94 protein-coding genes, 5 tRNA genes and 2 pseudogenes are annotated in these 103,764 nt (G+C 59.3%); 44 read left to right on the top strand and 57 right to left on the bottom strand.

Annotated features, from left to right (window positions below; all coding sequences use genetic code 11):
• Positions 1 to 1,774, bottom strand: a 1,774-nt coding sequence (locus ACVOK8_RS04650) for a beta strand repeat-containing protein (RefSeq protein WP_481565793.1), incomplete at its 3' end; no start/stop codon positions are given.
• Positions 1,775 to 1,925: 151 nt separating this feature from the next.
• Between ACVOK8_RS04650 and ACVOK8_RS04645 the strand changes: the two genes are divergently transcribed.
• Positions 1,926 to 2,525, top strand: coding sequence for a hypothetical protein (locus tag ACVOK8_RS04645; RefSeq protein WP_481565792.1), 600 nt, complete (start codon positions 1,926 to 1,928; stop codon positions 2,523 to 2,525).
• A 74-nt stretch (positions 2,526 to 2,599) separates the two neighbouring features.
• Here ACVOK8_RS04645 and ACVOK8_RS04640 read toward each other — a convergent pair whose 3' ends face one another.
• Entirely contained in the window at positions 2,600 to 4,213 is a 1,614-nt protein-coding gene (locus ACVOK8_RS04640) for a M4 family metallopeptidase (RefSeq protein WP_481565797.1), read from the bottom strand.
• A 431-nt stretch (positions 4,214 to 4,644) separates the two neighbouring features.
• Between ACVOK8_RS04640 and ACVOK8_RS04635 the strand changes: the two genes are divergently transcribed.
• Positions 4,645 to 5,100, top strand: coding sequence for a hypothetical protein (locus ACVOK8_RS04635; protein ID WP_481565791.1), 456 nt, complete (start codon positions 4,645 to 4,647; stop codon positions 5,098 to 5,100).
• 243 nt (positions 5,101 to 5,343) lie between these two features.
• Here the strand turns inward: ACVOK8_RS04635 and ACVOK8_RS04630 are convergent, their stop codons facing one another.
• Positions 5,344 to 7,497 carry a TonB-dependent siderophore receptor gene (locus tag ACVOK8_RS04630; RefSeq protein WP_481565790.1) on the bottom strand — a complete coding sequence of 718 codons (2,154 nt, stop codon included), beginning with the start codon at positions 7,495 to 7,497 and terminating at the stop codon, positions 5,344 to 5,346.
• A gap of 785 nt (positions 7,498 to 8,282) precedes the next feature.
• Between ACVOK8_RS04630 and ACVOK8_RS04625 the strand changes: the two genes are divergently transcribed.
• The 6 genes from ACVOK8_RS04625 (at position 8,283) to ACVOK8_RS04600 (ending at position 15,128) form a co-directional block, all read left to right on the top strand.
• Positions 8,283 to 8,831, top strand: a complete 549-nt coding sequence (locus tag ACVOK8_RS04625; RefSeq protein WP_481565789.1) for a fimbrial protein — start codon at positions 8,283 to 8,285, stop codon at positions 8,829 to 8,831.
• Positions 8,832 to 8,908: 77 nt separating this feature from the next.
• The gene (locus ACVOK8_RS04620; RefSeq protein ID WP_481565788.1) at positions 8,909 to 9,661 is read left to right on the top strand and encodes a fimbrial biogenesis chaperone; all 753 of its coding nucleotides are present in this window, start codon (positions 8,909 to 8,911) and stop codon (positions 9,659 to 9,661) included.
• Entirely contained in the window at positions 9,645 to 12,227 is a 2,583-nt protein-coding gene (locus tag ACVOK8_RS04615; RefSeq protein WP_481565787.1) for a fimbria/pilus outer membrane usher protein, read from the top strand. The genes ACVOK8_RS04620 and ACVOK8_RS04615 overlap by 17 nt, the downstream gene beginning before the upstream one ends.
• The gene (locus ACVOK8_RS04610) at positions 12,224 to 13,573 is read left to right on the top strand and encodes a fimbrial protein (protein ID WP_481565786.1); all 1,350 of its coding nucleotides are present in this window, start codon (positions 12,224 to 12,226) and stop codon (positions 13,571 to 13,573) included. The genes ACVOK8_RS04615 and ACVOK8_RS04610 overlap by 4 nt, the downstream gene beginning before the upstream one ends.
• Positions 13,573 to 14,292 carry a fimbrial biogenesis chaperone gene (locus tag ACVOK8_RS04605; RefSeq protein ID WP_481565785.1) on the top strand — a complete coding sequence of 240 codons (720 nt, stop codon included), beginning with the start codon at positions 13,573 to 13,575 and terminating at the stop codon, positions 14,290 to 14,292. Before ACVOK8_RS04610 ends, ACVOK8_RS04605 begins: the two co-directional genes overlap by 1 nt.
• Positions 14,293 to 14,774: 482 nt before the next feature.
• A complete protein-coding gene (locus ACVOK8_RS04600; protein WP_481565784.1) occupies positions 14,775 to 15,128 on the top strand; it encodes a hypothetical protein in 354 nt (117 codons plus the stop codon).
• An 848-nt stretch (positions 15,129 to 15,976) separates the two neighbouring features.
• On the opposite strand, the gene ACVOK8_RS04595 is transcribed toward ACVOK8_RS04600, so the two are convergent.
• The 10 genes and pseudogenes from ACVOK8_RS04595 to ligD all read right to left on the bottom strand — a co-directional run bounded on the left by ACVOK8_RS04595 (position 15,977) and on the right by ligD (position 25,824).
• Positions 15,977 to 16,390, bottom strand: coding sequence for an MAPEG family protein (locus tag ACVOK8_RS04595; RefSeq protein WP_481565783.1), 414 nt, complete (start codon positions 16,388 to 16,390; stop codon positions 15,977 to 15,979).
• Between the two features lie 332 nt (positions 16,391 to 16,722).
• Positions 16,723 to 17,831 (bottom strand): IS3 family transposase gene (locus ACVOK8_RS04590; RefSeq protein ID WP_481565782.1). Its coding sequence is split into 2 segments (ribosomal slippage): positions 16,723 to 17,570 and positions 17,570 to 17,831, totalling 1,110 coding nucleotides; the frame shifts between segments, so codons are not numbered across the junction.
• A gap of 122 nt (positions 17,832 to 17,953) precedes the next feature.
• Positions 17,954 to 18,421, bottom strand: a complete 468-nt coding sequence (locus ACVOK8_RS04585) for a hypothetical protein (RefSeq protein ID WP_481565781.1) — start codon at positions 18,419 to 18,421, stop codon at positions 17,954 to 17,956.
• Positions 18,422 to 18,441: 20 nt separating this feature from the next.
• Positions 18,442 to 18,726 (bottom strand): annotated as a pseudogene (locus ACVOK8_RS04580) (DUF6881 domain-containing protein); the annotation flags it as partial.
• A gap of 379 nt (positions 18,727 to 19,105) precedes the next feature.
• The gene (locus ACVOK8_RS04575) at positions 19,106 to 19,492 is read right to left on the bottom strand and encodes a hypothetical protein (protein WP_481565780.1); all 387 of its coding nucleotides are present in this window, start codon (positions 19,490 to 19,492) and stop codon (positions 19,106 to 19,108) included.
• Between the two features lie 120 nt (positions 19,493 to 19,612).
• Entirely contained in the window at positions 19,613 to 19,981 is a 369-nt protein-coding gene (locus ACVOK8_RS04570; RefSeq protein ID WP_481565779.1) for a nuclear transport factor 2 family protein, read from the bottom strand.
• Positions 19,982 to 20,114: 133 nt separating this feature from the next.
• The gene (locus ACVOK8_RS04565) at positions 20,115 to 21,170 is read right to left on the bottom strand and encodes an SDR family oxidoreductase (RefSeq protein ID WP_481565778.1); all 1,056 of its coding nucleotides are present in this window, start codon (positions 21,168 to 21,170) and stop codon (positions 20,115 to 20,117) included.
• Between the two features lie 347 nt (positions 21,171 to 21,517).
• The gene (cls, locus tag ACVOK8_RS04560) at positions 21,518 to 22,783 is read right to left on the bottom strand and encodes a cardiolipin synthase (protein WP_481565777.1); all 1,266 of its coding nucleotides are present in this window, start codon (positions 22,781 to 22,783) and stop codon (positions 21,518 to 21,520) included.
• A gap of 215 nt (positions 22,784 to 22,998) precedes the next feature.
• The gene (locus tag ACVOK8_RS04555; RefSeq protein WP_481565776.1) at positions 22,999 to 23,190 is read right to left on the bottom strand and encodes a hypothetical protein; all 192 of its coding nucleotides are present in this window, start codon (positions 23,188 to 23,190) and stop codon (positions 22,999 to 23,001) included.
• Positions 23,191 to 23,295: 105 nt separating this feature from the next.
• Positions 23,296 to 25,824: a DNA ligase D gene (ligD, locus tag ACVOK8_RS04550; RefSeq protein ID WP_481565775.1), complete on the bottom strand. Its 2,529-nt coding sequence runs from the start codon at positions 25,822 to 25,824 to the stop codon at positions 23,296 to 23,298.
• A gap of 518 nt (positions 25,825 to 26,342) precedes the next feature.
• Between ligD and ACVOK8_RS04545 the strand changes: the two genes are divergently transcribed.
• The 3 genes from ACVOK8_RS04545 to ACVOK8_RS04535 all read left to right on the top strand — a co-directional run bounded on the left by ACVOK8_RS04545 (position 26,343) and on the right by ACVOK8_RS04535 (position 29,708).
• Positions 26,343 to 28,988: a bifunctional diguanylate cyclase/phosphodiesterase gene (locus tag ACVOK8_RS04545; RefSeq protein WP_481565774.1), complete on the top strand. Its 2,646-nt coding sequence runs from the start codon at positions 26,343 to 26,345 to the stop codon at positions 28,986 to 28,988.
• Between the two features lie 219 nt (positions 28,989 to 29,207).
• Positions 29,208 to 29,417, top strand: a complete 210-nt coding sequence (locus ACVOK8_RS04540; protein WP_481565773.1) for a hypothetical protein — start codon at positions 29,208 to 29,210, stop codon at positions 29,415 to 29,417.
• 6 nt (positions 29,418 to 29,423) lie between these two features.
• Entirely contained in the window at positions 29,424 to 29,708 is a 285-nt protein-coding gene (locus ACVOK8_RS04535) for a hypothetical protein (protein WP_481565772.1), read from the top strand.
• Between the two features lie 92 nt (positions 29,709 to 29,800).
• Here ACVOK8_RS04535 and ACVOK8_RS04530 read toward each other — a convergent pair whose 3' ends face one another.
• The 13 genes from ACVOK8_RS04530 to ACVOK8_RS04470 all read right to left on the bottom strand — a co-directional run bounded on the left by ACVOK8_RS04530 (position 29,801) and on the right by ACVOK8_RS04470 (position 43,912).
• The gene (locus ACVOK8_RS04530) at positions 29,801 to 30,082 is read right to left on the bottom strand and encodes a DUF3247 family protein (protein WP_481565771.1); all 282 of its coding nucleotides are present in this window, start codon (positions 30,080 to 30,082) and stop codon (positions 29,801 to 29,803) included.
• 508 nt (positions 30,083 to 30,590) lie between these two features.
• A complete protein-coding gene (locus tag ACVOK8_RS04525; RefSeq protein ID WP_481565770.1) occupies positions 30,591 to 31,193 on the bottom strand; it encodes a hypothetical protein in 603 nt (200 codons plus the stop codon).
• A gap of 289 nt (positions 31,194 to 31,482) precedes the next feature.
• The gene (locus tag ACVOK8_RS04520) at positions 31,483 to 31,728 is read right to left on the bottom strand and encodes a hypothetical protein (RefSeq protein ID WP_481565769.1); all 246 of its coding nucleotides are present in this window, start codon (positions 31,726 to 31,728) and stop codon (positions 31,483 to 31,485) included.
• Between the two features lie 241 nt (positions 31,729 to 31,969).
• On the bottom strand, positions 31,970 to 32,335 hold the full coding sequence (locus ACVOK8_RS04515; RefSeq protein WP_481565768.1) for a hypothetical protein: 366 nt from the start codon (positions 32,333 to 32,335) through the stop codon (positions 31,970 to 31,972).
• 134 nt (positions 32,336 to 32,469) lie between these two features.
• Positions 32,470 to 33,108 carry a ligase-associated DNA damage response endonuclease PdeM gene (gene pdeM / locus ACVOK8_RS04510; protein ID WP_481565767.1) on the bottom strand — a complete coding sequence of 213 codons (639 nt, stop codon included), beginning with the start codon at positions 33,106 to 33,108 and terminating at the stop codon, positions 32,470 to 32,472.
• Positions 33,101 to 35,587 (bottom strand): ligase-associated DNA damage response DEXH box helicase, encoded by a 2,487-nt coding sequence (locus ACVOK8_RS04505; RefSeq protein ID WP_481565766.1) that lies wholly within the window; start codon positions 35,585 to 35,587, stop codon positions 33,101 to 33,103. The genes pdeM and ACVOK8_RS04505 overlap by 8 nt, the downstream gene beginning before the upstream one ends.
• Positions 35,584 to 37,188: an ATP-dependent DNA ligase gene (locus ACVOK8_RS04500; protein ID WP_481565765.1), complete on the bottom strand. Its 1,605-nt coding sequence runs from the start codon at positions 37,186 to 37,188 to the stop codon at positions 35,584 to 35,586. The genes ACVOK8_RS04505 and ACVOK8_RS04500 overlap by 4 nt, the downstream gene beginning before the upstream one ends.
• Positions 37,188 to 38,213: a ligase-associated DNA damage response exonuclease gene (locus ACVOK8_RS04495; protein WP_481565764.1), complete on the bottom strand. Its 1,026-nt coding sequence runs from the start codon at positions 38,211 to 38,213 to the stop codon at positions 37,188 to 37,190. Before ACVOK8_RS04495 ends, ACVOK8_RS04500 begins: the two co-directional genes overlap by 1 nt.
• A gap of 154 nt (positions 38,214 to 38,367) precedes the next feature.
• Positions 38,368 to 38,991 carry a GIY-YIG nuclease family protein gene (locus tag ACVOK8_RS04490; RefSeq protein ID WP_481565763.1) on the bottom strand — a complete coding sequence of 208 codons (624 nt, stop codon included), beginning with the start codon at positions 38,989 to 38,991 and terminating at the stop codon, positions 38,368 to 38,370.
• A gap of 7 nt (positions 38,992 to 38,998) precedes the next feature.
• Positions 38,999 to 39,904, bottom strand: a complete 906-nt coding sequence (gene ku / locus ACVOK8_RS04485) for a non-homologous end joining protein Ku (protein WP_481565796.1) — start codon at positions 39,902 to 39,904, stop codon at positions 38,999 to 39,001.
• A 551-nt stretch (positions 39,905 to 40,455) separates the two neighbouring features.
• Positions 40,456 to 41,481: a DUF2268 domain-containing putative Zn-dependent protease gene (locus tag ACVOK8_RS04480; protein ID WP_481565762.1), complete on the bottom strand. Its 1,026-nt coding sequence runs from the start codon at positions 41,479 to 41,481 to the stop codon at positions 40,456 to 40,458.
• A 520-nt stretch (positions 41,482 to 42,001) separates the two neighbouring features.
• A complete protein-coding gene (locus tag ACVOK8_RS04475) occupies positions 42,002 to 42,838 on the bottom strand; it encodes a methylenetetrahydrofolate reductase (RefSeq protein ID WP_481565761.1) in 837 nt (278 codons plus the stop codon).
• A 138-nt stretch (positions 42,839 to 42,976) separates the two neighbouring features.
• Positions 42,977 to 43,912, bottom strand: coding sequence for a LysR family transcriptional regulator (locus ACVOK8_RS04470; protein ID WP_481565760.1), 936 nt, complete (start codon positions 43,910 to 43,912; stop codon positions 42,977 to 42,979).
• A 128-nt stretch (positions 43,913 to 44,040) separates the two neighbouring features.
• Here ACVOK8_RS04470 and msuE point away from each other — a divergent pair, with 128 nt between their 5' ends.
• The 3 genes from msuE to ACVOK8_RS04455 all read left to right on the top strand — a co-directional run bounded on the left by msuE (position 44,041) and on the right by ACVOK8_RS04455 (position 46,742).
• Positions 44,041 to 44,628 carry an FMN reductase gene (gene msuE, locus ACVOK8_RS04465; protein ID WP_481565759.1) on the top strand — a complete coding sequence of 196 codons (588 nt, stop codon included), beginning with the start codon at positions 44,041 to 44,043 and terminating at the stop codon, positions 44,626 to 44,628.
• 72 nt (positions 44,629 to 44,700) lie between these two features.
• Positions 44,701 to 45,684 (top strand): DUF1852 domain-containing protein, encoded by a 984-nt coding sequence (locus ACVOK8_RS04460; RefSeq protein WP_481565758.1) that lies wholly within the window; start codon positions 44,701 to 44,703, stop codon positions 45,682 to 45,684.
• Between the two features lie 29 nt (positions 45,685 to 45,713).
• A complete protein-coding gene (locus ACVOK8_RS04455) occupies positions 45,714 to 46,742 on the top strand; it encodes a methionine synthase (protein ID WP_481565757.1) in 1,029 nt (342 codons plus the stop codon).
• Positions 46,743 to 46,868: 126 nt separating this feature from the next.
• Here the strand turns inward: ACVOK8_RS04455 and ACVOK8_RS04450 are convergent, their stop codons facing one another.
• Together ACVOK8_RS04450 and ACVOK8_RS04445 are read right to left on the bottom strand one after the other, a co-directional pair.
• A complete protein-coding gene (locus ACVOK8_RS04450) occupies positions 46,869 to 47,432 on the bottom strand; it encodes a dihydrofolate reductase family protein (RefSeq protein WP_481565756.1) in 564 nt (187 codons plus the stop codon).
• Positions 47,433 to 47,518: 86 nt separating this feature from the next.
• Positions 47,519 to 48,274, bottom strand: a complete 756-nt coding sequence (locus ACVOK8_RS04445; protein ID WP_481565755.1) for a lysoplasmalogenase — start codon at positions 48,272 to 48,274, stop codon at positions 47,519 to 47,521.
• A gap of 203 nt (positions 48,275 to 48,477) precedes the next feature.
• Here ACVOK8_RS04445 and fdhD point away from each other — a divergent pair, with 203 nt between their 5' ends.
• Positions 48,478 to 49,320, top strand: coding sequence for a formate dehydrogenase accessory sulfurtransferase FdhD (gene fdhD / locus ACVOK8_RS04440; protein ID WP_481565754.1), 843 nt, complete (start codon positions 48,478 to 48,480; stop codon positions 49,318 to 49,320).
• 317 nt (positions 49,321 to 49,637) lie between these two features.
• Positions 49,638 to 51,914 carry an FdhF/YdeP family oxidoreductase gene (locus ACVOK8_RS04435; protein WP_481565753.1) on the top strand — a complete coding sequence of 759 codons (2,277 nt, stop codon included), beginning with the start codon at positions 49,638 to 49,640 and terminating at the stop codon, positions 51,912 to 51,914.
• A gap of 276 nt (positions 51,915 to 52,190) precedes the next feature.
• On the opposite strand, the gene ACVOK8_RS04430 is transcribed toward ACVOK8_RS04435, so the two are convergent.
• The gene (locus ACVOK8_RS04430) at positions 52,191 to 52,457 is read right to left on the bottom strand and encodes a TOBE domain-containing protein (RefSeq protein WP_481565752.1); all 267 of its coding nucleotides are present in this window, start codon (positions 52,455 to 52,457) and stop codon (positions 52,191 to 52,193) included.
• Positions 52,458 to 52,869: 412 nt separating this feature from the next.
• Between ACVOK8_RS04430 and ACVOK8_RS04425 the strand changes: the two genes are divergently transcribed.
• The 8 genes from ACVOK8_RS04425 to ACVOK8_RS04390 all read left to right on the top strand — a co-directional run bounded on the left by ACVOK8_RS04425 (position 52,870) and on the right by ACVOK8_RS04390 (position 60,895).
• Positions 52,870 to 53,253 (top strand): helix-turn-helix domain-containing protein, encoded by a 384-nt coding sequence (locus ACVOK8_RS04425; protein WP_481565751.1) that lies wholly within the window; start codon positions 52,870 to 52,872, stop codon positions 53,251 to 53,253.
• A 134-nt stretch (positions 53,254 to 53,387) separates the two neighbouring features.
• Positions 53,388 to 53,861 (top strand): helix-turn-helix transcriptional regulator, encoded by a 474-nt coding sequence (locus tag ACVOK8_RS04420; RefSeq protein WP_481565750.1) that lies wholly within the window; start codon positions 53,388 to 53,390, stop codon positions 53,859 to 53,861.
• A 95-nt stretch (positions 53,862 to 53,956) separates the two neighbouring features.
• A complete protein-coding gene (locus ACVOK8_RS04415; RefSeq protein WP_481565749.1) occupies positions 53,957 to 55,360 on the top strand; it encodes a thiol-activated cytolysin family protein in 1,404 nt (467 codons plus the stop codon).
• Positions 55,361 to 55,387: 27 nt separating this feature from the next.
• The gene (locus tag ACVOK8_RS04410; RefSeq protein ID WP_481565748.1) at positions 55,388 to 56,374 is read left to right on the top strand and encodes an SGNH/GDSL hydrolase family protein; all 987 of its coding nucleotides are present in this window, start codon (positions 55,388 to 55,390) and stop codon (positions 56,372 to 56,374) included.
• 408 nt (positions 56,375 to 56,782) lie between these two features.
• Positions 56,783 to 58,354: an SDR family NAD(P)-dependent oxidoreductase gene (locus ACVOK8_RS04405; RefSeq protein ID WP_481565747.1), complete on the top strand. Its 1,572-nt coding sequence runs from the start codon at positions 56,783 to 56,785 to the stop codon at positions 58,352 to 58,354.
• A 269-nt stretch (positions 58,355 to 58,623) separates the two neighbouring features.
• Positions 58,624 to 59,775: a hypothetical protein gene (locus ACVOK8_RS04400; protein WP_481565746.1), complete on the top strand. Its 1,152-nt coding sequence runs from the start codon at positions 58,624 to 58,626 to the stop codon at positions 59,773 to 59,775.
• A gap of 20 nt (positions 59,776 to 59,795) precedes the next feature.
• Entirely contained in the window at positions 59,796 to 60,011 is a 216-nt protein-coding gene (locus ACVOK8_RS04395) for a hypothetical protein (RefSeq protein WP_481565745.1), read from the top strand.
• A gap of 284 nt (positions 60,012 to 60,295) precedes the next feature.
• Positions 60,296 to 60,895, top strand: coding sequence for a DNA-3-methyladenine glycosylase (locus tag ACVOK8_RS04390; protein WP_481565744.1), 600 nt, complete (start codon positions 60,296 to 60,298; stop codon positions 60,893 to 60,895).
• 183 nt (positions 60,896 to 61,078) lie between these two features.
• On the opposite strand, the gene ACVOK8_RS04385 is transcribed toward ACVOK8_RS04390, so the two are convergent.
• The 3 genes from ACVOK8_RS04385 to ACVOK8_RS04375 all read right to left on the bottom strand — a co-directional run bounded on the left by ACVOK8_RS04385 (position 61,079) and on the right by ACVOK8_RS04375 (position 63,663).
• Positions 61,079 to 62,080 carry a 2Fe-2S iron-sulfur cluster-binding protein gene (locus tag ACVOK8_RS04385; RefSeq protein ID WP_481565743.1) on the bottom strand — a complete coding sequence of 334 codons (1,002 nt, stop codon included), beginning with the start codon at positions 62,078 to 62,080 and terminating at the stop codon, positions 61,079 to 61,081.
• A gap of 9 nt (positions 62,081 to 62,089) precedes the next feature.
• The gene (locus ACVOK8_RS04380) at positions 62,090 to 62,635 is read right to left on the bottom strand and encodes a glutaredoxin family protein (RefSeq protein WP_481565742.1); all 546 of its coding nucleotides are present in this window, start codon (positions 62,633 to 62,635) and stop codon (positions 62,090 to 62,092) included.
• A gap of 128 nt (positions 62,636 to 62,763) precedes the next feature.
• Positions 62,764 to 63,663, bottom strand: coding sequence for a LysR substrate-binding domain-containing protein (locus tag ACVOK8_RS04375; protein WP_481565741.1), 900 nt, complete (start codon positions 63,661 to 63,663; stop codon positions 62,764 to 62,766).
• Between the two features lie 100 nt (positions 63,664 to 63,763).
• Between ACVOK8_RS04375 and ACVOK8_RS04370 the strand changes: the two genes are divergently transcribed.
• From ACVOK8_RS04370 to ACVOK8_RS04345, 6 genes are all read left to right on the top strand, one after another.
• On the top strand, positions 63,764 to 64,324 hold the full coding sequence (locus ACVOK8_RS04370) for a methylated-DNA--[protein]-cysteine S-methyltransferase (protein ID WP_481565740.1): 561 nt from the start codon (positions 63,764 to 63,766) through the stop codon (positions 64,322 to 64,324).
• 142 nt (positions 64,325 to 64,466) lie between these two features.
• A complete protein-coding gene (locus tag ACVOK8_RS04365) occupies positions 64,467 to 65,612 on the top strand; it encodes an efflux RND transporter periplasmic adaptor subunit (protein ID WP_481565739.1) in 1,146 nt (381 codons plus the stop codon).
• A 2-nt stretch (positions 65,613 to 65,614) separates the two neighbouring features.
• Positions 65,615 to 68,671, top strand: a complete 3,057-nt coding sequence (locus tag ACVOK8_RS04360) for an efflux RND transporter permease subunit (RefSeq protein ID WP_481565738.1) — start codon at positions 65,615 to 65,617, stop codon at positions 68,669 to 68,671.
• On the top strand, positions 68,668 to 70,137 hold the full coding sequence (locus tag ACVOK8_RS04355) for an efflux transporter outer membrane subunit (protein ID WP_481565737.1): 1,470 nt from the start codon (positions 68,668 to 68,670) through the stop codon (positions 70,135 to 70,137). Before ACVOK8_RS04360 ends, ACVOK8_RS04355 begins: the two co-directional genes overlap by 4 nt.
• Before the next feature lie 10 nt (positions 70,138 to 70,147).
• Positions 70,148 to 70,822, top strand: a complete 675-nt coding sequence (locus ACVOK8_RS04350) for a glutathione S-transferase family protein (RefSeq protein WP_481565736.1) — start codon at positions 70,148 to 70,150, stop codon at positions 70,820 to 70,822.
• The gene (locus tag ACVOK8_RS04345; RefSeq protein WP_481565735.1) at positions 70,819 to 71,886 is read left to right on the top strand and encodes an LLM class oxidoreductase; all 1,068 of its coding nucleotides are present in this window, start codon (positions 70,819 to 70,821) and stop codon (positions 71,884 to 71,886) included. Before ACVOK8_RS04350 ends, ACVOK8_RS04345 begins: the two co-directional genes overlap by 4 nt.
• A 282-nt stretch (positions 71,887 to 72,168) precedes the next feature.
• Here ACVOK8_RS04345 and ACVOK8_RS04340 read toward each other — a convergent pair whose 3' ends face one another.
• Positions 72,169 to 73,218 (bottom strand): NAD(P)-dependent alcohol dehydrogenase, encoded by a 1,050-nt coding sequence (locus ACVOK8_RS04340; protein WP_481565734.1) that lies wholly within the window; start codon positions 73,216 to 73,218, stop codon positions 72,169 to 72,171.
• A gap of 127 nt (positions 73,219 to 73,345) precedes the next feature.
• On the opposite strand from ACVOK8_RS04340, the gene ACVOK8_RS04335 reads away from it, so the two are divergent.
• Positions 73,346 to 74,233 (top strand): LysR family transcriptional regulator, encoded by an 888-nt coding sequence (locus ACVOK8_RS04335; protein ID WP_481565733.1) that lies wholly within the window; start codon positions 73,346 to 73,348, stop codon positions 74,231 to 74,233.
• Positions 74,234 to 74,315: 82 nt separating this feature from the next.
• Here the strand turns inward: ACVOK8_RS04335 and ACVOK8_RS04330 are convergent, their stop codons facing one another.
• From ACVOK8_RS04330 to ACVOK8_RS04320, 3 genes are all read right to left on the bottom strand, one after another.
• Positions 74,316 to 75,413, bottom strand: coding sequence for a zinc-binding dehydrogenase (locus tag ACVOK8_RS04330; protein ID WP_481565732.1), 1,098 nt, complete (start codon positions 75,411 to 75,413; stop codon positions 74,316 to 74,318).
• Between the two features lie 335 nt (positions 75,414 to 75,748).
• Positions 75,749 to 76,648 carry an AraC family transcriptional regulator gene (locus ACVOK8_RS04325; protein ID WP_481565731.1) on the bottom strand — a complete coding sequence of 300 codons (900 nt, stop codon included), beginning with the start codon at positions 76,646 to 76,648 and terminating at the stop codon, positions 75,749 to 75,751.
• A gap of 175 nt (positions 76,649 to 76,823) precedes the next feature.
• On the bottom strand, positions 76,824 to 77,138 hold the full coding sequence (locus ACVOK8_RS04320) for a hypothetical protein (protein ID WP_481565730.1): 315 nt from the start codon (positions 77,136 to 77,138) through the stop codon (positions 76,824 to 76,826).
• Positions 77,139 to 77,340: 202 nt separating this feature from the next.
• Between ACVOK8_RS04320 and ACVOK8_RS04315 the strand changes: the two genes are divergently transcribed.
• Positions 77,341 to 77,598, top strand: coding sequence for a hypothetical protein (locus tag ACVOK8_RS04315; RefSeq protein ID WP_481565729.1), 258 nt, complete (start codon positions 77,341 to 77,343; stop codon positions 77,596 to 77,598).
• A 66-nt stretch (positions 77,599 to 77,664) separates the two neighbouring features.
• On the opposite strand, the gene ACVOK8_RS04310 is transcribed toward ACVOK8_RS04315, so the two are convergent.
• Both ACVOK8_RS04310 and ACVOK8_RS04305 read right to left on the bottom strand, forming a co-directional pair.
• On the bottom strand, positions 77,665 to 78,345 hold the full coding sequence (locus tag ACVOK8_RS04310; protein WP_481565728.1) for a response regulator: 681 nt from the start codon (positions 78,343 to 78,345) through the stop codon (positions 77,665 to 77,667).
• A gap of 597 nt (positions 78,346 to 78,942) precedes the next feature.
• The gene (locus ACVOK8_RS04305; RefSeq protein WP_481565727.1) at positions 78,943 to 80,127 is read right to left on the bottom strand and encodes an EAL domain-containing response regulator; all 1,185 of its coding nucleotides are present in this window, start codon (positions 80,125 to 80,127) and stop codon (positions 78,943 to 78,945) included.
• A 303-nt stretch (positions 80,128 to 80,430) separates the two neighbouring features.
• On the opposite strand from ACVOK8_RS04305, the gene ACVOK8_RS04300 reads away from it, so the two are divergent.
• Positions 80,431 to 83,403 carry a hybrid sensor histidine kinase/response regulator gene (locus tag ACVOK8_RS04300; RefSeq protein ID WP_481565726.1) on the top strand — a complete coding sequence of 991 codons (2,973 nt, stop codon included), beginning with the start codon at positions 80,431 to 80,433 and terminating at the stop codon, positions 83,401 to 83,403.
• Between the two features lie 96 nt (positions 83,404 to 83,499).
• On the opposite strand, the gene ACVOK8_RS04295 is transcribed toward ACVOK8_RS04300, so the two are convergent.
• A complete protein-coding gene (locus tag ACVOK8_RS04295) occupies positions 83,500 to 83,898 on the bottom strand; it encodes a hypothetical protein (protein WP_481565725.1) in 399 nt (132 codons plus the stop codon).
• A gap of 235 nt (positions 83,899 to 84,133) precedes the next feature.
• On the opposite strand from ACVOK8_RS04295, the gene ACVOK8_RS04290 reads away from it, so the two are divergent.
• From ACVOK8_RS04290 to ACVOK8_RS04275, 4 genes are all read left to right on the top strand, one after another.
• Positions 84,134 to 84,209, top strand: a tRNA-Ala gene (locus ACVOK8_RS04290).
• 51 nt (positions 84,210 to 84,260) lie between these two features.
• A tRNA-Glu gene (locus ACVOK8_RS04285) sits at positions 84,261 to 84,336 on the top strand.
• A 134-nt stretch (positions 84,337 to 84,470) separates the two neighbouring features.
• Positions 84,471 to 84,546 (top strand) — tRNA-Ala (locus tag ACVOK8_RS04280).
• 51 nt (positions 84,547 to 84,597) lie between these two features.
• Positions 84,598 to 84,673, top strand: a tRNA-Glu gene (locus tag ACVOK8_RS04275).
• A gap of 3 nt (positions 84,674 to 84,676) precedes the next feature.
• On the opposite strand, the gene ACVOK8_RS04270 is transcribed toward ACVOK8_RS04275, so the two are convergent.
• Entirely contained in the window at positions 84,677 to 84,967 is a 291-nt protein-coding gene (locus tag ACVOK8_RS04270; protein ID WP_481565724.1) for a hypothetical protein, read from the bottom strand.
• Positions 84,968 to 85,210: 243 nt separating this feature from the next.
• On the opposite strand from ACVOK8_RS04270, the gene ACVOK8_RS04265 reads away from it, so the two are divergent.
• A complete protein-coding gene (locus ACVOK8_RS04265) occupies positions 85,211 to 85,441 on the top strand; it encodes a hypothetical protein (protein ID WP_481565723.1) in 231 nt (76 codons plus the stop codon).
• A gap of 77 nt (positions 85,442 to 85,518) precedes the next feature.
• Here the strand turns inward: ACVOK8_RS04265 and ACVOK8_RS04260 are convergent, their stop codons facing one another.
• Complete coding sequence (locus tag ACVOK8_RS04260) at positions 85,519 to 85,785, bottom strand: hypothetical protein (RefSeq protein ID WP_481565722.1); 267 nt, start codon at positions 85,783 to 85,785, stop codon at positions 85,519 to 85,521.
• Positions 85,786 to 85,897: 112 nt separating this feature from the next.
• Between ACVOK8_RS04260 and ACVOK8_RS04255 the strand changes: the two genes are divergently transcribed.
• Positions 85,898 to 86,425 (top strand): hypothetical protein, encoded by a 528-nt coding sequence (locus ACVOK8_RS04255; protein ID WP_481565721.1) that lies wholly within the window; start codon positions 85,898 to 85,900, stop codon positions 86,423 to 86,425.
• 217 nt (positions 86,426 to 86,642) lie between these two features.
• Here the strand turns inward: ACVOK8_RS04255 and ACVOK8_RS04250 are convergent, their stop codons facing one another.
• The 3 genes from ACVOK8_RS04250 to ACVOK8_RS04240 are packed head-to-tail and all read right to left on the bottom strand — an operon-like array spanning position 86,643 to position 89,679.
• Positions 86,643 to 87,326 (bottom strand): MAE_28990/MAE_18760 family HEPN-like nuclease, encoded by a 684-nt coding sequence (locus ACVOK8_RS04250; RefSeq protein ID WP_481565720.1) that lies wholly within the window; start codon positions 87,324 to 87,326, stop codon positions 86,643 to 86,645.
• Positions 87,326 to 88,411: a GmrSD restriction endonuclease domain-containing protein gene (locus tag ACVOK8_RS04245; protein ID WP_481565719.1), complete on the bottom strand. Its 1,086-nt coding sequence runs from the start codon at positions 88,409 to 88,411 to the stop codon at positions 87,326 to 87,328. Before ACVOK8_RS04245 ends, ACVOK8_RS04250 begins: the two co-directional genes overlap by 1 nt.
• Positions 88,408 to 89,679 carry a hypothetical protein gene (locus tag ACVOK8_RS04240; RefSeq protein ID WP_481565718.1) on the bottom strand — a complete coding sequence of 424 codons (1,272 nt, stop codon included), beginning with the start codon at positions 89,677 to 89,679 and terminating at the stop codon, positions 88,408 to 88,410. Before ACVOK8_RS04240 ends, ACVOK8_RS04245 begins: the two co-directional genes overlap by 4 nt.
• A gap of 253 nt (positions 89,680 to 89,932) precedes the next feature.
• Between ACVOK8_RS04240 and ACVOK8_RS04235 the strand changes: the two genes are divergently transcribed.
• Positions 89,933 to 90,502: a recombinase family protein gene (locus ACVOK8_RS04235; RefSeq protein ID WP_481565717.1), complete on the top strand. Its 570-nt coding sequence runs from the start codon at positions 89,933 to 89,935 to the stop codon at positions 90,500 to 90,502.
• On the opposite strand, the gene ACVOK8_RS04230 is transcribed toward ACVOK8_RS04235, so the two are convergent.
• A complete protein-coding gene (locus ACVOK8_RS04230) occupies positions 90,495 to 90,803 on the bottom strand; it encodes a helix-turn-helix domain-containing protein (RefSeq protein ID WP_481565716.1) in 309 nt (102 codons plus the stop codon). The two genes, ACVOK8_RS04235 and ACVOK8_RS04230, sit on opposite strands and share 8 nt — an antisense overlap.
• 270 nt (positions 90,804 to 91,073) lie before the next feature.
• Between ACVOK8_RS04230 and ACVOK8_RS04225 the strand changes: the two genes are divergently transcribed.
• The 3 genes from ACVOK8_RS04225 to ACVOK8_RS04215 all read left to right on the top strand — a co-directional run bounded on the left by ACVOK8_RS04225 (position 91,074) and on the right by ACVOK8_RS04215 (position 92,996).
• Complete coding sequence (locus ACVOK8_RS04225) at positions 91,074 to 91,391, top strand: hypothetical protein (protein WP_481565715.1); 318 nt, start codon at positions 91,074 to 91,076, stop codon at positions 91,389 to 91,391.
• A 42-nt stretch (positions 91,392 to 91,433) separates the two neighbouring features.
• Positions 91,434 to 91,976: a hypothetical protein gene (locus ACVOK8_RS04220; protein ID WP_481565714.1), complete on the top strand. Its 543-nt coding sequence runs from the start codon at positions 91,434 to 91,436 to the stop codon at positions 91,974 to 91,976.
• A gap of 195 nt (positions 91,977 to 92,171) precedes the next feature.
• Entirely contained in the window at positions 92,172 to 92,996 is an 825-nt protein-coding gene (locus tag ACVOK8_RS04215) for a hypothetical protein (protein WP_481565713.1), read from the top strand.
• Positions 92,997 to 93,088: 92 nt separating this feature from the next.
• Here ACVOK8_RS04215 and ACVOK8_RS04210 read toward each other — a convergent pair whose 3' ends face one another.
• The 3 genes and pseudogenes from ACVOK8_RS04210 to ACVOK8_RS04200 all read right to left on the bottom strand — a co-directional run bounded on the left by ACVOK8_RS04210 (position 93,089) and on the right by ACVOK8_RS04200 (position 95,158).
• On the bottom strand, positions 93,089 to 94,816 hold the full coding sequence (locus ACVOK8_RS04210) for a site-specific integrase (RefSeq protein ID WP_481565798.1): 1,728 nt from the start codon (positions 94,814 to 94,816) through the stop codon (positions 93,089 to 93,091).
• Positions 94,817 to 94,975: pseudogene (locus ACVOK8_RS04205) on the bottom strand (DUF6538 domain-containing protein); the annotation flags it as partial.
• Positions 94,976 to 95,071: 96 nt separating this feature from the next.
• A tRNA-Leu gene (locus ACVOK8_RS04200) sits at positions 95,072 to 95,158 on the bottom strand.
• Positions 95,159 to 95,280: 122 nt separating this feature from the next.
• Here ACVOK8_RS04200 and ACVOK8_RS04195 point away from each other — a divergent pair.
• The gene (locus tag ACVOK8_RS04195; RefSeq protein WP_481565712.1) at positions 95,281 to 95,649 is read left to right on the top strand and encodes a response regulator; all 369 of its coding nucleotides are present in this window, start codon (positions 95,281 to 95,283) and stop codon (positions 95,647 to 95,649) included.
• A gap of 150 nt (positions 95,650 to 95,799) precedes the next feature.
• Here ACVOK8_RS04195 and ACVOK8_RS04190 read toward each other — a convergent pair whose 3' ends face one another.
• From ACVOK8_RS04190 to ACVOK8_RS04150, 9 genes are all read right to left on the bottom strand, one after another.
• Entirely contained in the window at positions 95,800 to 98,178 is a 2,379-nt protein-coding gene (locus ACVOK8_RS04190) for a Tex family protein (protein ID WP_481565795.1), read from the bottom strand.
• A 114-nt stretch (positions 98,179 to 98,292) separates the two neighbouring features.
• Positions 98,293 to 98,508 carry a hypothetical protein gene (locus ACVOK8_RS04185; protein ID WP_481565711.1) on the bottom strand — a complete coding sequence of 72 codons (216 nt, stop codon included), beginning with the start codon at positions 98,506 to 98,508 and terminating at the stop codon, positions 98,293 to 98,295.
• Positions 98,509 to 98,634: 126 nt separating this feature from the next.
• Positions 98,635 to 99,069, bottom strand: coding sequence for a hypothetical protein (locus tag ACVOK8_RS04180; RefSeq protein ID WP_481565794.1), 435 nt, complete (start codon positions 99,067 to 99,069; stop codon positions 98,635 to 98,637).
• 55 nt (positions 99,070 to 99,124) lie between these two features.
• The gene (locus ACVOK8_RS04175) at positions 99,125 to 99,499 is read right to left on the bottom strand and encodes a YfeK family protein (RefSeq protein WP_481565710.1); all 375 of its coding nucleotides are present in this window, start codon (positions 99,497 to 99,499) and stop codon (positions 99,125 to 99,127) included.
• Positions 99,496 to 100,563 carry a class III poly(R)-hydroxyalkanoic acid synthase subunit PhaC gene (locus ACVOK8_RS04170; RefSeq protein WP_481565709.1) on the bottom strand — a complete coding sequence of 356 codons (1,068 nt, stop codon included), beginning with the start codon at positions 100,561 to 100,563 and terminating at the stop codon, positions 99,496 to 99,498. Before ACVOK8_RS04170 ends, ACVOK8_RS04175 begins: the two co-directional genes overlap by 4 nt.
• Positions 100,560 to 101,720, bottom strand: a complete 1,161-nt coding sequence (gene phaE / locus ACVOK8_RS04165; RefSeq protein ID WP_481565708.1) for a class III poly(R)-hydroxyalkanoic acid synthase subunit PhaE — start codon at positions 101,718 to 101,720, stop codon at positions 100,560 to 100,562. The genes ACVOK8_RS04170 and phaE overlap by 4 nt, the downstream gene beginning before the upstream one ends.
• Before the next feature lie 54 nt (positions 101,721 to 101,774).
• A complete protein-coding gene (locus ACVOK8_RS04160; protein WP_282266279.1) occupies positions 101,775 to 102,389 on the bottom strand; it encodes a CDP-alcohol phosphatidyltransferase family protein in 615 nt (204 codons plus the stop codon).
• A gap of 197 nt (positions 102,390 to 102,586) precedes the next feature.
• A complete protein-coding gene (locus tag ACVOK8_RS04155) occupies positions 102,587 to 103,075 on the bottom strand; it encodes an NUDIX hydrolase (RefSeq protein WP_481547013.1) in 489 nt (162 codons plus the stop codon).
• 54 nt (positions 103,076 to 103,129) lie between these two features.
• Complete coding sequence (locus ACVOK8_RS04150) at positions 103,130 to 103,636, bottom strand: DUF1249 domain-containing protein (protein ID WP_481565707.1); 507 nt, start codon at positions 103,634 to 103,636, stop codon at positions 103,130 to 103,132.
• Between the last annotated feature and the right edge of the window lie 128 nt (positions 103,637 to 103,764).

Here is a 103,764-nt window from a genome sequence, read left to right as displayed (position 1 = left end):
CACCCCCCTCGTCCGTCCTGGGCGGGGCCCCGCCCAAACTCCCCCAACCCCCCCCCAAAAACCCCCCCCACCCCCCTCTTCTTTTGGTTGGGGGTCCCTCCCCGCCCGGGCGGCGGGCGCCGCCCACCAGGATTCCGTAGTTGCTGATGGTAGTGTCGCCGTCACCACCTTGGATTGCGGTGACTGCAACGATCTTCCCGGTGTTGACGAGATTGGACGTGCCGTTGCCACCACCCAGCAAGCCGTAGGCATTGCCACTAGCAGCAGCGGCATTGATCAAACCACTATTCAATGCAACCACCGCACCGTCTGTAGCGGATGCAAATATACCGGCGCTGCGGACGCCAGTAGCTGCCGCTCTAACATTGATGATGCCGGCGTTGGCGATGCTGAGTGTCCCACCGCTGATCTTTCCGCCCAAACCAGTGGCGCTACCATTCGACGAAGAAACAATGACCGTGCCCGTATTCTTCAGCGAGACGGCTCCGCCGCTACCTGCAGCAACGGCGCCGGCGGACGCTAAGCCATCAATCTGCATCCTGCCATTGTTGAGGATGCTCACGTTGCCGGTGGAGGAGCTTCCGTCAAGCCCAGTGTTGGCGTGCAGGTTATCAGCGACAACAAGCTCGGTCAGGGTTGTGGTTTTCAGAACCAACGAACCTGTATTCACCAGGTTCACGTTGCCGCTGACTGAGCGGCCAACGATGCCTGCAAATTCAGCTGGCATGCCCTGGACTACTCCGGTTCCCTTGGTCTCAATAGCGAGCACCCCGGTGTTCCACGCCGTTGCATTGCCTGCGTCTGTGTTAACAGATAGTCCAGCTATTCCTTTCCCGTTAGAGCCACCGAGCACCAGGAGGTATATAGGGTGCAAGACATCATCAGCGGGGGCGGATATCCTAAACGTTCCGGAGTTCGCCGCTGTCGCGTTACCCTGTGCACCTGCTGTTGCGCTTATGCCCGTGATGCTCACCGCTGGTGTCGAAGGTTGTAAGTCCAGCCCGGCTATTTCAATAAGACCCGCGTTGCTTGCAGTAGCATTTCCCTGGTTTGCCTGAGCAGCCAAGGAAGAAGCTAACGCGTATCCTATGGGATATTTCGCCCCCCCGATTTCTAGGTACGGCCCAACAACGCTATGCTGAATGTTACCGGAGCTGCTGTTCGCAACCAGTGCGTTACCTTCTGAAGATGTCGCCCGCATGACCGTGGGCAGCTCAGATGCAGTAGCGCTGCTCATCGCCCCATGATTGATGGCCTCAGCACCGGCAGCACCAGAAATACTGACGCCCGATCCAGCGGTTGTAATAACTTCACCCGTATTTGTAAAAATCGCTCGACCGCCAACGGCGTAAGCTTGGACGGCTATTGCTGATGTTTTAGTCGCATTTATCAGACCGGCATTGGCAATGCGCACGTCGCCATTGTCCGACATGGCAACTACGCCGATATCACCCAGTATTTGGCCGCCGTCCGTATTGTGGATGCCAACGTCGCCATCGGCAGTCACATGGACGGCTTCGCCAGTGTAATCTTCCACTGCGCTGAAAGCGCGTATTGTCCCAGAGTTCACCACCGTCGCTTTGGACCCTTCGCCACGCGCCGAAAGCGCGATCGCGTTGTTCCCGAAATGGGTTCCGCTGGCTTCAATGAGGCCACTATTTTCCAACGCGATATTGCCGCCAATTGCGTTGGTCGTTGCGACTATTCCATTGGTGATCATCACCTTTTCAGCGCCAGCCAGAACGGAGACGTCGCCTGTATTGATGATGTTCACGCCACCGGCGCCCGCGTCGTAGGCGAATATGCCAGTCACGTACCCTCTTCCCCCGCCACTTATCGTTCCGTCGTTTCTAATCAGCGTTCCACCATCTCCGGAGTTCCGGGAGAAGATGCCGTATCTGTGACCGAGCAGAGGCGTTGTGCTGTTGGACGACGAGAACATTGTGGAGATGTCACCATCGTTCCTTACCCGCGCGGATATTTCGCTCTGGTTCTCTATCCCTGCTGCCCAACTGTATCCGGTAGCGCTGATGCTGCCGGTGTTCAGTACATTGGTATTTTCGCCAGCGCTGAAAATGCCATCGGCCACGCCGAGGTCGCTGGTGCTGACTGCAATTTTCCCGGAATTTACTGCGGTTACATCCATTCCGTCGAAATTGGCTTCGATTCCTATTACATCACCCGCTGCGTGCTTGGCTATATCTCTACTGTTGATGACACGTGCTTTCAATGGCGCTGCCGCGGTAATTGCCGAACTATCTGAGAAGAGCACAGCAGAGGTGACTGCCGAAGGCAGTGGCGCGCCGAAAATTGAAGTTGGATCGTATGCTACCTGCGGCGATACCTCTGACAGACTGGTACTACAGTCTATGTCCGCAGCGGTGACGCAGGTCTGTGCCAAGGCAGTGCCGCTGGTCAGCAAGGCAATGCTTGTTGCTGCGATTGCGATGCGTATGGCATTGCTGAGCGCTGACGCATGGACGGTAGGGCGTTCCTGCGTGCGCCTGGACTTCATTTCGTGGTGAGCGTGGTTCATGGATTGACTCCAGAAGTTATTGAATCATGCGGGGTTATTGCAGCAGCCACAGCTAGGCAGCTGTCACATGGCAGCTGTCACGCTCACTGCGTCCCATGCTGCGGCTACCGCGCGAACCTGATTTGAGTCAGCACCAAAAAGGTCAGTTGCGGCGTTCAAGGTGGCGCCACGCGCATCGGCATACGTGGTGTTGGCGGTCATGTAGGCGGTCAATGCGAGATACCAGATCTTCGCCGCGTCGGTCTTGCCGATACCAGCCAGCGAGGTATTGCCGTTGCAGACCATCGCTGCCGGTGTCAGATTGGCATTTGTGCCTGCACCATAGCCGCTGGGTACGGTGGCTCCTTCAGCCAGAAGATAGAAAAAGTGGTTGCCAACGCCGGAAGAGTGGTGCGGGTCCGCCTTCGTGACTTCTTCTTCTATAAAGCAGTCGTAGGACACCTTGTCCAGCGAAGGCTTGAACATGTAGCGAAGCGGACCGCCAAAGAACTTCGAAATTTCCTCGCCGATCAGGTAATCCGGTGGATTTTCGGGCGAGTTCACCTGGAACTCCACCATGGTGCCGAATATGTCGGAGGTGGCTTCGTTCAAACCACCGGATTCACTGGCATAGAAGAGGTTTGCTGTTCGGCTGGTCACGCCATGCGCCATTTCATGCCCAGCTACGTCAAGGGCTGTCATGCCATCGCCAAAGGTCAAGCAGAAACAGCCGTCCCACCAGAAGGCATTGACGTAGCCGATGCCGTAGTGCACACGCGTGGTTGCGCCAACCCCATCCCCGGCGATGCCATTGCGATTGTGCGCGCTCTTGAAGTAATCCCAGGTGGCTGCAATACCGTAGTGTGCGGCGACTGCATCGGATTGCCGGTTCGTGCCAGGCGTTGTGCCCCAGACATTATCGGTGTCGGCAACTAAGGCGGCCTTAGACACGCCCATGGCGCCGCCCATGTCAATGGTATGACCACCGCCACGGCTCTTGTCCAGCAGCAGATAGTTGGTGCTGCTGCATTTGGTGGTGTTCAACGGCACCGCCCCCATGAACGGCGAGTGGCCGGTGGCGGTGACGGCTACGCCGTTGGCGCAGCCCACATTGCCGCCGCCTGGTGCGGCGTTATGTACGGTGTCCCATGACGCGAGCGTTGCACCGGTCTGCGCGTCGATCAGGTAGCGCATGTCGGAGGGCCGCCCATCCTTGAGCTGCCCCGCCATGCGCACCTGATAGGCCAGCCTGGGCGTGCCACTTTGTGCGTCGATCACCAGCGCTGCGCTGGGTGCTTGTGTGAAGCTTTTGCCGAAGGCAACACCGGCTTCCACAATAGCGTCAGCTGAGCTGATCTTCGGCACCAGCGATGCGGGCCGGACGGCGGTGCGCAGGGTCTTTGAGATGGAAAGCAGCTTGCCTGCACGCGAATGAACGACCACATCACCACCCACCACGGGCAGGCCGCGATAGGTGCGGTTGAATCGCACGTGCTCAACACCGCCGGCACCTGCAGGAATGTCAACGGCTACAAACGCATCGCCGCTGCTGGCAAAACCCTGGGCTTTCCCTGCAGCGCTTGCAAGCAAGGCCTGCGCGCGGATTACCGGTGCAGCGGTGGGGGAAGGTCCGGCTGCATGCGCACCACCTGCCGCAAGCGTCGCAGCAAGCGCGGTGCTCAACAGGCTCAACTTCAACATTTTCATCTTGGTCAATCTCCAGTTTTGAACAGGGTGTGGAGAAGGCGGGAACAAATATCTTCCAGGCAGGCATTGCATACATTGCGGGGCAGGGGAGCGCCCCTTGCTTCGTCCGGAGTTCAGTGTTTCCGCCGTGTCTGGCATCTGCAATGACATCCACGCGTTGATGTATTGGAAGTGCCGCTGCACGTTCTACGCGAGCGCATGCGTGCTCTGAAGTGCGCAAGTTGACAATTGGTTGGGTGGCGGGAACTAAACGAAGATTTGTAATGCAAGCGCCATGTTTGTGCGCGTTGCTGCAAAAATTTTTTGTGTTGTTGGAGTGATAACGATGGCGCGTTGCGGATGTCGTTTCGTTCCAACGCGTGCGTGGCGCGACGCAGCGTGATGCACTGACCTGCAGCGATTCTGCGTCAGGAAGTAGTTGTATGGAAAAGCAACGCATCCGCCATCAACCTGCCTGTTGGAAGGCAACAGGCGTTGACTGGCGGTTGGAAGTTTGTGATGAATCGTGCAAGCAATCTCTGCTTAACGACGATCATGATTCCCCAAGGATAGAGATCTTGATTGCCAATAATCGTGTTTCTATTTTCTTTCCATCATTCCGTGCTGTTGTATTGGCGGGACAACAGGTTGTTGCATGCAAGCTGGCAACGGCCGATGCCATTGCTTGCATGGTGCTCGACAGATGCAGCCGGAACTTTCTGTTGTTGGCATGCTGTTGGTGTATACCCCTTGACCGAATCCAGATTTCATTGCTGGCTCAGCTCGCCGGGCAGCTCCGCATAGTCAATGGCGTTCACACCTACGGATGCGTCACTTTTGGAAAACTGCTGTTGCACGTTGTACCCGCCGCGCCGCGCAGACTGAAGTGCATCGATTGACATTTGCAACTTTTTTTCGCGTCTGTGCTGACAACTACGCTTGAATGCGCAGCCTGCAGTAACAGACGAAGGCCGATTGGCTACTGACGCCGTGTCATGAACTGGATATAGCGCTTGAAGTTGATCCTGCCCAACACTGTTCAGGCCCGTCCATGGTCTGCCGGTGTTGGGCCCGCACTTGAACGCAGGCGGGGGCTCTTGGTCGATGTGCGGGGTGCCGCCCCTGGTCCGCAACGGCAAGGTTTACCAGTCGATGCGCAGATCCAGCGAGGCATTCCTGGCTTCACCCAAGGTGTCCAGATTCCAATATCTGCGATTGAACACATTGTTGAGATTGCCGGTCAGCGTGGTGTCGAGATCGGCCAGCCTGGTGCGGTACTGGAAGCCGAGGTCAGCAACTGTCCGCCCCGGAATCAGGATGCGGTTGGCATCCTCGTAGTGCTGCTCGCCTGAATAGCGTACCGTGCCGTGCAGGCTGAAGCCCGTCAGCAGGGCAGGGCGGTACTCGAAGTTGCCAACGTAATGGCGTGGCGCTGAACCGGCCGGGCGGTTGCCGTGGAGCGCGGCGTTCTCCGGCGATAGATCTTCCAGACTGGCATCCAACCATAAACCACCCAGACCGATATCGAGGCTGTCGGTTACCCCGTAGCTGGCGATTGCTTCAAAGCCGCGATACAAGGTGAGCCCGTCCTGCACCAGATAGCGCTGGCCTTCACGCCACTGGTCGATCTTGGCGCCGCGTTCAACGCGGAAAGCTGCGGTCGTGAAACCGAACCTGCCGCTTTGGTACTTGGCGCCAATCTCGTACTGCTTGCTGATGGTGGCATCCAGCACCTGACCGGCATTGGCGTAAGGTGGCTCACTGTCAAAGCCAACCCGGCCCGCAGATTCCAGCGACTCCACGTAGCTGCCGTAGATCGACACCGCGTCCACCGGCTTGTAGATCAAGGCAAGCGTTGGCGTCATCGCCGAGGTGGCGTAGCGCGAATCCACGGCCGGGTCGCCATCTTTGTCGCGCTGTTCGTAATCGACGTAGCGTGCGCCCAGTATCGCCTGCCATTTCTCGCCGAAGTGCAGGGTGTCGCTGGCGAACAGCGACTTCTGCCGCTCATCCGAGCTCACTGGTGCGAAACTGAAATCAGGAACGTGGTGGGAGATGAAGCCCTGACGTTGGTAAAGGTTGCCCGAGAAGTCATTGCTCCAGTAAAACTCATTGCTCCAGCGGTCCCAGCTGCGCTGCACCGCACCGCCAAACACCAGTTCATGGCGGATCGCACCTGTTTCGATGCTGCCGGTGACCAGCACCTGGGCAGCGCTGCTACGCAGATCGGCGGCGAAGTTATAGACGCTGCCCTCGTAATCACCCGCTTCATTGAGCAGGTTGCCGAACATCTTGTTGGAGTAGTGCTTGCGCCGGCTGCCGCCAACGGTGAAGTCAACGTTCCAGTCTTCACTCACGCGCCATTGCAGGCCGGTGGTGGCATTGGTGGTCTTCGCACGGTAGTAGGAATTGCGTACGCGGACGTTTTCGTAGTCGTAGTTGGGGCGGGGCAGGCGATCGCCCTCGTAGGTATCCCAGTAGAAGTACATCGGCTCATGCTTGAGCTTGTTGTCCTCGCGCAGCAGTTCGGCATGCCATACCAACGAATCGCCGATCGGCTGTTCCACCGCTACCGCAACTACTTCGCGATCGAGCCCCGCGCCGTTGTAGGCTTCGCCGCCGTCCTTGGCGAGGTTGACGCGGACGCCGAATGAATCAGGTCCATTCACACGGGAGCTGGCATCCACGCGAGCGGACCAGGCGCTGTCGTTGCGCCAGCCAAGCGTGGCGGAGAGCATCGGGGCACTGGTTGGCCGCTTGGTGCGATAGCTGACGATGCCGCCGGGCGAACCGAAGCCGTACATGAAGCCTCCGAGTCCTTTCAAAGCCTGCACCGACTCGACGGCTTCGAGCGGATACTCGCCGCCCCATTCCATCAGCATCGGTACGCCATCCACATAGTGGTTGCTGACGCCGATGCCTCGGATCTGCGTGCCCCACCAGGCAGTCGTTGCCGAAGGCTCGGCTGCGTAGACCGAGGGATCATTGATGAAGACGTCGCCCAGCGTGGTTGCACCGCGCTTCTCAATGTCTTCCTGCTCCACCACGGTTACCGAAAACGGGGTGTCCAGCAATCGCTTGGTGCCCAGCGCGCCGGCACTGGCGTCCAAGTTGAGGTTCAAGCCCAGGCGCTCGCCCTTGACACGAACGGTGTCGAGCTCGGTTGCCTCCTTGGCGAATTGCCCAACGGGGACAGGCTCTGCCGTTTGCGCCTGCACATTCAAGCAGGCCGCGGAAAGGCAGGCGTACAGCACGGAGAGACGCGGCAGACGCACGCGCAAAAGACGAGGCAGCAAGGAGGTGGCCTTGACGAGAGACACAGACAGGGACAGGGCGACGGCGGCCTGCCAGCAGTGGTACCGCGGCGATCCTATTGCGAATGAGTCGTAATGGCAATATTTCTTAAATGCACGAGCTGAGCTTCGATCAGGCGCGCGGCGGTCGCTGCCAGCTGAATCCGGACTTCTGGAAGCGGGCGTGGGCTCAGTTCGCTAGCGAAGGCGGCGCACCTTTAGCTGTTGATATAGTGACGAGTCACTAAATAAGGCAAGTGTAGTTCTGCAATGCCAGTCTGACCGGAGTGAGGGTGGGGCAGGGCATCGGACAGGACTGGTGCTGATACGTTTGCCAATCGTCGCCTGCGCCCGCATCAGGGCATCCGAAGAGTACTGGCGACCATCGTCCAGACAGCGATCACTTGTACAACCACGCATCATGGCCGCGGCTGCCGGCACCAGCGAAAACACGCAACTGCAGTGCACAACGGCATCGGCGATGCGTTCACTCAAGTCTGCAGTTCAGTCGCTCCGGCATTGGAGGAGACCATTGCATCGCGGGCAACAGATCCCTGTGCAGCGGAATCTGCCGCCGCCGAAACGTCCGGCGCTCCGCTGCTACTTCTACGTCCACTCGACTTCACGTTTACGCCTGGTGCTGATAGCAGCGGTATGGCAAGCGAAGACGGGAACTGCGCTGGTGTCGTGCTAGAAAACTCTGTGTTTTAGGCCTTGTCCTATGTTCTCGCCGAACGCTGGAATCAACAATGCCGCCTCCCAAAACAGAGTTCCAGGAGCAAAACCAAATGAAGCATCAAGCAAGCAGCGTTCTGATTTCGTTGGTCGCAGCCATGGCGGCAAGCGCATCGGTCAACGCGACCAATGTCATCACCTTCAATGGCGAAGTGACCGACCAGACCTGTTCGGCCGTCATCAATGGTGGCACCGATCCGACCATCATGCTCAACAGCGTTCCGGTGTCCGACCTCAACGGTGCGGTTGGCAATTCCGCAGGTGAAGGCGTATTCACCATCACCCTGACCGGCTGTGCTGCGTCGGGCGCCGATGAAACCTTCACCACCTTGTTCCAGGCAACCAACCCGACCATCAGCGGCAACCTGACCAACACTGCGGCCGCTGGCGCCGAGGGCGTTGCACTGCAGTTGCTTGATGCGCCGGGCGGTACTCCGGTGAACCTGGCCGGTGGTGCGGCTGTGCGTGCTGGCGAAATCCTGCTGAGCGCCGGTGAGACGACCGCCACCCACGACTATGGCGTGCGCTACATCTCTGAAGACGCTTCCGTGACGCCTGGTCCGGTGTTGGGCTCGGTGACCTACACCGTTCGTTACGAGTAACAGGCTTGGTGAGGGCGACCTCTAAAGGTCGCCCTCACGGGTAGCGCATTGCCAGCAATTCCATCTGAGGAAAGCACATGCATCAGATCTCTTCCCGTCGCTACGTGGCCAGCACTGCAATAGCCGCCATCCTCGCGCTGTTCAATGCGGGGATTGCTGAGGCAAGTGTTGTTGTTTCCGGTACCCGCGTCATCTACCCGGCGGATGTAAAACAGGTCACGGTGCAGCTGACCAACCAGGACGCCTTTCCCAATGCCGTGCAGGCATGGGTGGACGTTGATAACCCGCAGTCCACGCCTGCTGATGCCGATGGTCCCTTCGTGGTGACACCTGCGGTTTCGCGCATGGCACCTGGTGCCGGCCAGCGGATCCGCGTGATGTTCGCAGGCCAGGAAGTGCCCACCGATCGCGAATCTGTGTTTCATCTGAACGTGCTGCAGGTGCCGCCGATGAACACCGCCCATGCCGACCAGAACAAGGTGATGGTGCTGATGCGTAACCGGCTGAAAATGTTCTATCGGCCAACGGGAATCGCAGGCACGCCTGCGCAGATTCCAGAGCAGTTGCGCTTCCGTATCCAGCAGTCTGGAAACAACTGGCATGTACAGGTGGATAACCCGACCGGCTACCACGCTTCATTTGGTGGTGCCACGCTGAACGTGGCGGGAGCCAGCTGGAAGCTCACCCCGGCGATGGTGCCGCCGATGGGCACTGCCCAATGGATGCCGCTTGCGGCCACCCAGTTGCCCGCGGGCGAGGCGGTGGTGAGTGCGCAACTGATCAATGACTATGGCGCAAGGATTGCAGTCACCCATGCCGCGTCACGCTAAGCACATGCGAATCTCGCAGCTCTCCCTTGCGCTCGGTGCTGCGCTTGTTGGCGCAGGCAATGTGGCCAGTGCAGAGGATGCCATGTACGAGTTCGATGATCGTCTGCTGATGGGTTCCACGCTGTCGACCGGCAACCTGCAGCGTTTCAATCGAGGTGACCAGGTGGATGCTGGGCGCTATCTGCTTGATGTCTATCTGAACGACACCTACGCCGATCGTCTTGAGGTGGAGTTCAAGGATGTGGATGGCAGTATCCAGCCGTGCCTGAGCGAGACGTTCATGCGCGACATCTTGGGTGCTCGCCCGAGTGCCGTCGACACTGCCAACGGGAATGATCCAATCTGCGTAGATCTGAAGATCCGCCTGCCTGGTGCCACCGCGGCGTTGGACGTTGGCCGCCTGCGCCTGGATTTTTCCGTGCCGCAAGCCATGCTGATCAACAAGCCTCGTGACCATGTCAGTCGTGAGATGTGGGATGCCGGCAAGGCCATGGTGTTCGCCAACTATGATGTAAACGCCAGCCGTTCTACATCGCGTGGTGTGGAGTCGCACTATGCCTCGGCCGCCGTTAATGCCGGCGCGAACATTGGCATGTGGCGTTTCCGCCACCAATCGAACCTGACCTATTCCAGTCGCCCGGGCCAGCAGAGCAGCAACTGGAACAGCATCCGCACCTATGCGCAGCGCTCGCTGCCCAGTATTTCCAGTGACATGACCATCGGTAACAGCTACACCGACGGCAACCTGTTCGGGAATCTGAGCTACCGCGGCGTCAAGATCGCCACCGATGAGCGAATGATTCCGGACTCGCAGCGCCGCTATGCGCCTGTGGTTCGTGGCACCGCAACCAGCAAATCGCGCGTCATCATCAGCCAGAATGGCCGCAAACTGCGAGAGGAGGTGCTGCCGCCGGGTCCGTTCGCAATTGACGACATCAGTGGAGCGGCTTATGGCGGCGACCTGGATGTAGAGGTGCTCGCGGCGGATGGTAGCGTGAACCGTTTCAGCGTACCGTTTTCTGCTGTGCCTGAATCCGTACGCCCTGGCTACTCAAAGTACAGTGCCACGGTGGGTGAGGCAGGTACCTACAACCAATCAAAACAGCTTTTCGCGGAGGTCACTTATCAGCGAGGGCTCAGCAATCGGCTCACGGTCAACACGGGTGCTCGAGTTGCCGAGAACTACATTGGCCTGTTGGCTGGTGGTGTGGTTGCGACGCCGTTTGGCGCCTTCGGTGGAAACTCGGTGTTCTCGCGTTTGCAGGAAAATGGTGCAGGAACCAAGACCGGTTATCGTCTTGAACTGAACTACAGCAAGACCTTCCAGGCCACCGACACCACCTTTACGCTGGCCGGATACCGCTACTCGTCCAGGGGCTTTCGCGACTTCTCTGAAGTGCTCGGGCAGCCATGGGAGCAGGAAGCATTTGATGATGAGTCCAAGCAGGCAGGCCTGCAGCGCAACCAACGCAATCAATTCACCGTCGTCATGAACCAGCGGCTTGGTGACTATGGTTCGCTGTATCTGACCGGTTCGGCGGCGGACTATTTCAATGACAGCAAACACGATGTGCAGTTCCAGTTCGGTTACTCCAACGCATGGCGGCGCCTGAGCTACAGCCTGTCGCTGTCGCAGCAACGCAACTGCGCGGTTGACCGTTGGAATACCGGTGCAGCATCGCAGTGCCAGTTGGGGCGATCGCTGGGGCTGACGCTGTCGATGCCGCTTGGAGCATCTGCGTCGGCGCCCGTGCTCAGCGCGATCGCCGCAAGGGATACGCGCGCGGGGGAATCCAGTTACCAGTCCGTGGTCAGCGGCACGCTTGGCGAACGCCGGGCCACCAACTATGCGGTGTCCGCAGGCCATGGCGGTAGCAGCAGTGGTAGTCAGTGGAGCGGCAATCTGCAGACCCAGACTGCCTTGGGCAGCCTCAGTGTTGGTGCCTCGGGCGGCTCGGGGATGCAGCAGCTCACCGCCGGCATCCGTGGCGCCGTGGTGCTGCATGGCGAAGGGATAACCGCCGGACCTTACGTGGGTGACACCTTCGCCCTGGTGAAGGCAGACGGTGCGCAGGGCTCCCAGGTACGTGGAGGGCAGGGCGCTCGCATCAATCGTAACGGCTTCGCCTTGGTGCCATCGTTGTCGCCATACCGCATCAACCGCATCGGGCTGGACCCGCAGGATATGACGCTGGAAGCAGAGCTGGTCGAGACCGAGCGCACTGTAGTGCCTTTCGCGGGGGCAGCGTTGCGGGTGGAGTTTGAAACCCTGACCGGTATGCCGCTGATCATTCGTGCCCGCCGCGCCGATGGCACGGTGGTGCCGCTGGGCGCTACCGTGGCCAATGAAATGGGCGCCACTATCGGCATGGTGGGCCAAGCCGGGCTGATCTACGCGCGTTCACCGAATCGTGCAGGGCAGCTTTCAGTGCAATGGGCGGAGGCCCTCGGCGGGAGCTGTGTCGTGCCCTATGATCTGGGTGCACACGCCTCCACCAGTGCGGCTCCTGTCATCGTCGAGGCTATCTGCCAGGACATGCAGAACTACCAAGCGGACGCGCAATGAACACATTTCTTCGTTTGCTGTTCCCATTTTGCCTGGCTGTTTCGCCGTCGGCATGGGCAACCTGCTACAAGGTCGATAGCGTTGGCACTGCGACCACCACTACGCAGACTGCAATCCGGCCGGGCGAGGGCAGTGCGTCGGCTTGGGCCGGTGCCTGTGATACCTGCAATGGCACACTAGGCTTGCCCAGTGTGATCAATGTCAGCGATCCTTCTTTCCAACCCTATCCCACGCTGATAGCCAGCGCTGTGGCACCAATTACGATGTACGGAGCCACCGGTCGTTATGATCCGGAGAGGGTTTTCTTCCGCTGTGCGCCTGGCGACGCGGTATATGAAATGTTCTCCACCAATGCAGACAACCTCTACAGCGGTTGGTACAACGGCGGCGATGCGCTGGGCAATTCCATTGGATTGCAATCGGCGTACAGGACCGCGTGGCGGAATGTGCTGCTTCGTCTGACCCACATGGAGACCGGTCAATATTTCACCGATGTCTGGGCGGAGCGGCTGTTGCAGGGGCTGGATGTGGATTCCCGCGGCTATAGGTTGGTTAAAGCGAAGAACCTCAGCGCCGTGCGCTCGGAGTTGTTCAGCGCGCCCTTGGAATCTACTTTTTACTACGCGATTACCCAGTCGCAGCGCTACCTTTACACGCAGCCGGCTGGCTATATAGCAATCAAGGGACCTGGACTGGTGTATCCGGAGGTTGGCAAGACCCACAATGCAAACTACGCTGGTTGGCACTACAACTGGCCAGGTGCGATCGGGCTGTACAACGGGGTCACGCTGAAGCGTTACCCCACGTGTGCTGTACTGAACGTCACGCCGCATGTCGTGTTTCCACGGATTTCCATCAAAGAGATCAACGAAGGCGTCACTCATGAGATGCCATTCCAGGTGAGCTTCAAGTGCCAGAGCGGTTTCACCAGCAGCATTGCCAACAACGGCACAGCACTGGGCATCAAAGTGTCCGCTGGCGCTGCTGCCGCAGCCTCATCACTGGGATTGGCCAACGCAAATGGTGGCGTTTCCTATCTTGTATCTGACCGCTACAACGAGGCTGGCATGGCCAAGGGGGTGGGAATTCGCTTGCTTCGCAACGGGCAGGTGATGAACCTGCTTACAAACGAAAATTCTGCAGGCGGCGTCGCGGCCACCGCACAGGCGCAAGGCTGGTATCCGGCAGTGGGCGGAGCCACCCAATCAGGAGGTAGCGCCAACGGTATCACCCAATACAATGAAATATTCACCGCCAGAATCGAAAAACTCTCTGAAGGCACCCGGCCACAGGTAACCGCCGGCCGCGTTGAGGCAACCGCGCAGATCATCATACGAGTCCAATAATGCCCCTCCAGCGTCTGCTCATCGGTTTTTTGCTGCTGACCTGCGGAAGTGCGATGGCAGGAGTGACAGCGGAACGGACGCGGGTGATCTTCCCGCAGGGGCAGCGAGAGGTATCGCTGGTGCTCGCCAATCAGAACGACTACCCGGTGGTCGTTCAAACGTGGGTGGATGATGGCTCGCCCGAATCCGGTCCCGACGAGGCCGAAGCGCCCATCATTCCCTTACCTGCGATGTTCCAGCTGGCCGCCGGCCAACGACAGAGTCTGCGTCTGTTGTTTGTAGGGCCTGCGCCGGCCGAAGACCGCGAGTCGCTTTACTGGCTGAACTTTCTTGAGATTCCCCCAAATGATTCGAGTGCTCAGGAATCGGACTACACGCGCCTGACGGTCTCGATGCGCACGCAGATGAAGGTCATCTATCGCCCCGCAGCGCTGAAAGCGGGGGCAGGGCAGGCTGCGGGGAAACTAAGCTTCCGGCAGGATGGCGCGCGTTTGTTTGCCGTCAATCCAACGCCTTTCTACGTGACCCTTTCTGGCCTGGCGCTTTGCAATGGACAGCCAGCAACTGTAGCGGCAGAAGGGTTGCTAGCGCCGTTCTCGGACGTTCCGGTCGTTGAAAGCGTTCCTGGTTGCGTGCGCCAAGACACCGTGGTCCAGTTCAACTGGATCGACGATGAAGGTAACAGCCAATCTGGCCGCGCTACGTTTTCTGCCAAATAGCAGCGCGGCTTTGGTCGCTCCGACCTATTTATATGACGCGTCACTAAAAAAGTACCTCATGGGGAGCTGTAACAAGCCACGCCGTCAGCTCGTTGTGTGTTTGATTCCGCAACGCGTTGTGTCTCATGGATCGCTCTCCATGCACATGGAATCTGTCCAAATCTGAAGACCCGAACTGGGCCAAGTGCTGCAGATCTGACGAGAATTGGAGTCTTGGCGCAAGCGATGCAGCGCCGGGAAGTTCGTACGAGTATTGCCACGCACAACGCAGCAACGCCGAGGCTTTCGTTGAGGCTCGGAATCCAAGGACAGGCTGATCGAGAAGCAGAGATCGCCGTGTTCGTTGGTTCGTTATTTAACATAATATACATTATGCGAAATGGAGTAATGGCCTACGCGACTGCGCGGATCCGTTGGATCTGGCTTTGGATCACTTCTCACCTACCATCCCGGCCTCCTAAGGATTCGGGGGAAATTGAGGCATGAGCGACACCTACAACCTGGACAGCCGTCCACCGTGCTGGGAACCGGGAACGCAATGCCCGAACAGCTGCGCCAGCGACTACTACCGGCGCGTGATCGACAACCATGTGGCCCTGACAAGTCCGTGGGCTGGCTGGCGACTGGCAGGACGAGATCTGGTAGCCCCAAGCGGCGAAAGGATCCCAGAACGCAGGCTGCGTGGCCTGCTGTGGCACGCCAATGCTGCTGATTTACGTGACGCGACACGTAAAAAGAACGCTGCACGAAAAGCCCGTCAGCAGTCGATGGTCAAGGTCGTTGTGGTGGATCTGGGCGAGTGGCGGGAACGCCACTTCGGCACGCGGGCCGGGTAAAGGCGTCAACGCAGGGGCAATGCCCCTGCACCCCTATTTGCATGCGTTATGGACGATGTTGTCCATAGTGCTCGAGGTCGAAAATGATCGCTTCGAACCAGCGGCGTTATAGACAACATCTCGATGCCGTTTAGCACTCTCGCAAGCATCGTTCGTGGTGCGAATAGTCGCACCCGTGGGACTACCACCTCGACCCCCACCAACAGATGCAATATAAGGGCGCTGTGCTGCACGGCGTGCCGCTACTTCACGCTCCATCTGGGCAAGCCGGGCACGTAGGTAGGGGTTGTCCTGATCTGGGACAGCTTCCCAAGCCTTCACTGCTGGACCGTTCGCGCAAGGATGGGACTGATAAGAATCAGGCTTTCCACGCTCGACGCACTTGTAGACCTGTTGCGCACCCACGCTGCCAGACAGTGCCAGCAAAGTAGCTACAAAAATTCCCCTGTACATCCCGGCTCCCTGCTGGACATGAGCCAGCATCATACAAGCAGATAGCCAGCTTAATTTAGTGACGAATCACATAAATATTGCCAGCAGGCCGATATGGACAATGTAGTAGCCGTAGAAAGCCCAGTGAGTTGGCGATACGCGGTTTTACTCAATGGGCCAAGATCCAGCCTCTGCATGACCGGCTCCTTGAGCTGCAGGTCCTAAAGGCCGAGAAGGAGCATGCCCAGTCCAGCGGAACCCCTCCTTCCCACCGTAGCTGACTAAGGGGCCGTTTCAACTGGTGCTAAGATCCGGCCATCTGCCCCCCCAGTCACCCCTTCCAAAGCCCTGCTATCCCCCTGCCATTAGGGACAGGGAGCAGCTGATACGTGGCGAGTTGACTTGGTCCCGCTTGATCAGAATGCGGTAAGCAGCTTGAATGCCCAGTAGAGGCCAATTGCCAGTTGCACAAGGAAGGCGGTGGCGCGCAACGAAACCGCCAATGACGAACCAGAAGCTAGATGGATGAGCGTTTGGGTCACGCGCGCGCCCAGCAGCACATAAGCGAGCGGATCGGTCACATGCTCCCGATCGCTGACGATAGCAATTAGCAGCAGGCCGCCCAGTACCGGAATGTTCTCGATGCAGTTGGCGTGGGCGCGCGCAAGCCGCTGCATGAAAGGTGAAAGGTTCGAGTTGTCAGGCCGGAACTCATTCGGCGCGACGGTCTTCTGCAGGATTAGCTTTGAACGGATGACCTCCATCAAGGCGATCAACAACAATGCCCACAGGATAAAAACGGTCAATGCAAAAAGGCTAGGGGAACCCATGGCGATCACTCCTTGATAGTGGTTGTGTGGGGCGCATCGGACACGTCCATGTCGCGACAAAAAGAATGGACCCAGCATTCTCAACACCCGCTAGCATGGTTGCCAGTTCTCGGCCGCAAATAGAAATCGTGGTTACCGAATATCGCCGTTCGTCTGACCGACGACGAACCCAAATTGAGGAGACAGCCCAAGCATCCGCAGGCGCCCCCTCAGAAGCCCTGCTATCCTGCCAACTCTGCGGGGACAGGGCTTTTTTGTGAGCAGGGACAGGGTTGTTCTCACTGTACTGGTAGGGAGCCTGGCGTTGACCGGCTGTGTCGACTCCCCGTAATTTAGTGCCAGGCTAAATTAGAGGTTTCCGGTTCGTGGTACTGGCGGAATTCGGCGGGCGTCAGCCCGCCGCGGGGATCGTGAGGTATATCGGTGTTGTAGTCGGCCAACCACAGCACCGGCAGTTTGCGTACATCTCCGAGGTTGCGGAAGACGTGCATATCCAGCACGACACGTCGGAAGCTGCCGTTGAAGCGTTCGATGAAGCCGTTCTGCATCGGCCGGCCTGGCTCGATGAAATCCAGCGCGATGGTCTTGCGCTCGGCCCATTCCGCCAGTGCCAGGGCGATGAACTCGGGGCCATTGTCCAGGCGAAGCTTTGCGGGATAGCCTCGCCACGCCGCAATTCGTTCCAAAGTGCGAATGACCCGTGTAGCCGGCAAATTCAGATCAACTTCGATGGCCAATGCCTCGCGACTGAAATCGTCGATTACGTTGAATGTACGGAGCCATCGCCGATCCCAAAGCGCGGCGTACATGAAGTCGATCGACCAGCTGCCGTTGATCTGCTCACCGGCCACCAACGGCATCGGGTGTCGGTTTGGAAGACGCTTCTTCCCTCGCCGACGCTGATTGAGTTTCATCAGGCAGTACACACGCCAGACACGCTTGTGGTTCCAGACCAAACCGCGGCGGCGAATCACCTGAAACAGCTTGCCGAAGCCGCGCTCCGGAAAGTGCTCAGAGAGCTCGGCCAATAACGCGATCACCTCTTCGTCCCGATCCGGTCGATGGCGGTAGCGTGCCGTCGCCCGGGGCATCCCAATCGCCGCACAGGCCCGGCGTTCGCTCCAGCCGTGGCGGTCCTGCAGCCAGGCCAAGGGCGGGCGCTTATGCGCCGGGTCTAAAGCTTTTTTGCAATCAGATCCTTCAACGCATGATTCTCCATCGCCAGTTCGGCGTACATCCGCTTGAGCTTTGCGTGTTCGGCCTCAACGTCGCGCAACCGCTGCACGTCCGAAGCTTCCATGCCGCCGTACTTGGACTTCCAGACGTAGTAAGTCGCATCGGAAATGCCAAGCTCACGGCACACATCCTTGACCTGCCTTCCAGCCTCAACCTGCTTCAACGTCGTAACGATCTGACTCTCGGTGAATTTGCTCTTGCGCATTGCTGGTCTCCTTGGGGCTAGTTTGCCCGGAGACCTCTAAGAATGCCTGGATCAAGTTTACGGGCAGGCGACACGGGCCCCACCCTACCCCGATAGATCTTCGTAAGCCCCGCCCCTTTGAATCAATCCGCACGGCGAAGCGGAGTCGGCTTGGGCGAAAAGTAAGGATCCCACTCACTGCAAAATAAATCCCTAGCTTTTTCTAGGTCTTCTGCAACGAGGTCAGCATTATCTGTTAGTGCCAATAAGGCAGGAATCTGTGCGCGCTTTGATATGTATCTATTTGCGGTAAAGTAGCCGTAGAAACCGCCATCACGATCAACGATCGCTGGTGGTTTAGGTGAGCGTTTATTCCATGGACTGTCGTCATGGTACTTATAGCCGTATCTGCTATTCTGGTTCCATATGCTTTCATAGTTGTACTTTGATCCATAATTCCCACTTTGATGGCATATAGATTGAGAGTCCCACTTGCCACATGTCAGGCAGCCGAGAAAGACATCATGGTTTCGGCCACCGAAGAGCAAAAGTTCCTTCGCGCCGACCGAGGTAGTTGTAATTGACAGCAGTAGAGCGACGACGATCTTCATTTGAGCACCTAACTCCAAAATTAAGCCGAGCCGCGAAGCGAGTTTGGTTTGAATGAACTGTTAGGCCCTAGCCGGCTCATTGGCAGCCCATAAACTCTCGAAGCCTTGAGCGCTGATAGTGACGCCATTGAGCTCATGTGATTGATCTCCGCCAGCGGCGGAACCGGAACGATGCCAAGCCCGGTGCCGGGCGAACCGCTTTGTTGAGATGCATAGCCAACCCTACCCATAGGGAAGAATTCCAGCTTGCGCGTTTCGTATCGGTCTGCGTTGAGTTCCGAGACTAGGCGCACTGGATCAGCAGTGCTCTGGTGTTTTCACTCGACGTCGATGTATTCCATAGGGCCTAACTACCTAATAGACGGACCCGTGGGTCCGGTTATACGACTTACCCACAAAGCACGGCATGGTGGGCTTTCCCCTCGATACGGCTCGATCTTAGGGCGACTGGGTCCGGCTAACAAGCCAGCGTATAACCGGAGCCAGCGCTAAGCTCTGCGGCGGCAACAATGGCCGCTATGGGTCGGAAGTTGCCTTTCCCTACCCCCGATAAACATCTCTAATCCCGCACCCCGCTTCTGGCCAGAAGCGGACATGCTCCGGAATAGTGGCCGGCCTCAAACCGAGGCGTTTCAAAGTTCCGTCTAAACAAAAATCTGCACACTCGTCGTGCCCAATTTCCGCTCATCCCCGTGCGGTCTGCTCGCCAAAGGCCAATCGTAAAGCTTCGGTGTCGCCGTTCAGCGCGGCACGCATGCGGCCCTCGTCCAAAGGGCGTACCACCCAGTCGATATCCCACTGGAAGCCATTACGCCTTGAAATCGGAATGGCCAGATACCAACTTGGCCCGGGCCCTACGCAGTACCAGAATGCATCGTCTGAGGCCTGTGCCATCCAGCGCGGCCCCGGTTGCTGCATACCATCGAACCGTCCTTGCAGCTGTTTCACCACCCGTACCTCAGCACCGGTGAAGGCTGCACCATCGCGCGACGGAAACCGCAGCCGCTCGAACGTTTCCTGGCGGGCAGCCCGCAACCGCTGCGGGCCGTTGAGTTGCGCAGCCGCCGCCATCACTGCCCCCCAATCCCAGCAATATCACCAATGCGCTCTTCACGACGTCCAGCCTGTACTACTAACGAAGCCGTCAATGATAGCGATCAGATGCAGAAGGATGCTGCACTACGGCGCGCGTTACGAGCTCTCAGCAGCAACCACGGACACACTACCTGCAATCACACGCCAGATGCCTTCACGCTCTGCCCAGGTGCGGATGTAGCGGAACCGGCCCGAGAAGGGTTCTGCCAAGAACGTGCCAGAGAGCTGCGCAGTCACGACAGTGATGCATACTGCACCGTAGTGGCGCACCTCGACAGCCAACCAGTCGGCTTGGGACACCCGCTGCGCACCCAAACGATGCAGTTGGAGATCATCTTCCTTCGTATAGATCTGGCCTCCGGGCCCGACGAACAGCAGATCGTCGTCAATCAGATCGTCCAGTGCAGCTACATTACTTTGCAGCATGGCAACTCGAAGTCGCTCTTCGTACTGCTGAATCTGCATGAGCGTCGGGTCTCCCGGTTGTGCCCGAAGGGCTGGGCCAAATAGTGCAATCGCACTGAATCAGACTCATCGGAGGATTCAATACCATCGACAAGCGGCAACAGCATGGTTCTCCTGTTACCAGAAATAGAAATCAGCCATGCGGACCGCCCATTACGGGCAGAACGATGCCACTGATGTAGCTCGCGGTGATCGGAGAGGCCAGAAATACGTAGGCCGGTGACAGTTCCTCGGGCTGGGCGGGTCGCTTCATGTCACTGTCAGCACCGAATTCAGCAACATCATCCGCTGCCTTATCCGCAGGGTTAAGCGGCGTCCATACCGGGCCTGGGGCAATGCAGTTCACACGAATTCCGCGCGGCAGCAGCTGGGTTGCCAACGCCTTGGTGAAGGCATGAATAGCACCCTTTGTCGAGGAATAGTCGATCAGCGATGGGCTGCCGAAGATACCGGTTTCCGAACCGGTATTGATGATGCTGCCACCTTGCTCCATGTACGGCAGCACCGCCCGCGCCATCTGGATGTAGCCGGCGATGTTGGTCTGCAGCGTTTCCTGCAGATGTTCATCCAGGAGATCTTCCAGGTGATGGCAATGCAGCTGGAACGCGGCATTGTTGACCAGGATATCGACGCCGCCGAACGTCTTGACGACTTTCTTCACTGCCTTGTCGCAGAAGGAGGGATCACGCACGTCACCGCTGATGGCAAGGCTCCGCGTGCCCTCCTCCTCTACCTTGCTGCAGGTCAGCTTCGCATCCTCATGCTCGCTGAGATACAAGACAGCGACGTCGGCCCCCTCACGCGCGAACAGAACCGCCACTGCCCTGCCTATGCCTGAGTCACCACCGGTGATGAGTGCACGCAGGCCCCGCAATTTGCCGCTGCCTACGTAGTCTGGCGCCATGTAGCGTGGGGCCAGATCAAGCGCGCTTTCGGCACCGGGCTTGGGAATGCTCTGGGCAGGCATGCGAGCTGGTTGCTTGCGTGGTCCTGCCTGGACCGGCGTAGGCTTTTCCGGCTTGCCGGCGACGGCATCGAGCCTTTTTGCCCGACCCTGAAGATTGCGCTGCCTTGTCGCTGTACGCTGGGCGTCCCCATCCTCGCCACGCTTCGTAGCCTGCTTTTTGGGGGGCGTTCTGGACGTTGTGCGGGTAGCTGATTTGGCAGCAGACTTCTTGGGTTCAGACATGATTCGACCTTCTAGGCTTCAATTGGCAAGCGTTCCGCAATCGTGTTCAAGTTGCGCTGTCTTTGTCTGGATGATCCGGGACTGGAGGTCCTCTCTCCGGATCAACCGGTGGCAAGTCGGGATTGTCGTTGCCAGGCAAGTCAGGGTTCGGGCGATCAGGATTCCGGGGATCCCGCATCGGGTCTGGAGTTCCCGGTTCGCGAGGCGCATTCGGATCGGTTGGCGTGGGGGTGCTCACAGCTCACCTCATCTAACGGCGCGATGGTGATATCGCAGCACGTACATTGCGCACGTCAACGTTAGTCTGCAGTCATGCAATGTGAAGAACACACACTGTAGTTGACTTGTCACAGCTGCGATTTTATTGGAAGAACGAACTTCTCGATCATCTTCTCCTTCAACGGCCGCTGCGCCCACATCGAATGGGTATATTTGATCGTCGGCTTCAGGTCCGCCTCGAAAACCTCGGTCATCCGCGCAGCGAACGCTGCGTCGTAGATATTCAGGCTGGCCTCATCGTTGAGCCGGAAGCTGCGCACGTCGAAGTTCGTGGAACCCACGGAGCTCATTATCCCGTCCACGATCAGCAGCTTGTTGTGCATCATCGTTGGCTGGTATTCGTAGATCTCAACGCCAGCGAGCAACAACTCCCCCCAATGTGCTTTCGAGGCCAAGCGAACGGTCTCGGAGTCTATGTGTTTGCCGGGCACCGTTACGCGAACCCGCACTCCCCGCTGTCGTGCAGTGATCAGCGCCTTGATGATCAGCTCGTCGGGCACGAAGTACGCCGCCTGCAGGTCGATGCTGTGCTCGGCTGCTGCGATGGCCATCAGGTACATCAGATGCATGCTCTCGCTACCGCCAGACGGTGATGCCACGAACATATGGGCATCCATCTCGCCGACTGGAGCGATCTGCGGGAAGTAGTCCACCCCGTTGAGCACTTCACCGGTGGTCTTTATCCAGTTGTCGTTGAAGGCTGCCTGCACCTGCGCCACAACCGGGCCCTCGATCTTGAAATGCATGTCGCGCCAATGCTCGCTGTCCTGGGCATGCCCGCTCCACTGGTCGGCTACCCCTACTCCACCGGTAAACCCCACCCGGCCATCAATGACCAGCAGCTTTCGATGGGTCCGGTTGTTGAGGCGCCCCAGGTTGTACCACTTGAGTGGACGGTACTGATGTACCTCCGCGCCGGCGTCCCGGATCTGGTCAATCAGGCTGCGCTCCATCTTCAAGCTACCCATCCAATCCACCATCACCTTTACTTTCACCCCTGCCCGGGCACGCTCGGCAAGAGCGTCCGCAAATTCCTGGCCAATCTGCCCCGACCAGTAGATGTAGGTTTCGAAGGTGATCGTCTTCCGCGCCGAATGGATGGACTCCAGCATGGCGGGGAATATCGCGTCACCGTTCTGCAGTTCGGTCACGCGATTTCCAGGCACCATTCCGGGCCCGAGCAGTACTGCCATTTCCCTGCGGAACTGCGGTGTATTCGCGGCGTAGAGGTGCTCGATTTTGCGCTCAAGCTTCTTGTCCGACGTCTTGAAATTCATCGCTACCACGGTCGCCAACAACGTGACCAGGGCGGTAATCAGGATCGTCCAGATCATTCGTTTGCGACTCCAATGCTTGACCATGAGGAGTAGCCCACTTGAAAGTTGAACAAGCTAACTGCAGACCAGGTCAGTCTTACGTGAAGCCGATCGAGGTTGTGCTATCTCGATGCTGATGGCCATGACGAAAAAACGCTTCAGTTCCATTGATGCCTCATCGACGCCGCAGCACCTCACAGCGCACGAAAGGACCATCAATCGCGCCGGTGCGACTAGCGGCGCCCGCTTGGATTGCATGCCGACGGTCCCTTGTCGATCTGGTTGGACTGTCGCAGCTTCTCCTCCTGCATTTTCTGGTCGGACTGCTCCTTCGTGTCCTGCTCGCGTGCCGCATCCGTGCCCGGGGTTCCGTCGGCGCGCGTCTTTTCCTCTTTCCGTCCTGCGGAGGGTTTGTCGTTCGTCATCGTGATTTCCTCGATTGGATTGATGCTGCGTTTTTCGCGTGCTGCGGCTGTAGTCTCTTTGGGACAGTTGGGCGAAGCCAGCGGCTTCGGACAGCAGGCCTGCGACTATGTGTCATTGGCCCAGCGCGAGAGGTTCTGCTTGAGCGAATCCATTTCTGCCCACGGATCCTTCCTGCGCCGCTTCAGCTTTGCCGGCACATCCTTGATGGTGAAAGCATCGGCCCTGTGCAACTTCGTCAGCTCACTCCATGCAAGAGGCAACGCCACCGGCGCGCCAGGACGTGCCCGCATCGAATAGGACGCGACCGCTGTTGCACCTCGCCCGTTGCGCAGGTAGTCGACGAATATGCGGCGATTTCGGCGGCTCTTGGTGGCGGTGGCCAGGAACCGGTCCGGCTGTGACTGGGCCAATGCATCGGCGAAGCCATGTGCAAAGCGCTTGGTCAACTCCCAATCACACCCCGGTGCGAGCGGCACTACCACATGCAGGCCTTTGCCACCAGATACGCGCAGGAAGGATTCCAGTTCAATGCCAAGCAATAGCTTGCGTATATCCGTCGCAGCGCGTTTCATTTCCGCGAATGGCACATCAGGCCCTGGGTCAAGGTCGAACACCACTCTGTCGGCGATATCCGGTGTGTCTGCCCTCGCTCCCCAGGGGTGGAACTCCAAGGCGTTGAACTGGACCAGCTCCATCAAACCAGCAAGATCATCGACTACCAGATAGTCGGCCTGTGATCCCGACTCTTCCTTGAGCTTGACGGTGGATACCCGCTCGATACCGGCAGTCATGTGTTTCTGGAAGAAGCACTGGCGTTCGATGCCAGCCGGGCAGCGGATCACCGACAAGGGGCGCCCGACAATTTCCGGCAGCAGATGATCGGAAACTGCCAGGTAGTAGTCCCACACGTCCTGCTTGCTGATGTTGTCTGCGGGAAACAAGCGCTTGGCCGGGCTGGAGAGCGTTGGCAGCTCGGTATTTGCAGCCTTTGTCTTAGGCTTGCTGCGTTTGGCGCCAGTCGTTTTCTGTTGAGCCATAAGAGATTGATCGCTATCAAGGAGATCGTCCACGTCTTTGTCCAGCCGCAGGGCCTTCAGCGAGGGCTGCCGCAGCAAGGCCTGGCCTCCCTTCCCACGGTAGAACACCTCGACCACGAAGCGGGGAGCAAACCATGTGGCCGTGCGCAGGTCGGTCTCGGTGGCCCCAACATGGACGCTGGGCTTACTGTCGCCGCCCCGAAGTCTGCGCATCAGCTGCTTCAACATCACGTCGTCGAACCCCGTGCCTACCCTGCCGGCGTAGCGCCAGCCATGGCGGGCATCCGGGCTGGCCAACAGCAGGGAGCCAAAGCCGGTGCGCGCGCCTTTCGGCGCAGTGAAGCCCACCACGGCGAACTCATCCGAAGCCAGTTGCTTGGTCTTGCGCCAATCGTCGCTGCGACCTGGGTGATAGGGCCGGTCCGAACGCTTGGATATCACCCCTTCAAAGTGCTGTTCTGCGGCGACACGGAACGCCGTCTCGCCATCGGCGTCCACGTGCGTGCTGAAAGCGAGGTGGGGTGATACCCCCTTCAGCAGGTCCTGCAGCAGCGCCTTGCGTTCGATCAGCGGCGCGTTGGCGACATCTACGCCTTGCAGGTGCAGTACATCAAACAGCATCAGGGTGAGCCGACCCTGCCGCTCTCCTGAGAGGGTCGCCTGCAGCAGGTTGAAATCCTCTTGTGCCCCGCTTCCTGCGATCAGCTCACCATCCAGCGACGCCGAGTCAAGTCGCAGCCCTTCCAACGCCTCGCGGATCTCGGGCAATCGCGCCGTCCATTCCACGGCATTGCGTGACCAAAGGCGCACCTTGCCGTCTGCCACGGTGACCAGGATGCGATAACCATCCCACTTGAGCTCGTGCAGCCAGTGCTCCCCCTTGGGCGGAGTCTGGCCCAGCTTTGCCAGTTGCGGCTGGAAAGGTCCTGTCGGCACCCTGCCCTTGCGAGCACCCTTCAAGCATAAGGCGCGTTTGGCCCAATCCTTGCGCCGACCCGACGTCACGGGCGGGGTAACAAGCTGCTTCTTTGCAGTCTTGCCGCGGCCGGCACGTTGTTTGTCGCTTTCCGGCGCCGGTGTTACATCGGCCAGCAGGTCGTCGGCTTCCAAGACACCGGCATACGCATCGCGATCCTTGAACAACAACCATTGCGGTTGACGCGCAGGCTTGCCCGAGCGCACCAGGTGCCAGCCGCCTTTCAACTTGTTGCCAAACAGTTCAAACCGCAGATGTCCCTTGTCCAACTGCGTCTCGGGGTCGCCTCTGGTTGCCCAGATACCATGGTCAAACTGCGCCACATGCCCGCCGCCATACTGGCCTTTGGCGATTTGCCCCTCGAACTCTGCATAGGCGATGGGATGGTCCTCCACCTCGACCGCCATCCGTTTCACGGATGGGTCATAGCTCGGTCCCTTGGGCACTGCCCAGCTCTTCAGCGTGTCACCAATCTGCAGGCGAAAGTCATAATGGCGTCGACTCGCGTGATGCAGTTGCACGACGAATATTGCACGCCGCCCTTTTCGCAACGGCTTGCCCGGTTCAGGTTCAGGCGTATGCTGGAAGCGGCGTTTGCGGCGGTAGTCGGCCAGGCTCATATCGGCGTCCACCCCGCGCAGACGTCGCTGCACCGCAGCAGCACTGAACGTCGGTGCTTCAATGGGCGCACACTCTCGAAAAGGGCAAAAATTCGATGCGCTACGCCCTGACTTGGCCCTATCAACGTTGTTGCGTTGTCATCGTTCATGGGGCCTCCAGACGGTGTCGGATCCACATCGTTTCATGGATGTTTTGATTGGTAATCTACCCCTTCGATGTCATCGCCGAGTCTAGGAGTGGCTACGGTGGCGTGAAATCGGGCATCCGCACGATGACTGCCTGTCAACCGAATTGCGTTAACTTGTTCCCGGACGTCATGCCACGGGCTTGGTCGCAAACGTAGCGGTCGCTCCATCAAGATCACCCGGCCCACGCCGATACCAATACTCGGCCCGGAACGGCCGGAAGTTGCATAGCGGTAGCTTTCGCGTTGTTTTGACTTTTTTTACAGCTGGCCAGTACAAGGCGGGCTGCATGTTCCTCATGGCACAACATTGCGCAGGAGCCGAACGGGCACGTGAATTTCATACAACCAGAGTACGAAGCATCTGCGAACGCCTTGCCTGCCCGTGGTGGCAGCTTACCGCCGCTCGCCTGGGCGATTGCAGGCCTGTTGTTCGGCCTGACCTGCACGGCGGTCATCGCCTATCGCGAATGGTCGGACCTGCAGCATCGGGTGGCAGACGCACGCAGCGCCATGGCCGACACCAGCGTTGCCAAGCTGCGGGTACCGCTCGAACGCGCAGCATCCATCCTGCGTGCCATGCAGACGGTCTTCCTGGCCAACGACCGGATGGACCAGACTGGCTTCAGTCAGTACTACGCGCGTTTGCACGATGGAAGCGAGGCCTACACCTCGATCGCTTTTGCTCGGCGCACGCAGTTGGATCGACCGCAAACCGACAACGCGGCTTACCGCTATGAGTTTGTGTCCCCGTACCAAAGCAACACCAGTCTGTTGGGTTTTGACATGGTCACCCAACCGGCCAATCTCGCAGCCCTGCTGCGTGCCAGGGATACCGATACCGTCACTGTTTCAGCCCCGTTTACCCTGCGCCAACACGCGTCTCCGGGACAGAGTCCGCTAGGCGTTACGCTCCGCCTACCGGTGTATTCCAATGGTCCAACGCCGGCGACAGCGAGAGAGCGGCAGGCTCGGGAGATCGGCGCGCTGGCGATCGGCATCCGCTTGCAGCCACTGATCGAAAGCGCGCTGGAACCGTCCATCCTGGATGGCTTCCGGGTGCGGATCCGCGATACGGATGCGGACGCCCAGCCCTTCTATGATTCCGGCGCGGTAGCTGCTGCCGGGCTGCCGGTGCAGTACCGTCAACTGGATTTTGGCGGCAGACACTGGCTCCTGGAGATGCAGCCCCGCCCGCAGCCTTTCGCCATCGGCCGGTTGGACACCATCGTCATCGCCGGGAGCATGATCAGCCTGCTGCTATCGGCATTGCTGTGGTCGCTGGCGGTAACGAAGCGCAAGGCCCTGGCCTTGGGGGCGCAGATGAGCTCACGTTACCGCGAGAGCGAGCGGCGCTTTCGTGCCCTCAATGAGCTGCTGCCAGCATTGGTGCTGCTGGTCGATGCCCGCGACTGGAAGATCGTGTACGCCAACCAGGCAGCGCGCAAGCGTTTGGGTGATCCCACTGGCTTACAGTTGTCTTCGCTGTTTCTAGATCAACAACTGCAGGCCCGGTCCCGTGATCCCGCGGATCTCCGCAGTGGCTGGAACCAGCTTGATGCCGAGCTGCGCGGGGCAGATGGCAACAGCTTCTGGGCCAATGCATCGATGGCTGAAGTAGATGTGGACGGCACCCCGCATCTACTGCTGGTAGCAACCGACAACTCCGAACAACGCGAACTGACCGATCGCCTGAGCTACCAGGCCGCACATGATGCGCTGACTGGACTCTACAACCGTCGTGAGTTCGAGCGGCATCTGGAAGAGATACTGAAGAACCGTTCCACAGCAGCGATCAATGGCATGTGGGCGTTGCTATACATCGACCTTGACCAGTTCAAGCTCATCAATGACGTGTCCGGGCATATGGCGGGCGACCAGCTGCTGGAGCAACTCGCGTTGATAATGCGCCAGCAACTGCGCAGTGGTGATGTCTTGGCGCGTTTGGGCGGTGATGAATTCGGCTTGCTGACCTTTCATGCTGACGCCGGTGGGGCATTGGAACTGGCGGAACAGATTCGCAGGAGCATAGAAACCCTGCTGTTCGCGTGGCAGGAACGCAGCTACAAGGTCAGCTGCAGTATCGGCATGGTGGTGATAGACCAGCAGTTGCCCACTCTGAAGGACCTGCTGGCGTGGGCGGACACCGCCTGCTACATGGCAAAAGAGAATGGACGCAATCGTGTCCACGTGTACCGTGAGGACGATGAGACAAGCCGGCGCCAGGGGGAGATGGAATGGGTCAACCGGCTGCGCTGGGCGATGGAACAGGACCGGCTGCTGCTTGACTACCAGGAGATCATCTCTCTTACCGGCGCCGACACCGCTACCAACATCGAGCTGCTGCTGCGCTTGCGGGACGAAGATGGCAGCATCGTGCTGCCTGGCGTATTTCTGCCTGCCGCCGAGCGCTACGGCTTGATGCCCACCATCGACCGCTGGGTGATCCGGAAAGCCCTGTCAAACTTCAACAACCTCCACCTCACTGCGCAATCACTTGGTAGCTGTGCGATCAATCTGTCAGGCGCCAGCATCGAGGATGAGGGATTGGCTGACTTCATCCTTGGCTGCATCGCAGAGCACGGGGTGCCGCCACAGCAGCTTTGCTTTGAGGTCACCGAGACTGTCGCGGTTCGCAACCTGGTCAAGGTCGCGAGCATCGTCGAACGTCTGCGTTGTGCTGGCTGCAGCATCGCCCTCGATGACTTTGGCGCCGGCATGTCGTCGTTCGGTTATCTCAAGAATCTTCCCTTGGACCTGATCAAGATCGACCGCAGCTTTATTGTTGACCTTGATACCGACCCGATCAGCCACACCATCATCAGCGCCATTGCCAAGATAGGCCATCAGAGGGGCCTCAAAGTCGTTGCCGAGGGCGTGAGCTCCGGGCACCTGTGCGAGGCGGCGCGTTCCTTGGGCGTGGACTACGCCCAAGGCTTTGGCCTGCATCGGCCTGAACGGGTGAAGTTCCAGCGTTAGCCCTCGCTCACTCGTTCGGGGGCGGCAGCGACTTGTGAAGAAGCCTTCGCAAAACGGTGGCAGTCGGGGACGAGCGCTTAACTCCGAGCTTGGCAGCATGCTGCTAGACCCGAACGGAGCCAGCATGATGACCGTCGCACGGACCCTTTCGCGAAAAACCGCTTTGTTGTGCTTCGTGTTCGGCGCAGCGCTGGCATCTATCCTCCAGGCGATCTGATTATGGGAATCAGCGCACAAGTCCTCTCAACCGAGCAGTGGACGCGCCTGCATGCCTCGTACAAACGGCATGGTAGCGGGCCAGAGTTCTGGGAGGCCTATCGCGACATACTCGATACTGTCTCGCAGCAAGGTGACGGGACCGCCGCTGCCAATGAGCTGGCCAAACTTGCCCTGCAACTTGGCGTCACCGAAACGGCACTCTTTGTCTGACGATCAATGGATAAAGAATTGTTGACAGAGTGTGTTGGCTGGGCAGCGTCGGTGATACTGCTGGCCACCTTGATCCGGCAGATCGTCAAACAGGCCAACGCTGAACACCCGGAGGCGCTCTCAACCTGGTTGTTCGTCGGCCAGGCAGCGGCTTCGATGCTGTTTGTCATTTACTCGGTGATGGTAGGGAACGCGATCTTCGTCGTCACCAACAGTTGCTTGCTGCTTACTGCGCTGGCAGGCCAATGGGTGTCACGTCGCAAGCGCAGGGGCAACAGTACGACCGAGTAGTGACCGCTCGGTTCATGGGGCTGAGGCTTCGATGCAGGATCGAAGCCAGCGGGGTGGAGCCCTGCAGCCAGAACGGCCTACTGCTCACTTCATCAGTTGCTTCCCAGTCGCGTTACGTGCTCGATCTCATCCAGCCATAGCAGCTGCACCCCTTCACCGGGCACATCCAGCGGAACCTGGCCATTGGTTCCCTCCACCTCATCGGGGCCGCGAAACTGCTGCACGGCAGGTCGTTCGGTCACAGTCCCCTTCAATACCCTCCCATCCTTCATGCGGAGTTCGACCACAAGCTCTGCATCAAGCGCCAGCTGCAAGGCCTTGAGCTGCTCGATGTCTGCTTGTTCGGTATGAACCCGCGGTGCTGTGCGCGCCATTGCCCTTCCTCTGTTCGATCTTTCTGCAACCCTACGCGGACAGGCGCTAACCAAGAATAACGACGCGCCCCGATCGCCTAGCGTTTTCTTCACAGCGCTCTGTCAGTTCTCCACACCCGGCTAGCAGCCAGTGGATCACATTCGGGGTTGCCAGCAACGCAGCGTCCTTGCTGGCGCCGTTCAATTGCAGGAGCCACCAAGATGATACGAGACCGCAAGGACCCGCCAGAGCCCTCCGAGGAGCGTGACTGCCCTGAGTCAAGCCATGAGCGTCGCAAGCGCAAAGAGCATGAGAGTTCGAATCATGATGAGGCGCTGGAAGAGACATTCCCCGCCAGCGACCCGGTGTCTCCCTTCGTTCCCGCCAAAGCTCCGGACTGACCGGTTTGGCGTGGGTCTCAGTTATGGCCCACGCCAGACTCCGGTCACGATCCGGCAGCGCTATGCGGCGTTAGCTTTCGACACCATAAACGCGGCCACGGAGGAACACGCGGGCCACGAAACCGGATCAGAGATAGTCCTTGCGTGCTTTCTCGGCGCGCGCGGCACCGATGGCTGTCTCCACGTCTTTCTTTTCCTCAGGCGGCGGCAAAACCGCAGGGATCCCCAGGCTCTGCAGCCAAAGCTCCCGTGCCCAACCGGCTGTGTGATACAGATGATGGTCTTCCTGCTTTTCAACAGCCTCATATGCCTGCTTGAGTACTTTTGCAGACGCTCCGCCTTGCTCGGCGACCTTCCCGATCAACTCCCAGTTCTGGTGATCCTTGGTTTCGGCCAGCACAACACACTCGGCTGCAACCAATTCCGCAGCGGCCGGCGTGTCGTTCTTGATCGCCATCTGGATGGCCGTTACCAGTGATTTCCCATGATGCGCCACTACCTGTCGGCCCGGACTATCGGCCTCCGTATCCAGGCCGAGCTGTTCGAAGACGCGGGTAATAGTTTCTTCATGCCCACGGGTCTCTTCGAGATAGCCCTCCCATTCTTTGCGCAGATCGTCGTTCTGGACCGCACGCAAAGCTGCTGCATATATTTTCTGACCGCCACGCTCTGTCTCCAGCGCCTGCAACAGCAACTCGGTCACCTGGGCGCTATCTGTCTTTCTGGCCATGACGGCTCTCCTTGGGATGAGCGTGATTTTGTAACGGCCACAGCGATAGCGAAGGGTGATCGTGCGTGAATTCAACGGTAGCAACAGCGATCTGACTTCCACGCGCAGACCGCAGTACAGCCCTTCCCTGCCCGCCCTCATCGAGGAGGATGAGGGCGGCGGAATTCGATGTGACTGTGCTTCTTTTTGCCGTCAGCGCGTAAGGACCGGCAACCAGCTTAATGACGCGTGAGAGCTGCAGCTTCCCCGGAAACAGGGGGTAGCGGATTCCATCCGCTACCCGTGGCTTTCAGCCGACAATCAACGCCCAAGGGGCATTGGACTCCGGGAAACGGTAACGCAGGCCTTCATGGTCTACCTGCGTGGCTACGTTGCCGCGGTTGTCAATCAATACGTGGAGATCAATCAACGCTACCGCCGCCCTGCTTGTCGCGTGTAGCAGCAAGGTATCAAGCGGAACGCGTTCGGTTCGCAGCAGCTGCACTGCGCGACGTTCCAGCCCTGGACCTTCCAGGAACATGCTCAATCCGTTCAAGATACTTCTCCCTTTTCGGGACCCACCCTGTACTAGCCTCACTGGTATACAGCAAACAATCGCCTGAATTCAGGACAGGCTTCTGTTTACCCGGATATCGACGTTTTAGGAACCGTGCCGTTCATAAAGAAGCCCTGGCATTCGGGTTCTGCGGCCTGCGTCTGTGGTCCTGATTGCCCGCCTTGCTGGGCTCTTGGCGGCCTGAACAGGAAAAGCGGGCCCCTGCTGGGGCCCGCCTCAATCAACCGACGATCAATGACCAGGGCAGTTCAGATCCTTGGAACCGGTATCTGAAGCCCTCGCTATCAATTTGCTGTGCAAGGTTTCCCTCTTCATCCATCAAGGTATTCACCTCGACCATGCGTCCCAACCCGGCAGCGACGGCGCGCCTGTCCGGGACGTCCAGCATGGTTCTGAAGCTTTTCCTCTCTGTCGAAACGACCGTGACAGGACGTCGCTCTCGTCCTGGCCCTTCCAGATAGAGTTTCATGCTTTTCACAGCTTGGTCTCCTGTTGTTGCCCCTGCTTTCCGGCTGGTCGTATATAGGATCGCGCATGTGAAGGTCAGGAAAAAACAGCCGGAAAAACCGCCGATCTGTGATCTCATCCAAATTTTTCCGCGTCGAACGAGGGCTTCTTCGCTGTTATCGCAGCCGCACGCTTCCATTGCTACCGATGAATTTGAACAACACCAGATTGGCCGCAGCCCAACGACCGACGGCAATGCGCTGACCGACGCTGTCAGTCGAGCTGCACGAGATCTTCTCCGTTGCAGAGCACGCTGCCCCGCGCTTGGCGATGCTCAACCCGTAGGCCGCCAGTAAACAGGGAGAAGGCTGGCAGGACGGTGCAGCGATTGCGAATCCAGAACAGCGGATGCGCGCTCAGCGCAGGCAACTTGAGCACCGGGTGCAGATGACCGCAAAGCGTGTGACCAGGCGCGCTACCCGGCTCCTCAGGTGCGTGGCGGAAAACGAAAGGACCATCGCAGGTACCGTCGGGAATCAGCTCCACATTCGCGGCTCCGGCATCCAGAGCACGATCATGGTTACCGGGCACGACAGCCATTGCCAGCTGCGAGTGCGCTTGGCGGAACTGCTGCCAGACCGCGTCGCTGCCCTCTGAACGGGCACCATGTAGAAAGTCACCCAGAACCCAGAGCGAAGCCGCCCCGGTCACGTCCAGCAAGGTGGTCAGACGCGCAAGGTCACTGCGAGTACCGCCGCTGGGAACCGCGATTCCGGCACGGCGCATTACCGTACCCTTGCCAAGATGCAGGTCGGCCACGATCAGCCGTTGTCGCGCCGGCCAATAAAGTGCACGGTCCGCCAACAGCGTAACCGCCTCGCCTGCTAGCACCATTTGCAGGTGTTCAACCATGCCGCGCTTCCAGCAACTGCGCAGCCCGACGGACGCGTTGCTTCCAATCCTCAGTGCTAAAACTGCCACGCCTGGATTCGGCCCAGAGCGGGAAGGCCAGCGGGGTCAACGTGCGTGGTTGGGCGAACAACAGCGTGCGGGTGGCGCACTCGTCCACGACACGCTGCAAGGTCGCAACGTCCAGTTGCAGTTCCAGTACTTCGCGCTCGGCCTGACGCAGCAGCATGTGTCCGGGATCATATTGGCGGAGCACGTCATAGAGCAGGCTGCTCGATGCCTGCAGTTGGCGAAGGCTACGCAGGGCGCGACCCGGAATTGACGGTGGCAATAGTCCTGCGACCCGGGCGATCTCCCGGAACTGCCTTCGTGCCAGTTCGCTCATGTTCACTGCCTCCTGCAGGTCCTGCAGCAGCGCGTCCGGCACCAATAGAGCGGCCACGTCGGCTTCATCCAGCAACGGGACGGATGTCGCCGTCACCACCAATCCATAGTCGTTCACTGAAAAAGAGAAGGTAGCCGCTGCACTTCGGCTCCAACGCAAAGCAAGCACGGCCGCGAGTCCTTCATGCACCGCCCTGCCCGCGAACGGATACAGGAAAAGATTCAAGCCTTCGCGTGTTTTGATCTGCTCGACCAGCAATTGGCCGTGGCCTGGCATCGCGGACAGCTGGGACTGCAATACCAGCAACGGGCGCAAGGCTCGCAGTTCGGGCGTCGCTGGCGGGTTGGCCAGCACCTCCGCTACGTGTGCTGCCAGGTCCGTGGACATCGGCATTCGCCCGCCTTGCCATCGGGGGACCACGCCGCCGCCTTGCTTCGCTGGCCGCACATACGCCGTCATGTCCTGCAAGCGCAGCAGGCGCAGGGTGCGACCGGCAAACTGGAATAGATCACCTGGACGCAATCGGGACAGGAAGCTTTCTTCCACGCTACCGAGTGCGCCACCACGTGCCATGCGTACCAGCAACGCACCATCACTGCTGATCGTGCCAATGGAAAGCCGGTGACGAAGGGCCACGCGGCGATCAATCACCTTATGGATGCCATCCACATCGCGGATGACGCGGCAATATTCAGGGTAGTGCTGCAGGGCGTTGCCACCCTGGGTGATGAACTGCAGTACCTGCGTCCAGTCATCCAGTGACAGGTGGGCAAAAGCATGGGTTGTCCGCACCTCCGCCAATAGCTGATCAGGATCGAAGCCGCCAGCCAACGCGAGCGTCACGCAATGTTGCGCGAGCACGTCCAGCGACGTTGTCAGCGGCCGCCGCGACTCCACGTCGCCTGCACGCAGCGCCTGCCGCACCGCCGCGAACTCGGCCAGTTCAAGTGCATGCGTTGGTACGCAGACGATGCTGCCTGCCTCACCTGGTCGGTGCCGTGAACGTCCAGCGCGCTGCAGCAGCCGCGCCATGCCTTTGGGACTTCCCAGCTGGATGACCTGGTCCACAGTCGGGAAGTCAACGCCAAGATCAAGGCTGGAAGTAGCCACCACGCAGCGGATACGTGCTTCCCGCAATCCCTGCTCTACCTTCCGCCGCAATCCCAGATCCAGCGAGCCGTGGTGCAGCGCCAGTTCCTCGTCATCTTGCAGCCAGACCGCTTGCAGCGCCTCGTACCACAGCTCTGCCTGGGCGCGGGTGTTGGTGAACAACAAAGTAGTCCGCGCCTGTGCGATCTGCTCCACCACCGCCTGCACCTGTGACAGGCCAAGGTGTCCTGCCCATGGGAAGCGTTCACCCTGCAATGGCAGCAGGGTCTTCATGTGCAGGGTTCGCGGTGACGCAGCGCGTACCAACGCAGCATCGGGCAAATGCGGAAGCAGCACCTGCCGTGCCTGCTCAAGATTGCCCAAGGTCGCAGACAGCCCCCAGATGCGCACCAACGGACGCCGTTCACGCAGTCTGGCCAAACACAGCTGCAGCAGAACGCCGCGCTTGTTATCCAGCAACGCGTGCCATTCATCGACGACGATCGCCTGAAGATGGGCGAGCTGATCCAACGTGTCGGGATGGCTCAGCAGCAGCGCCAATGACTCTGGGGTTATGACCAGCACATCCGCCTTGCCCTGCCGCGCCAAGCGCTTGTCGCGGCTGCTGGCGTCGCCGGTGCGCATCGCCACCGTCCACGGTAAGCCCAACCCCTCAATAGGTTGGCGCAGGGCCTGAACGGTGTCGCTGGCCAGCGCACGCAATGGCGTGATCCACAATACCCGCACGCGCGCATGGTCAGTGCGGCGCCGTTGCGTACGCTTTCCCTCACCCGTCGGTAGCTCCATCATCGCCTGCAGCAAAGGGCCACCGATCATCGCCAGCGTCTTGCCGCTACCGGTTGGCGTCACCAGCAAGCCCGACTGCCCCTCGCGGTAGCGCCGCCAGACCTCCCGCTGGAACGCGGCGGGTTTCCAGCCACGCAGCGCGAACCATTGCGTCAGCGGCTGTTCGAAGCGCTTTATCCCGACAACACGCCCGGGGTTCACTGCGCCACCGCACGCAGGCTCTCAAGCAGGTCGGCTTCGTTGGCAGCTTTGTCGCGGCGCCAACGCAGGATGCGCGGAAAGCGAACCGCCACCCCGGACTTGTGCCGTGCCGACAGATTGACCCCCTCGAAGCCGAGTTCGAACACCTGCAGCGGCTCGACCGCCCGTACCGGGCCAAAGCGCTCAGTGGTATGCGCTCGTATCCAGCGATCAAGCTCAAGGATCTCCTTGTCGCTCAAGCCAGAGTACGCCTTGGCAACCGGCACCAGCTTGTCGCCATCCCAAAGACCGAAGGTGTAGTCGGTGTACAAGGTGCTGCGGCGCCCGTGGCCGCTTTGTGCGTAGAGCATGACCGCGTCGATGGTGAGCGGATCCACCTTCCACTTCCACCAATCACCGCGCTTGCGCCCATGTCGGTATGGCGACTGCAGACGCTTGAGCATGAAGCCTTCAACTCCGCGCTGGCGTGCTTCATCGCGCAGCTGCGCGGCCGCATGCCAATCCTGCGCGTGGATCTGCGGGGAGAGTTGCAGCAGCGGAGAGTCGTGCCTGCTCACCAACCCGGTCAGCAGCTGCCTTCTCTGCCGGAGCGTCTGTTCGCGCAGATCCCGCCCATCCAGCTCCAGCAGGTCATAGGCCAACACCCGCACAGGTGTCTGCGCCAGCACCTTCGGTCCTGGCTTGCGCCGTTGTATACGTGTCTGCAAGGCGCTGAAGGGTAACGGCTTGTCCTCATCGCCACGCCACGCCAGCAATTCTCCGTCAATGACGGCATCCTGGCTGAGCCGGGCCAGGTCTGCCTCGATCTCCGGGAATCGCCCGTCCATGCGCTCCTCCCCGCGTGACCACAGCACTATGTCGCTGCCACGGCGGATCAGCTGCACACGAATCCCGTCCCATTTCCACTCCAACAACCAATCCTCGACGGGCCCCAACGAGACAGGTTCGCCCTCAAGTGCGGAGGCAAGGAAAAAGGGATAGGGCAAGGCGGTATCACCGGGCTGTGGCCCGCCGGCGAGTAACGATTGCATGAAGCCCGCGGTTGGCGACCTGAAGCCAAGCATACGTTGCGCTATCAACGAAACATCCAGCCCGGTCAATTCCGCAAGCGCCTGCTGTACCAATCCCTGCGATACGCCGACTCGCAACGCGCCGGTCAGCAGTTTGTTGAAGACAAACCGTTCACGCATCGGAAGCTGCCGCCATGCGTCGACTATCACCGCCCGGCGCTGTTCCGGCGGCGCGTTGGCCGCCGGCAGAAGCCGCTGCTGGATCCATTGCCCAAGCCCGATATCGACTGCTGCAGCAGCTGGATCATCCAGCAACAGCGCCAGCGTCTCCGCCAGATCACCTACCTGCTCATAGCTGGCTTCCACCAACCAATCCGGCAGTCCGCTCTCCTGCGCCGCCCACTGCCGCAGCTCAGCACTGCTGGCGATACGCGCTTTCGCCCCACCCACCTTTCCCCCGGTCAACAACCACAGCGCCCACACCGCATCTTCGATTGGCGCGTTGCGGAAGTAGTCGACCAACGCGGCGCGTTTTTCCAGTAACGAAGTGCTGCGGTCCAGCCGCTGGTACAGGGCAGCGAACGTGCGCATCAGTCTTCCTCGCCACGCAACAGGGCGAAAGTGGTGGTCTTCAGTCCACCCTCGTTGAGCGCACGTACCAAGGCATCGGTACTGCCGTGGGTAGCAATTACATGGCGCGCATCGGCTTGCCGCACGGTCTGTAGCAGCGCAGGCCAGTCGGCATGATCGGACAGGACGAAGCCGCGATCATAATTGCCACGACGGCGGTTGCCGCGCAGTTGCATCCAGCCAGAAGCGAAGCCCTGCTGGGCCCGCCGGAAACGGCGCAGCCAGCTGCTGCCTGCTGCTGAAGGCGGTGCGATTACCAGACGCCCGGCGAACTCAGCTCCCTTGGCTTCGTCGGCCACACGTTGGGTTTCAATCATGGCCACCCCGGCGCGTCGATAAACCTGAACTCCTGCATCCACTGCACCGTGCAGCCATACCGGTGCCGTCTCACCCAGCGCCAGCAGCTCGGCAAGCACCCGCTGCGCCTTGCCCAAGGCGTAGCAGTACAGGATGGCCGCTTCTCCCTGGGCTGCACACTCATCGCGCCATGCCGCGATCTCTGCTATCACCGTTTGGGTTTCGGGCCAGCGATAGATGGGTAAGCCGAACGTACATTCGGTAATGAACGTATCGCAGCGCACCGGTGTGAACGGCGTGCAGGTTGGATCAGGCTGGCGCTTATAGTCACCGGAAGCGACCCATACCTGCCCGTCTACCTCGACCCGCACCTGGGCAGACCCAAGTACATGGCCTGCTGGGTGCAACGACACCGTCGCCGCCCCAAGCCTGAAAGGCTCGCCGTAGGCATGGCAGACGTAATGCTGGATACCCAGGCGCCATTCCAGGATAGGCAAGCTGGCGGTGCTGAGGTGATAGCAGCCCATGCCAGCACGCGCATGATCGCCGTGCCCATGGGTGATGACCGCACACCCGACCGGCCTGGACGGATCGATGTAGAAATCACCTGCTGGGCAATACATGCCCTCGGGTCTCAGTACGATGAGATCGCCGTTCGCCACGCACGTTCCTTCGATTGAGCTGGGCACAATTTGCCATGGCGAGGGTAAGGCGTCATGAGGCCCAGCCTTGCGCCCGTCACGCAGAAACAACAACAAAGGTGCGGACCATGAGTGCCGCTCAGGTGGTTGGCGATCACCAACACCCGCAGCGGGGCGGATTGGGCGCCTGCGTGATTCTCGATCATGATGGCGAAAGGCTGTTGCGCTGGTGCCAAGCCTGCAAGGCCGGTGAGACCGCGCCTTCCAAGGAAAGCTGCAGCACGATACAAGCGTCCAACGCGTCCCGCAGCGCGGCCAACGTTGGAATCTTCCAGGCCGCGTGCCAGTTCTCGACCGCCCCCAGTTGTGCAACCAAGCTGCGCTCCAGGCCATCCAGTTGATCGCGCCAGGGCAGCAACTGGTCGGCAACCCAGTTCGATAACGGCGCGTGAACCTGAAATCCCTGCGCCGCCAGTTCCTCCCGCGCGGCTACCAGCTGCACGGAGGCGCCACGGAACCATTCCGTACCGCCACCAGCGCGTGAAGGCACTTCGATTGGCGCAGGTGCTGCATGGAGTCTCAATAGCCGCTTCAAACGTGTTTCCCAACTACGCGCTTCGCCTATGGATTCGGCCTCCACCAACCAGCCTTGCCTCAAATCGAAGAAGTCGTAATACCTGCGGGAGAACGCCTGCAACCGAACCAGAGGATCCCGCGCGATGCCGAGCTTGCCAAAGTCCTCACCGGCAACCGGAAACAGGTACAGAAACGACCGTCCTCGCGGGCCCGTTCCCAGCCCATCCAGTGGCACGATTCGCCGGCTCATGGGGCTGTCAGGACGTCTTGCGTACCGCCTTCTTGGCAGCCTTCTTCGCGACCTTTGCGGTGGACTTCCGGGCAGGCTTCTTGGCCGCTGGCTTCTTTTCGGCCGGAGTACGGCGATTGCTCTCAAGGCTCTTCTGTAGCAGCGCCATGAAGTCGACGACATTGGTCGCTGCATCTTCGTGACCGTCCGCTTCATGGTCCACGATCTTCGTGGTTGCCCCCTTCGCCTTGATCCGCTTCTTGATGATCGCCTCCAAGCGTGTACGGAACTCGTCGTGATACGTCTCAGGCTTCCAATGCGCCTCCATGGATGTGATGAGATCCTTGGCCATCTGCATTTCTTTCGGTGCGATGCGATAGTCACTGGGTTTGCCGGTGGGTAGCTTGTAGTCGTCCGGTTCGACCAACTCCTGCGGGTAGCGCAGCATCATCAACACCAGCGCATCATCTTCAGGAACAACGGCACACAGATACTCACGAGTCCGAATAACTACCCGCGCTACGCCAACCTTTCCGGTGCTTTTCAGTGTCTCACGCAGCAGTACATAACCCTTCTCCGCCTTCTTTCCAGGTACCAGGATGTAGGGCTTCTCGTAGAACCGCATGCCAATCTCGTCGCGGTCGACGAAGGCTTCCACATCAACCGACTCATGTGTCTGTGGCGCAGCAGAGGCAATATCCTCCTTCTCGACCACCACATAGCTGCCCTTGTCGTACTCAAATGCCTTGACGATATCCTTCCAGGGCACCTCTTCACCGGTATCGGCGTTGACTCGTTCGAAGCGGATTGGCTTCTTGTCGCGGGAATCCAGCATGCGGAAGCTCAAATCCACGCGTCGCTCGCCAGACATCAGCGAAACGGGAATGTTCAACAAGCCAAATGACAGGGTTCCAGTCCAGATAGGGCGTGCCATGGCGACCTGGCCGATGAAGGTGAGGTCCAACGCTCGCCAAGTCCACCTAAAATCTCTGTGAAGATGTGGTTACAAAAAATAATGAATGCGCAACCACTTCAGCCACTTTTGAACAACGCCGCTTTGCAGAAGCGACGACATGATTCTTCGCAGGGCGACGTCGCGACAACTGCGCCCGATGCCGCCTCCTGCTCCCCCCTCGGCCGGACCAGCGTTAGCTTTCGGCCGAGGGTCGCCGGGCCCCGCGGAAACGGGGGAGCCGCTCCCTTCCTACGACCGCAGCACAAGAAGCGCAGCGCCATTGGAAGGCCCCGACCTGGAATGGTTGGCAGGCCGCGAGCTTATTGCACCTCTGTGTAGCGCAGATCCCGGAGTATCAGTTCCGCGCCTTGTTCTGTCGTACAATTTTGCTGATTAATGACGCGATCAAAGAAGATGAAAGCCCCTCGGAACGCAACCAGCAGTCCGTTCGAGATCTTTGTTCCAGCAATAGCTAGCGCTTCAATCAATCCATTGAGAAAGCGGATTATCTCTACAGGAACCAGCTCGCTCTATGGAGACTCAAGCTGGCTATCACCCGAACCGGCTTTCTGCGCAGACAAACGTTCTGGCGTCCATCCACTCATGGCCAGGAACTCCTTCGCATCCCTCATCGAGATAATTGTCCTCAAGGCCTGGCGCTTGTCAGCGGCCTTGGAATAATAGGTCTTCGCAATTCGGTAACCTACCCAGTAGCCTAGATCACCGGGTTTCGAAGGGGTCGAGTTGTACAGCCATTTGGACAGATCGGTCGCATCCATGTCGGGAACGAAGGCCTGCTCGATTTCAGCCTCACGCCCTGCCACCAGGTCTGCCATATAAGCGTACGCGACGTCACCAGTGAGAAGCTCGGTCACAAACTCGGCTGAACCTTCGACCAGCGACAAATCAAGCACGGTCGGCTGGGGTTTGTCGGTAAGCTCCGGCACCTGCTGCACATGAACAAACTCATGCACCATTACGCGTACGAATCGGTCTTCAACATCGGGGTTGATGAAGGCTGTCGCACAAAGCGCTTCAAGGCCAATATTGATTCCATCGTTCGGGCCCGCCACCGCTACAGGGCGCCCTCGCCCCACAGAAACAGTGACCGCTGGAAAGCTTGCGTCCGCGTACAGCTCGGCGAAACGGTTCAAAGCGGCGCCGACTCTCGCTTTCACCTGGGGGAGTACAACAGCGCATTGACGGGCCTGATCGTAGATTTCGGGACGATCGGCAATCGTCTTGGCAATGCGTTCTCCAGTGATATTGCGGATCTTCGCAAAGTGCTTCAGGCCATCTGAGCCTTGATCCAGATACTCGCGCTGCAGCTGGTCCGCCGAAGGATGGCCGCCGGCAGCGTCATATATCCTATAGAAGCGCTCGACATCGTCAGTAACCACTGTTGGCTCGGCGTTAGCCGAAAACGCTGACATCAGCAGGGCACCCAGCACGGCGACTTTACAGATTCTGCGTACACCGCTGGAGTGGCGATATAGGCGATGACTATGATCAGTCAACGAAACCTGTATTGCGCAATTTTGAGAAACATGAATCATCCTCTTCCTCTCCCACCTATCCGAGCATGTGCTAGAGGTAGCAGCCTCTCCCCTCACATGCAAATTTCTGAAACAGATCGCCTCAGTATTTTGCACACTTCCCAACTTGTGAGTAATCAAAGATCCGCCGGTGTTTTTGCCGCTACAACCCTCATTTGCAGGCACTGTGAACGACATTGTCCCAATAGCTGGACATGGCAAGGTCGCGTTTGACCCCCGCCGCCTCATAGGCAACTGCACGTCCACGCCGCGCTGATTCACAAGCGTTTGAGCGCCTGGGACCGCCCATGCCGCCAGAAACCGAAGCCGCTGCGCCGCGGTCATTCGCGTAGCGCTGGTCAAACTGCCGTCGCATGCGTTGGATCCGCCATTGCTCGCGATTCGTTGTTTCGGATACAGGCGCCGCATCTGCCCTCCCTCGACGTCACTGGCTGCACGTTCAATGGAGCATAGCCCGGTATTCCGGCTGTTTGATCGCAGCAGCCCTCATCCGGCGACAGCTTCGCCATGCGTACCCCAGCTAGTGACGCCCGCGATACTGCTCTACCCATTCCACGGACTGTGCGATACCGCCGAATGGAAAGATATGCAGGCGGACCGTTCCATGTGCTTCGGTCAGCCCGCTGGCCAGGCGGTCGACAAAACGATCAGGCCCGGCCGTTCCAAACAGCTTACCGATCGAGATGCCGTACTTGGACCAGATCGACGCGCTCGCGCTGACGCCGCACATCGCGGCGTAGCGTGCGAGCACCACAACACCTGCTGGACCTGGCACGCCCACACGCACCGGGTACTCGATGCCGCGCTCGCGCAGTGCCGAAAGCCAGGTCAATACGATATCGGCATCAAACCCAAACTGGGTGACGATCAGCGGCGCCATGCCTCGGCCTTCAATGCTGCTGCACTTGCGTTCAAGCATCTCCCAGCGCTCGCTTTCTTTCATTATCGGGTGGCCTTCAGGATGCCCTGCCACTCCAACGAGCTTGATACCTGAGCGTTCGAGCACACCCGTTTCAATCAATGACGCGCTATCCGCAAACGGACCTTTTTGGTTTGGCGAGTCTCCGGCAATCACAAAGCAACGCTCGACACCGGCCTCATCAGATGCACGACTGATGAACGACTCCAGCTCAGCGAGCGAGGCAATGCGCCTTGCCGGTACATGCAACATGGGTTCAAAGCCCAGTCCACGAACCGTTGCGGCTGCAGCCAACCGGGCTGCGTTGTCTTCACCCGGCAGGTAGGGAATGAAAACGGTCGATCCGGATGCGATCCGGGCTGCTGCTGCGGTCAGCGCTGGAAGAGCTTTTGCGCTCACTTCCAAGGAGGAACCAGCGGTGATGTCGTTCACGTACATGGGTATATCGGGATGATTCAAGGGTCTTACCGTAATAGCTTTCAAGTGAGCGCTCCGCCCCGCTCGCTGGTTGAGCGTACCAGGTGCCGGTGAACCGCTTGCTTGTGGTGTGCGTCAAGCAGCGGCAGTGGTCTGCATTCAACGACGCGGCTTGTTGTCGGCCGCCTCTTCAATGCTCGAAGTAGCCACCGCGGTTGAATGCCGAGCCAGTTCGATGAAAGCTCGCACGTAGTCGATGCTGGTGTCCGTCTCACGTGCACCGAGGAAGATCTGCTTGGCGATGCCGCGTGCGCCCAGCCGCACCGGCACCACGTCCATTCTGCTTGCATACTCCTCCACCAACCAGCGTGGCAGTGCCGCCACACCGCGGCCGCTGGCCACCATCTGCACCATGATGTCGGTAGTTTCGATGGCTTTGTGCCGTCTGGGGGTGATGCCCGCAGGCAGCAGGAACTGGCTGTAGATATCCAGGCGCTCGATATCCACCGGATAACTGATCAGTACCTCGCGGGTAAGCTGCGGCGGCTTCACGTACGCCGCCGACGCCAGTGGATGGTCTTTGGCTACGACCAACACCTGCTCGTAATCGAACACGGGCTCGAACTTCAGGCCCGGCTTGAACAAGGGATCGGGCGTCACCAGCAGGTCGATCTCGTAGCCGAACAGCGCGCCGATTCCGCCGAACTGGAACTTCTGCCTGACATCCACGTCGACATCCGGCCATGCCGCCAGATAGGGCGACACCACCTTGAGCAGCCACTGGTAGCAGGGATGGCATTCCATGCCGATGCGCAGCTCGCCGCGCTCGCCCTGCGCGAACTGGCCCAGCCGTTCCTCGGCCAGGTCCAGTTGCGGCAACACCCGGTTAGCCACCGCCAACAGGTACTGCCCGGATTGGGTAAGCCGCAGGCTTCGACCCTCGCGTAGCCAGATGTCAGTACCCAGCTGCTGTTCGAGCTTGCGGATGCTGTGGCTCAGGGCTGACTGGGTCAGGTTCAACACGCCCGCTGCGGCCGTCAACGAGCCCTGCTTTTCGACCTGTTGGACGATGCTCAGATGGATGCGCTCAAGCATATGAATGAATTTTCTTCATGGAATTGTGAAATTAAACCATTTTACGTCATGGAAAACCCCAACTAGGATCGAACCTCACCAGCAGCTCCATTCAGCTGGCTGACGATCCCGCCCCCAAGAAGGCAGAAATGACTCACCCTCCCCCACTTCGCGTCGTCGCGGTCTCCGGTGGGCTGCACCGCCCCTCCAAGGCCGCAGCCCTGGTCGAGCACCTGTCGAACCTGATTGCAGCCGAGGTTCACTGCGAAACCCAGCTTGTCGAGCTGGGCCAGCTCGCCCCGCACATGGCCGGCACCGTCAGGCGCAGTGAGCTGCCGGATACGCTGGAGCTCGCTCTGTCAGCAGTCGAGCAGGCGGATGTTCTGGTGGTGGCCACGCCGGTCTACCGCGGCTCGTACACGGGGCTGTTCAAGCACTTCTTCGACTTTGTCGACCAGGACGCGCTGATCGACACACCGGTTCTGTTGGCCGCCACAGGCGGCAGCGAGCGCCATGCGCTGATGATCGAACACCAGTTGCGGCCACTTTTCAGTTTCTTCCAGGCGCGCACCTTGCCGCTGGGCGTGTACGCGACCGACAAGGACTTCGCCGGCCACACGTTGGGCAACGAGGACCTGATCCAACGCGCCAGGCTGGCAGTCGAGCGCGCATTGCCGGTGCTCGAACTGACTCGCCCCATGGCCACAAACATCACCCGAACCATCGCCGCAGCCTGACAGCGATTCCCCCTGCCGAATCAGCAAGACGCTGTGCCGGCCCTCATCCGCAGAACCTACGGTAGCGCCCCCATGAAAGAAAGCTTTGAGTTCAGCATCAAGCGCATCAGCTTCGATGAAAACTACCAGCCATTGGACAGTACGCGGCTGACGACCAACTTCGCCAACCTGGCCAGAGGCAATAGCCGCCAGGAAAACCTGCGCAATACGCTGAAGATGATCGACAACCGGTTCAACAGCCTTGCCGATTGGGACAACCCAATGGGCGACCGCTATGCCGTCGAGCTCGAGATCATCTCCGCCGAAATGGAGGTTTCCGGCGCAGGCAAGGCAGATGCGTTTCCGCTGATCGAGATACTGAAAACGACCATCGTAGACAGCCGGACCAAGGCGCGCATCGACGGAATCGTGGGAAACAACTTCTCTTCCTACGTGCGTGACTACGATTTCAGCGTGCTGTTGCCGGACTACAACAGCAACCGGACCGCTTTTGCCGCACCGGATGATTTTGGCGACCTGCACGGAAAGCTGTTCAAGCACTTCGTGAACTCGCTTGCCTACAAGGAAAATTTCAACAAGCTTCCGGTGATCTGCATCAGCGCGTCCAGCAGCAAGATCTACCACCGCACCGCCAACCAGCACCCGGCGCTGGGCGTGGAGTACCTGCAGAACGAGCTGTCCTCAACCGACCAGTACTTCGCCAAGATGGGGATGCAGGTCCGTTTCTTCATGCCGCCGGACAGCGTTGCGCCGTTGGCGTTCTATTTCTTCGGCGACCTGTTGGGCGACTACACCGACCTGGAACTGATCGGCACCATCAGCACGATGGAAACCTTCCAGAAGATCTATCGGCCCGAGATCTACAACGCAAACTCTGCGGCAGGAAGTGTCTACCAGCCAAGCTTGAAGCATCAGGACTACTCACTGACAAAGATTGTCTATGACCGTGAGGAACGCGGTCAGTTGGCAATCAAGCAGGGACGTTTCACCGAAGAGAACTTTATCAAGCCTCACCGCCAAACGCTGGAACAGTGGGCCGCCGCCCGCGCGCTCTGATCACTCCAAGGAATACGAAACAAACCGCCATGAAGAAATTGTTGCCTACCTCAACCGCCGGCAGCCTGCCAAAACCCATCTGGCTTGCCCAGCCGGAGAAGCTCTGGTCGCCGTGGAAGCTGCAGGACGAAGAATTGCTTGAAGGCAAGCAGGATGCACTCCGCCTCTCGCTGCACGAACAGTTGCAGGCAGGTATCGACATCGTCAGTGATGGTGAGCAGACGCGCCAGCACTTCGTCACCACCTTCATCGAACACCTGGACGGCGTTGACTTCGAAAAGCGCGAGACCGTGCGGATCCGCAACCGTTACGACGCCAGCGTGCCAACCGTCGTAGGCGCTGTCAGCCGGCAGAAGCCGGTATTCGTCGAGGATGCCAAGTTCCTGCGCCAGCAGACCAAGCAGCCGATCAAATGGGCGCTGCCCGGCCCGATGACGATGATCGACACGCTCTACGACGACCATTACAAGAGCCGCGAAAAGCTGGCCTGGGAGTTCGCCAGGATTCTCAATCAGGAAGCCAAGGAACTGGAAGCTGCGGGCGTCGACATCATCCAGTTCGACGAACCCGCCTTCAATGTCTTCTTTGACGAAGTTAACGATTGGGGTGTTGCCGCCCTGGAGCGCGCGATTGAAGGGCTCAAATGCGAGACCGCCGTGCACATCTGTTACGGCTACGGCATCAAGGCCAATACCGACTGGAAGAAGACCCTGGGCTCGGAGTGGCGCCAGTACGAAGAGTCCTTCCCGAAGCTGCAGCAGTCGAACATCGACATCATTTCGCTGGAATGCCAGAACTCGCATGTGCCCATTGACCTGATCGAACTGGTACGTGGCAAGAAAGTAATGGTGGGCGCGATCGACGTGGCCAGCGATATCATCGAGACCGCCGAGGATGTGGCCACTACCCTGCGCAAGGCACTGCGGTTTGTGGACGCAGACAAGCTCTATCCGTCCACCAACTGCGGCATGGCACCGCTGCCCCGTCATGTGGCCAGAGGAAAGTTGCAAGCGCTCAGTGCAGGTGCAGAGATCGTGCGTCGCGAGCTGTTGGCCTGAGTTGTGTGGCCCGGGTGAGCATGCAGGCCGCCCGGGCTATGAATTCGATAACCGTCAGAAGCGAGTATCGAGGTCTAGTCGAAATGTCGATTGGGCCGTAGAAACGCAATCTTCCGCCGCACCCGGTTATGAACCGCACGCACGCCGGTAGTGCATGGCGACTGCGCCGTTGTGAAGTGGCGTCGATGAGATCAGCTCCAATCGTCGCGTATGGTTCAACCCGCGCTGGTACAGAGTTGGCCCGTGCCCGGCGACCCTGGGGTGGACGAGAAACCTGTACTCGTCGATCAGATCGAGCCTGTCCAGCTCGGTAGCGAGCATGCCGCTACCGAGAAGCACCCCGGCCGGGGTCGCATCCTTGAGTTTCTGCACGCTCGTGCGCAAGTCTCCAAAGATATGGTGGCTGTTGGTCCACGGGAAGTCCGTTCGCGTGGACGACACCACGTACTTCGGCTTTGTCTCCAGCTTGACGGCCCATTCGCGCATCGCCAGCGTGGCCTCTTCATCGCCACGGGCGACCCCCAGCCAATAGGCCTCCATCAGCTCGTAGGTCACGCGCCCCCAAAGCATCGCCCCAGCATCGTCCATCAGACGACTGAAGAAAGCGTGGGTCTCGTCGTCGGCGATTCCCTCCTGGTGGTCGACACAACCGTCGAGGGTGATGTTCAGGCAGAAGGTCAGAAGTCCCATGCGAGCTTGCTCAGAGTTGGTCGCTCCATTGGATTATCGCTTGTCGGCGGACGCATTGCAGCACCGGGCCAGCATCCATGCTGTGATCAGCCAGCACTTGCATGCCCCCCGGTAACTGACGTTGCCAGGATGATCTGGGCAACATAGTAGAGCGGCAACCCCCAAATCTTGTTGCTGGCACCCGGTGCGACGAAACGATTGCGGGCAACAGCGACGTCCGAGATAGCAAACATCACCGCAGCAGCTGCAAGCTGCCACATTCCGGAGGCAGCGCTTACGGCGATCGCCAGCGCGCACATGGCAACAATAGCTGTCACGTATGCCGCAACCGCGACGCGATAGAAGGCTTTCAAATGGCTCCAAAGCCATGCGACTACCGCGATTCCGAGACAGCTCATGACAGCGAACGCTATCGCCAGTGCGGTACTTGCGATAGGAAGCGATGCGAACGCCATCGCGTAAGCAACATGCGCAAGCAGGAAGCTGGCGAGGCCAAACAGGAAGAAGCGACTCTTCTGAGACAGCAGGAAGACATCACCCGTCCAACTAAGCCCGAGCCCCAGCAGGATCAATAGACCATAGGTCGATGCTGTCGCGTCGAGCTGAAGCGCCAATGCCAGGAAGGCCGTACTGGCGACGATTTTCAGCAAGATCTTGCCGACTTTCCAGCCGCGGTACTCGCATAGGACCAGGGCGGCACAGGCACCAAGGCAAACGATTATCGTGGAGCTTGTTGCGGTCACCATGGTGATCTTTGTTTCCTCAACGCTGCAAAGATGTCCAGCTATGAAGCCGGTACGAAGGTGTGAACTGGCTGCCGCGGTGAGGGCAGCCTCAGGCAATCGAATTTCCAGTCGGCCATCGGGTCAAGATTGCCTTGGCCAGTGCCTCACAGGCAATCGGCCCGATCTCGACCGGCTGGCGGTAGCTTCCGTGTTACTGCACCCACCTGGGCGCGCCGGTCACATGGTTGAGCTATTCTTCGACCCAAGAAGTGTGCTCCAGAACTCCACATCGCCCAGCCAACCGTCAGGTCGCCGCCCGCATGTCCAGAGTCGATCCAGCTTCTGTTGACGAAACGCCCATGGGAGTCGCCGCTAGACGAACGGTCCGCTGGTGCAAGGGCCAGCGGAGCCAGATCGTCGACAGCGTCGCCGAGGAAGTCCCTGTTGCGATGCGTTACAACGATGCACCCTTCTCGGTAATGATGGCCACACCATCAGACCTTGAAGATTTGGCACTGGGCTTTTCCCTGACTGAAGGCCTGATCGCGAATGCTTCCGAGTTGATCGGTATCGAAATAAGCCCCTGCATCGAAGGCATCGAGATACATATTCAGGTGATCAGCTCGGCGCCGGCGGCTTCCCTGTCAGCCAACTCGAGCCGGGCGCTACCCGGGCGTAGCGGATGCGGTCTGTGCGGCGCACGACTGCTGGAAGACGTCGTGCGCCTGACACCACCGATTGAAAGAAGCGCGACATTTCCTGTGGCCTCATTGCGGTTGGCGCTGTCATCTCTTCCTAGAATGCAGCCCATGAACCTGGCTACCGGTTCCACCCATGCCGCTGCCTGGGTGGAGTTGGACGGTCGGATATCACATGTTCGAGAGGATGTGGGTCGGCACAACGCGCTGGACAAGCTGATCGGCGGCCTGCGTCGAGGGTCTATATCGACCGAAGCAGGCCTTGTTCTCATATCGAGTCGGGCCAGTTATGAAATGGTGAGCAAGGCGGCGCACGCTGGCATCGCCGTTGTTGCGGCAGTTTCTGCGCCGACGGCACTCGCCATCGACCTGGCGAACGCGGCGGGCATCTGCCTGATCGGCTTCGCCCGGCGTGATCGATTCAACGTGTATTCGCATCCCGAGCGATTGCTTGGATTTGAATAGGGTTGGCGACGCCGAAAAAAAAGGGCAGAACGATGGCAGAACGTCCCTGGCCGGAAATCACATGAAAACAACATTCGCACGCTCAGTGTTGCAGCCGTATCTGGAAGTGTCGCGTTGCCTGGGATGAAATCCTGGTGCCACCGTTTGTGAGCTTCGCTTGATGATCACTTCGTCTCGACTGAGTTCTACAGTGCTGGCGAAAATCAGACGTTCCATAGGCGCATCCAAGTAACACAGACTGATCGTCCTCGTCGGCCACCGGTTTCAGGCTCGCCCTCCCCTGCTTTGATGTGCCCATATGAGAGTGAGGCATCAAAATGACTGAAAAAGACATCCCAGGCATTCGCAAATACGATGCTCCGGCAGGCGGATGGGGGGCGCTCAGGGCGACTGCGAAGGCGATCAGTGATCAGATGGCAGCCCCGGAAGCTGCGATAACGCTGTTCAGGACCAACAAGCCGGAAGGCTTCGATTGTCCTGGCTGCGCCTGGCCCGACCGCCACCACACCTCCACCTTCCAGTTCTGCGAGAACGGTGCAAAGGCCGTGACCTGGGAGGCCACCAAGAAGCGGGTCACCCCGGAGTTCTTTGCATCCAATACCGTTTCCTCGCTTCTGGAAATGACGGATTTCCAGTTGGAGGATCAAGGGCGCCTGACCCATCCCTTGGCCTACAACCCAGAGAAGGACATCTATGAGGCCGTGGAGTGGGATGAGGCGCTCAGCCGGATCGGGCAGGTTCTGCGTGACCAGCCAGACCCGAACATGGTGGAGTTCTATACCTCCGGGCGTGCCTCCAATGAGGCTGCATTCCTCTACCAGATCTTCGCCCGTGAATACGGAACGAACAATTTCCCCGACTGCTCCAATATGTGCCACGAGGCCACCAGCGTTGGTCTGCCGTCTTCCATAGGCATCGGCAAGGGCACCGTCTCGCTGGATGATTTCGACGCCTGCGAGCTGATCATTTCCATCGGGCACAACCCGGGAACCAATCACCCCCGCATGATGGGAACGCTGCACGAAGTCGCACGCCGCGGCGCCCCCATTATCGTGCTCAATCCGCTGCGGGAACGCGCCCTGGAGCGCTTCGCTGATCCGCAGGATGCGCTGGAGATGGCAACACTAGGGGCAACGGAGATCGCCTCTTCCTATCTGCAGCCGCGCATAGGTGGCGATGCCGCAGCGCTGAAAGGCATCATGAAGGCACTGCTGGAGATGGACGCTGCCGAGGGCGGAGACGCCGGCATTCTGGATCGCGCGTTCATTGAAGAACACACCCGGGGATTCGACGCCCTCGCCGAAGACCTGCAGACAGCGAGTTGGGACGCAATCGTGTCCGAATCAGGCTTGCATGAGGACGACCTGCGCAAGGTCGCCCAGGCCTATGCCAAATCCAACGCCACCATCATCACCTACGGCATGGGGATTACCCAGCACAGCACGGGCACCAGGAATGTCCAGCAGATTGCCAACCTGCTGCTCCTGCGTGGCAACTTCGGCAAGCCCGGTGCAGGTATCTGTCCGTTACGCGGGCACTCCAATGTGCAGGGGGACCGCAGCGTCGGCATCACCGAAAAGCCCAGCGTCGAGGTGATCGACCGAATCGAAAAACGGTTCGGATTCCGCGCGCCAGGCGAGCATGGCCACGATGCCGTTGCTGCCATGCAGGCCATCATTGAAGGCCGCTCGACCGTGCTGATCTGCCTCGGCGGAAATCTGGCAGTCGCGCTCCCTGATGGCGACGCTTGTTTCGCAGGCATGCGTAGCCTGGAGATGTCGGTGCACGTTGCGACCAAGCTCAATCGTAGTCATCTGCTGGTCTGCAAGAACACCTTCATCCTGCCCTGCCTCGGCCGGACCGAGCTGGACATTCAAGCCACCGGCCCGCAGGCGGTCACCGTGGAAGACTCGATGTCGATGGTGCATGCATCACGGGGCAAACTGAAACCCGCCTCTCAACAGCTGCGTTCTGAGCCGGCAATCGTCGCAGGCCTCGCCAGCGCCACCCTGCCATCGAGTCGCGTGCAGTGGATGGAAATGGTGGCTGACTACGACCTGATACGTGAAGCCATCGAAGCTGTGTTCCCCGATTTCTCGGACTACAACGCCAGGATACGTATTCCTGGCGGCTTCCGTCTGCCTTTGCCGCCTACCGAACGCATCTGGCGGACTTCATCGGGCAAGGCTGAGTTCCTCCGTTTCTCGGGTTTGGCTGAAGACCCGAAACCCGTCGACAAGGCGGTCCTGAAGCTGGCCACCATCCGCAGCCATGACCAGTACAACACCACGATCTACAGCCTGGATGATCGCTACCGTGGTGTCTTCGGTCGCCGTGACGTGGTTTTCATGAACGATGCGGACATGAGCGAGCGCGGGATCCATCATGGAGATCGGATTCGTGTAAAGACGGCGCTGGACAACGAGGGCGACAGGGTTCTTGAGAACGTCATTGCTGTCAGCTATCAGATATCCCGTGGCTCGGTAGCGACGTACTACCCGGAAGGGAACTGCCTTATCCCATTGAGCTACATTGACCCTGCCAGCGGCACGCCTTCCTACAAATCAGTGCCGGTGCACATCAGCTTGGCGTAGTTCTGGCCCAACTCGGCCTGTTTACCGCGCAGCCTGTGGATGCCCAGGTAGGCACCTGCCAGCGCTGACGGCTTCGGGTTCGTTGTTCGGGGCGACAAGGCACGCCCGATTACGACCTTGTTACTGCGTCACATCGATACGCCGATGATCACCCTGGATGCGTTGAACAACACCACCGCCGGGCCGCCCTCCTCGAGCTCCAACGCGACTGTCCCGGCCAGGGTGATGACTGCAACAAGACTTCAGCTGTGGCCTATATCCACCACCACTTCGTCGTTAACGACGCCTCCGCACCGTGCCGTTGAACTGATTGCGCGCCGAACACCACGTGTCTTTGCCCTGCGCCAGTAGCGCTGGCGATGCCTGAATCACTGCATAGGCTGCCATGCCAATCTTCAGCCACAGCGACTCCATGCTGCCAAGGGTGATGGTCGCCACGACCGCACGCCCGAGCGCGATTTCAATCTGCAATTCATCGTTCACTGCACCCGCCGCCACGGCGCTGACCCTGCCGTGGAACTGATTGCGCGCACTCGTGATCATTCCGATCCTCCGCACCAACATTCGCCAAGCAGGGCAGCTGCCAAGTTCGCCGCGATGCTTGCAAGTCCCTCGCCCTTATCTTGCGCTGCGCTCTTACGTTTCATGCGGAACAACAGTCACACGGGAGAAAGGTGCTACTCGAGCCAGAGGAGTAGCTCCGCGTCACATCTTTGGCAGAAAGGACCAGCAGCCAAATGCTGCTTCCCACAAAGCCTGCGATGGTCCTGACATCCTAGGCCAGCACCCTGACCGCCCAAAACTGCGCTGCGTGGGTTGCTCGCGGCGTTCACGACCGTTCCAGGGCCTGCTGTCGGCAGGAATTCAAACCATGTGCAACGCCTTTTCTGAGCATGCTGACGCCACGGGACAATCGTTACGGAAGTCAGCACAACACAGGAGAGCACGGAAGCACATGAAGCAAGGAACCAGTCACCTACGAGGTACGGATGTCGCCGCACGCGGCGCCCGCCTGAGTTACGCCATGCGCCATCGGGGATTCAACAAGTTGAGCGTTCTGGCGTACCGCCTCGGCGTCACCGAGAGTGCCGTCAGTCGATGGCGCGTCCAAGGGAACATGACCATCAGCAATGTCATCGCTTTATGTGACGTACTCGATGTATCAGCGGATTGGCTACTGCTTGGTCGCGGTGCAATGGAGTGCCGCATGGCAGCGTCTGTGGAAGAAGGCGGATTTCAACCGTGGTTGCACCAGCTCCCGCCGGATGTTCGCAAGCTGATGCTCGAACTCAAGCAGCATCTGCTTCATCAGCCTGGAGCGCGACGCAAGTCCGCTTGAGCTGGGCGCAAACGCTCCCCGTTGAGAATCACACCTCCGGAAAACATTATCGGCCCCGATGCTGCTTTGTTAACTGCTGCCGCCTTCGCCTCCACTGCCGGAGTGCAAGCGGCAAGCCACCAGCGGGGAAACGGATGAACCTAGTAGATGACCTGCACCGGACCGTGCGCCTGAAAACTCAGATGTGCCCTGTCGACACCAGCCAATCGCCGCTATTACGGGAAACCTTCACCGATGCGTGCGGCTACATCTCTGCTCACTTCGCCAACCCCCTGCTTGATCCGGAAAGGCTGGCTCGGGAGTTGCGCTGCTCGCGGGCCACCCTCTACCGCGCCTTCGTGGCCAACAACATCTCCGTCGCCGCGCACATCCAGCGCATCCGCTTCCAGAACGTGCTTACCTTGTTCGCACGGTCGCCGCCACGCATACCCATCAGCACGATCGCCGCGAACTGTGGCTTCGAATGTCTGCGCCACTTCAGTCGTCGTTTCAAGCAGGTGTATGGAGTGACGCCGGGAGCATGCAGGGACGCACTTCGATCCATGCACGTCGTACACCGATCGCGCGCGCTAGCTGCGGCTCCCGGCGAAAGCCAGCGACGGCGCTGATACGGAACGTCCCTGATTGATCCATCCCGTCATGGTGGCGCGGCCGCTGCGGTTTCAGCATCGATCCTGCGTCAACCACCAACGAGGAAATCGATATGAAACTGAGCGAATACATCTCTGGACTCTCCTACGACCCGAGGATACTGCTGAGCGTCGTCGAGGACGGCGCCACCCAGGCGTTACCCGTAAAGGAACGGACCACGCAATCCAATGCGGTAGTGATCTGTACCAAGACCAAGACCAGCCTGAAAAAGAACCTCTCGGAGGTCGCGATCATGAGCCCGGCAGCTGGCGTGGTATTTCCGGGCGCGCTGATCCTCGCTGACGAGGACCTGATGGAAGGCAGGCCCACACCACTGGCTGCCCTCGAACGCAGGGAATGCACTCTGTCCATTGACCTGCCCGGATTGAAGAATGCGCACCGTAAAGTCATGCCCAGTGGCTCTTCGGTCCAAAAATACGTCAACGATGTGCTCGAAAGCTGGAATAACGATCCCAAGAGCCAAGGTTACGTAAACGCCGCGCGCTCCTTCATGCAGGTCACCCAAGCGTTCTCCTCCGAACAGACCGCACTCGACCTGGGATTCCATTCCAAGTGGGCAAGCGGCAACATCTCTTCGCAGTTCAGCGCGGTGAGCAATACGGAGAAATCCGTTGTCGTGGCCTACTTCAAACAGGTCTTCTACACCGTGACGATGGATAGCCCTGAAGGCGCGGCCAACGTTTTCGCCGACTCTGTGACTACCGAGCAAGCACGGGAGTGCTTCAGCAACGAACACCCGCCAGCCTATGTCCGCAGCGTCGACTACGGCCGGATCCTGATGGTGAAGATGGAGACCTCGGTCGTCGACAGTTCGATCAACCTGAAAGGCGCGTTTGAACAGGCGACGTCCGGTGGTGTGACAGTAGGCAGCGACCTTTCGCAGAAGTACCAGTCGATCATCAAGAACTCAACCTTCAGTGCGGTCGCCATTGGTGGCGGCGCCGAGACGCCGCTGGCGGTGTTCACAGGCAGTTCCGATCAGGCGATGAAGGGCTTGCGTGATTACATCCAGAACGGAGCCACCTACCGCAGGGACAACCCCGGCCTGCCGGTGGCCTACCAGGTTGCCTTCCTCAAGGACAACCGCTTCGCGATGATCGGGTTTCCCACCGAATACACCGAGACACAGTGCGTTCGCTACCCGAACGGATTCGTCAGATTCGAGAACAGGGGCGCCTACATTGCCAAAGCCGAGGTCACCTGGCGCGAGACCGATGCCAGTGGCAACCCGGTCGTAGACCGCAAGTGGGAGTCCGGCAACAAAACGGCCGGCTGGAACCAGACCGTCGATGTTCCTGGTGATGCGCAGGGTTTGCGCCTGAAGGCCTGGTGCAAGACCGGGCTGATATGGGACCCGTGGGGCGAGATCATGAACGTTGCCCTCGAGGGGCCCAGCAACAAGACCTACCGGTTCAAGGGCACGACCCTGATCGGCCGCGGCTACGACGTGATCTAAAACCAAACCCATGCAGGGAGAGCAACCATGAGCGTCAACATTTCGCGGCTGATCGTCTTTGGCGACAGCATGTCCGACATCGGGGTCAAGCGGAAGACTGTCACCGGCGCCATTGCGTCGTTGTTCGGCCTGATGCGGACCAACCAGGTAAACCGCTACAGCGACAATCGCAACTGGACGGATTTCATCTGGGAGTGGGCTGGAGGCCAACCACTGATTCGCGTGGACAAGAACACCTCAGAAACAGCGGCGCTGCCGCACCTTACCTGGAACCCGGCAAGCGCTACCGGCTCCCCCGCGAACAGTCCGCTTGCCTACGCCAACTATGCTGAAGGTGGCTCGATGGGGGGCGGCGATCGGTGGGCGGCGGGGCTTGGTACGTTCCGCGAACAGGCGGACAGGTACATCAACGACCTGCATCTTCATGGCCCGCCGGCCGGCAACGGTCTCTATCTGATCTGGTTTGGGCTCAACGATCTAGTCACCAACGAGCGCGATCCCACCGACATGAAAGCAGTCGCGCTGCAGATGAGCCAGATCTGTCAGGACATCATCGCAGTGGACAGCAGCGCCGCGTTTCTCTTTGGAAACCTGCCCAACCCACAGAGTGCGGTGCGCTATCTGGGGCAGGAGGCAACGGACAAGGTCCTTGGTTTCAACGAAGGATCGCTGAATTTTGGCAACGAGCTCGCTGCCGAGATCAGTGCCAACTTCCGCAACAACCGGGCCGGGATCGTCGATCTCTACACCCCAATGGAGCATGTCTGCACGAACCTCAACGCCTACGGTCTTCTGCGCAAGGCCCAGCCGAAAGGTGTGCAGGTGCGTTACGGTGCTCCGCCCACCGATCCCACCATTGCGTTCTCCACCACCACCAGCGACGGCGCCCATCCAACCGAAGAGGTATACAGGTTGATCGCACAGATCTGGGCGGATGCGATCCGCCAGGACTTCGTGCTCGGCCGGCTCAACACGAACAACGAAGCCAAGTTCGCGGTTCGCGGGACGCAGTAACCCAATGGGCGCGGGCCCCAGCGTGGACCCGCGCACATCATTGGCCGGTTAGCGGAGCGAACTGGCACTGCAGCTGACGCCCGACCCCTCCCAGCAGTCTCTCAAAGGGACTTACAGTTCTCCCGCTCTGCCCAGCCCACGGTTCTGCCCGGCCCGCCGGTTCAGCAAAGGCACGTCAGGCTCCTGAAGGCGTTCTCGTCGGCCAAATTCCCGCCCTTGTGGCCTTCAACATGGGCAAAGTGGTGATTTAGCCGACCACAACGGCCCGCATTGGCGCCAACCCCCTGATATCTGGGACAATTGCCGCCGACCAGGCGTTCCCGGTCCGCTACAGCATGGACCCGCATCGAGGCGGTCATCGCTCTGCTGTCCATTCACGGCTTGCCGCCGCACTTTCCGGATTGTCATTTGAACACCACCGACACTGCTGTTGCCCCTGCCCTGCCCTTGGCTGATCGCCTGCGCGAAGCGCTGGATCTGCTGGAGGCCATTGAAGCCGATCGCGGCATGCTCGATACGCTGCCCGAAGCAGATCGCGTGCGCCTGCATCAGGTCGTGGCCAAGGTTTTCCATCCCGAACCCAAGGCGCGCCGGCAGATGCTCAAAAAGCAGGCGCGTGAGCGCCATCAGGAAAAGGTGCGCAAATCCGAGGCACTGCTGGAACAGACCGGTATCCGCGCCCTGCGCCGCAAGCCGGTATTCAGCACCCCGAACTACTTCCCGCCGCACGCCGCCGGCCTGCACGATGCCAGCAATGGTGAAGGCGCTGCTGCAGCCGAAGCGCCGGTGCATTCGCCCGAACTGCGTCACTGCTACGTGTGCAAGCAGAAGTTCACCCAGCTGCATCACTTCTACGACCAGATGTGCCCGGTCTGCGCCGATTTGAACTACATCAAGCGCACCGAGACCGCGGACCTGCGCGGACGTGTGGCGCTGCTGACCGGCGGCCGGGTAAAGATCGGCTACCAGGCCGGCTTGAAGCTGCTGCGTGCCGGCGCCGAACTGATCGTGACCACCCGCTTCCCGCGCGACTCGGCGGCGCGTTATGCCGAAGAACCTGATTTCGCGGTGTGGGGCCATCGCCTGCAGGTATACGGGCTGGATCTGCGCCACACGCCCAGCGTGGAAGCGTTCTGCAGTGAACTGCTGGCCACGCGTACGCGCCTGGACTTCATCATCAACAATGCCTGCCAGACCGTGCGCCGCCCGCCGCAGTTCTACGCGCACATGATGGCCGGCGAAACCGCTGCCGTGCAGAGCCTGCCGGAAACCATCCGCAAGCTGATCGGGAACTACGAGGGCCTGCGAAGCGCCGACCTGCTGCCGGTCGCGGCCGCCGCGCTGCCGTCGCCGCACGGTGTCGGTACTGACGGTTTGACCCGCGCTGCCGAGCTATCGCAAGTGCCGCTGCTGGCTGACGAACTATTGGGCCAGCGCCATCTATTCCCCGATGGCCGCCTGGACCAGGATCTGCAGCAGGTGGATCTGCGCGACAGCAACTCCTGGCGCCTGCGCATGGCCGAGGTGCCGTCAGTGGAGCTGCTGGAAACCCAGCTGGTCAATGCCATCGCACCGTTCATCATCAACGCCCGCCTGAAGCCGCTGATGCTGGCAACGCCCGAACGCGACAAGCACATCGTCAACGTGTCAGCCATGGAAGGCCAGTTCTACCGCAACTTCAAGACCACCCGCCATCCGCATACCAATATGGCCAAGGCCGCGTTGAACATGATGACGCGTACCTCGGCGGCCGATTACCAGAACGACGGCATCCATATGAACAGCGTGGATACCGGCTGGGTGACCGACGAAGATCCGGCAGGCCTGGCCGCCCGCAAGGTGCAGGAAGAACGCTTCCACCCACCGTTGGACATCATCGACGGTGCCGCCCGCATCGTCGACCCGATCATCCACGGCTTCAACAGCGGTGAGCACGTCTGGGGTCAGTTCCTGAAGGACTATGCGCCTACCGATTGGTGAGGTGGCATAGCTTGATTGAAACGGTAGTTCTGGCCCCGCGGATAGGGCAGAACTATCGGCGATTCAAAAGAACGCTGAATATGGTGATGCGCCATCAAATATTGGCGGCGCAGCGAACTCAGATTCCGAATCGTTCCGCAGCGACCAAAGCCCCCCCCTGTTTCCGCAGATCTCCCGCACTGCCGATGGCCTGCATCCCGGCACCCGCTGGGGCAGTCGACAGCGCCCTCGCCTGGCCATAGGATTGCGCCACGACATGGGGATCTTTGATGAACACGGGGAATGCTGCGGGCATGCTGTTCGCGCTGGTGTTGTTGGCGGGCTGTGGTTTTCTTGATCGCCCGCAGGAGCAGGAAAGGCAGGGAGGAAGCCTTGCCGGTGCGGATGCAGGTGGGGACGCTTCACCCCCGCCTGTTTCGCACGCTGCTGATATCGACCCTGCCAGTAAAAGCGGCGCCGTTTCATCTGTTCCCACCAGCGCATCGGCACCGCCTAACGAAAGCGCCGTACCGGCTACAGAAGCCCGCCTGGTACCGTTCCAACCCAACGTCGCTGCAGCGCCCCCTTCTGGCCCTACGGCCTGCGAAATGCCAGGCTTGCCTGCAAAGTTCATCATCTACGCCGCCGGTGCCTATTCCGGCCGCAAGCTGGACTACCAGATAGACCAAAGCGGCCACGAGGCGACCCAGATCGACGTCGCCGTGAACGAGACAAGCGCCCCCGTTGTGTTGATGCTCGGCGCTTACGAGCCCACCGTCTGGAATATTGGCTGGTCACCACAGACGCGTATCGTCGGTGTGTTGGTCAGCGGCTATCACCGGCAGACCATTGCCGGCTTGCCGGCATCGGTGCCTCGCTTGAACAGCAGCTACGACAACAAAGGCGCGTGCGGCTACTTCTATCTTAGCGAGCGCAAGCTTGACCAGATCAACCCGATCGCGCGACGGCTGTTTGGTCAGCCAGTGGCGCGCGTATTTATCGCCAACAACGGCTTCGTTCCCGTAGGGGCTGCGACCGGTACAGGGATGATGACCGATGCCAGCCAGTCTCCAGACCAATTCCGCGACCGTAGCGCGCCGCTGGCCGGCGAAGCAGGCTTGCGCGATGCCGTTGCCAAGGGCTTGCTGCGTGAGGCGAGGTCCAGCGACGCACAGGAATGGCAAGTCGCCTACGACGCCGCAAACAAGAAAGATGTCCCGCCCGTATCCGGTGCGAGCGACAACCGGCGTAGCCGGTCGTACCTGCATAACGGCTACGTCGTGCTGAAAGCGATGCAGATTCCTGCGGGGCTGTACGGCGCCCACTCGGCTACCTTCATCGTGCCCTACGGTGTTCCGCGCCCCACAGGCAACCCAGGTCATTCAACGCTGCTGGACTACAACACGATGACCTGCGCAGGGGCAAGTTGCGGGATGGAGTAAGAGCCGTACCGGAGTATTTCATGGAACGAAAACGCCAGGAGCCAACATTCGGCAATGCCGATCTCAGCGAGGTGGAGATCCGTCCACGACACCGGCATGGGGCCCGAAATTCCGCCAATGCCCTGCCTTCGGACGAGTCCAGATTCTGGTTGCGGGCGATCATCCTGGTCATCGCAGCCATCCTGATCGCCATGGGTTTGATCGAGTGGAATGCACGACGGCAAGTGGCTGCGTAGGAACGTGCACTGACTCCCACGCCAGAGCAGCAGGCGAAAATTGAAGCCGAATTGAAGCAACTCGAACGGCAGATGGCCGCCGCAGACAGCGTTGACGCGGCGGAAGTTGCTCGGCTGCGACAACTACTGTGGGAGCAATCCCGGCCTGCCCCACTTCGCGCTGGGCAACGCTGCATCCAGGGGCGTCGACTGGAACGCATCGAAGGTGGATGGCAGGACTTCCCAAGGAGCCCTGCTGACAGCGGGCCCACGCGCAGGCTCTTGGTTGCGGGTAGGATCGGCACATGAAGTCTCTTCTTGAACGCAAGCTGGTGCTGCCACGCGAGTTCTATCGCAGGCATCCCACTGTGGTGGCGCCGGAGCTGCTGAACAAGATCCTGCTACATGACGACGGCCGCGGTGCGCGCATCGTTGAAGTGGAGGCCTACGCCGGCAGCGAAGATCCCGCTGCTCACTCATTCCGCGGCAAGACCGCGCGCAACGCAACGATGTTCGGCCCTCCGGGGCATCTATATGTCTACTTCACCTATGGCATGCACTGGGGAAGCAATGCAGTCTGCGGCGAGGTCGGTGAGGGTGTCGGCGTGCTGCTCAGGGCAGCGCAACCCTTGGACAAGTTGGAGCTCATGTATCTGCTCAGGCCTGCTGCAAAGCGTCCTATCGATCTGGCCAACGGCCCTGGGAAACTTTCTCAAGCATTCGGAATTGACCGCACGTATGACGGCGCTGATCTGGTGAGCGGTGATCGCGGCATCCGGATTGTGTCCGATGGAATGCCCCCACCTGCCACGCCGGTAATAGGTCCTCGTGTTGGGATATCCAAAGCCGTGGATCTGCCATGGCGCTGGTCCGTGCCGGACCAGCCCTATGTCTCCAGAAAATAGCAGCAGGCCAAGCCCCCCAACCTGCTGGACCAACTAGCCCCGCGTTTGTAAGCGTAACGCGCCATCAGCGCCGGGTAGCATCATGAGCACCACTTTCCATGACGACTTTTCCGTGCACGCTTGTGCGTTCCTTTGTTGATGGACCCAGGAGCGAGCCCATGCTCCCAGGAGCCCATAGAGTCCTCATCCCGGCGTATGGAACACATCCGCGTGCAGATCTCCCGACCGCAGACCATTGGCCTTGGTAATCCGGATGGCCGCTTCAACCATCCCGGGCGGTCCCGCGCAATAGGCTTTCCAGCCATCAAGATCCTGCAGGTCTTCTGCAACAGCCTCTGTGACCAGCCCGGTGCGCCAAGTACTTTCCCCGGAGACATCTGACAGCACGGGGGTGAATGTCAGGTTGGAATGCTGCCCCGTCAGATTCTGGAAATGCTCAACGAGGTAAAGATCTCTGCTGCTTCTAACGCCGAAGTAGACATGTATCGGCTGGCGCATACCATTCGCCAATGCTGCATCAACGATGCATTTGATCGGTGCAAGACCCGAGCCGCCGGCGATGCATAGCATTGGCCCACCGTGCTGTTCGCGCAGGAACGAAGATCCAAATGGGCCTTCAACCAGCACTGGGGCACCCAGCTTCAGCTGCGCATGGATGGGCTCACTCACCACCCCGCCGGGCACTCGACGAACGTGGAACTCCAACACCTCGCTCCCGGATGGGGTGGCAATAGAGTAATCACGGCCTGGCAGTCCAGGGATGGTGAGACGAACATACTGGCCGGGAGCAAAGCTCAACGGTTCGCCCTCATCGTTGGCCACCTGGATACGATTGATGTCGTGCGTAGCTGCTTCAATCAGCGTCACCTTGCAGTTCAGGCGGCGGAGCGGATGCGTAACAACCTGATCGTCATCAAGCCAGCTGACGACCCCATCCGTTGTTGGAATGGCACGACAGGCCAAAACCAATCCTTGAGATTTCTCTTCCTGCGTCAACGCAAAGCGGCTGTGTTCGAGACATTCGACCTGCCCGCTGACGAGGCGGGTTTTGCACGACCCACAGCGACCCGAGCGACATCCGTGTGGATAGGCAATTCCATTGGCGAGCGCGGCGTCCAGAATCGTGACGCCTGCCGGCACCGCGATGATGACACCGGTCTGCAGGACTTCAAGGTGATTCGTCATGGCAGCTACTCAGGCAGTGTTCGACAAGCCGAGCGCCTCGACCAAACCTGGTTTTTGCGAGGCGAACGTACCGTAGAAGACCTGCTCGCCTACCAAGGTGATCGGAGCAACACGCACACCGGTACGCGCCTTGGCCTCGTCCCTGATCGCCGGGTCGGTCAGGTCGCGTTCCTCGAACGTCACTCCCGCACGGCTGAGCCAATCCTTGAGCATTCGGCAGTCAGGGCAAGTTGGTGTTGTGTAGACGATTGCATGCGGGCTGGAAGCATTGTTCATGACGACGTCCTCATCGTTATTGTGGTGTCTTTTCATGCCGCGCTTCGGTTTGAGACCAAAGCTGGACTGCATCGCGTGCGAAAGGTGATTCGAACGAATGGACTTGGCGGCAATGGCGCGCCGAACTCCCTGCGTCCTCCATTGCCCCCCCTGTGTCAGCGCGAAGTCTAGAGATTCCCGCCATTGGAAGGTCAAGGGGTTCCAGCAATAATTTTTTGTCGCGGAACCAGCACGCGAACCGTTTTTCAACGCTGTGGCGTCCGCGTCGGCATGCAGCAAGCACGAACCCCCAAGGCTCAAGCTTCACGATGGACGGTTGCTTGGCGACCTCACAAGCAACGCGTTCTGCCCAACCGGCAGCTCAGCTATCTATGCCGCGCTGCCGCGACTGTGGCAGCAGTCTGAAATCAAGCCAATGCATCTTTGCCCTGAGCTTCGTTCTGCACCCAGGACAGAAATGCGGCGATGGCCGGTTTCTCGTCTGCTCCGGGAAGGGTCACGGCGTAGTAGGCAAACTCGGTGGGCCAGGGCTGGTCCAGCGCGACCACCAGGCGGCCGCTGGCCACCTCCGCCTGCACGTACACATCGCGCACCAGCGCAATGCCCTGCCCCGCCTCCGCCGCGCGGATCAACAGAACGTCGTCATCGAACGCTGGGCCTCGCTCAATACGCGGATCACCCGTCACACCAAGCGCTTTGAACCAAAGGCGCCAATCACTGCGATCCGAGTCCTGCAATAGCGGGTACTTGAGACAATCGATTGACTTGCGGATCGGCTTGCCGCCCGCCAGCAACCCAGGATTCGCCACTGGCAGGAAGACCGGCGAAGCCAGGTGTCGTGAAACCAGCCCCGGGTACGCGCCAAGCCCGTGACGAATCGCGATGTCGATCCGGTCACGGCGTAGATCAACCAAAGCAGAGGAGGCTTCAACACGCACCTCTATGTCCGGGTGCTTCTCGGTAAAGCGGCCCAAACGTGGCACCAACCAGGACGCAGCAAACCCCGGCACTGTACTGATGGTAAGGGTCTGCCGCCCATTGATTGCTTCCAGCACAGCCATGCTGTCCTGGATGCTATCGAAGGCGCGAAGCAACGCTGGATACACCTGCGCGCCCGCAGGACTGAGCGCAACACCGTGGCGATTGCGGGTGAACAGGGTGACACCGGTTCGATCGCTCAGCAGTTTCAACTGCTGACTCACCGCACCTGGGGTAACGCCCATGACTTCCGCGGCGGCCTTCAAACTGCCGTGCCGGCCTGTCTCTACAAATGCGCGCAGTGCCAACAACGGCAGGACCGCTCCCATGATTAGTTTTCCTGAGCTTGTGGTTTAGAAAATATGGCTGTCGGTGCATCCAGCAGAACGTCAGCATGAGGCACCACTGAAAGTAAGGAAAGCTAAATCTGTGAAGAACCGGAACAGGCCTGAACTCCAGCCCCTGCAGGAGCCCCTGATCGCTGGCCATATCCAGACGCCGCTGGGCCAGATGCTGGCCATCGTGGACCGCTCTGGCGCGTTGCTGCGCCTGGATTTTGTTGATGACGAGCGCGCTGCCGGCTGCCTGGAGTGGTCGCAACCACTGCGCCTGGACCCAGCAGCTGTCGCCGCTGTAGCTGCTCAACTTGATGGCTACTTCAGTGGCGAACTGCGCGTGTTCACCCTACCCTTGGCACCCCGCGGAAGCCCGTTTCTACGGCATGCGTGGCAGCATCTGACGGAAATTCCATTTGCCGCCACCACCACTTACGGCGCGCTGGCGCGACAACTGCAGCCCGCTTCATCGGCGCGCGCGATAGGCCGTGCCAACGCGCTCAATCCCATCTCAATCATCATCCCCTGCCATCGGATCGTCGCCACTGACGGCTCCCTGTCGGGCTACAGCGCTGGGCTGGAACGCAAGGCCGCCCTGCTCGCCCACGAAGGCTCGCTCCGTCAAGGCCGGTTGTTCGGCAGCGACGGTTATTGATGAACCAGAAGATTAGCCTGTCTACTTTTGACTCGGAGATTAAATCGTTTTTCCGGTTGATCAGCGACACCTAGACTGCGGCCCATCCCAATCTCTGGACATCAGTTGAAATGAACTCTGGAACCACCACAGGAGCGTGGCGATGAACGCTCGCATCCGCAACCACCGCGCCAGCCGCACCGTCCTGATCGCAATTGTGATCGGGGTAATCAGCTTGCTCATCGCGCTGACACTCTTTGACGTCTACCGCAAGCGCATTGCCGCCACTGCAGCCACAGCTGCGGGCGCCCCGGTCGTAGTTCCGGTCCTGGTGGAAGCAGCAAGAAGCGAAGCCCTGCCAAAACAGATCGAAGCGATTGGCACCGTGGTGGCCGATCAGCAGGTACTTGTAGCAGCAGAAGTAGCCGGTCGCATCACTGCCATCCACTTCGCCAGTGGCCAGCACGTCAAAGCCGGGGCACCGTTGGTACAACTCAATGACGTACCTTTGCAACGCGAACTGGACCGCCATCGTGCTGCAGCGACCTTGGCCGACGCCAGGTTGGCGCGCGCAGATCGACTGAAAGAGCAGGTCCTGTCGCGTGCGGAGTACGAGCAGCACCAGGCCAGTCATGCGCAGGAACACGCGCAGGTAGCGCAGATACAGGCAGAGATCGCGCAGCGTCGTGTGCGCGCCCCGTTTGATGGTGAACTGGGCGTGCGCCAGGTCGATCTCGGGCAGTTCATCGAACCGGGGACCGCGATCGCCACGCTGACCGATCTACGCAATCTGCACGTTGACTTCCGGGTTTCCGAGCGTTTCCTCCCTCAATTGAGTACGGGAATTGCAGTGCAGCTGAGCACGGATGGGGTAGCCAACAGCGTTGTCGCCGGCACCATCACAGCGATCGATCCGCAGGTAGATCAGGACGATCGCATGGTCAATGTGCGTGCCACCATCACCACCGCCGATACCGGCAAGCTTTGGCCTGGCGCGTTCGCGCGTGTCCAGGTAACCCTACCGGCGGATCCGCCGGCAGTCACCGTGCCAGCAATCGCAATAAGCGCTTCGTTGTCTGGCGACTCGCTCTATGTCGTCCGCGACAAGCAGGGCACGACGCAGGCACATCTGCTACCAGTGAAAACCGGCGCGCGCCACGGCGATCGCGTAGCACTGCACAGCGGCAGCCTGAAAGCTGGCGAACTAGTGGTCGTCTCCGGCCAGATCAACCTGCGCGATGGCGTGCAGGTAAGCACGGGTACAGCAACAACTACAGTTGCCGCTGCTGCCGCAGGCAAGGAGCGCTAACGGTGGCATTTACCGACTTCTTCATTCGACGCCCTGTACTTACCACCGCCTTTGCACTGTTGATCGTACTGGTTGGCCTGAGTGCACTGCTGGATCTGCCACTGCGCCAATACCCACGCATCGAAAGTGCCGTGGTGACCGTCACCACCGAGTACCCAGGCGCTCCAGCTGACCTGATGCAGGGCTTTGTCACCACCACGCTGGCTCAGGCCGTTGCCACCACACAGGGCGTCGAATACCTCACATCATCATCCGAGCAAGGTCGCAGCACCATCACCGCACACCTGCGCCTGAACGCGGATTCCGACGCTGCGCTGACCGAAGTGCTGGCGAAGGTCAACGAGGTCCGCTACCTGTTGCCGGAAGAGGCATATGACCCGGTTGTCGTGCGCCAGGCACCAGGCGCAATTGGTGTGGTCTACGCAGGCTTCACCGCTCCCGACGGACAGGCCGCCACCGCAACCACCGACTACCTCATGCGTGTGGTGCGTCCTCGCCTGACCACGGTGGAAGGCGTTGCAGCGGTGAACGTGCTCGGTGGGCAGACGCTTTCGATGCGGATCTGGCTCGACCCGCTGCGCATGGCAGCGCACGGCATCACCAGCGCCGACGTTGATGCTGCAATCGCCGACAACAATTATCAGGCCGCACCCGGGCAGGTCAAAGGTATGTTGGTGGTCTCCAACGTGCGCACGGACACCCAGCTGGACAGCGTCGAAGGCTTCCGCCAGCTGGTGGTGAAGTCCAGTGGTGGATTGGTACGTCTGCAGGACGTGGCGTCGGTCGAGATTGGTGCGCAAAGCCGCAATCAGACCGCGGGAATGAATGGCAGCGACGCTGTCTATCTTGAAGTGATGGCCACGCCAGGTGGCAACCCGCTGTCCATCTCGCGTGAAGTGCGCGCCGTGCTGGACGATCTTGACCCGCCTGCCGGCACGACAATGGCGATCCCCTATGACGTCACCGTGTTCATCGACGCAGCGGTTGGTAACGTCAAGGCCAAACTGATCATCGCCAGCCTGGAAGTCGTACTGGTCATTTTCCTGTTCCTGGGTTCCGTACGCGCCGTCGCTGTGCCGATGCTGAGCATTCCATTGTCGCTGCTGGGTGCGGCAGCCATCATGTTTGCGTTGGGTTTCAGCCTCAACCTGCTGACGCTGCTGGCCATGGTGTTGGCGATCGGCCTGGTGGTGGATGACGCCATCGTAGTAGTGGAGAACGTGCACCGGCGCATTGAAGATGGCGAGGCACCACGAAGCGCAGCAATCAATGGCGCGCGCGAGATCGCCGGGCCGGTATTGACCATGGCGGCCACATTGGTGGCGGTCTATGCGCCCCTCGGCCTGGTCGGCGGACTGACCGGCGCGCTGTTCCGCGAGTTTGCGTTCACGCTGGCGGCGGCAGTGCTTGTCTCGGCCATCGTTGCGCTGACGATCTCACCAATGGTGGCTTCCAAGCTGCTGCGCAAGGAACACCCGGGCCGCTTTGGTCAGATTGTAGAGCGCACCACCACCCGTGTGGTAACCGCCTACCACAGCCTGCTTTCGCGGCTATTGCGCGACACCCGCCCGATCCTCCTGCTCGGTGCTGGCGCCATGCTATGCCTGCCGGTGCTGTTCAATGGGCTGCAATCCGAGCTGGCACCTACCGAGGATCAAGGCGAGATCGTGGTCGACATGAAGGCCCCGCAGTCCGCCAATCTGGAATTCCTCGAAGGCCAAGCTGCACGCGTGGCGACCGCCTTGAATGGCATCCCGGAGGCCAGGAACACCTACATGGTGCAAGGCGTCGGTAGCGCTCTCAATCTGGGCTGGGGCGGAGTGATGCTGACCCCGTGGGGCGAGCGCGAGCGCACCTCTACCGAGATCATGAACTCGCTGCAGGAAACCCTGGCTGGGGTCGAAGGCATCTCCGGCTCAGCCTACCTGCCGGCCCCCTTGCCCGGCTCGGCAGGCGGGTTCCCGGTACAGATGGTGCTGGCCTCGTCGGACGGGCATGAAGCAGTCCACACGGCGATGCAGACGCTGAAATCCGCCGCCACGGCCAGTGGCAAATTTGCCTTCGTTGACTCAAACCTCAGCTTTGCCAGTCCCACCGTCAACGTGCGCATCGATCGCTCGCGCGCACATGATCTCGGCCTAAGCATGAAGGAGATTGGCGACACCCTGGCCCGGTTGGTCGGCGAGTCCTATGTCAATCGCTTCGGTGCACAGGGCCGTGCCTACGACGTCATCCCGCAATCACCGCGCGCGCAGCGTTTGACGCCAGAGATGCTGACACTATTCCACGTGCGCAGTTCCTCGGGCAGCCAGGTGCCACTGTCCTCGGTTGTCAGCCTGGAGCACGGCGTGGAAGCCAATGCACTGACCCAGCACAACCAGATGAACAGTGCCACATTGGTGGCGGTGCCAGCGCCAGGTGTCACCCTGGGGCAGGCCGTGCAGGTATTGCAACTTGCTGCAGCAGAACTACCTGGCAGCCATCAAGTAGATTTCCTTGGCGAATCCCGCCAGTACCTGCAGGAACAAGGCGGCTTCGCGATCACCTTCGCATTCGCACTGGTCTTCATTTTCCTGGTACTTGCAGCGCAGTTCGAAAGTATCCGCGACCCTTTGCTGATTCTCACCACGGTCCCACTGGCCGCGTTCGGCGCCTTGATCGCGTTGTTCTTCGGACTCGGTACTTTGAATATCTATACCCAGATCGGACTGGTGACGTTGATCGGCCTGATTGCCAAGCACGGCATCCTGATCGTTGAGTTCGCCAACGCGCAGCAACGTAGCCAGGGTCTGGACCGCACCGCAGCAGTACTGGTAGCAGCACGCACCCGCGTGCGCCCAATCCTGATGACCACTGCAGCCATGGTTGGCGGCTTGCTGCCACTGCTCTTCGCCACCGGCGCGGGTGCCGGCAGCCAACGTGCCATTGCCGTGGTGCTGGTGTCAGGCCTGCTCGTCGGAACGGCATTCACGCTATTCGTTCTACCGGCGGTGTATGCGCGCTTTGGCCGTCAACTGGCCGCCGAACCCGCCGCTACCGCTGCAGGAGAGCTGGCATGAAGAAGCCTTTGGCAACAATCGCTCCTGCGCGCCTGCGAAGCTTGTCCATTGCGGTACTGCTGGCCACTACCGCAGCTGGCTGCTCTACCGTCCCGCAATCGAGCTCAGCACTGATATCCGTCCCCGAGCACTATCGCCATGGAAGCGTGCTGGGCAAAGCCGCCGCGCCAATCGATGCGAGCAATGACATATCACTGCACGCGAACTGGTGGTCAGTCTTCAACGATCCGTTGCTTGACAGCTACCAAGCGCGGGCGCAGGAGGCCAGCCCCAATCTGCAGGCCGCACTGGCGCGCCTGCAGCAAGCACACGCCCTGCAACGCGAGCAGCGTGCTGCGTTCCTGCCCACACTCGCTGGGAGCTTCGGTGGTATCCGTGACCGCGCTTCGGAGGCATCCGCAGCCACGCCCGGCAAACGATGGAGAGCCAGCGCTGAAGTTGGCTACGAGGTGGACCTGTCGGGACGTATTGCCGCCGAAACAACGGCAGCAATCGCCGACAGCACAAGGCAGGCAGCCCTGTATCGCCACGTGCTGCTCCGCTTGCAGGCCGACGTCGCCGACAGCTACTTCCGCGTCCGCGCACTGGACGCGGAGGTGGCGGTGCTCGCTGACGGGCTTGCGCTGTGGGAGCGTGACCATCTCCTCGCGCAGGCCGCCATTGCTGCGGGACAGCATGACGAGTTGGCATCACTGCGGGCCCGCTCCGAACGCGACAACGCCAGCGCCGAACTGCTGACTGCACAGCGGAACAGAGTACTCGCCGAACATGCGCTGGCCAGCCTGCTTGGCTACGCCCCCGCTGAGTTCGAGTTGCCGGTGCAACCGCTGCAGTTCTCGCCCCCCGTTGTCCCCGCAGGCATTCCCTCAATGTTGCTGCAAAGACGGCCGGATATCGCCGCTGCAAAAAGTGCGATGACAGCGGCAAACGCGAGGGTGGGTGCCGCCCGTGCTGCGTACTTTCCACGTTTGCTGCTCACCGGTGCTGCGGGTGGCGAGTCGTCCGCGCTCGGCGAGCTTCTGCGCTGGTCGAGCCGAACGTTCCTGTTTGGCATGGGGCTGGAGCTCCCACTGTTCGATGGCGGTCGACGCAAGGCAAAAATTGCCCATGCAACTGCTCGCCATGACGAGGAAGCTGCGCAGTATCGGCAGGTAGTGCTCGAAGCTTTCCAGGACGTTGAGGACAGGCTGGTCCAGCGCCGCTCCCTGGCTGAGCAACGAACAGCAGTCCACACGGCCCATCAAAGCGCAGCGCGGGCAGCTCAACTCAGCCAGCGTCGCTATGAAGAAGGTGCAATACACCAGCTCGAGCACATCGATGCTGAGCGCACTGCATTGAAGCAGCAACTTGCAGTTGTACGCGTTGACGGCGACCTCGTCCACACGACCATCCAGCTGATACGCAGCCTCGGCGGCGGCTGGCCAACAGAAGCACTCACCGACGCCTCCCCCGCCCGCGCCAACTGAACCGCGCCCCGTGGCGTGCAATGCGCACGCCCTCAACAAGGACAATTTAGTGTCAGGCCCATCACTTCATCTCTACACCGACAGCTCGCCAAACGGCTTCAAGATAAGCATCGCGCTGGAAGAGCTCGAACTGCCCTATCAACTGCATCACGTGCGCATAGCCGACGGCCAACACCGGCACCCGGATTTCCTGAAGCTGCACCCGCATGCACGCATTCCGGTATTGGTGGACGAATCCGCCGGCGTCACCGTTTTCGAATCGGCCGCCATCCTGCTTTATCTGGCAGACAAGAGCGGCCGCCTTCTGCCAAAAGAGCCGATCGCACGATGGGAGGCGCTAGCCTGGCTGATGTTCCATGCCGCCAGCGTTGGACCGATCCTTGGCCAACGGGTGCACTTCGAGATGTTCGCCAGCGAACCGCTTCCGGCAGCCATTGAGCGCTATCGACGCTTGAGCAATGAGTTTTTCGCGACCCTGGATCAGCGCCTGGCTGACCGGCCTTGGCTGGCCGGAACCGAATACTCCATTGCTGACATCGCCGGCTTCGGCTGGACGCATATCGCCCGGGTCATCGACCTCGACTTCAGCGCCTATCCGCACTTGAGCGCTTGGCACGCCCGTGTCGCCGCGCGGCCGGCAGTGCAGCGCGGCGTACTTATCCCTGAACCGGCGACCGGCCCATGAAAGAGAACCAGAACATGCACTCCTTGAACAACAGCATCGCCATGCAACCAACACTCAAAGGCGCCTCCGCCCCCGCATTTGCGAGTCATCGCGGTTACCAACGAATGTTCCGTCAGGACATGTTGAGCCTTGGCATCTTCCTGCCGCTGCGCTTCTATCGCGGTGACATGCAAGTCCTGGCCGGACAGTCAGCGCTGGTTGGTCAACTTGATCGTGCCGGCTTCGCCGCGGTCTGGGTCCGTGATGTTCCTTTGTTCGACCCCTTGTTCGGCGATGCCGGGCAAATCTTCGACCCGTTCACCTACCTGGCGTTCCTTGCTGCACAGACCGAGCACATCGCCTTGGCCACCGGCAGCGCCATCTTCTCCCTGCGGCACCCCATTGACCTGGCCAAGTCCGCAACCACTATTGACCAATTGTCCGGCGGCAGGCTGGTGATGGGTATCGCTTCGGGCGACAGGCCGGTTGAGTTTCCAGCGTATGGCATCGACCACGGCCAGCGAGCCGAGCGCTTCGCAGATGCGGTCAACTACGTCCGCGGACTGATGCAGCCGGGCATGGTGAACATCAACTCGCGCCTGGGTAGCGCCCAAGGCGTTGAACTGCTGCCCAAACCGGTGGCCGGCACCGTGCCGCTGCTGGTAACCGGAACGTCGCGGCAATCGCTGCCTTGGGTTGCCGAACATGCCGATGGCTGGCTGACCTACCCGGACGCCACCCACCACGCCGCCGGCCCGAAACGCCTGGCCGAGAAAATACGTGCCTGGCGCGGGCTGATCGAGGATGGCGGGTTCCGTCCACATGTCACCAATGAGTGGATCGATCTGGTGGACGATCCCAATCACCCCAGAACCCCTATCGATGGCGGCTACACCTTGCGGACAGGCCGCAACGGCCTGATCGATCTGCTCGGCGAATGGCAGCATGCGGGCGTCAATCATGCCGCCCTGGGAATCCAGTTCAGTCAGCGCCCGCCGCAGGACGTCCTGCAGGAACTGTCGGAGTTTGTGCTTCCCCTGTTCCCTTCGCATGATGCGCCCGAGCGGCCAGTGATTCGCTGGTAGCGCTGACGTCAAGTTGCCGGATTGCGCTGCGTCCGGCAGGCAGGCATATCTGACCACCAACAGTCCTTGGTGCCTTGAACCACGAAAGTGCGTTGGCTGGTTTCCTACGGAAGATACGGGCGCCGCGCGCTGATCCGCGTGATCAGCAATATGCACTCGGCCCAGCGGCCTGGCCATCTCTGTGGTGAAAGCCGACGCCAGCCATGGTGCATGGTGAGACTTCACTGCAGCGCTGGCCGTCACGACCAACGCTGCAGATGATCATCGAGTCGACAACCCGGCTCAGCCAGCCATGGTGGCGTTATCGATCACGAAGCGGTACTTGATGTCGCCCTTGAGCATACGCTCATAGGCTTCGTTGATTTCCTCGGCACGGATCAGCTCGATATCCGCCACGATCCGGTGCTTTGCACAGAAATCCAGCATTTCCTGAGTTTCCGGAATGCCGCCGATCAGCGAGCCGGCCAGGGTACGGCGCTTCATGATCAGGTTGAACACATTGGGGGACGGGTGCGGCGTCGCTGGCGCGCCAACCAACACCATTGCACCGTCGCGCTTGAGCAGCGCCAGGAAGGCATCGAGGTCGTGCGGCGCTGCCACGGTGTTGACGATCAAGTCGAACTGATTGGACTTGGCAGCCATCGCCGCCGGGTCGCGCGACACCACCACTTCATCCGCGCCCAGCGCCAGAGCCGCCTCGCGCTTGGATTCGGAAGTGGTGAAGGCGACCACATGCGCGCCCATCGCATGGGCCTGCTTGATACCCATATGGCCCAGACCGCCAATGCCGACCACGCCCACGGTCTTGCCCGGGCCAGCGTTCCAATGGCGCAGCGGCGAGTAAGTGGTGATGCCGGCACACAGCAGCGGCGCGACGGCAGCCAACTGATCCTCCGGATGACCAATGCGCAGCACATAGCGCTCATGGACCACGATTTCCTGCGAATAACCGCCCAGCGTCCAGCCCGGTGCATCCGCGGTCGCACCGTTATAGGTGCCAACCATGCCATCGCAGTAGTTCTCCAGCCCGGCGTCGCAGTCGTCGCAGTGCTGGCAACTGTCGACGATGCAGCCGACCCCGACCAGATCTCCTGGCTTGAAGCCACTTACGTGCGCACCGACCGCCGCAACCCGGCCGACGATTTCATGGCCTGGCACGCAGGGGTACTGGGTACCTGCCCACTCGGAGCGCACCTGGTGCAGGTCGGAATGGCAGATGCCGCAATAGGCGATGTCAATCTGCACATCATGCGCACCGGGCGCGCGGCGGCTGATATCCATCGACTCCAGCGGCTTGTCGGCGGCATAGGCGCCATAGGCTTTGACAGACATGGGAACTCCGGCAGTGACTTTGGGGGTTGGCAGCCATTGTCCATCGGGATGACTCGGTTGAAAAGGTAATCAATGCTTCTAGCCACTATTAGCTGAACTAATCAATCGACCATGCCACACTGCCGCCATGGCACGACGTAACCTCAATGACCTGCTGGCTTTTGTCACCGTCGCCCGTGAAGGGAATTTCACCCGCGCAGGCGCGTTGCTGGGTGTGTCGCAGTCCGCGCTGAGCCAGGCCATCAAGGCGTTGGAAGAGCGGTTGCAGATACGCCTGCTCACCCGTACCACCCGCAGCGTCTCGCCCACTCCGGCAGGCGAAAGGCTGCTGCTGGCCATCGGCAATCGCTTCGACGAGATCGAAGCCGAACTTGATGCCCTCACGGAACTACGTGACAAACCAGCCGGCTCGCTGCGCCTGACCTGTGGCGACCACTCGCTGCAGACCATCCTGCTGCCCAAGCTGCTGCCGTTGATGCACCGCTACCCGGACATCCGCATTGAGTTTGACGTCAGCTACGCGCTGCGCGACATCGTCGCCGATCGCTTCGATGCCGGCGTGCGGCTGGGCGAGAGCATCGACAAGGACATGATTGCCTTGCCGATCAGCCCCAAGGTGCGCATGGCGGCGGCGGCATCACCGGCTTATTTCGAGAACAACCCTATCCCCAAAGTTCCGGCCGACCTGACCCTGCACAACTGCATCAACATCCGCTTCGCTACGTCGGGCGGCATGTACGTCTGGGAATTTGAGCGCAACGGCAGGCAGGTGAACGTGCGCGTGGAAAGCCAGGCGGTATTCAACACCTCACCGCCGATGGTGCAGGCGGCGCTGGATGGCCTGGGTATCACCTTCCTGCCAGAGGAGGAGTTTGGCACTCATATCGAGCAAGGTCGGCTGATCCGTGTGCTGCAGAACTGGTGCCCACCTTTCCCCGGTTACCACCTGTACTACCCCAGCCGCCGCCAACACTCGGCGGCATTCGCACTGGTGGTTGACGCGTTGCGCATATGAACTGCAATGGGCTGTCGACGCAGCCCGCATGGCAGTGCGAGTAGGCACCGCAAAAAGCACTGAGGTGTGCCCCTATTCGCCATCAGTGCTCGAAGTCGGTAATTACCACGCGGGCAATCGAGCCGTTCTTCAGTTCCTCATAGCCTTCATTGATCTGCGACAGCGCGATGCGCTTTGATACCAGCCCGGCCAGGTTCAAGCGCCCGGCCAACGCCATGTCCGCGTAAAACGGTATGTCGCGCTTGAGGTTGGACGACCCCATGTAAACCGTCTCGATCCGGTTCTGGTTGAAAAGCAAGCTGAACGTTTGCAGCTCTAGACTTGTCGCACCGTTGCCAACGCCAATGAGGTAGATGCCACCGCCCTTGCCCAACATCTGCAAGCCTTGTTCTATCACTTGGCGTATTCCGACGACGTCAAACACATAGTCCGCTCCTGACGGTATCAGCGCTTTTACTGCCGCAACCGGATCAACCTGGCTGGAGTCAACAACATCGGTTGCGCCGAACTCCTTGGCCCGCGCCAACTTGCCGGCGGCAACATCGACGGCGATGATCCGGGAAGCACCTGCAAGCACCGCACCGCCGATGACACTGAGACCAACCCCACCGGCACCGATGACGACGACGGTCTGTCCGTGCTGCACATTGGCGGTATTGAGCACGGCCCCAGCACCAGTAAGCACCCCGCAGCCAATCAACGCTGCTTGCTCGAAGGGCAGCGCTTTTGGCACCAAGGCAATCTGATTTTCGTGTACCAGCACCTGTGCCGCAAAGCCGCCAAGTCCGTACCCTTGATTCACCGCAGTGCCGTCCGGGTCGCGCAGGCGCGGATGCTCACTTTCTCCGCGCAAGGTCGCTTCGGGGTGCAGGCAGCCATGGGTATGGCCAGAGAGGCACTGTACGCACTTGCCACAGAACTGGATCAAACTGGCGACCACGTGATCACCCACGCTGAACTCACTGACGTCGTCGCCAACGGCCGCAACAACACCTGCGACTTCGTGCCCGAGTACCAGTGGCGTTGCGTAACCTAGCCCTGTGCTTGCGACCGTAAGATCGCTGTGACATAGACCCGAGGCTTTTACATCGATAAGCACCTCGCGGCCGAGTGGTTGATCCAGCAGTAGATCCTGCACAGCAAAGGTGCCCCCAATGGAATTGACAACAGATGCTTTCATGATGAGATCCCTGCAGTTGGAGGTGGATGCGTTGTGGAAGTTGTAGGTGGTGGACCAAGGCAGCAGATCACCTGGACCAAGGAGATAAGTAGATGCTGCCTTCGTTCGCCGACCACCGTTGGCCCTGGTTGCTCAGCCCGCCTTTGCGCCGGATCAAACTCTTAAGAGTCCGCCAGCGTCTTCTGCCGCAACTCGGTCGACTGCACGCCAGCTACAGCGGCGTCACATAGGGCAGCAGATTAGGGGCAAGCCATATGGCTGCGATAGCCCGATATCGCCAGATTCTTGCCTCATCCGGTCAATCTTGGGTGCCCTGCGACACCAGGGTACAGGCATCACCTGGCTCGACTGGGCGACAATACGCTGTCGCGAAACGCGATAGCGTCACGCGAGGGCGCGACGCCAAACAACCTTTTGTACTCACGACTGAACTGGGAAGGGCTTTCGTAGCCGACAGCGAACGCAATATTCGCAGTGCTGTCTTCCTGCACGACCAAACGGCGTCGCGCCTCCTGCAACCGCAGTCGTTTCTGGTACTGCAAAGGGCTCATGCCAGTCAACGCTTTGAAGTGGCGATGCAGCGTAGACAGGCTCATCCCCGCGCTTCTTGACAGTGCTTCAATCTGCATCGGCAATGCGTACTCGCGCTGGATCTGGCTGATCGTGTTGCCTATCCGTGCCAGCCTGCTGTCGGATAAAGCGAGCTGCCTCAGCAGTGCACCCTGACCGCCAAGCAGTAGCCGGTACAGAATCTCCCGCTCATACAGGGGGGCCAGCGCCGGGATATCGGCTGGCCGGTTCAGCAGCCCCACCAAGCGTGCCAGTGGATCAAGCAGTTCATCGCGCAGATCGTCTACGACCTTGCCAACGGGTGACTGGGCTGCATGCACCTGCTCGCCCATCTCCAACAGGACCGTAGCCAACATGGCCGGAGCCAAGGTCAGAGCGACCCCAAGAAAGGGCTGCGTGGGACTTGCCTGGCGGACCTCCCCGGTCATCGCTAGATGCACCGATGTCACCGCATAGCGCTGCGCAGACAGCTCGAATGACTTCCCACCGAGGCGCATCCGTGCCTGGCCTTGGGCAATCACCAGCAGCCACGCCTCGTGAAACACTTCAGAAGCGGCGCTGACGCTCTCGGAGCGCATCAGCGCAACCCGTGGAATAAGCGTAGGGGTAACGCCGGCATCACCGTGCCGGGCAATTGCTTGCTGCAGTTCCATCACGCTGGCCATGCCATCAGCTTAGTCAGCAGGCAGTGGAATGGAATGACCGAAACCCGCATTTTACAGAGTTCGTGATGGTGACCCGCGCGTCTGTCAGCATCGGTGCAGCCCTATTGCCTGCACCAAAACCGAACTGGCGGGTTGAACCCGTAAGAGCCAGCTGTGCCCCCGGGCGGGTGTTCACTCACTTGAGCACTAGTTTTCCTTTGCTGTGATGCCGTCGTACCAGCTCTTCCAGATAGATATCCAACGCAGCGCGGGCATCCTCGGAAGTCTCTTTGTTCTTCAGTGCCCAACTCAAACGATCCATCAACACCGGGTCACGGCAATTATCCAGGCTGCTTTCATCCCATTGCCGGGCTTTGCGATAGCGCTTGGCACGCTCGGCTTGTGATAGCGGTGTGTCGTACAGTCGCGGCCGGCCACGGCGTTTTGCAGGTGCGGGCGCAGCCCCGTTTGCGTCTTCGGTGCTGTTGTCGTCAACCATTGTCTTGCCCATTCCAGATCGGACCCAATAATAAAGTGATACATCACTTTTTGCGCGGTGTTTTGTCGCAGTCCGTCCGGCACCGGGATTTCGGCAGCCAAGTTGCAGGCTCCCGTTGTGAGCCAGATCCGAAATCGATTGGACAACCAAAAGGCAATACCGGAAAGCTTTATTGGGACGGGTCCTATGGCTGCACCGGACCGCTTATCACAACATGAGCAAATTCTTGTGCGGCGCCAATGCGCCGCTCGCATACGTGCATTTGCTTTTGAGCTGCGGCTGGGAACATACAAAGATGGACAAAAAAACCGCGGACGTAAGACGGCTGCTTATCGATTTCGCCCGACTGTCAACGCTCCAGAAAAATCTGTTTCTGGAGACGCTCAACCTTTTCATGTACGCCTCTCCACAACGCAGGCGCAAGATCATGTTGCAGTGGGAGTCCGGGAAAAGCGGGCTGGACATGGATTGATACTGCCCAATGCAAAAGCGGAAAAACGCACCGGCTAAACACCAAAAAACGTTGACTTTCGCTTGCTCAAGATGCGGCTGGTGTACCACCTGAAGACGTCACCAGACCGTTTTCCATAGCGTAGCGCAGCAGATCAACATCCTTCTCGATGGATAGTTTTTCCATCGCGCTGGCTTTCTGCGTACTGATGGTCTTCTTGCTGCGGTGCAGGCGCTCGGCAATCTCATTGACCGTCAGGCCCGAGGCATAAAGCCTCACAACTTCGGACTCACGGATGCTCAATATGCCGGCAGGGTTGCGGCTGCGCCTGTTGAACTCGATCCCCTGCACCACCTTCTCGATGGTGGGCGAGTAATACTTGCCCCCACTCTGCGCCGCGTGCACTGCCGGCACCAGGTGCGTCAACGCATCCGATTTACTGACAATGCAGGCCACCCCTTGGGTCAGCAGAGTATGCAGCACCGCCGGGTTATCCAGCATTGTGAGCACCACCAACTTCACCTGCGGGTAGCGCCTGGCAATCATGCCAAACAAAGCAATCCCATCGCCAAAGTCGCCAGCGGGCATCGCATAGTCCGAGATCACGACATCGCATGCCACGCCACCGAGCAGCGCCATCAGTTCAGTAGAATCGGCAGCGGTCCCGACAAGGTCGAGGGTATCCACTGATGACAGCTCGTACTTGACCCCGGCGATCATGCCCGGGTGATCGTCGGCCAAGACCACTCTGATCTTGAAACCACTCATGGCGAAGCTCTCCGTGAAGTGCGCTGGCAGCTGGCCAATCCAAGCTGAGGGGGCATCCCCTGCCCTGCAAGGCACGTCAGGACAGAATTTATGTCACATCACCCTCAAAGACAAAGACTTATGAGTAAAGAGTCGATGTTTTTCCCAAACAGAGGCCTAGCGGCTCATCGTCAAGCCACCGGCTTACATCGAGCTCGGGACAAGCCCTACAAGACAGGGACCGGTGGCAGCCTCGCCGACAGCCGCCATTGCGACCTTGCGCTCCCTGTTGCCCGAACTACTCCAGCAACCGGAACCCAAGGCGGCAAACGGCACCTCGGCGTCTGCCAGGTATCCCATTCCCTCGTCGGCGCCACTTTGGCATGTACTCACCAAGCGAGCACCCGGAAATCTGAGCATCCCACCTCGCGGCACTGGCTCCTACAGAGGTGGCACAACGCCGGACAGGGCCTCCTGATGCCGCTCCCCCCGGCCTAGCGGCAAGGCCGGGGGATTCAAGCTTTCGATCTGGGAACGAGGCACGGGCCTTGGAACGAGGATCTTGGCTCCCACCCCCCGGGGCTGTCGCGTTAACCCGTCTTCACCGCTCGCGCCCGTTCATTTCTGGTCAGCAATGTACTGCACGTACTCTGCTTTGGGCATGGCGCGACTGTGCAGATATCCCTGGGTGCTGTGACAACCCAGACTGCGGACCATATCCAGATCCATATAGGTCTCCACGCCTTCGACAACCACGGTGGCGACCATCTGCCGCCCCATTGCAATGGTGCTGGCAAGCAGGCAGCGGGCATGAGCATGCTCGCGAGCCTCCACCAACATGCTGCGGTTGACCTTCAACTCGTTGAACGGCACCTGCAGCAACCTGTCCAATGAAGAGTCACCGCTACCAAAATCATCAATGGCGCAGTTGAAACCCCGCAACCGCAGCTGGGCAACAGCGCCAGCCAGCACCGGGTTGCACAGTTCGCCGCCGTCCTCAGTGATCTCGATAACCACCCGGCTCGGATCAACACCGGCGTGGTAGGCATGGTCGGCAACAGACTGCGCCCAGTGCACGCCGGTCGCAACACGTGCGGGAACATTGACCGCAATCAACAGCGAGGATTCCTTATCCTCGACGGCAATACAGTCAAACGCGCAGGACAACATGTAGTCAGTGAGGGATTCAAGCAGTCCTTCGCGTTCGATTGCGGGAAGAAACTCAGCCGGCGCCAACACAGAGCCATCGGCCCGATGCCAACGCGCCAACACCTCGGCGCCGCGCAACACACCTGTGATGGCGCAATGTTGAGGCTGGAAGTAGGCTTGGATCTGTTGATCCAGCAACGCCGCGCGCAACTCCTCACGCGAGAACCTGCGCGCTTCGGACTCAGCCGGTACCAATCTGTCTTCGACTGGCGCCGCCAGCTCGACGGATACAGCGATGATCTTCCGGATCTGCTCCGCCTTCAGTGGTTTACGCAGTGCCGCGACCACGGTGAGGCCTAGATGCGACGCATAGGCAGAAGCGGCGTTCAGAATGCGACTGGGCTGGCTGCTGATGATTGCAAGACGAGCCTTGCGACACCGCTCGGCCAGCAGATCGATCACTTGCAGACCAGTGAGGTCGGTAAGGTCCAGATCGAGGACCACCAGGTCCCAGCTCCGGTCGCGCAACGCAGCCACCGCACAGGTCCCGTCGAGAACCGAAACTACCTCGGACACGCCTGATTGACGCAGCACCTTGACCATCGGAAGATGCTGAAGTTCATTGCCATCAACCACCAGCACGCTCTGGATCATCTGGGTTTCCGGTCGTGGCGACACAAATTGTGCGAGAGCGTTCATGGGTGCTGTCTCCACGCCAGGAGCGGCGATATCAGGGAAGGGGCTGCTTTCAATGACGCCATTGTTCCAGCGCAGCCATCCGGCCTACATCGGCCTAGTCCGAATATTCCCCCTGTGCCTTTCAGGCAAGGCCGTGAAACCGGGCTTTTCACCTCCAGCGGGGGCAACAACCAATCGTGAGTGGAATCTCAAATGGTCTCTGAGACAGACACCGCAAAGGGCGTGCCCAGCTCCCAACCACCAGCCCGGGCAAATGCATTGAAGCTGCTGAGCCGACACCAGCGCAGCCTGCTCTACGTGGGCGGCATCGTGACCACATTGATCCTTGCCGCAGTCACAGCTGTGGTCATCCACTCGCAGATCAAGGACTACATCGCGGAACGAAACGCCGACCAGACCAGCCGGCGGATCGCATTGCAATCGGCCTTCGCGGTACGTGAGGGTGCGATGCGCATCACCACCGCACAAGAAGAGTACGCCTGGGAGTCACGCCAAAAGCCCAACCCTGAACTGGTCAACAGGTTCAGCCAGAAGCGCGGCCGGATGACCATGCAGCGCTCGGCCAATTCGCCACACGTACTTATCCTGGGCGACCTGGATCAGGGCCGTGCGCTGGAGGGCTTCGCGCCCTACCTCAAGTTGGCCGATGAGGTCAGCCATCAGGCAGGCACCTTCGCACGCGCACTCACGGCGTCGATCTACTTTTCAAACCCCGACCGGACCTTTCTGGGGGCGGGGCCCCTTCCCGACAGCAACCTGCTGGCGAAGCACGCAAACGAATCCACCGCCGCCCTCATCCAGCGATTTACGCCAGATCAAGCGCCGCCAAGTGCCAACGACAACCAGCAGTCGGCACCTGCTGGACCTGCATGGTTGCCCGTTGCAAACGACCCTCTCACCGGCAAGCCCTCTTTACTTTTGCGCCAGCAGGCCTTTACCCACGCACAACCGTTTGCGGTGTTCGTTGCTTCCTATCCCGTCGAACTCGTCACAACATCGCTCAACTCGACGCAGGTTGACGAGTTCTGGTTGATTGCCAACCCTCAGGGCGATTTATTCCTCGGCTCCCAGCAGCCCAATGTCCGCGAACTCGCACAGTTCCCAGTCCATAACTGGGCAGCCGGCGCACCTGCGGACAAACGCGGCAGGTTCGAGGAGATGGATGGGCGTTTTGTTGCCACCGATCCGGTATCCACCGCCAATGCTGGCTGGTACTTGATCCACACCTTCTCATGGCAAACCATCATCACCGCGCTATGGCCAACCTTGCTCGCCTATGTCGCTGCAATGCTGCTGGCGGTAGGATTTGTCTGGGCGGTCCTGCTGCTGATAGAAAGAAAGGTTTTCCGCCCCGGTTACGTGCGCTCGGAGCGCATCATCGAAAGCGAGAACCTCAATCGGACAATGGTCGAGACCGCGCCGTTCGGCCAAGTGCTGATTTCGCCTTCGACTGGTGAGGTTCTGCTGAAAAACTCGGTCATGGCCTCATATGCGGACGCAAGGACTGATTCCAAACGACCGTTGCACCTAGAATTCCTCGACGCGTTCCGAGCACATGATGCCAAGTCCATCGCATCTCCGGGCGTCGAGTTGAACATCCAGACCGGCGACGGTGCTGACTGCGCCTTGCTGGTGAGCATAGTCCCCAGCAAGTACCGGGGAACGGATGTCCTGCTATGCAACTTTACCGACATCACCCTGCGCAAGAAGGTTGAGCAGGAACTGGAGAGCGCCCGTGCAGCGTCGCAGGCTGCAAATGAAGCCAAGTCGACCTTCCTGGCAATCATGAGCCACGAGATCCGCACCCCGATGAACGCGATCCTGGGCAACCTTGAGCTGTTGGAACGCACTACGTTGACCGCAGAACAAACCAGTCGACTACACGCTGTCACCTCTTCGTCCTCTGCTTTGCTGAATATCATCAATGACATTCTGGACTTCTCCAAGGTTGAGTCCGGGCAGATGACAATTGAGTCGATACCGTTCGATCTGAGGCAGGTCGCACAGGAGTGCATCGACATGTTCCTGCCTATGGCCCAGGCCAAAGGACTGGAAATCGACTTTATTGTTGACGATGGCCTGTTGCCTCGCTACTTGGGTGACCCCAGCCGCATTCGGCAGATCATCTTCAACCTGATCAGCAATGCAATCAAATTCACCGAGGCTGGTGACGTACTGGTTGAAGTCTACCTGCAGGACGATGAAGTCAGCGATTCGCCGATTGTGCTCGGCGTAAGCGATACCGGTATCGGCATGACCGCAGCGCAGCAGGCGTCGCTGTTCACCACGTTCTCCCAGGCGGACTCCAGCATTGCCCGTCGCTATGGCGGCACCGGGCTGGGGCTTGCACTGTGCAAACGCCTTGCGGAACTCATGCAAGGCGGCATCCAGGTCAAGAGCACGCCACGCAAGGGCAGCACCTTCATCGTGACCTTGCCACTATCACTACCGGATGCCCTCGCGGCACTTCCGGACCAGTACAGGCCACCCGTTGCAGCGGGCGTTGCGCAGAGCGCCGCGCTGCATGTCCTGGTGGTCGATGACCATCCTGCAAATCGGAAGCTGCTGCAACTGCAATTGGAAACATTGGGCTGCAGCGCAAGTGCGTTCGAAGACTGCGGCGCTGCGATAGCTACCTTCAATGGCCAGAACTACGATTTGATCCTGACCGATCTGAACATGCCTGGCATGGATGGCTTCGCGCTTGCCCGCTACCTGCGCCAGCGCGGAGTGACCACTCCCATCATTGCGGTGACCGCACATGCCTCGGACCGTGACAGGTCCCGCAGCAAGGAAGCTGGTATCAACAGCATCCTCATCAAACCGGTTCTGCTGGAAGCGCTGCGTGCAAGGCTGGCTGAAATAGACAACAACTGTCCGGCTCTGCAAAGCGACCATGGGCAGCGGGACATTGCCAAAGGGGCGCTACCACCAGAGGTGCACATGCCACTACTGAGCTCCTTGGAGGAATCAGTCGTCGCCATCAAGCAATCCCTGCAGCCGATGTCCGAGGACGGCACATCAGCAATCAGCGACGAGCGGTCCGACGTTATCGGAAAACACCTTCACTCTCTGCGCGGCGCATTCGCCTTCATTCACGAGGTAGCCATCGCCCAGCGCTGCGTGGCAATGGAGCAATTGCTCGAGCAAGGAGACATGGACAAGCTGCAACAATCGCTGCTTGAGCTTGATGCCGCTGCCCATGCAACACTTGAACGCCGGCGCCAGTGAGTCAAATGTGGCGCAGGCCGCGAGCAGTGCCTCACAAGCAAGCCGAGCGCCGGAATTCAGCAGAGCCACCGCTGAGGGGTCTTCAATTCATCCTGGCTACCTGCACACCTGATGCACCTTGTTGTCCCAGAAACTCGACATGGCGAAATCGCGCCTCAAACCAGCTTTGGCGTAAGCCTTGTCGCGCCCTTGCCGTGCCTTCTCGCAGGCATTCACTTTCGGCGCAGTCTCGGCATGTCGACGTCCGGGTCGAGCGCCCAGCACTGCTGATCGCTTGTCCCGTTGCAGCTGAAGTTGTAACGCCTCCAGCCGTTTGCGCGCGGCCTCGTCTACTGGAGCAACAGTTGCGTTCCAACGCTTCAGCTCCAGCCCATCACAGGGCAGCGATTGATAGGAGTGGCCTTCGGCAGCCTGGCACTTGTAGACCAAGAGCCCTGTTTCAACACCAGCGCCGCCTAGCAGGCAGCTCCACACGACATAGGCAAGAGATGCCACGACCGACACTCCGACTGACCTGACCCGCACCCAGCTTGGCAGTTCGGCATAACCAACGAAGCAGGCATTCAACAAGGCCTGGTGTCGGCCTTGTCCGCTGCGGAGCACAGGGCGAGCCTGCGGAGCCTTTCAGCCCAATCTCATTGGACGAAGAAATTTCTTCACAAATCGCTTGCGGGAAATGTGAAGCCCCGCTATTATTTCTTTCTCGGCAACGACGTAACAACGTTTCACCGGGGCCATAGCTCAGCTGGGAGAGCGCCTGCATGGCATGCAGGAGGTCAGCGGTTCGATCCCGCTTGGCTCCACCAAATCCGGACATTAGGCCGTCTGGATTGTCGACAATTTGATGAGTATAACGCGTCCCCATCGTCTAGAGGCCTAGGACATCACCCTTTCACGGTGGCGACCGGGGTTCGAATCCCCGTGGGGACGCCATTCATCAGGTACAAACGGACCCAGCCGTATCGGGTCTTTTTTTATCGAAGCAATCTTCCCAAGAGATTGCACGGAAGAAGAAAAAGCTTCCATTTCGATAAAAGACCGCTATAATGACGGGCTAGCAACAACGTGGGGCCATAGCTCAGCTGGGAGAGCGCCTGCATGGCATGCAGGAGGTCAGCGGTTCGATCCCGCTTGGCTCCACCAATTCAGGCCTTAGGCCGCCTGAATCTACAACTTGAGATTTAAAGAATACGCGTCCCCATCGTCTAGAGGCCTAGGACATCACCCTTTCACGGTGGCGACCGGGGTTCGAATCCCCGTGGGGACGCCATTTTTAGAAAGCTCCGAGAAATCGGAGCTTTTTTTTGCCTGAAGGTTTTGCTGGCAGTGCAATCCCCTGCCCGCCCGGGTTGAGCTCATCAACCTGCAATCTGACGACCGTGTTGTTATTCGCACCATTCAACCAGTGCGACGTCCTGCGATACCGCGCTTTTGTAGGGGCGGCGTCAGCCGCGAAGCCCTGTATCTGCCAGGCATCAGACTGATCGGCAACTTGGGTGACGCCGGTTTTATGATTGCGCCATTCCTGCGGGTTGATGTGCCGTGGAGGCAGCTTGCCGAGCATGGCTCTGCACTACGATCCGGGCATTGCAAAATTGGTAATCGCGCCCCGACATCTGCAGGCAAAGACTGACATCGTCTACGCAGATCCAACCGGCGGTTCCAATTGCCAGCGCTATCCCTGCGAGGTGATGCACTGGGTAGAAAGCCTCTGCCGAGCATGGCTCGGCACTACAGTGGATTCCCTGCAGCAGAAGTAGCCGCGTTCCGAAGTTTGCAGGCCATGAGCCGCAGCGGCAATGCAGGCATGACTGACATCTCGCAGCCAGCCCACTCAAGCATCGCCGATGCCCGTCAGCATCTACTCATTGGTAGAAGTGAATGCTCAGTCCAGATCGATGATTACGGAGCAGGCGCCGAAATTGCGGAAACGATTCCTCAATTTCAGGCAAAGAAAAAGGCACCCAAGGGTGCCTGTTTTCTCTGGTGCCGAAGGGGGGATTCAGCAACAGGTGCGCCATTTCTTTCAAGTTGTTGATTGTACAGAGAACATGCCCTCGTGTGGTACCGAGTTGGCACACTCAAATGGCACATCCCCGGCATGGAAAGACTCGCTTATGGAGCCAATAAACCACGAGACTTCAGTCGCGCCAGCATCCGCTTGAAGGATTTCTTTGACCACGGACGCTTCCGTTGGGTGAGGTGACCATTGGCATTTAGCCAAGCTCGCCAAAGAGCCTTGTCGTTGCCGTCCTCAGCATGGTCAATTTCGCCGCGCCGCATGGCAGATAGCAGTGCCTGATAGACCGATGTCGCGTGCTCATCGGCACTTAGCTGAAGCTGACGGGTCGCTGCGGTTGTGTCTGTATTGCGCACAGCCATGAAGTTTGGGTTGCCACCTGGTCTCGCCATAACTCTTCTATTTGCGGAATGTCCCCCCTCGAGAAGATACCTGTGAGAGCACAAACGCACAACGCTCTTGAAGGCACAGGCAATGGACGACACAACGTATTCGAGAACAGAATTTCAACGACAAGCAGCAGACTGGCTCCTTAGCGCCGAGCACAACGCTATGGTGACGCTCACCTTCAGCGGCGACACAGGCGTCAGCTATAAGCTGGCAGAAAAGGCATTTGGAAGCTTTGCGCACAAGCTGAAATGCCACCTGTTCGGTGAAAATTCCAAGAAGCGAATATCTATGTGTCCAATAGTTGAGGACTTCGGCGGCGAAATGATGTGGAGTACATCCGCCACTGAAACTCGACAGGGAACGCACATCCATTGCCTTATGCGCCTCCCTGGCTGTCCGATGAGCTACAAGGAAGTAGTCCGGAAGCTATGGAGGGCCTCAGGGAAGTTGTGCGGAGACCCAAAAGTGAACTGTCCGAATAGAGACGATTGGTTCATCGAGTTGGACGACGCCCACAACAAGAACGAGATGACTCACTACGTTCTGAAGAAGTGCGACGGCAACTTCGATGGAGTGCTTGTAATGTTTATGCCCATTCGACCTACGACTTAAGAACTGGATTCACTTCGCAGGAGGCGCCCGCCTCAGGCATATCGCCACCACACAGCTCAGGGGAGTCAGCTCTCCCCTGATTTATCTATGTCAGATTTCCACACGCAGGCACATCGACCTGTAAGAAACTCAGCCTACTTGTTCAGGAACCCCAGCATTGCAATCCAGTGGCTTAGCTTCACTGGTGACTCAAACATCTAAAGACCAAAGCAAGGCACTACGCTTCAACTACGTCTAGTGCTACACGGTGTTCCTCTCTCATGTAGAACCGCCCCTCAATCGCAGTCAGCAACGTCGCTTCGAGGGCAATCATCAGTGCAAGTACCAAGTCCTTGTACTCGTTTACATCAGACTCATCGAGAGACTGGTCACGCCCACCATGCGCAATGTTGTTCCGCCGATTCACCAAAGCATCCAACTTAATTTTATGCTCCATGAGTGCGGACAGGTCTAGGCACAAAGCAACCGTAATCTCCTCCAGAACACGAAAGGTAAGATTTGACTTCGTATCAACCTCACGTTCACGCCTGTCGAAAACAAGCCTGTCCGTCAGGGCAGAAAAGAACCTATCAACCAGTTCCACTCGCTTGGCATGCTCCACGTTGTGCGAGAACTTCCTAAAGGAACTTGCCCATGCATATGCGAGCAATGGGGTAGCGGTCTCTGCTTGGGGAATTTGCTTTGACTCTATGTACTCAATGTAGAGCTGCAGAGCTTCTTTAGCGAACCCTTCCCAAATCGCGTAAATCATGGGCACGGCCATGCGGCAGCCGTGCTCATGCAAAACAGTTCCTCGCAAGGATTGCACGACACGCTGAGTTTCAGTCAGGGTCCGCCTTCTTCGGTCAAGGCAGTCAGCAATTCCTTGCTCAAGCACTGAGACTGTAGTGGTCATGTCCATTAAGCCGTCAGCTTCTCTGTCGCGATTTCCAAGCGTTTTGTAAGGCGAGGACGCGTATTCCCCCCCGACCCGACGACCTTCTTAAACTCCTCGTCCGTCTTGATGCTGTTGAGCCGCAGCCGAAGCTCATCTGCCCCCATGCCTTCAACAACGTCGATGTTCCTAGCAACCGCAACAGCGAGCGCCTCAAAGATGTACACCGAGAACTCCCCCGACGGAGCATCATTCTTGAGATGCTTCCAGGCACCCGCCTGCAATGCTTCCGAAATCACTTTGAAAGTTCTGACAAAAATCGCATCTTCAACATCTACGTCAAAAGCCAATTCGCCAGCCACAATCTTGTGCACATAGTTGGTGATGAATGGCTCAACGTCATGCCTGAAGCTATCTAGGTCGTTCTTCAAGGCAAAGAACCTTAGTACTAAGCCCCTGTCATATAGCGAATTGAGCTTGTGCTTAGAAATCTCGAGCGTGGCGGAGAACTCCGGATTCTTTGCTAACTCATCGAAATGCTCCATGAGTTTCGGCGCTTCAGCTCGGAAGATACAATTCCGAATTTCCTGGTCGGTAAGCCTCACACCGCCAGTATTCAACCGTTCGAAAAGGTCGTACTTCATCCTCTTCCCGCTCCCGACCTTAATAACCTCGACACGGCAGCCTGCACGCCTTAAAGATAGTCTTGACCGCAAGCTGAGGTCTTCAATCGCTAGTCCATCAAGGGCAGGAAGGGCAGCCCCCTCAGTGGCAACAAGCCGCGACGGCGGCAGCCTCTGCCCATCGGCGTCCTTGAGCACCCCAAAGAACTCCAGAACCGTAGACAACCGCTGAAGGCCATCCACAAGTTCCCAGACACCATCTTCGGTCTCGGCAACAAAAATGGCAGGAGTAGGAATCCCAAGCAGAAGCGACTCAACGAACCTCCCCTTCTGCGCAGCTTTCCACCGAAACAACCGCTGATAATCGGGCGCAACGATTAGCTCGTCGTTCTCATACATGTTAGCGAACTCACCGAACGTCATATCGAGCTTGTCGGTACGAATCTCGATGCGACGCTCATCAATGAGCTTGTCCAAGGCAGCACTCATCGTTGCACTCCGCTCCCTTTTGCCTTCTTTGTCAGAAGCACGATGCTTTCTTCGTATGTCTTGTTCCGCATGTAAGCACTCGATTTTGGGTTCATCTGCGAAAAAGCTCTATTCACCTTGGTCACACCTGCAATACTTGACTCAAAGCCTACGCTCCTAGCTTCAGAGACATACAATTTAGGTAAATCGACATACACCTCCTTGTAGTAGGAGCTTTGCACAATCAACGCTGCCGCTCCTCCCGGCTTAAGAACTCGCATAATTTCATGAAGGGAGGCATGACAATCTGAAAAATACTGGGCATAAGTGCGGTGATAGTACGTGGATGAAGCCTTGCTCGGATGGCTCTTGATAGATTTCAGAAGAGAGCGAACTTCTTTGGAAAAAGCTACATCCGAGGGCGCCTCTCCCACGGCTCGCGAAAGCGGAGTCCCCATCGCATTCAAACGTAACGCGCGGTAATCATCGGCATCCTCAGACACACCGAGTGCAGCCAATTCGAACGACGTCCCTTTGGCATAGTCAATGCGTGTGCAATACGGCGGCGACGTAAGAACGAAGTCGATACTTGCGTCCTGAATCGGTAGTCTTTTGCTGTTAGCCAGCTCAACAACCGCACTGCCTCCGCGCGCTATTCCCGAGCCAGCCTTCTCCAAGTCCTCGGCCATCATCTTGACTTGTAACGCCCACTCCCTCTCTATGTGACCAGATTGGTAGCGACGAGGCACGCCCGCAGACCTACTCCATGTTGGATTTGAACTCGGCTTGAATGAGGCAATAGACCTCCCCGCCCTGATGAGGGCAAGCATGAGAAATGAAGCAAGCGGAGGAATCGCTGAGTCAGCGGGAGACAACAACAAGCCTTCAGACGAAGACGAAAGCTCTCTCAAAATGCCATTCTGGATTGCCCGAAACCGCTTAACAGCAGCCTTGGGAAGCCAGGTCAGCAAGGGGTCATCGGATAGAACTCGAACATCAACAGACTCCTTCGCAAGATGTTGGACAAGCCCGTGAACATGCAAAGCGTCTTGTACATTTGCAGATTTAGCTGCTGCTGTCAGAGTAGCTACAGGATTGATGTCACATCCGTAGGCGATATGTCCCAACTCGATTGCCGCCCTAGTGGTAGTCCCGCTCCCATTCCATGGGTCGAGAACCCGAAGTTGCCGCTCCCCAAGCGACGCAGCATGAATAAGCGCACGAGCAAAATTCTCTGTATAGCCCGCGTAGTAAGGCAGCCAGTGCTCAAGCCCACCCAACTTGTTCACGTCCCGCTTAGCGGTCAACGCTGATGCCGCCCGAATGATGCTATGGCTTGCTACGGCGTCTTGTCCCGCGCAGCTGTGTGTTCGTGAAACCGGGCGTGGCACAGATTTCCCCTCGTTCTTTTGCTGTAAGGATACCAACCGGAGAGACCCACATGTCCGAAATGTATACCTCTTGGGACGCAGCCATTAGCGTTCCACAACTCATTCCAAAATGATAAGCTCACAAACTCTTAGACGTTTTGAGACGCCAAGCATGGAAATTGTGGGATACGCCCGTGTCTCGACTGTCGGACAGTCGCTGGACGTCCAGCTCGATAAGTTGACCAAGGCAAACTGCAACAAGGTCTTTAAGGAGAAGCGCTCTGGCCGACAGGCGGAGAACCGCCCACAGCTTCAAGCCGCCCTGGAGTACGTCCGGGACGGTGATGTGTTGGTGGTCAGCAGGCTGGACCGCATGGCCCGCAGCGTCCTCGACTTGGCAAAGATTGCGGACCTCCTCAAGAAGAAGGGTGTAAGCCTTCGTGTCCTAGACCAAGGATTGGACACATCGACCGCAGAGGGCGTCCTCCTCTTCAACCTCTTGGGTGCATTCGCAGAGTTCGAGGCTGACATCCGTGCTGAACGTCAGCGTGATGGAATCGCGCTCGCCCAGCAGAAAGGGACCAAGTTTGGCCGGAAAAAGGCGTTGACAGCCGCTCAGGAGGAACGTATCAAGCGAATGCGGGCCGAAGAGGGCTTCAGCATCGAGCAATTGGCTGAGCGCTTCTCAATCAGCCGCAGCAGCGTGTATCGCGCCCTGCAGACGCAAGAGGAAGCTACTTAGCCTCATCCTTGGTAAGCCGCCGCAAATCCTCCGCCAGCTTGCGCTGTTTCGCAGCTGGCAAAGAGGCGGCTGCAAGAATGATATCGGCGAGAACGTCGCTATCAGCCAGCAGATAAGCCAATGGCACACCCAGCTCTTTCGCCAGCTTGCTAGCCGTGACGAAATCAGGCTCAGAGGTACCACGCTCGTACCTTGTAATCCTGCTGGACACCACGTCCTCCGATAGACCTATCCGCCTCCCCAACTCCCGCTGTGAGATGCCCAAGGCCAAGCGAGCCTCTTTAAGGCGCTTGGTGAACATGCTTGGAAGAGCCGGTGAAGACATAAACGGTACGGATGCATGGCTGTAGTTCGCTACAGGATGACCCGTTCCCTCTGGACTCGTATGCTACAGCATCTGTAGCATTGTCCAGGGTGAATTATTTGTTCCTTCGGGAAGGTGCTGAAAGAAATTCCCCCTAGAAGCCGGAAAACAGGGGTTTCCAGCCTTCTAGACCAATTACCAAGGTGCAAGCGCGCTAGCACATCCAGCCTACCCCTCGTATCACTCACGCACCGCCAACGGGGACGTATGCAGCAACCCAAGGACAACACCGAGCCGCCGCCCATGCCACTGCCGGAGCACGTTCGGGCAAGCCTACGGCGTTACGACACCCACACCACCATGACATGCCTCGAATGCGGGTATGCCGGGCTTATGGGGGTCAAAAGGAGCACCAAACCTTGGTACCTCACTTGGTGGATGTTCTTCGTCTATGCCGTCGTCTTCGCTCCACTGAGCTGGTTTTTCATCATCTGTTTCGTACTCGCCGAAATATTCATGAAGACACATAAGACCGAGTGCCCTAACTGCGGTATCGAGCTTGTCAGCAAGCGCCATGTGCTCTGACAACAGCCATCAATTCCGATTCATCACAACAAGGAGTGCAAAATGCTGGGGTTGCTAGTATTGGCAGTGGTAACAGCAAGTGCCGTATGGGTGTACATCGATGCGACGAATCACCGCATCGGGAAGCAACCCAATGAGAGGGGGTTCTTCAACTTATCCGCAGGCGGTTGGGGCGCAGTGGTCCTGCTACTATGGATTGTTGCTTTCCCATGCTATCTGGCTAAGCGCAGCGACCTCATCGCAAAAGCGAAGAAGTCCCCTGTACTGGTCACCAGCAAGGCGGGGCCATTGCTGTTAATAGTTGCAGGCGGCGGACTGCTGATGCTCCAGCAAGCAATTCCCCTTCTTGTACAGGCAAGCGCAAACAGCTCGCCATCAGACTACATAGCGGCATGCGCCGACTACTACTACAACGCTGCTAATTCCCTTCCAAACCCGGAAGCGAGGAACAAGCGCGAGATTTGGTTGCGCACCTGTAGCTGCGCCAGCCAAAAGGATGGCGGAAGGACTGCTCAAGACTTCGAACGAAATCTGAGCACGTCAGAAACAGCTCATATCGACGCGATGAAGAGTTGCCTTCAATAAGAGAACTGCCACATGGCCACGTACGAAGTGAAGATGGGGCGTCCGGGCGGCGGAAGTAGCACTTTCGTTGCCAGGGTCAACGCAGGTACACCCGACCAAGCAAGGCGTAGTGCAGAGGCACAGAATCCCGGCTACAGCGCACAGTCTGTCTATCGCCTGCCATACACAAACTGACTGACAATCAAGGAAGAACCCATGCAGACACGAAATGCACTATTGACAACGTTGACCCTCCTTGCGTTCGCCCACTCGGCGCAATCCGCCCCGCAGACCGTCACTGCCCAATGGGAATACACCGACGCCTCACGGGTGGAGACGGATGAAGGAACCAGCCTTTGCCTTCAACTGGAAAGGGCATCAATCACACGCGTTCCCCAATCACAACGCTTCAACGGTAGGTTATGCGTGTCCAATCCAAGCGATGCAGCGCGACTGCTTGGCATCAGAAACACCCGAAAGGAGGGATGCCGCTACTCGGCCAAAGGACAAGCCAAACTTAGCCTTTCGAACATTCAGTTGCTGCCCGAAGATGAAATGTACGACGAGCGTCTAGAGGCCAATTTAGTGGCCGTCAGCCAAAACACCTTCACCCACGCCCTGACCAACTCCTGCGACGCCAATGCAGGCACGGCTGGCGGCTTTCAAGACGTTCGTGCAGCTATCCGTGCACTGGCATCACATCCTAGATATCAAGGGCTAGCAGACTCTGACTTCGCTAGCATTGACGAAGCAAACGGACTTGCCGAACTCGATGCAAGCACGCAGATGTACCTGCCGAAAGGTTCCATTGACACACTCGTCATCTATACCGAGAACAACGCGGGCACGCCTTTCCTAACTGTCGAGCGCTACAGCGGCGGAAGATGGCTCGATGTCAGCGCTGTTGTACTACCCGGCTATACCAACCGTAATGGAACCAACTATTACCTGGATTCCAGCACCCAAGGGACAACGGTGCGAGATGTCAGGGCACGACGCAAGTGGACTTACCAACTCGGGAAATTTTCAAGTGAGAGATAGCCTGCGAAGGTGACAAGTTTGGCGTTCTAGCGACTTGGGAGATTAGGTACTTCCTGAAATCCCGGCTAAGCCAACAACTATGCGCCACCTTGTTAGGTGGCGCTTTTAAGAAGCTCTGCAGCAACTATCTTCATCTCGGGAATGCTCAGTCCGTAGTCAAGAAGGGGGAGAAGCTCCTTCAACTCCTCCTCATTGAAAGGTCGGCCATACGTGTTCACCTGAACGCTTTGCTTCATGCTTTCCGGCACAAAACTTCCGTGACCCGTGAACTGATGCGCCTTGTATGCTAGGCGAGCATCACCAAAGAATTTCTGAATCACTGCGTGGCGAAAGCTATGGAATGACTTTTTATCGGTTTTTACACCAATCTTCTTCAAAAAAGAGCCATTGAACCAGTTGGTCATCGCCCTGTGGCGCTGATGAATCGATGAGTACTCTTCCACTTCCGGGAACAACAGCGAGTTGCTCCCAGTTTTGCGTCTCATCTCCACGAAATCCAAGAACCCGACCTCCTCCAAGCTGTCGTGTATAGGGACCACTCGCTTGCTTGCGCTGGTCTTAAGTCGCTGCGACGCTGATTCGTTAGAGTTTTCATCCGTAATGCTAAGCGCCCATCCAACGTCTCCCAGCGAGAGTACGTTCTCTACACTTAGAAGCGCAATCTCCTGCGCACGCGCTCCGGTAAAAAGCGCGATTAATGGTCCCCAGAACGCAATTTGCTTGCCTTCTCGCTCTATGTACTTGGCAATCAAGCTCAATCCTTGAGTGCCGAAAATCTTCTGGATATCGTCATCACTGAATGGGGCGCGCGCATCTTTTTCGGCACTTGAACTCACCTTTGGCGCAAGCCCACCAGCCACATTCATAGCGATGTAGCCTTTGCTTTCGAGGTAGGAGAAGAAGCGATTTAACCAATCCAGCTTGTTAGCCCGAGTTCGCTCGCTGAAGCCTTTTGCAGCGCATCTCTTCGCATCCTCAACCACCTGGTCAATGGTCTTTCCCTCATACTTCTTAGGGCGAGAAAAGTAGTCGCCGGGGAGCTTGGTATGTAGGCTTGCAAAGCGAGCGAAATCAGATGGGGTGACGTCAGCCGGACTTATGTCTCCCACAATCGTAATAAGATTCCCCACTGCCCCTTTTGCTGCCACTTTTGTCGTTTCACTCCAATCCGACTTGACCATCAGCCACTCCTCTAAACCTTTGGAGAGTGTTGTCTGGAACAAGGTTGACTTGGTTGAAACGGCAGGTGTCGATATCGCCGTAGGAGCAGGCACGGACGTCCTGCAGACTGTGGACGCAGTTCCAAGCGTCACAACGTCCAACATCAAACAACTGATTGGCTCATCCGGAACCAGGCGATGGCTCGACTTTGAGAACCCATCTACAGTTCCACCGATGCACCAATGGAACTCGCGAATGGAAAAGCCGTAGTCCTGCGATGCAAGAATCGCTGCGACATCCTTGCTATCAAGCAGTGCGTTGCCGGAGAAGTTTGGTACGCGGTCACACAGCTGCCAAGAGGCATCTTGGTCATCCTCAACTATCCACCTGTAGACATCCCCAGTACATGTCACAGGGATAGCTAAGGGCAGCTTTGCCGCGTACAACTCCGATATCAATCGCTGCATTTCTTTAAGCGATACATCCACGGCAAGTGCCGTGACCAGAGTGAAAGCATTACCTGATACGTCATTGCTTTCGCCCTCGACCGTAACCGCCATCTGCAGTGTCCCTCTAAGCTCCTTGAGGACATCGTTGTAGCTGATGGGCTGGAGTCCGGCAAGAATTCTGTCGGCCAGTGCCAGTGCACGTAGCCACATTTCAGCTGACCGTCGATTGGCAACCGCACGTTGATGAGTGCCCAGACTCACCCTAACGTCCACGGGGCATGCCCCGAGTCTGTTCCGGCAGCTCAAAGGAATGGCCCACCGAAAATAGAAGATGCCATTGCGGCGATAAAGATGAGACGGGGAACGCATGAGCCTCCAACGGCTGACACACCCATCTGTCACAACTCGGCACCACACAAACAAAAACGCCCTAAGTCATTGAAGACAAAGGGCGTTCTGTATGCTTGGTGCCGAAGGGGGGACTCGAACCCCCACGCTTTTAAGGGCGGCGGATTTTGAATCCGCTGCGTCTACCGATTCCGCCACTTCGGCTGGCAGGAGCGGAATTATAGCGGAGCTTTCGGCGCTTGGGCAGACCCTGACTGAAAATATTTGTGTAATACCTGTTTCGGCGACTGGCTATACTTCGATCGATCCAGGTACAGGGGAAAACGATGGGCTCGCTCGAAGGTACGAGAGTGCTGGTCGTGGAGAACGACGAGTTGAACGCCATGCTGCTGCAGATGCAGCTAGAGATGGAAGGCATGCAGGTGGGCGGCGTCGCCGCTTCGGTCAGTGCTGCTCTGCAGATGATCGAGGAGCTGCAGCCTCAGCTCGTGTTTCTGGACTATTGGCTGGCATGCAACGAGAACAGCAGCCCGGTTGCCGAATGTCTGAGGCAGCGCGGCATCCCGTTCCTGGTAGCCACCGGAATGGATATCGATCAGCTGCCTGCAGTGTTCGATGCCGGGGTGAAGCTGTCCAAGCCCTATACCGGCAGCGATCTCAGCCAGGCGCTGCAACGCGCGCTTGCTCCGGCTTGAGCTGGCCTTCTGCATTCATGCGTTGTGGGAGCGGCGTAAGCCGCGAAGCAGATAGATCATCGATCTGCACAGATGCCCGGAACCTCAGCATTGCCAGCTTCGCGGCTTACGCCGCTCCCACAAGATTGATGGAGTTCTGCGGCAGTTGGTTCAGCTGCCGCGCTTGGCCCTTGCAAAGGCATCGGCCAGTGCGTTGTTGGCCGGCGCTGAAGACACTGCCGGTCGGCCGCCACCATTGCCCGCATTGTTACGCTGGCCTCGTTGACAGTTGTCGCGCCCGCCGCCAGCAGCACGTCCCTGCCCCGCACTACGCTCGTCACGCTCGGGCTTTTTGGCCGGAGCCGGCGCATCTTCCAGGCGCCGGGTCAGTGCGATGCGCTTGCGCGGCACGTCGACCTCCAGCACCTTGACCTTGACGATATCGCCCGCTTTGACCACCTCGCGCGGGTCTTTGACGAAGGTGTCGGACAGGGCCGAGATATGGATCAGGCCATCCTGGTGCACGCCGATATCGACGAACGCACCGAACGCGGCAACGTTGCTGACCACACCTTCCAGGATCATGCCTTCGCGCAGGTCCTTGATATCCTCGATGCCCTCGGCGAAACGGGCTGCTTTGAACTCGGGTCGTGGATCGCGGCCGGGCTTCTCCATTTCCTTGAGGATGTCGCGCACGGTCGGCACACCGAACTTGTCGTCGGTGAACTGCTCGGCCTTCAAGCTGCGCAGGTAACTGCCATCACCCAGCAGCGCCTTGATCGGGCGCGCGGCGGCAGCAACGATGCGCTGTACCACCGGATACGCTTCCGGGTGAACGGCGGAGGCATCCAGCGGCTCGTCGCCGTCGGCAATGCGCAGGAAACCCGCGCATTGCTCAAAAGTCTTGTCACCTAGACGCGCCACCTTGAGCAAGTCCTTTCGGCGCTTGAACGGACCATTTTCGTCGCGGTGACGGACGATATTTTCGGCCACCGTAGACGACAGACCGGACACACGCGTCAAAAGTGCGGCCGAGGCGGTGTTGACGAATACGCCGACGGCATTGACGCAGTCCTCGACACGCGCATCCAGCGCCTTGGCCAGACGGAACTGGTCGACGTCGTGCTGGTACTGACCAACACCAATCGCCTTGGGCTCGATCTTGACCAGCTCAGCCAACGGATCCTGCAGACGCCGCGCAATCGACACTGCGCCACGCAGCGATACATCCAGGTCCGGAAATTCCTTGGCGGCAAACTCGGAGGCCGAATACACCGAGGCACCAGCCTCGCTGACCACCACCTTCTGCAGTTTGGGATTCGCACAGGCGGCGATTGCCTCGCCTGCGAGCTTGTCGGTTTCGCGACTGGCGGTACCGTTGCCGATCGCGATCAGCTCCACGTTGTGCTTGATGCACAGCTGCTTGATCGTCTGCAACGACTGCTCCCACTGCCGGCGCGGTTCATGCGGATACACCGTATCGGTGGCCAGCAGCTTGCCGGTGGCATCGACCACGGCAATCTTGCAGCCGGTGCGGATGCCCGGATCCAGGCCGAGCACGGCTTTCGGTCCGGCTGGCGCCGCCAGCATCAGATCCTTCAGGTTGTCTCCGAACACCGCAATTGCCTCGGCCTCGGCTTTTTCGCGGGCCTGGTTGAACAGGTCCAGCAACAGATGCATATGCAGCTTGGCGCGCCAAGTCAGCCGGCAAGCGTCCATCAACCAGCGATCGGCTGGGCGCTCCATGTTGGCGATGCCTGCGTTGTGCGCAACCCGCCCTTCCGCATACTGGTGACCAGCCTCGGCGTCGCTGCCCGGGTCCAATTCGAGAAAGATGAACTCTTCGCGGCGCGCACGGAACAAAGCCAGCAGGCGGTGCGAAGGAATTTTCGCCAATGCTTCAGCATGGTCGAAGTAGTCGCGGTACTTGGCGCCTTCGGCTTCCTTACCTTCGGCGACGCGGGCACGGATGATGCCGTTGCCAGCAAGCCAGTTGCGCAGCTCGCCAACCAGTGCAGCGTCTTCACCCCAACGCTCCATCAGGATCGCGCGCGCACCTTCCAGTGCACCCTTGGTGTCAGCGACGCCTTTTCCGGCATCAACAAAACCTGCGGCGAACACCTGTGGGTCCAACATCGGATCGCCGAGCAGGCCGTCAGCCAACGGCTCCAGTCCTGCCTCGCGGGCAATCTGTGCACGGGTACGGCGCTTCTGCTTATAGGGCAGATACAGATCTTCCAGTCGCGACTTGGTGTCGGCACCCATGATCTGCTCACGCAGCGCATCGCTGAGCTTGCCCTGTTCCTCGATGCTGGACAGCACCGCGCGGCGGCGATCCTCGAGCTCACGCAAGTAGGTCAGGCGGCTTTCGAGATTACGCAGCTGGGTGTCGTCCAGTCCGCCGGTCACCTCCTTGCGGTAGCGGGCGATGAACGGAACGCTGGCACCTTCATCCAACAGCGCGATGGCAGCCTTGGCTTGAGTGGCTTGTGCGCCGATCTCGTCGGCGATTGTCTGCGCGATCTGCTGCGCGAGCTTGATGTCTTGCATTGCCGGTGCGGTAACCACGGTGACGGAAGCTGCCATTCTGGCAATGCATGGGCTTGGGGGAAAGCCGTTGACAGCACGCGCCGGACCTGCCGCCCGGCGCGTGTAGCTGAATACTCAAGCCAGATGCTTGTACAGCCGTTGGCTGGCGACATCGTCACGCAGGTCTTCCAGCACCATTACGCGCATCGACCCCCTGCCGGACACGGGCATCATCCGTTCGACGTAAATTTCCGGGCCATGCTCGGTATCTGCGCGGGTTTTGCTGAAGCCGTACGGCAACACACCCTTATCGCCATCCTTGCTGCCACCGATATAAAGAACAACTGCCATGGTGGTTCGTGCTCCTGTTGGATCTGTAACAGGTGCAACGATACGCGGGGTGACGTTACAGAGATGTACACAAAAGGTTGTCGTTTGATGTCAGCACTCACCGTGACGACATCATTGACCACACTTTCAGCTGCGACCAGGCCACCAACCCCGACCATGCATGGCGTAGTAGTCCGCCGCGCGCTCGAACGGATTACGCACGCTCACGCCGCCGCACAGCAGGTAGACCGGCAGAAACAGCGGGCCGAGTACCAGGTATTGAAAGACATGCGCGCGTTCGTGATCGCCCAGACGCACGCGCGGGTGTTCGCAGCGGCCAGCGCGATGCTCGTAGGTTTGACACAAACCATTCAGATCATCGCCGGTGTGCAGGATCACCATGCCAAAAGTAATCGCCCCGCCCGGTCCCCAAGGCCAGCGCCGAAATACCAGTGCGCTTTCGCTACGGCTCCAGTACAGGCGTGCACCAGCGAGGCAGCCGAACGCACCAGCGATAAGACCAATCAAGGTATTGGGCGAGGTCCAGACCCCACCCAGAATGCGCAACCACATCGGCGCCATTTCCAGCCGCATGAGACTCAGGCCTGCAGTGTCGATCTGGCGACCAGCGCGGACATCAGCGTGCCGGCGTACGCAGGCGGCGCAGCTGCTGCAGGAACCACGCGGAGGCATCCTGCTCCGGCGCACCGCTGCAGGAGACCTTGTATGGCTTGCCACTCATGCTGCTGCGGCTAGCGGCGCGGTCAATGAACTGCTCGCTGCTGTCGACCATGTCGCGCTTGAGCAGATAATCGTATTTGCGCTGCAAGTGGCCGCGGGCGGCCACTGCGTCGTACCAGGTGCCATTGCGCTGAAAACGGCAGCCAGAGGTTTCCAGCGCCTGCATCAAACCACTGATCTCACGTTGGGTTGCCGCATTGGGGGCGGCACTTGCTGGCAAGACGATCACAGCCAAGCTGGCAACGATCAGAAATTTGCGGATCAGCTTCATGTGCGTTTACTCAACCAGTCGTTGATGGCGCCGGGCACTTCACGCTGGGCACGCCCGGATACATAGATGCCAATGTGGCCACCGCGGAAACCCAGCTCGGTGTAATCGGTGCTGCCAACCTGCGCCTGCATCGCCTTGGATGCAGCCGGCGGCACCAGATGGTCCTGCTCGGCATAGATGTTGAGAATCGGCATCTGCACCTTCGCCAGATCCACCGCTTCGTCACCAATGCGGATGCTGCTGTTCATCAAACCATTGGCCTGATAGAACTGTTTGACGAACTGACGGAAGGTTTCGCCGGCCAGATCCGGGGAATCGAAGATCCACTTTTCCATCCGCAGGAAATCTTCCAGAGCCTGTTTGTCGTCGAGGATATCCATCAAGCCCACGTATTTCTGCACGTTCAAGCGGAACGGCTTGAGCATAAGGTAGCTGGCATTCATCAGGTCGGCCGGGATGTTGCCCAGCGTATCGACGAAAAGATCCACATCCACATGTCGTGCCCAGTGCGAAAGCATGTTGTCGGGAGTGTGGAAGTCGACCGGCGTCACCATGCTGATCAGGTTCTGCACCTTGTGCGGGCGTAGCGCGCTGTAGCACAGCGCGAATACACCGCCCTGGCAGATGCCGAGCAGGTTGACCGGCGCGCCATCGCGTTGTGCACGCAGGTGATCCACCGCGCCATCGATGTAGCGCAGCAGATAATCTTCCAGGGTCAGGAAGCGCTCCGAGCGATCCGGGTAGCCCCAATCGAGCACATACACATCCTGTCCGAGCGCCAGCAGCTTCTGTACCAATGAGCGGCCATCCTGCAGGTCGACCATATAGGGCCGATTGACCAGCGCGTAGACAATCAACAGCGGCGGCTTGCTGGTATCGGCTTGATCGCTGACGAAGCGGTAGAGCTTTACCTTGCCATCACTCCACACTTCCTGGCGCTCGGTGACGCCATAGTCCACGTCTTCAACGCCGGGCAGCAGCTTCAAACCATCGACCAGTTTGCGCTGCCATTGCAGGGTTTCCTGCAATAGATCGTCATTGCCAAAACCGAGCGGACCCTTCATTCGGCGCTCCTGCGACGGGCCGGTGCGGGCTTCGGTTTCTGCTTCGCGGCCGCCGCCGTTTTCCTGGCGACCGGCTTCTTGGCGACAGCCTGCTTCGCCGCGGCTTTCTTCGCTACCGGCTTCTGCGCGACCTTCTTTGCGGTTTTCTTGGCGACCTTCTTTACAGTCGGCGCCGCCGGTCGAACTGCACGCTTTGCAGGCTTGGCTGCCGGCTTCGCAGCCGATGCCTTTGCGGGTTTGGCGGCTGCCGTTGATTGCGCAGGCGCATTCGCCTGCTCTGTTGCAGCAATCAGACGACGCACCTGCCGCTCCAGTTCGGCAATCCGCCGGTGCGCGGCATCCATTTCAGTCCGGGTTGGCACGCCCATGGCATCACAGGCACGCTCCAGTTCACTCTGCGACGCTGCGCGCAGACGCATCTGGGCGTTGGCCAATTCTCCATAGATGCGCTGGAAGTCTTCGGAAAGCGCGACCTTGGCATACGCTTCTTCGGCGGCATCGATCCACAGATCGAACATCGCACGCGCGCTGGTCAACTGGCTACCGGGCACTTCGTGCTCGGCCAGCTTGGCCTCGAAGCGCTTGAAGGCATCATCCAGAACGCTACGGATCGTATCCACATAGGCTTCGGCGCGCGCCTGGTATTCCTGCTGGATCTTGAGCAGGGCTTGCCAACGCGCCTGATGTTCGCGCGCCGGACCGAATGCAGGTGCATTCAACCAATCGCTGCCACCAAAGCCGCTCTGTGCAGCTTTGGCAAACTCGCGCAGCCAAGGCTGGTCGTTCAGGGCATTGCCACCGCGTGCAGCACCCAGCATCCACTGCAGCAGATCCTCGCCCTGCCCTGCCTGCACGGTCTCGCGCCAGGCCCCGGCCACTTCCGCAGCCGAGGTATCACGGCCGGCAAAGCGTGCGGCTACCTGTTGCATCATGCCCAGCCAGTCGCCCGCCTGATGCTGGAAACGCGCGCCCAGCGCTTGTACTTCCGGGGGCGTATCGGTACTGACGAGGCGGGTCCATTGGGCGATGCTTTCAGCCCATGGGAAATCACCGCCAGCAGCAGCGCCCTGGCCGTGCATGGCCTGTGACCATGCCTCCCACGCGCCGCGCATGCTGGCTTCGAAATCCGCGTTGTCGTTGTTGCCTGCCGCCGCCATTGCTTTACTCCCGGGATGCCCGGTGATGATAGCAATGCGACCGGCTTACCGGCGTCAGGGCTTGGGAATACGCAGCGTCTTGCTGATCATCAACGAGCCGGACAGCGCGAACAGCAGGACCAGCGGATGCAGCTGCCACGGGCCCAGCTGCCAGCTACCGCCCCACAATGCCGGGCCAATCGCATTGAAATGGGCCGCCAAGGCCAACACGATCACCAAGGCCAAGCTGGTCGGAATCGGCGTGCCTTCGAAGTACGGCACTTTGTCCGACTCACCGGCGATTTCCACGGCGGTTACGTTGTAGCGGGCCAGACGACTGACCCCGCAGCAGACGAAGTAGCTCAGGATCAACCAATCCCAAGCGCCTTGCATACCGCAGGCGTAGGCCAGAGCAGCCGGCGCCACGCCGAAGGAAATGACATCGGCCAGCGAATCCAGCTCTCGCCCCAGCGTGGACGAGGACTGGCGCCAGCGCGCAACCCGGCCATCCAACGCATCAAAAATAAACGCCAGCGGGATCAAGGCCATGCCGAACATCAGGAAACCGCGCTCGCCGTCCTGCAGGAAGCGCATCGCCGCGAACACCGCGCCGGTGCCGCAGAACGCGTTGCCGAGGGTGAACCAATCCGCGAGCTGGAACTCACGGAGCATCGAGAAATGGCGTTTCATGGGAACTCACGGTGCATGGACCGCAACAGGGTACCGCGAGCACCTGAACAGTGGACAGTACCCGCGCGTGGCCAGCTTCCCCGGTATGCGATGCGCCACCGTTGCAAGCGAGCACGTTCGCACCCAAATCGCTCCATCGGCCTCAAAAACGGTGTTGATGGCCGGAGTGGGTCACAAGGCACCACTCCAGCAAGCCATTACAACCGCGTGTAACTCCAGGACTGCATACGCCCATCCCGGTACGGCATCACCCCGTGGAACGGACGCGGATCTTCATCGAACACCAGTGGCAGGAAGTGGCGATCGCCCTCCCACAAGGGCAGCGATTCCAACTGGTCCACCGCAACCCATTCCAGCGTGCCTTCACGGTTAACTTCCATCGGCGTGCCGGTGTAGTCATCGATGACGAAGATGAAGGCGAACCAGTCCTCGCCGTTCTTGCCGAAACCCGGCCAACTGATGCTGCCGCGCAGGCGGGTCGTGCCGCATTCAATGCCCGCTTCTTCGCGGATCTCACGATGCATGCAGGCGAGGATGTCCTCATCGGCCTCCATCTTGCCGCCCAACCCGTTGTACTTGCCCAGGTGCATGTCACCGGGCCGGGTGTTGCGATGGATCATCAGGGCCTTGCTGCCATCGGCAGACAGTACATAGCCAAGCGTGGCCATAATCGGGGTATACGGCATAGCGACAACCGGAACCAAGGGGGCGTGCAGTATGACCGATGAACAGCTTGCGTCTCAGCCGGGCATTACATCCATGCGCCGGATTGGCACGACGGTTTCATCGACACGGCGCAAGGTGGCCACGCTGTGGCCGCGTTCGGCCAGATACTCCAGCCATTTCCCAAGAAAGGTATTCATGCGCATGCGGTGGCTGATCAGCGCTTCCGGCGGCGGATACATGCCCATCACGTCTTGCCAGCGTCGGCCCACGTAGCAATGCGTGGTCTCGGCCTGACGCGCGTCGCGGTACAGCCGCACGAATGCCGATGGATCTGGCTCACCGGTGACCGGATCACACAGGTCGTAGGTCATCCGCAGTTCCACCGTGTAACGGTGGCATTCGATCACGTCCAGGCGCAGGTCCAGACCGTCACCGATGCTGGAGAGGTGGCTGCCAACTTGCAGGCGATCCGGTGCGAACAGGCGCATCAAATGATCGTGGTTTTCCGCGTACAAGCCCATCAACCAGCCGAGACGGCTGAGTCGGGGAATGCGATCAATGCGGGAGAGTGCGCCTGCCATGGGGCTGATCCTACACGCCGGGGCGTGCAAGTGGCAGCAACGTAGTGGGGCGCGCCGGCGCGGCGGGGGGGGTCGCGGACCCGCCCCCGCCCCCCCCGGCGGGGGCGAGAACGGGGTGGGAGTGTTGG

The organism is Stenotrophomonas sp. STEN083 (genome assembly GCF_056759195.1).
This window is presented reverse-complemented; position numbering and strand designations above follow the sequence as displayed.

Excerpts from the sequence above, each read along its gene's own strand:
- ACVOK8_RS04575 (WP_481565780.1), bottom strand. The coding sequence starts at position 19,492 with ATGGCGGCGGCTGCGCAACTCAACGGCCCGCAGCGGTTGCGGGCTGCC.
- pdeM (WP_481565767.1), bottom strand. The coding sequence starts at position 33,108 with ATGGTTGAACACCTGCAAATGGTGCTAGCAGGCGAGGCGGTTACGCTG.
- ACVOK8_RS04330 (WP_481565732.1), bottom strand. The coding sequence starts at position 75,413 with ATGAAAGCATCTGTTGTCAATTCCATTGGGGGCACCTTTGCTGTGCAG.
- ACVOK8_RS04305 (WP_481565727.1), bottom strand. The coding sequence starts at position 80,127 with ATGATCCAGAGCGTGCTGGTGGTTGATGGCAATGAACTTCAGCATCTT.
- ACVOK8_RS04600 (WP_481565784.1), top strand. The coding sequence starts at position 14,775 with ATGAGCGACACCTACAACCTGGACAGCCGTCCACCGTGCTGGGAACCG.
- ACVOK8_RS04420 (WP_481565750.1), top strand. The coding sequence starts at position 53,388 with ATGAACCTAGTAGATGACCTGCACCGGACCGTGCGCCTGAAAACTCAG.
- ACVOK8_RS04480 (WP_481565762.1), bottom strand. The coding sequence starts at position 41,481 with ATGATTCATGTTTCTCAAAATTGCGCAATACAGGTTTCGTTGACTGAT.
- ACVOK8_RS04255 (WP_481565721.1), top strand. The coding sequence starts at position 85,898 with ATGGACGACACAACGTATTCGAGAACAGAATTTCAACGACAAGCAGCA.
- ACVOK8_RS04625 (WP_481565789.1), top strand. The coding sequence starts at position 8,283 with ATGAAGCATCAAGCAAGCAGCGTTCTGATTTCGTTGGTCGCAGCCATG.
- ACVOK8_RS04555 (WP_481565776.1), bottom strand. The coding sequence starts at position 23,190 with ATGACGAACGACAAACCCTCCGCAGGACGGAAAGAGGAAAAGACGCGC.
- ACVOK8_RS04335 (WP_481565733.1), top strand. The coding sequence starts at position 73,346 with ATGGCACGACGTAACCTCAATGACCTGCTGGCTTTTGTCACCGTCGCC.
- ACVOK8_RS04535 (WP_481565772.1), top strand. The coding sequence starts at position 29,424 with ATGGATAAAGAATTGTTGACAGAGTGTGTTGGCTGGGCAGCGTCGGTG.
- ACVOK8_RS04585 (WP_481565781.1), bottom strand. The coding sequence starts at position 18,421 with ATGAAGATCGTCGTCGCTCTACTGCTGTCAATTACAACTACCTCGGTC.
- ACVOK8_RS04475 (WP_481565761.1), bottom strand. The coding sequence starts at position 42,838 with ATGTACGTGAACGACATCACCGCTGGTTCCTCCTTGGAAGTGAGCGCA.
- ACVOK8_RS04450 (WP_481565756.1), bottom strand. The coding sequence starts at position 47,432 with ATGGGACTTCTGACCTTCTGCCTGAACATCACCCTCGACGGTTGTGTC.
- phaE (WP_481565708.1), bottom strand. The coding sequence starts at position 101,720 with ATGGCGGCGGCAGGCAACAACGACAACGCGGATTTCGAAGCCAGCATG.
- ACVOK8_RS04250 (WP_481565720.1), bottom strand. The coding sequence starts at position 87,326 with ATGGACATGACCACTACAGTCTCAGTGCTTGAGCAAGGAATTGCTGAC.
- ACVOK8_RS04540 (WP_481565773.1), top strand. The coding sequence starts at position 29,208 with ATGGGAATCAGCGCACAAGTCCTCTCAACCGAGCAGTGGACGCGCCTG.
- ACVOK8_RS04345 (WP_481565735.1), top strand. The coding sequence starts at position 70,819 with ATGAAAGAGAACCAGAACATGCACTCCTTGAACAACAGCATCGCCATG.
- ACVOK8_RS04225 (WP_481565715.1), top strand. The coding sequence starts at position 91,074 with ATGCAGCAACCCAAGGACAACACCGAGCCGCCGCCCATGCCACTGCCG.
- ACVOK8_RS04180 (WP_481565794.1), bottom strand. The coding sequence starts at position 99,069 with ATGGCGCCGATGTGGTTGCGCATTCTGGGTGGGGTCTGGACCTCGCCC.
- ACVOK8_RS04160 (WP_282266279.1), bottom strand. The coding sequence starts at position 102,389 with ATGAAACGCCATTTCTCGATGCTCCGTGAGTTCCAGCTCGCGGATTGG.
- ACVOK8_RS04170 (WP_481565709.1), bottom strand. The coding sequence starts at position 100,563 with ATGAAGGGTCCGCTCGGTTTTGGCAATGACGATCTATTGCAGGAAACC.
- ACVOK8_RS04245 (WP_481565719.1), bottom strand. The coding sequence starts at position 88,411 with ATGAGTGCTGCCTTGGACAAGCTCATTGATGAGCGTCGCATCGAGATT.
- ACVOK8_RS04605 (WP_481565785.1), top strand. The coding sequence starts at position 13,573 with ATGCCCCTCCAGCGTCTGCTCATCGGTTTTTTGCTGCTGACCTGCGGA.
- msuE (WP_481565759.1), top strand. The coding sequence starts at position 44,041 with ATGACTCACCCTCCCCCACTTCGCGTCGTCGCGGTCTCCGGTGGGCTG.
- ACVOK8_RS04610 (WP_481565786.1), top strand. The coding sequence starts at position 12,224 with ATGAACACATTTCTTCGTTTGCTGTTCCCATTTTGCCTGGCTGTTTCG.
- ACVOK8_RS04490 (WP_481565763.1), bottom strand. The coding sequence starts at position 38,991 with ATGAGCCGGCGAATCGTGCCACTGGATGGGCTGGGAACGGGCCCGCGA.
- ACVOK8_RS04500 (WP_481565765.1), bottom strand. The coding sequence starts at position 37,188 with ATGCGCACGTTCGCTGCCCTGTACCAGCGGCTGGACCGCAGCACTTCG.
- ACVOK8_RS04390 (WP_481565744.1), top strand. The coding sequence starts at position 60,296 with ATGAAGTCTCTTCTTGAACGCAAGCTGGTGCTGCCACGCGAGTTCTAT.
- ACVOK8_RS04185 (WP_481565711.1), bottom strand. The coding sequence starts at position 98,508 with ATGGCAGTTGTTCTTTATATCGGTGGCAGCAAGGATGGCGATAAGGGT.
- ligD (WP_481565775.1), bottom strand. The coding sequence starts at position 25,824 with ATGAGCCTGGCCGACTACCGCCGCAAACGCCGCTTCCAGCATACGCCT.
- ACVOK8_RS04215 (WP_481565713.1), top strand. The coding sequence starts at position 92,172 with ATGCAGACACGAAATGCACTATTGACAACGTTGACCCTCCTTGCGTTC.
- ACVOK8_RS04260 (WP_481565722.1), bottom strand. The coding sequence starts at position 85,785 with ATGGCTGTGCGCAATACAGACACAACCGCAGCGACCCGTCAGCTTCAG.
- ku (WP_481565796.1), bottom strand. The coding sequence starts at position 39,904 with ATGGCACGCCCTATCTGGACTGGAACCCTGTCATTTGGCTTGTTGAAC.
- fdhD (WP_481565754.1), top strand. The coding sequence starts at position 48,478 with ATGTCCAGAGTCGATCCAGCTTCTGTTGACGAAACGCCCATGGGAGTC.
- ACVOK8_RS04615 (WP_481565787.1), top strand. The coding sequence starts at position 9,645 with ATGCCGCGTCACGCTAAGCACATGCGAATCTCGCAGCTCTCCCTTGCG.
- ACVOK8_RS04325 (WP_481565731.1), bottom strand. The coding sequence starts at position 76,648 with ATGGCCAGCGTGATGGAACTGCAGCAAGCAATTGCCCGGCACGGTGAT.
- ACVOK8_RS04210 (WP_481565798.1), bottom strand. The coding sequence starts at position 94,816 with ATGTGGCTACGTGCACTGGCACTGGCCGACAGAATTCTTGCCGGACTC.
- ACVOK8_RS04315 (WP_481565729.1), top strand. The coding sequence starts at position 77,341 with ATGAGCAAATTCTTGTGCGGCGCCAATGCGCCGCTCGCATACGTGCAT.
- ACVOK8_RS04175 (WP_481565710.1), bottom strand. The coding sequence starts at position 99,499 with ATGAAGCTGATCCGCAAATTTCTGATCGTTGCCAGCTTGGCTGTGATC.
- ACVOK8_RS04565 (WP_481565778.1), bottom strand. The coding sequence starts at position 21,170 with ATGTCTGAACCCAAGAAGTCTGCTGCCAAATCAGCTACCCGCACAACG.
- ACVOK8_RS04265 (WP_481565723.1), top strand. The coding sequence starts at position 85,211 with ATGACTGACATCTCGCAGCCAGCCCACTCAAGCATCGCCGATGCCCGT.
- ACVOK8_RS04515 (WP_481565768.1), bottom strand. The coding sequence starts at position 32,335 with ATGAGATCACAGATCGGCGGTTTTTCCGGCTGTTTTTTCCTGACCTTC.
- ACVOK8_RS04270 (WP_481565724.1), bottom strand. The coding sequence starts at position 84,967 with ATGCTCGGCAAGCTGCCTCCACGGCACATCAACCCGCAGGAATGGCGC.
- ACVOK8_RS04195 (WP_481565712.1), top strand. The coding sequence starts at position 95,281 with ATGGGCTCGCTCGAAGGTACGAGAGTGCTGGTCGTGGAGAACGACGAG.
- ACVOK8_RS04455 (WP_481565757.1), top strand. The coding sequence starts at position 45,714 with ATGAAGAAATTGTTGCCTACCTCAACCGCCGGCAGCCTGCCAAAACCC.
- ACVOK8_RS04620 (WP_481565788.1), top strand. The coding sequence starts at position 8,909 with ATGCATCAGATCTCTTCCCGTCGCTACGTGGCCAGCACTGCAATAGCC.
- ACVOK8_RS04320 (WP_481565730.1), bottom strand. The coding sequence starts at position 77,138 with ATGGGCAAGACAATGGTTGACGACAACAGCACCGAAGACGCAAACGGG.
- ACVOK8_RS04400 (WP_481565746.1), top strand. The coding sequence starts at position 58,624 with ATGAACACGGGGAATGCTGCGGGCATGCTGTTCGCGCTGGTGTTGTTG.
- ACVOK8_RS04355 (WP_481565737.1), top strand. The coding sequence starts at position 68,668 with ATGAAGAAGCCTTTGGCAACAATCGCTCCTGCGCGCCTGCGAAGCTTG.
- ACVOK8_RS04375 (WP_481565741.1), bottom strand. The coding sequence starts at position 63,663 with ATGGGAGCGGTCCTGCCGTTGTTGGCACTGCGCGCATTTGTAGAGACA.
- ACVOK8_RS04470 (WP_481565760.1), bottom strand. The coding sequence starts at position 43,912 with ATGCTTGAGCGCATCCATCTGAGCATCGTCCAACAGGTCGAAAAGCAG.
- ACVOK8_RS04235 (WP_481565717.1), top strand. The coding sequence starts at position 89,933 with ATGGAAATTGTGGGATACGCCCGTGTCTCGACTGTCGGACAGTCGCTG.
- ACVOK8_RS04430 (WP_481565752.1), bottom strand. The coding sequence starts at position 52,457 with ATGATCACGAGTGCGCGCAATCAGTTCCACGGCAGGGTCAGCGCCGTG.
- ACVOK8_RS04190 (WP_481565795.1), bottom strand. The coding sequence starts at position 98,178 with ATGCAAGACATCAAGCTCGCGCAGCAGATCGCGCAGACAATCGCCGAC.
- ACVOK8_RS04150 (WP_481565707.1), bottom strand. The coding sequence starts at position 103,636 with ATGGCAGGCGCACTCTCCCGCATTGATCGCATTCCCCGACTCAGCCGT.
- ACVOK8_RS04310 (WP_481565728.1), bottom strand. The coding sequence starts at position 78,345 with ATGAGTGGTTTCAAGATCAGAGTGGTCTTGGCCGACGATCACCCGGGC.
- ACVOK8_RS04220 (WP_481565714.1), top strand. The coding sequence starts at position 91,434 with ATGCTGGGGTTGCTAGTATTGGCAGTGGTAACAGCAAGTGCCGTATGG.
- cls (WP_481565777.1), bottom strand. The coding sequence starts at position 22,783 with ATGATCTGGACGATCCTGATTACCGCCCTGGTCACGTTGTTGGCGACC.
- ACVOK8_RS04530 (WP_481565771.1), bottom strand. The coding sequence starts at position 30,082 with ATGGCGCGCACAGCACCGCGGGTTCATACCGAACAAGCAGACATCGAG.
- ACVOK8_RS04230 (WP_481565716.1), bottom strand. The coding sequence starts at position 90,803 with ATGTTCACCAAGCGCCTTAAAGAGGCTCGCTTGGCCTTGGGCATCTCA.
- ACVOK8_RS04340 (WP_481565734.1), bottom strand. The coding sequence starts at position 73,218 with ATGTCTGTCAAAGCCTATGGCGCCTATGCCGCCGACAAGCCGCTGGAG.
- ACVOK8_RS04365 (WP_481565739.1), top strand. The coding sequence starts at position 64,467 with ATGAACGCTCGCATCCGCAACCACCGCGCCAGCCGCACCGTCCTGATC.
- ACVOK8_RS04525 (WP_481565770.1), bottom strand. The coding sequence starts at position 31,193 with ATGGCCAGAAAGACAGATAGCGCCCAGGTGACCGAGTTGCTGTTGCAG.
- ACVOK8_RS04395 (WP_481565745.1), top strand. The coding sequence starts at position 59,796 with ATGGAACGAAAACGCCAGGAGCCAACATTCGGCAATGCCGATCTCAGC.
- ACVOK8_RS04570 (WP_481565779.1), bottom strand. The coding sequence starts at position 19,981 with ATGCAGATTCAGCAGTACGAAGAGCGACTTCGAGTTGCCATGCTGCAA.
- ACVOK8_RS04425 (WP_481565751.1), top strand. The coding sequence starts at position 52,870 with ATGAAGCAAGGAACCAGTCACCTACGAGGTACGGATGTCGCCGCACGC.
- ACVOK8_RS04635 (WP_481565791.1), top strand. The coding sequence starts at position 4,645 with ATGGAAAAGCAACGCATCCGCCATCAACCTGCCTGTTGGAAGGCAACA.
- ACVOK8_RS04410 (WP_481565748.1), top strand. The coding sequence starts at position 55,388 with ATGAGCGTCAACATTTCGCGGCTGATCGTCTTTGGCGACAGCATGTCC.
- ACVOK8_RS04595 (WP_481565783.1), bottom strand. The coding sequence starts at position 16,390 with ATGGGTTCCCCTAGCCTTTTTGCATTGACCGTTTTTATCCTGTGGGCA.
- ACVOK8_RS04155 (WP_481547013.1), bottom strand. The coding sequence starts at position 103,075 with ATGCCGTATACCCCGATTATGGCCACGCTTGGCTATGTACTGTCTGCC.
- ACVOK8_RS04460 (WP_481565758.1), top strand. The coding sequence starts at position 44,701 with ATGAAAGAAAGCTTTGAGTTCAGCATCAAGCGCATCAGCTTCGATGAA.
- ACVOK8_RS04385 (WP_481565743.1), bottom strand. The coding sequence starts at position 62,080 with ATGACGAATCACCTTGAAGTCCTGCAGACCGGTGTCATCATCGCGGTG.
- ACVOK8_RS04415 (WP_481565749.1), top strand. The coding sequence starts at position 53,957 with ATGAAACTGAGCGAATACATCTCTGGACTCTCCTACGACCCGAGGATA.
- ACVOK8_RS04435 (WP_481565753.1), top strand. The coding sequence starts at position 49,638 with ATGACTGAAAAAGACATCCCAGGCATTCGCAAATACGATGCTCCGGCA.